95 protein-coding genes, 1 tRNA gene and 2 pseudogenes are annotated in these 102,502 nt (G+C 69.9%); 48 read left to right on the top strand and 50 right to left on the bottom strand.

The genetic code is table 11. The annotated features are described in order from the left end of the window. Positions 1-152 (top strand): annotated as a pseudogene (locus C7444_RS11625) (IS5/IS1182 family transposase); the annotation flags it as partial. Positions 153-170: 18 nt separating this feature from the next. Here the strand turns inward: C7444_RS11625 and C7444_RS20625 are convergent. Further along, a pseudogene (locus C7444_RS20625) lies at positions 171-387 on the bottom strand (IS5/IS1182 family transposase); the annotation flags it as partial. A gap of 710 nt (positions 388-1,097) precedes the next feature. Here C7444_RS20625 and C7444_RS19985 point away from each other — a divergent pair. Both C7444_RS19985 and C7444_RS20250 read left to right on the top strand, forming a co-directional pair. After that, positions 1,098-1,457 carry a hypothetical protein gene (locus C7444_RS19985; RefSeq protein ID WP_146219382.1) on the top strand — a complete coding sequence of 120 codons (360 nt, stop codon included), beginning with the start codon at positions 1,098-1,100 and terminating at the stop codon, positions 1,455-1,457. A gap of 165 nt (positions 1,458-1,622) precedes the next feature. Then, positions 1,623-1,793: a hypothetical protein gene (locus tag C7444_RS20250; protein ID WP_170130720.1), complete on the top strand. Its 171-nt coding sequence runs from the start codon at positions 1,623-1,625 to the stop codon at positions 1,791-1,793. A 34-nt stretch (positions 1,794-1,827) separates the two neighbouring features. Here the strand turns inward: C7444_RS20250 and C7444_RS11615 are convergent, their stop codons facing one another. Next, positions 1,828-2,079, bottom strand: a complete 252-nt coding sequence (locus C7444_RS11615) for a helix-turn-helix domain-containing protein (protein ID WP_211317531.1) — start codon at positions 2,077-2,079, stop codon at positions 1,828-1,830. 50 nt (positions 2,080-2,129) lie between these two features. Further along, positions 2,130-2,792: a trimeric intracellular cation channel family protein gene (locus C7444_RS11610; protein WP_110401015.1), complete on the bottom strand. Its 663-nt coding sequence runs from the start codon at positions 2,790-2,792 to the stop codon at positions 2,130-2,132. Positions 2,793-2,979: 187 nt separating this feature from the next. On the opposite strand from C7444_RS11610, the gene C7444_RS11605 reads away from it, so the two are divergent. Further along, the gene (locus C7444_RS11605) at positions 2,980-4,242 is read left to right on the top strand and encodes a diguanylate cyclase (RefSeq protein WP_170130719.1); all 1,263 of its coding nucleotides are present in this window, start codon (positions 2,980-2,982) and stop codon (positions 4,240-4,242) included. 10 nt (positions 4,243-4,252) lie between these two features. Here C7444_RS11605 and C7444_RS11600 read toward each other — a convergent pair whose 3' ends face one another. From C7444_RS11600 to xoxF, 11 genes are all read right to left on the bottom strand, one after another. Continuing rightward, positions 4,253-4,885, bottom strand: a complete 633-nt coding sequence (locus C7444_RS11600; RefSeq protein WP_245909523.1) for a thioredoxin domain-containing protein — start codon at positions 4,883-4,885, stop codon at positions 4,253-4,255. Next, positions 4,882-5,778, bottom strand: coding sequence for a quinoprotein dehydrogenase-associated SoxYZ-like carrier (locus C7444_RS11595; RefSeq protein ID WP_245909522.1), 897 nt, complete (start codon positions 5,776-5,778; stop codon positions 4,882-4,884). Before C7444_RS11595 ends, C7444_RS11600 begins: the two co-directional genes overlap by 4 nt. A gap of 76 nt (positions 5,779-5,854) precedes the next feature. Continuing rightward, positions 5,855-6,871, bottom strand: a complete 1,017-nt coding sequence (locus C7444_RS11590; protein WP_110401012.1) for an MBL fold metallo-hydrolase — start codon at positions 6,869-6,871, stop codon at positions 5,855-5,857. 18 nt (positions 6,872-6,889) lie between these two features. After that, entirely contained in the window at positions 6,890-7,465 is a 576-nt protein-coding gene (locus C7444_RS11585; RefSeq protein ID WP_110401011.1) for an SRPBCC family protein, read from the bottom strand. A 50-nt stretch (positions 7,466-7,515) separates the two neighbouring features. Further along, a complete protein-coding gene (locus C7444_RS11580) occupies positions 7,516-8,481 on the bottom strand; it encodes a YncE family protein (RefSeq protein ID WP_245909521.1) in 966 nt (321 codons plus the stop codon). Next, complete coding sequence (locus C7444_RS11575) at positions 8,478-9,365, bottom strand: quinoprotein dehydrogenase-associated SoxYZ-like carrier (RefSeq protein WP_110401010.1); 888 nt, start codon at positions 9,363-9,365, stop codon at positions 8,478-8,480. The genes C7444_RS11580 and C7444_RS11575 overlap by 4 nt, the downstream gene beginning before the upstream one ends. Positions 9,366-9,377: 12 nt before the next feature. After that, the gene (locus C7444_RS11570; RefSeq protein ID WP_110401009.1) at positions 9,378-9,767 is read right to left on the bottom strand and encodes a hypothetical protein; all 390 of its coding nucleotides are present in this window, start codon (positions 9,765-9,767) and stop codon (positions 9,378-9,380) included. Then, positions 9,764-10,555, bottom strand: coding sequence for a hypothetical protein (locus C7444_RS11565; protein ID WP_170130718.1), 792 nt, complete (start codon positions 10,553-10,555; stop codon positions 9,764-9,766). The genes C7444_RS11570 and C7444_RS11565 overlap by 4 nt, the downstream gene beginning before the upstream one ends. A gap of 11 nt (positions 10,556-10,566) precedes the next feature. Further along, positions 10,567-11,412 (bottom strand): substrate-binding domain-containing protein, encoded by an 846-nt coding sequence (locus C7444_RS11560; protein WP_375136931.1) that lies wholly within the window; start codon positions 11,410-11,412, stop codon positions 10,567-10,569. A 52-nt stretch (positions 11,413-11,464) separates the two neighbouring features. Beyond that, on the bottom strand, positions 11,465-11,815 hold the full coding sequence (locus tag C7444_RS11555; RefSeq protein WP_245909520.1) for a c-type cytochrome: 351 nt from the start codon (positions 11,813-11,815) through the stop codon (positions 11,465-11,467). A 126-nt stretch (positions 11,816-11,941) separates the two neighbouring features. Continuing rightward, complete coding sequence (xoxF, locus tag C7444_RS11550; RefSeq protein WP_211317534.1) at positions 11,942-13,705, bottom strand: PQQ-dependent ethylene glycol dehydrogenase XoxF; 1,764 nt, start codon at positions 13,703-13,705, stop codon at positions 11,942-11,944. A 551-nt stretch (positions 13,706-14,256) separates the two neighbouring features. On the opposite strand from xoxF, the gene C7444_RS11545 reads away from it, so the two are divergent. Then, entirely contained in the window at positions 14,257-15,831 is a 1,575-nt protein-coding gene (locus C7444_RS11545) for a methyl-accepting chemotaxis protein (protein WP_110401005.1), read from the top strand. Between the two features lie 105 nt (positions 15,832-15,936). Here the strand turns inward: C7444_RS11545 and C7444_RS11540 are convergent, their stop codons facing one another. The 15 genes from C7444_RS11540 to argH form a co-directional block, all read right to left on the bottom strand. Further along, positions 15,937-16,287: a YkgJ family cysteine cluster protein gene (locus tag C7444_RS11540; protein ID WP_110401004.1), complete on the bottom strand. Its 351-nt coding sequence runs from the start codon at positions 16,285-16,287 to the stop codon at positions 15,937-15,939. A 34-nt stretch (positions 16,288-16,321) separates the two neighbouring features. Continuing rightward, complete coding sequence (locus C7444_RS11535; protein ID WP_110401003.1) at positions 16,322-18,253, bottom strand: secretin N-terminal domain-containing protein; 1,932 nt, start codon at positions 18,251-18,253, stop codon at positions 16,322-16,324. Further along, a complete protein-coding gene (locus C7444_RS11530; RefSeq protein WP_110401002.1) occupies positions 18,250-18,783 on the bottom strand; it encodes a hypothetical protein in 534 nt (177 codons plus the stop codon). The genes C7444_RS11535 and C7444_RS11530 overlap by 4 nt, the downstream gene beginning before the upstream one ends. A gap of 11 nt (positions 18,784-18,794) precedes the next feature. Further along, a complete protein-coding gene (locus tag C7444_RS11525; protein ID WP_146219380.1) occupies positions 18,795-19,628 on the bottom strand; it encodes a hypothetical protein in 834 nt (277 codons plus the stop codon). Continuing rightward, positions 19,625-20,278 (bottom strand): PilN domain-containing protein, encoded by a 654-nt coding sequence (locus C7444_RS11520; protein ID WP_110401000.1) that lies wholly within the window; start codon positions 20,276-20,278, stop codon positions 19,625-19,627. Before C7444_RS11520 ends, C7444_RS11525 begins: the two co-directional genes overlap by 4 nt. Positions 20,279-20,290: 12 nt before the next feature. Continuing rightward, positions 20,291-21,313, bottom strand: coding sequence for a type IV pilus biogenesis protein PilM (locus C7444_RS11515; RefSeq protein ID WP_110400999.1), 1,023 nt, complete (start codon positions 21,311-21,313; stop codon positions 20,291-20,293). A 2-nt stretch (positions 21,314-21,315) separates the two neighbouring features. Beyond that, a complete protein-coding gene (locus tag C7444_RS11510; protein ID WP_110400998.1) occupies positions 21,316-24,876 on the bottom strand; it encodes a DUF6701 domain-containing protein in 3,561 nt (1,186 codons plus the stop codon). Beyond that, positions 24,873-25,340 (bottom strand): hypothetical protein, encoded by a 468-nt coding sequence (locus C7444_RS11505; protein ID WP_170130717.1) that lies wholly within the window; start codon positions 25,338-25,340, stop codon positions 24,873-24,875. The genes C7444_RS11510 and C7444_RS11505 overlap by 4 nt, the downstream gene beginning before the upstream one ends. Continuing rightward, entirely contained in the window at positions 25,321-26,205 is an 885-nt protein-coding gene (locus C7444_RS11500) for a PulJ/GspJ family protein (protein WP_110400996.1), read from the bottom strand. The genes C7444_RS11505 and C7444_RS11500 overlap by 20 nt, the downstream gene beginning before the upstream one ends. Then, positions 26,183-26,794, bottom strand: coding sequence for a type IV pilus modification PilV family protein (locus C7444_RS11495; RefSeq protein WP_245909519.1), 612 nt, complete (start codon positions 26,792-26,794; stop codon positions 26,183-26,185). The genes C7444_RS11500 and C7444_RS11495 overlap by 23 nt, the downstream gene beginning before the upstream one ends. Positions 26,795-26,832: 38 nt before the next feature. After that, positions 26,833-27,300 (bottom strand): pilus assembly FimT family protein, encoded by a 468-nt coding sequence (locus tag C7444_RS20910; protein WP_110400995.1) that lies wholly within the window; start codon positions 27,298-27,300, stop codon positions 26,833-26,835. Beyond that, positions 27,300-27,710, bottom strand: a complete 411-nt coding sequence (locus C7444_RS20905; protein ID WP_110400994.1) for a prepilin-type N-terminal cleavage/methylation domain-containing protein — start codon at positions 27,708-27,710, stop codon at positions 27,300-27,302. Before C7444_RS20905 ends, C7444_RS20910 begins: the two co-directional genes overlap by 1 nt. 187 nt (positions 27,711-27,897) lie before the next feature. Beyond that, positions 27,898-29,145, bottom strand: coding sequence for a type II secretion system F family protein (locus C7444_RS11480; RefSeq protein ID WP_110400993.1), 1,248 nt, complete (start codon positions 29,143-29,145; stop codon positions 27,898-27,900). An 11-nt stretch (positions 29,146-29,156) separates the two neighbouring features. Further along, positions 29,157-30,932, bottom strand: coding sequence for a GspE/PulE family protein (locus C7444_RS11475; protein WP_110400992.1), 1,776 nt, complete (start codon positions 30,930-30,932; stop codon positions 29,157-29,159). Between the two features lie 133 nt (positions 30,933-31,065). After that, a complete protein-coding gene (gene argH / locus C7444_RS11470) occupies positions 31,066-32,499 on the bottom strand; it encodes an argininosuccinate lyase (RefSeq protein ID WP_375136930.1) in 1,434 nt (477 codons plus the stop codon). Between the two features lie 178 nt (positions 32,500-32,677). Here argH and C7444_RS11465 point away from each other — a divergent pair, with 178 nt between their 5' ends. Genes C7444_RS11465 through C7444_RS11455 form a run of 3 tightly spaced genes read left to right on the top strand, consistent with a single transcriptional unit; the run spans position 32,678 to position 36,547 of the window. Further along, positions 32,678-33,814, top strand: a complete 1,137-nt coding sequence (locus tag C7444_RS11465; RefSeq protein ID WP_110400991.1) for a glycosyltransferase family 4 protein — start codon at positions 32,678-32,680, stop codon at positions 33,812-33,814. Beyond that, the gene (locus C7444_RS11460; protein WP_110400990.1) at positions 33,811-35,376 is read left to right on the top strand and encodes a lipopolysaccharide biosynthesis protein; all 1,566 of its coding nucleotides are present in this window, start codon (positions 33,811-33,813) and stop codon (positions 35,374-35,376) included. The genes C7444_RS11465 and C7444_RS11460 overlap by 4 nt, the downstream gene beginning before the upstream one ends. Before the next feature lie 46 nt (positions 35,377-35,422). Then, positions 35,423-36,547: a glycosyltransferase gene (locus C7444_RS11455; RefSeq protein WP_110400989.1), complete on the top strand. Its 1,125-nt coding sequence runs from the start codon at positions 35,423-35,425 to the stop codon at positions 36,545-36,547. Here the strand turns inward: C7444_RS11455 and C7444_RS11450 are convergent. From C7444_RS11450 to C7444_RS20245, 6 genes are all read right to left on the bottom strand, one after another. Then, positions 36,528-37,535: an NAD-dependent epimerase/dehydratase family protein gene (locus C7444_RS11450; RefSeq protein ID WP_110400988.1), complete on the bottom strand. Its 1,008-nt coding sequence runs from the start codon at positions 37,533-37,535 to the stop codon at positions 36,528-36,530. The genes C7444_RS11455 and C7444_RS11450 overlap by 20 nt on opposite strands. Beyond that, a complete protein-coding gene (locus C7444_RS11445) occupies positions 37,532-38,659 on the bottom strand; it encodes a Gfo/Idh/MocA family protein (RefSeq protein ID WP_110400987.1) in 1,128 nt (375 codons plus the stop codon). The genes C7444_RS11450 and C7444_RS11445 overlap by 4 nt, the downstream gene beginning before the upstream one ends. Before the next feature lie 55 nt (positions 38,660-38,714). Next, entirely contained in the window at positions 38,715-39,920 is a 1,206-nt protein-coding gene (locus C7444_RS11440) for a glycosyltransferase family 2 protein (protein WP_110400986.1), read from the bottom strand. A 4-nt stretch (positions 39,921-39,924) separates the two neighbouring features. Beyond that, positions 39,925-41,097: a hypothetical protein gene (locus tag C7444_RS11435; protein WP_211317530.1), complete on the bottom strand. Its 1,173-nt coding sequence runs from the start codon at positions 41,095-41,097 to the stop codon at positions 39,925-39,927. A gap of 81 nt (positions 41,098-41,178) precedes the next feature. Further along, the gene (locus C7444_RS11430) at positions 41,179-42,549 is read right to left on the bottom strand and encodes an O-antigen ligase family protein (RefSeq protein ID WP_170130716.1); all 1,371 of its coding nucleotides are present in this window, start codon (positions 42,547-42,549) and stop codon (positions 41,179-41,181) included. Beyond that, positions 42,546-43,742 (bottom strand): hypothetical protein, encoded by a 1,197-nt coding sequence (locus C7444_RS20245; RefSeq protein ID WP_170130715.1) that lies wholly within the window; start codon positions 43,740-43,742, stop codon positions 42,546-42,548. The genes C7444_RS11430 and C7444_RS20245 overlap by 4 nt, the downstream gene beginning before the upstream one ends. Positions 43,743-43,890: 148 nt before the next feature. On the opposite strand from C7444_RS20245, the gene C7444_RS11425 reads away from it, so the two are divergent. The 3 genes from C7444_RS11425 (at position 43,891) to C7444_RS11415 (ending at position 46,081) form a co-directional block, all read left to right on the top strand. After that, positions 43,891-45,093 carry a glycosyltransferase family 4 protein gene (locus C7444_RS11425; protein ID WP_110400984.1) on the top strand — a complete coding sequence of 401 codons (1,203 nt, stop codon included), beginning with the start codon at positions 43,891-43,893 and terminating at the stop codon, positions 45,091-45,093. Between the two features lie 15 nt (positions 45,094-45,108). Next, positions 45,109-45,630 carry a serine acetyltransferase gene (locus C7444_RS20900; RefSeq protein WP_211317533.1) on the top strand — a complete coding sequence of 174 codons (522 nt, stop codon included), beginning with the start codon at positions 45,109-45,111 and terminating at the stop codon, positions 45,628-45,630. Positions 45,631-45,892: 262 nt separating this feature from the next. Continuing rightward, entirely contained in the window at positions 45,893-46,081 is a 189-nt protein-coding gene (locus C7444_RS11415; RefSeq protein ID WP_110400983.1) for a DUF3149 domain-containing protein, read from the top strand. A 22-nt stretch (positions 46,082-46,103) separates the two neighbouring features. On the opposite strand, the gene C7444_RS11410 is transcribed toward C7444_RS11415, so the two are convergent. Beyond that, entirely contained in the window at positions 46,104-46,808 is a 705-nt protein-coding gene (locus C7444_RS11410) for an RluA family pseudouridine synthase (protein ID WP_110400982.1), read from the bottom strand. A 156-nt stretch (positions 46,809-46,964) separates the two neighbouring features. Between C7444_RS11410 and C7444_RS11405 the strand changes: the two genes are divergently transcribed. From C7444_RS11405 to C7444_RS11395, 3 genes are all read left to right on the top strand, one after another. Then, on the top strand, positions 46,965-48,284 hold the full coding sequence (locus tag C7444_RS11405; RefSeq protein WP_110400981.1) for a mechanosensitive ion channel family protein: 1,320 nt from the start codon (positions 46,965-46,967) through the stop codon (positions 48,282-48,284). Positions 48,285-48,369: 85 nt separating this feature from the next. Further along, positions 48,370-48,870, top strand: coding sequence for a type II secretion system protein (locus tag C7444_RS11400; RefSeq protein WP_110400980.1), 501 nt, complete (start codon positions 48,370-48,372; stop codon positions 48,868-48,870). 12 nt (positions 48,871-48,882) lie between these two features. Further along, positions 48,883-51,684 (top strand): putative bifunctional diguanylate cyclase/phosphodiesterase, encoded by a 2,802-nt coding sequence (locus tag C7444_RS11395; protein WP_146219379.1) that lies wholly within the window; start codon positions 48,883-48,885, stop codon positions 51,682-51,684. Here C7444_RS11395 and C7444_RS11390 read toward each other — a convergent pair. Together C7444_RS11390 and C7444_RS11385 are read right to left on the bottom strand one after the other, a co-directional pair. Further along, positions 51,673-51,966: a cysteine-rich CWC family protein gene (locus tag C7444_RS11390; protein WP_110400978.1), complete on the bottom strand. Its 294-nt coding sequence runs from the start codon at positions 51,964-51,966 to the stop codon at positions 51,673-51,675. The genes C7444_RS11395 and C7444_RS11390 overlap by 12 nt on opposite strands. Positions 51,967-51,974: 8 nt before the next feature. Then, complete coding sequence (locus C7444_RS11385; RefSeq protein ID WP_110400977.1) at positions 51,975-53,498, bottom strand: fumarate hydratase; 1,524 nt, start codon at positions 53,496-53,498, stop codon at positions 51,975-51,977. Positions 53,499-54,048: 550 nt separating this feature from the next. On the opposite strand from C7444_RS11385, the gene C7444_RS11380 reads away from it, so the two are divergent. Next, entirely contained in the window at positions 54,049-57,093 is a 3,045-nt protein-coding gene (locus tag C7444_RS11380; protein WP_146219378.1) for a transglycosylase domain-containing protein, read from the top strand. 15 nt (positions 57,094-57,108) lie between these two features. On the opposite strand, the gene C7444_RS11375 is transcribed toward C7444_RS11380, so the two are convergent. Continuing rightward, entirely contained in the window at positions 57,109-57,714 is a 606-nt protein-coding gene (locus C7444_RS11375; protein WP_110400975.1) for a TIGR00645 family protein, read from the bottom strand. A gap of 174 nt (positions 57,715-57,888) precedes the next feature. Between C7444_RS11375 and acs the strand changes: the two genes are divergently transcribed. Next, positions 57,889-59,871, top strand: coding sequence for an acetate--CoA ligase (gene acs / locus C7444_RS11370; RefSeq protein ID WP_110400974.1), 1,983 nt, complete (start codon positions 57,889-57,891; stop codon positions 59,869-59,871). A 97-nt stretch (positions 59,872-59,968) separates the two neighbouring features. On the opposite strand, the gene C7444_RS11365 is transcribed toward acs, so the two are convergent. Next, a complete protein-coding gene (locus C7444_RS11365) occupies positions 59,969-60,277 on the bottom strand; it encodes a c-type cytochrome (protein WP_110400973.1) in 309 nt (102 codons plus the stop codon). A gap of 191 nt (positions 60,278-60,468) precedes the next feature. Between C7444_RS11365 and C7444_RS11360 the strand changes: the two genes are divergently transcribed. From C7444_RS11360 to C7444_RS11225, 28 genes are all read left to right on the top strand, one after another. Continuing rightward, positions 60,469-60,738 carry a TIGR04438 family Trp-rich protein gene (locus C7444_RS11360; protein ID WP_170130714.1) on the top strand — a complete coding sequence of 90 codons (270 nt, stop codon included), beginning with the start codon at positions 60,469-60,471 and terminating at the stop codon, positions 60,736-60,738. A 163-nt stretch (positions 60,739-60,901) separates the two neighbouring features. Beyond that, positions 60,902-61,726, top strand: coding sequence for a prolipoprotein diacylglyceryl transferase (gene lgt, locus C7444_RS11355; protein ID WP_110400971.1), 825 nt, complete (start codon positions 60,902-60,904; stop codon positions 61,724-61,726). Next, entirely contained in the window at positions 61,723-62,802 is a 1,080-nt protein-coding gene (gene tsaD / locus C7444_RS11350) for a tRNA (adenosine(37)-N6)-threonylcarbamoyltransferase complex transferase subunit TsaD (RefSeq protein ID WP_110401025.1), read from the top strand. The genes lgt and tsaD overlap by 4 nt, the downstream gene beginning before the upstream one ends. A 55-nt stretch (positions 62,803-62,857) precedes the next feature. Beyond that, positions 62,858-64,195 (top strand): branched-chain amino acid ABC transporter substrate-binding protein, encoded by a 1,338-nt coding sequence (locus C7444_RS11345; protein ID WP_110400970.1) that lies wholly within the window; start codon positions 62,858-62,860, stop codon positions 64,193-64,195. Positions 64,196-64,237: 42 nt separating this feature from the next. Further along, positions 64,238-65,419 (top strand): pyridoxal phosphate-dependent aminotransferase, encoded by a 1,182-nt coding sequence (locus C7444_RS11340; RefSeq protein ID WP_110400969.1) that lies wholly within the window; start codon positions 64,238-64,240, stop codon positions 65,417-65,419. 154 nt (positions 65,420-65,573) lie between these two features. After that, a complete protein-coding gene (gene rpsO, locus C7444_RS11335; protein WP_110400968.1) occupies positions 65,574-65,843 on the top strand; it encodes a 30S ribosomal protein S15 in 270 nt (89 codons plus the stop codon). Between the two features lie 211 nt (positions 65,844-66,054). Beyond that, positions 66,055-68,334, top strand: a complete 2,280-nt coding sequence (pnp, locus tag C7444_RS11330; RefSeq protein WP_110400967.1) for a polyribonucleotide nucleotidyltransferase — start codon at positions 66,055-66,057, stop codon at positions 68,332-68,334. A 54-nt stretch (positions 68,335-68,388) separates the two neighbouring features. Then, positions 68,389-69,375 carry an NAD(P)H-quinone oxidoreductase gene (locus tag C7444_RS11325; protein WP_110400966.1) on the top strand — a complete coding sequence of 329 codons (987 nt, stop codon included), beginning with the start codon at positions 68,389-68,391 and terminating at the stop codon, positions 69,373-69,375. Positions 69,376-69,416: 41 nt separating this feature from the next. Then, positions 69,417-70,163 carry a triose-phosphate isomerase gene (gene tpiA / locus C7444_RS11320; RefSeq protein ID WP_110400965.1) on the top strand — a complete coding sequence of 249 codons (747 nt, stop codon included), beginning with the start codon at positions 69,417-69,419 and terminating at the stop codon, positions 70,161-70,163. A 32-nt stretch (positions 70,164-70,195) separates the two neighbouring features. After that, positions 70,196-70,573, top strand: coding sequence for a preprotein translocase subunit SecG (gene secG, locus C7444_RS11315; RefSeq protein WP_110400964.1), 378 nt, complete (start codon positions 70,196-70,198; stop codon positions 70,571-70,573). Positions 70,574-70,810: 237 nt separating this feature from the next. Beyond that, positions 70,811-70,895, top strand: a tRNA-Leu gene (locus C7444_RS11310). A gap of 164 nt (positions 70,896-71,059) precedes the next feature. Continuing rightward, positions 71,060-71,419 (top strand): NADH-quinone oxidoreductase subunit A, encoded by a 360-nt coding sequence (locus tag C7444_RS11305; protein ID WP_110400963.1) that lies wholly within the window; start codon positions 71,060-71,062, stop codon positions 71,417-71,419. A 21-nt stretch (positions 71,420-71,440) separates the two neighbouring features. After that, entirely contained in the window at positions 71,441-71,917 is a 477-nt protein-coding gene (locus C7444_RS11300) for a NuoB/complex I 20 kDa subunit family protein (protein WP_012346532.1), read from the top strand. An 18-nt stretch (positions 71,918-71,935) separates the two neighbouring features. Continuing rightward, on the top strand, positions 71,936-72,535 hold the full coding sequence (locus C7444_RS11295; protein ID WP_110400962.1) for an NADH-quinone oxidoreductase subunit C: 600 nt from the start codon (positions 71,936-71,938) through the stop codon (positions 72,533-72,535). A 2-nt stretch (positions 72,536-72,537) separates the two neighbouring features. Further along, the gene (locus C7444_RS11290) at positions 72,538-73,791 is read left to right on the top strand and encodes an NADH-quinone oxidoreductase subunit D (protein ID WP_110400961.1); all 1,254 of its coding nucleotides are present in this window, start codon (positions 72,538-72,540) and stop codon (positions 73,789-73,791) included. Positions 73,792-73,820: 29 nt separating this feature from the next. Then, positions 73,821-74,315 (top strand): NADH-quinone oxidoreductase subunit NuoE, encoded by a 495-nt coding sequence (nuoE, locus tag C7444_RS11285; protein ID WP_110400960.1) that lies wholly within the window; start codon positions 73,821-73,823, stop codon positions 74,313-74,315. A gap of 3 nt (positions 74,316-74,318) precedes the next feature. After that, positions 74,319-75,665: an NADH-quinone oxidoreductase subunit NuoF gene (gene nuoF / locus C7444_RS11280; RefSeq protein ID WP_110400959.1), complete on the top strand. Its 1,347-nt coding sequence runs from the start codon at positions 74,319-74,321 to the stop codon at positions 75,663-75,665. Positions 75,666-75,680: 15 nt separating this feature from the next. Next, positions 75,681-77,990 (top strand): NADH-quinone oxidoreductase subunit NuoG, encoded by a 2,310-nt coding sequence (gene nuoG / locus C7444_RS11275; protein WP_110400958.1) that lies wholly within the window; start codon positions 75,681-75,683, stop codon positions 77,988-77,990. A 20-nt stretch (positions 77,991-78,010) separates the two neighbouring features. After that, the gene (gene nuoH / locus C7444_RS11270) at positions 78,011-79,069 is read left to right on the top strand and encodes an NADH-quinone oxidoreductase subunit NuoH (protein WP_110400957.1); all 1,059 of its coding nucleotides are present in this window, start codon (positions 78,011-78,013) and stop codon (positions 79,067-79,069) included. 28 nt (positions 79,070-79,097) lie between these two features. Continuing rightward, positions 79,098-79,595, top strand: a complete 498-nt coding sequence (gene nuoI / locus C7444_RS11265) for an NADH-quinone oxidoreductase subunit NuoI (RefSeq protein WP_110400956.1) — start codon at positions 79,098-79,100, stop codon at positions 79,593-79,595. Between the two features lie 86 nt (positions 79,596-79,681). Then, the gene (locus C7444_RS11260; RefSeq protein ID WP_110401024.1) at positions 79,682-80,338 is read left to right on the top strand and encodes an NADH-quinone oxidoreductase subunit J; all 657 of its coding nucleotides are present in this window, start codon (positions 79,682-79,684) and stop codon (positions 80,336-80,338) included. Next, positions 80,335-80,643 carry an NADH-quinone oxidoreductase subunit NuoK gene (gene nuoK, locus C7444_RS11255; RefSeq protein ID WP_110400955.1) on the top strand — a complete coding sequence of 103 codons (309 nt, stop codon included), beginning with the start codon at positions 80,335-80,337 and terminating at the stop codon, positions 80,641-80,643. The genes C7444_RS11260 and nuoK overlap by 4 nt, the downstream gene beginning before the upstream one ends. A 21-nt stretch (positions 80,644-80,664) precedes the next feature. Then, entirely contained in the window at positions 80,665-82,686 is a 2,022-nt protein-coding gene (gene nuoL, locus C7444_RS11250; protein ID WP_110400954.1) for an NADH-quinone oxidoreductase subunit L, read from the top strand. Positions 82,687-82,702: 16 nt separating this feature from the next. After that, positions 82,703-84,175, top strand: a complete 1,473-nt coding sequence (locus C7444_RS11245; RefSeq protein ID WP_110400953.1) for an NADH-quinone oxidoreductase subunit M — start codon at positions 82,703-82,705, stop codon at positions 84,173-84,175. Positions 84,176-84,194: 19 nt separating this feature from the next. Next, positions 84,195-85,676, top strand: coding sequence for an NADH-quinone oxidoreductase subunit NuoN (nuoN, locus tag C7444_RS11240; protein ID WP_110400952.1), 1,482 nt, complete (start codon positions 84,195-84,197; stop codon positions 85,674-85,676). A gap of 4 nt (positions 85,677-85,680) precedes the next feature. Beyond that, a complete protein-coding gene (locus C7444_RS11235) occupies positions 85,681-85,995 on the top strand; it encodes a DUF2818 family protein (protein WP_110400951.1) in 315 nt (104 codons plus the stop codon). After that, positions 85,995-86,618 carry an NUDIX domain-containing protein gene (locus C7444_RS11230; RefSeq protein ID WP_110400950.1) on the top strand — a complete coding sequence of 208 codons (624 nt, stop codon included), beginning with the start codon at positions 85,995-85,997 and terminating at the stop codon, positions 86,616-86,618. Before C7444_RS11235 ends, C7444_RS11230 begins: the two co-directional genes overlap by 1 nt. A 10-nt stretch (positions 86,619-86,628) precedes the next feature. Continuing rightward, positions 86,629-87,123, top strand: a complete 495-nt coding sequence (locus C7444_RS11225; protein WP_110400949.1) for a DUF1178 family protein — start codon at positions 86,629-86,631, stop codon at positions 87,121-87,123. A gap of 21 nt (positions 87,124-87,144) precedes the next feature. Here the strand turns inward: C7444_RS11225 and C7444_RS11220 are convergent, their stop codons facing one another. Then, on the bottom strand, positions 87,145-88,554 hold the full coding sequence (locus C7444_RS11220) for an FAD-binding oxidoreductase (RefSeq protein ID WP_110400948.1): 1,410 nt from the start codon (positions 88,552-88,554) through the stop codon (positions 87,145-87,147). A 3-nt stretch (positions 88,555-88,557) separates the two neighbouring features. Continuing rightward, positions 88,558-88,995, bottom strand: coding sequence for a DUF2069 domain-containing protein (locus C7444_RS11215; RefSeq protein WP_245909518.1), 438 nt, complete (start codon positions 88,993-88,995; stop codon positions 88,558-88,560). A gap of 46 nt (positions 88,996-89,041) precedes the next feature. Here C7444_RS11215 and C7444_RS11210 point away from each other — a divergent pair, with 46 nt between their 5' ends. The 3 genes from C7444_RS11210 to C7444_RS11200 all read left to right on the top strand — a co-directional run bounded on the left by C7444_RS11210 (position 89,042) and on the right by C7444_RS11200 (position 92,731). After that, positions 89,042-90,307 carry a YihY family inner membrane protein gene (locus C7444_RS11210; RefSeq protein WP_110400947.1) on the top strand — a complete coding sequence of 422 codons (1,266 nt, stop codon included), beginning with the start codon at positions 89,042-89,044 and terminating at the stop codon, positions 90,305-90,307. Positions 90,308-90,477: 170 nt separating this feature from the next. Further along, positions 90,478-92,133, top strand: a complete 1,656-nt coding sequence (locus C7444_RS11205; protein ID WP_110400946.1) for a methyl-accepting chemotaxis protein — start codon at positions 90,478-90,480, stop codon at positions 92,131-92,133. Between the two features lie 124 nt (positions 92,134-92,257). Next, positions 92,258-92,731: a CBS domain-containing protein gene (locus C7444_RS11200; protein ID WP_110400945.1), complete on the top strand. Its 474-nt coding sequence runs from the start codon at positions 92,258-92,260 to the stop codon at positions 92,729-92,731. 40 nt (positions 92,732-92,771) lie between these two features. On the opposite strand, the gene C7444_RS11195 is transcribed toward C7444_RS11200, so the two are convergent. Then, entirely contained in the window at positions 92,772-93,356 is a 585-nt protein-coding gene (locus C7444_RS11195; RefSeq protein WP_146219376.1) for a hypothetical protein, read from the bottom strand. A gap of 133 nt (positions 93,357-93,489) precedes the next feature. Then, entirely contained in the window at positions 93,490-94,044 is a 555-nt protein-coding gene (locus C7444_RS11190; protein ID WP_170130712.1) for a chemotaxis protein CheW, read from the bottom strand. A 221-nt stretch (positions 94,045-94,265) separates the two neighbouring features. Between C7444_RS11190 and aroC the strand changes: the two genes are divergently transcribed. Further along, positions 94,266-95,372: a chorismate synthase gene (aroC, locus tag C7444_RS11185; protein WP_110400943.1), complete on the top strand. Its 1,107-nt coding sequence runs from the start codon at positions 94,266-94,268 to the stop codon at positions 95,370-95,372. A gap of 59 nt (positions 95,373-95,431) precedes the next feature. Here the strand turns inward: aroC and C7444_RS11180 are convergent, their stop codons facing one another. From C7444_RS11180 to C7444_RS20240, 6 genes are all read right to left on the bottom strand, one after another. Beyond that, a complete protein-coding gene (locus C7444_RS11180; RefSeq protein ID WP_110400942.1) occupies positions 95,432-96,511 on the bottom strand; it encodes a protein-glutamate methylesterase/protein-glutamine glutaminase in 1,080 nt (359 codons plus the stop codon). Positions 96,512-96,540: 29 nt separating this feature from the next. Beyond that, a complete protein-coding gene (locus tag C7444_RS11175; protein WP_245909517.1) occupies positions 96,541-97,044 on the bottom strand; it encodes a chemotaxis protein CheD in 504 nt (167 codons plus the stop codon). Further along, complete coding sequence (locus tag C7444_RS11170) at positions 97,037-97,840, bottom strand: CheR family methyltransferase (protein WP_110400940.1); 804 nt, start codon at positions 97,838-97,840, stop codon at positions 97,037-97,039. The genes C7444_RS11175 and C7444_RS11170 overlap by 8 nt, the downstream gene beginning before the upstream one ends. A 12-nt stretch (positions 97,841-97,852) precedes the next feature. Then, positions 97,853-98,374, bottom strand: coding sequence for a chemotaxis protein CheW (locus C7444_RS11165; protein ID WP_110400939.1), 522 nt, complete (start codon positions 98,372-98,374; stop codon positions 97,853-97,855). A 14-nt stretch (positions 98,375-98,388) separates the two neighbouring features. Continuing rightward, positions 98,389-101,499: a methyl-accepting chemotaxis protein gene (locus C7444_RS11160; protein ID WP_146219375.1), complete on the bottom strand. Its 3,111-nt coding sequence runs from the start codon at positions 101,497-101,499 to the stop codon at positions 98,389-98,391. An 81-nt stretch (positions 101,500-101,580) separates the two neighbouring features. Beyond that, a partial coding sequence (locus C7444_RS20240; protein WP_245909516.1) for a methyl-accepting chemotaxis protein occupies positions 101,581-102,502 on the bottom strand: 922 nt, incomplete at its 5' end.

The following is a 102,502-nucleotide window of genomic DNA, read 5'->3' as shown; positions in this document are numbered from 1 at the left end:
AGCGCAGTTTCGGCTGGCTGTCGCGGTTTCGTCGGCTCAGCCGCGATTTCGAGCGCTTGCCTCAGGTGCTGGCCAGTTTGCATTTCGTGGTCTTCGCCATCCTCATGCTCCCCAAGGCCGCAGCGGTGCTGGCTTCGGGGGGAAGTTCATAACACGCTCTAGACCACTCAGCGCTGGGACAGCAATACAAACCCCTTCTTCGCTTCGGTCAGTTTGGCAATCTGCAGGGTGATACCGCTGTCCTTGGCGTCCTGCTGGGCTTTCTCACCGGTGTAGCACTGGGCGGTCCACGCCAGATGGACCCGTCTCGCCGGTATCCTGCTGCACCGCCTCGGACAGCGCCTTGACCTGGGCGTGCTCCTGCTCGTCGGCCGGTGTGACTGTCATCTATCTTGACAGAGGGGGGGATTCTGATCACGATGGCCGCGCGTGTGATTCGCTGCCATGATGGCTTAATGAGGATTACGGTTTTCCCCTAGTTGTGCTGCCGGGGATGATGCTCAGGTTTAGCGTAGGTAACGCTTATTGCCGCCAGACGTGTGGCAGTAGGTTCCTCCGCGTGGGCCAGTGCATGTTGTGCCGCTTGAGCACGGGCAAGAGCTGGGGTCCGATCCCACGGAATTTGAACTGCCTGCTGGTGCGCGCGAAGATCCTGATGACTTCTTTGTGTGCTTGATGGGGCTGTAATAACTTCGCCCTTTGCTCCTTGCGTCCACATCGGTCGCATGTATTGTTGCGAGTGAGAAAAGAGCTGCTGCCATAAAAGCGGTAAATCGATTATCCATCTTTTGTCCTGTAATTTGAGTGGTGAGTGTGCGTGAGATGCGCGCGACTCAGACTTATTTATATGCAACATTTTTTCATCTATCGATGCGCTGCCTGTGAGGTAAGGTGGCTGCAGATGATTTATGTGAATAATTGCCGGTTTTTCTGAATGGTGCGGCTACCATTTTTGGTTTTATTTTTTTGCTCTGAGTGTAGGATGCATTTGATGGTTAATGCTTGTGTAGTTGAGATGGATTCACGTCTTGTCAATGTAAATTTATATTGTCGTGTTTTGGTATATGGTTGCTAGTGTTTTTTTGAGGGGTGTTGTGATGTCTAAAATATATTCGGCGGTGGCTTCTGTCCTAATGCTTGGGCTCTCTGTTTCTGTTTCTGTTGCTGCTGCCGATTTGAGTCGGGATCAGAGAATTGATTTGACAGTGTTTTCAATTCGCGCAATGGGTATTGATAAAGGTGCTTCTGACATCAAAGAGGTTCCAAGTCAGTCTGAGGTTTTGGAGGTGGTGAAGGCTGGGATTAACGTAAATCAACTGCTGTGTGCTCGCATTACATCTGTCCGGCCTCTAAAGATCCGTGGTGCTTACGAAGTTGCTTGTGTTGCATACCGCAATGGCACAGCCACAAAAACTTATGTTCTCGATTCATCAAAGGGGGCTGCATTCGAGCCGTGAGCGTCTCGGGATTTTTTGTTTTTTGGGAGGAGTTGCTCCAAGGTACTTCTAAAAACCAGCCCGGACCTTCACCTGAGCCGGGCATGGCGCCAAGATGACGCCCCATGCTCACGTCCCGCATCAAGCCATCGAGTTTTTTCCTGAGAGGCCGCGGACGACCTGTTCGTGGTGCAGCAGCGCAAGGCCAAGCTGGAGGGCTGCGTGCAGATGCTGGCGGCGATGGACGAGGGAATCGGCTTCGCAGCGATGGACAAGGCCGGCCCGCGCGCCGACCGCAGCAAGGGCTGGCGCCAGCCGTATGCGATCGAGGCGCTGGTGCGCATGGTGTTTCTGTGAGGCTGTACAACCTGTCGGAGGCGCAGTGCGAACATCAGGTGCTGCATCGGCCGCCGATATGCGCCATGCGGAAGGTGATGGCCTCGATCGGGTCCGGCGCCTCCACCGGATAGTGCCGGCGCTCGTAGGCCTGGATCAGCGTGATCAGCGCGTCGAAGTACGCTCCCAGATCACTGGCCGGGTCAGGCTCCTCGGGCAAGTCGAACAGGGTTTCCACGCGCTGCAGCGCGGCACGGTAATCGGCCTCAGTGCGCAGCGGCCGAAGAACGGGGATGTCGTCGCTCATGGTCTTGGCTCCAATGTGGTGGCGTCGATGGCGATGTGCGCCGCCCCCGGTCACCGGTCCGCCGGCGGTCCGGGATTCCAGGCGGGCAGGCTGTAGCCGGTCCACAGGGCCAGTCCCCGCAGCACGACGGTCGTGCTGGCGGCGGCGGTCAGGCCGATCCAGTCGGGGGCGTTCAGGGTGTCGGCCAGCACCAGCATCCAGGTGCCGATGAACGCGCAGGCGGCGTAGGGGCGGTGGTCCCGGAAGGCGCTGGGGATCTCGTTGCAGACGATGTCGCGCAGCACGCCGCCGAAGACGGCGGTGATCACGCCCATCAGCACGGCGACGATGGCGGGCATCTGCATGTCCAGCGCGATCCGGGTCCCGGCGGCCGAGAAGAGTCCGAGCCCGAGGGCGTCGGGCCAGGACACGGCGCGCTCGGTCAGCTCGAAATGGCGCGCTCGCAAGGTCAGCATCGCCACCGTGCACAAGGCCAGCAGGATCCACAGCCAGGAGGCGTGCTGGACCCAGAAGAACGGTCGGCGGTCGAGCAGGATGTCGCGCAGGGTGCCGCCGCCGAAGGCGGTCAACCCGGCCACCACGCACACGCCCACCAGGTCGAGCCGCTTGCGTGCGGCCTCCAGCAGGCCCGACAGCGCGAAGGCCAGCGTGGCCAGCACTTCCACCAGGGTCTGCAGCAGGGAGAAGTCGAAGAGGGCGTGGTGGTAGGTCATGAAAGTGTTCTCGTCGTCAACCGCTGGTCTGGTGCGCCGGAAGGGGGGAGCTGGCGCGCGGACGGTGTGCACAGGGTAGCGGCCTGGACCGACCTTGGAGCCGGATCTTGCGGGTGGCGGTGGATGGACCTCAAGCGGCCTGCCGGTCGTCCGATATGTGCTGATGACCAGCAAGCCCGATGGATGGATGAAGAGCACGAGGGGGCGCCTGAACATGGTGCTGGCCGGCGTCAGCGCGGTCGCGATGCTGGTGTCGGGCAGCGTGTTCCACGCGGCGCTGAGCCAGGACGCCCATGAGGATGTCCGGCGCGAGGCGGTGCTGCAGATGGCGACCGCGCAGGCGGTGCGTGCCTACACCAGCGAGCATGTCCGGGATGCGCTGCTGCAGCACGACGGGCCGTTCCCGCCGGCGGCGGTGCCCTCGTTCAGCGCGGTGACGACGATGAAGTACCTGCAGCAGGCCTACCCGGACTACCGCTACCAGGAGCTGGCGATCAACCCGACCCAGCCGGACAACCGGGCCCGCGGCTGGGAGCTGCAGGTGATCGAGGCCTTCCGCGCCGGGGGCGCTGAAGAACGTTTCCTGACCACCGGCAGCGGGGCGGCGCAGATGCTGCATTACGCCCGGCCGCTGCGGGTGGTGAACGAGGCGTGCCTGCGCTGCCATGGCTCGCCCGAAGCCGCTCCCGCCGCCCTGGTGGCGAAGTACGGTCGCCAGGGGGGCTTCGGCTGGCGGGTCGGCGAGGTGGTGGGCGCCCAGATCGTGTCGGTGCCGGCCCGCACGGCGTTCGCCAGGGTGGACAGCACCTTCCTGCATTACCTGGGCGCTTCGGCGGCGCTGTTCCTGTCCTTCTTCGCGGTGCTGAACTGGATGCTGTCACGCACGGTGCTGCAGCCCATCGTCAGCTCGAACCAGCGGCTGGCGAAGCTGGCCTCGCGCGACGGGCTGACGGGCGCGGCCAACCGGCGCCGTTTCCTGGCGCAGCTGGACGGGGAGATCCGGCGCTGCGGCACGCAGGGCGCGCCGCTGTCGGTGATCATGATCGACCTGGACCACTTCAAGCGCATCAACGACGAGCATGGCCATGCGGTCGGTGACGAGGTGCTGCGCTCGTGCTGCCGGCGGGTGAAGCGGCGCCTCGGGCCGTCGGATGTGCTGGGCCGGCTGGGCGGCGAGGAGTTCGCCGTGCTGCTGCCGGCCACCGACGAGTCCGGCGCCGGCCAGATGGCCGCGCTGCTGCTACTGGCCATCAGCGGCAAGCCGATGCAGCAGGCCGGCCAGGTGACGGCCAGCCTGGGCGTGGCCCGGCACCGTGCGGGCGAGACCGGCGCGCAGCTGCTGGAGCGCGCGGATGCGGCGCTCTACCGGGCCAAGCGCGAGGGGCGCAACCGGGTGGTGCGCGCCGCGCCGCTGATCCCGGTGGTGCCCGGGGCCTGCGTCGCAGGGTGAGCGGGCGGGCTCACTCCACCAGGTCGAGGATCTCGATCTGTTCGGCCACGGTCTGGAAGGTGCCGGCGCCGGCGGGCATCTGCATCAGCGGCCGGCCGCTGGCGTCGAGCAGCCAGACGCTGGGGTAGACCAGCAGGCGGGCGCGCTGGTCGCCGATGGCCCGCTGGAAGTCGGCGTAGGGCAGGCGCAGCGCCTCGGTGCGCAGCACCAGGTGGCGGCTGGTGACCGACAGCTGGCTGTGCAGGTCGACGACGAGGTAACGCGCGGCAAAACGCGGCGCCAGCACGGGGGCGTGCTCACGCAGGAAAGCCTCGTAGCGGCGGCAGTAGGGGCAGTCGGCGGCGCCGAGGTAGACGTAGAGCGACTTGCCCTCCTGGCGGGCGCGCTGCTGGGCCGGCCGCAGGTCGAACTCGATGCGCCCATCGTCGCCGGGCAGCGGCCGCACGGCCATCGGTGCGTAGGCGGCGGGGATCTCGGCCCGGGCCGGACGGCTGCACAGCAGGGGAGCCACCAGCAGCAGCGCGGCGAGCAGGCGGGTGACGAGCAGGCGGGTGCCGGGCCGCGGAGTGACGGACCGCCGGGCGGCCGGGCCCGCGCGACGCGCGCGCGGTCCGGTTCGGGCGGGCCCGCCGGCCGTGTTCACGAGGCCTGCCCGGTGGCCGGATCGAAGCGGGCGCTGAAGTGCTGCTCGCGGGTGTCGAGCACCTCGGCGCCGAGCCGCTCGCCGGGCCGGTGCAGGAAGTGGAAGCGCCAGGTCGGGTTCTCGCTGATGGAGAAGTCCAGGTCGGCATCGAACAGCAGGGCCTCGCCGCGGCTGACCCGCAGCGAGCGCACGAAGTGCGGCGGGATGAACATGAGGGTCACCTGGTTGAGCTCGAAGCCGGTGTCGTTGGGGTGCAGCACGGTGACCTCGGCGGGTGTGGGGCCGTCGGCATGGAGCCCGGCGGGCAGGCGGAAGCTGGTGCGTCCGATCAGCTGCGGCGCGTCGCGGTTGGGCGGGGCGGAGCAGCCGCCGGAGACCTTCACGTAGCGCGAGTCCAGGTGCAGCGAGCCGTCGGACAGCTCGCTGACCACACGGATGTGGCTGTATTCGTCCACCCGCAGCCGGGTCTCGAAGTCGGCCTGGCCCAGCTCGGGCGTCAGCGTCAGCACGGCGGCCACCGGCGAGGGGTTCTTGTCGACCAGCAGCGTCAGGCGGCGCACGTGGCGCTCGGGGGTCTGCGGCAGGTGCGAGCTGATCTTCACCGGCACGCTGGCGCCGTAGGCGGCCCGCAGCGGCACGCTCAGCTGCACCAGGCCGGGGCTGCCGACGTGCAGCCGCTGGTGGCCGAACAGGCGCTCGCGCAGCTGTTCCCACTGGGGCGAGCTGTCGCCGTGACCGACGTTGCTGGGCAGCCCGCCCGGTGCGGCGCGGGCCGGGTGCAGCGGCCACAGGCCGGTGCCCAGCGTGGCGGCGCTCAGGGCCGACGCGGCCGAGCGCTGCAGCCAGGCGCGGCGCGCGAGGTCGGCATCGGGGCCGACTGCGGGGCTGACCACGGGGCCGGGTGCGTGGGGCGGGATCGTTGGGGGGCGTCTGGGCATGGCAGCTCCGGTCGGCGGGGCGGGGCGGGGGTCAGGGGGCCGGTGCCGGTCGCGGGCTCGGCTGCAGCAGCAGCACCCGCTCCAGCCGCAGGTAGACGATCGCGGCGTTGCGGCGGTGGGTGGTCTCGTACTGGTCCCAGCCGGCGAATTCGGGCAGCTCCACGGCCTGCGCGATGTCGGCCAGCGAGGTGTCGGCGGCCAGCTCGCGGGCGACGGCGGCCTCGAGCTGGTCGAGGTAGCGCCGGGTGGTGTCGATCAGCCGGGGGCCCGGGCCGGCCGGGCCGTGTCCGGGCACGACGAGGCGGGGCGCCAGCTCGTGCAGCCGGTCGAGCGTGGTGCGCCAGCCGGGCAGGTCGCCGTCCTGCACGTCGGGGATGCGCAGGTGGTCGATCCAGCCGCCGGCCAGCAGCGTGCGGCTGTCGGCGTCGAACACGCCGATGTCGCCCGGGCCGCTGCCGTGGCCCAGGTGCAGCAGCTGGATCGGCCGACCGATCAGCGCCTCGTCGAGCGGGGTGCTGCCGTCGATCAGCCGGTCGGGGCGGGGCAGCGCGCTGCCTTGCATCGTGTCGGCGCCGAGCTGCTGCTGCAGCTGGCGCAGGCAGCGATCGCAGCGCGAGCGCATCACCTGCTCGGCGCGCCGGTGCATCAGCAGCGGCACGCCCGCGGCCTGGAAGGCGGTGGCGCCGAACAGGAATTCCTGTCGGGGCTGGGTCAGCACGGCCAGCCGCGGCCGCTGGCCGGTGTGCCGCTCGATGGTGGCCAGCAGCCGCCGGCCCTGCTGCCAGGACACGCCGGTGTCCACCGCCAGCACGCCGTTCGGCCCGACGATGAAAGCGGCGTTGCCGATCTCGCCGCGGTTGTCCGGGCCGATCTCGCCGTGCGCACCCCGCACCAGATAGACCCCCGGCGCGACCTGCTGCGCCACGCCGACGGCCCCCGGGGCCGGCAGCAGCTGGCAGCCCGGCAGCACCGCCGCCTCGGCCAGGCCCAGCAGCGCGCCCGCCAGCCGGATGCAGGCCGAGCGCCTGGAGGGGCCGCGGGGTGACATGGCCGATCGGGGCCGGGGTCAGCGGCCCTCGACCTGTTTCCTGAGCTGGTCGAGCCCGGCGCGGTAGACGCCGGTGACCGCCCGCACCGCGGCTTCGTCGTTCTGGTCCGGCGGCGGGTCGTTGTTCGGGTAGCCGCGGTAGAAGGCGCCGCGCCACTCGACCTGGCAGCGTTCGCCGTCGGCGCTGACGCGCAGCGTGGCGCTGTAGTTGGTCACCGGCAGCGCCGCGCCGCCGGCCTTGAGCCGGTAGCTGTACTTCATCTGCGCGTCGTCCCAGGTCTCGAGCGTCTCCTCGAGCTCACCGCCGCCCTTGAGCCGGACGGTGCGCACCGAACCGGGCTCGTTGCCCTGGGTGGCGCGGCTGGACTCGACGGCGGGGTGCCAGGCCTGCAGCGCGTCGAAGGGTCGCACCAGCGCCCAGACGGTGGCCGCCGGGGCGTTGATCGTGACGCTCTCGACCACCTTCTGGCGGGTCGGACCGTGGGCCCGGGCGCCGGGGGACAGCAGGGCCGCGGCACCGGCCGCGACGAGCAGGGCGAGCGCCGGCCACGGCCGGTGGCGCAGGGAACGGTGAGGCAGTGAAACGGCAGGCATCGGGGCTCTCCAGTGGCTCCTGTGGGTGAGGCGGGCGGATGGTGGCGGCTTCATCGGGCGGTGATGAAGTCGCCGAAGCCGCGGCTGTTGCGTCCGGTGGCGATCTGCTGCAGCAGCCGGCCGTCCTCGGGGTCGACCACGCTGACCTGCTCGTCCATCCAGTTGACGACGTAGAGCAGCTCCCCGTCGGCGGCGAGGCCCTCGGGGTAGCCGAAGCCGGTCAGCGTGCGGCGCGGCTGCAGCGTGCGGGCATCGAAGGTGCTGACGCTGCCGTCGTGCTGGTTGCTCACGCACAGCAGCCGGCCCTGCCGCGCCAGCGTGGCGGCATAAGGCGAGCGGCCGACCTTCAGCGTCTGCACGACGGTGTCGCTGGCCAGGTCGATCACGCTGACGTCGTCGCTCATCACGTTGAGCGCATGCAGCCGCCCGCGGGCGGCATCGAGCAGCAGGCCGAAGGGGTGGCGACCCACGGGGATGCGCTGGCGCACCTGCAGCGTCTCGGCATCGATGCGCGCGACGCGGTCGTCGTCCCGTTCGGCCACCCAGACGGTGCGGCCGTCGGCGCTGCTGGCCACGCCGGCCGGGGCGGCGCCCAGCGGCACGGCGCCCCGCAGGCGGTGCTGTCCGCCGTCGTGGTCGAACACCAGCAGCTGCTGCCCGTACCAGTCGGCCAGGAACCAGCGCCGGCCGTCGGCGCTGGCCGCCAGCCCGACCGCGCCCTGGCCTGCCGCGAGGGTCTGCACCACCTGCTGGCGCTCCACGTCGATGACCGAGACGCTGTGCCCATCGGCATTGGCCACCAGCACCGGCCCGCGTGCACCCAGCACGGCCACGCCGGCCGGCGAGCGTCCGACGGCGATGGTGTGCACCACCGACCGGCTGGCCAGGTCGATCACCGACACGTCGTGGCTGCCCTGGTTGGTGATGTAGGCCCAGGGCGCGGCGAAGGCGGGGGCCGCCGCCAGCAGCGCCGCCGCGGCCAGCCGTCGAGGCCCGCGCCGGGCGGCCACGCTCACGGCTGCACCTGGTAGGGCTGGTCCAGCCGGAAGGCCAGGCCGGCGGAGTCCTCGACCCGGACCTGCAGCAGGCCGCGTTCACGCGGCACGAAGTGCAGGTCCAGGCGCGGGTTCTCGCTGAGCGAGAAGTCCACGTCGGCGCTCAGCAGCGGCCGGTCCGAGTCGCTGAAGAGCACCTGGCGCACCCAGTGGGCGGGCGTGAACTGGCGGCTCAGCGGATCCATCGCCAGGCCGGAGTGGTTGGGGTGACTGATCTGCCAGCGCAGCAGCGCCGGCTGGCCGGCCACCAGCCGCGCCGGCAGCTGCAGCCGCATCTGGCCGAGCGTGCGGCGGGCCTGCTCGGCATCGGCCGCCGCGGCGGCCGAGCAGCCGCCCGAGGCCTTGACGAAACGCTGCACCGCGTGGAGTTCGCTCGCTGCGCCCGGGTCGTCCGGGCCGATCTCGATCACCACCCGCACCCAGCTGTAGGCATCGACCCGCACGCGGGTCTCCAGGTCGGCCCGCCCGCTGGCCAGCGTGGGGGTGACGATGGCCGCGATCGGTGACGGGTTCTCGTCGATCAGCAGCCACAGCCGCCGCACCAGGCGCCCGGCGGCCTGCGCCGGCGGAATGCGGATCACCAGCGGCACGAAGGCCGGGTCGCCGGCACGGCGGGGCAGCTCCAGGCGCAGCAGCTCGTCCCCGGCGGGCTGGATCGGCCGGTCGCCGAACAGCTCGCGCCGCACCTTCAGCCAGATCGGCCGCTGCTGCGCATCGTCGTCGGGGGACGCGGGTGCCCCCCGCGGTTCGGCCGCCCGCGGACCCTGCCAGGCGGGCATCCCCAGGCCGCCGGCCAGGGCGAGTCGGCCGGTGTGGCGCAGCCAGGCGCGGCGATGGATCGGCATGGCGGGGCCGCTTCAGCGGATCACGAAACACGCCCGCTTGGCGCGGGTCTGCACCTCGCGGTAGCGGCGGATCTGCACCTGCAGGCTCTCGTTGTCGCGGATGTAGGCCCCGCGCTCACCCCCGATGGTGTTGGCGTTGAAGAGCGCGTGGATGGCGCTGTAGTCCTCGAAACGCATCTCGCTGGCGATCGCCTCCTGGGCGCAGGCGCATTTGCTGACCATCTCGAAGTTGCTGCCCGGGTGCTCGCGCATGCACTCCTGCACGTAGAGCACCCGCTCGAGCGTCGGGAAGTCGTTGGCCTGCGCCGGGACACCGGCCAGGCCGGCGAGCGGCAGCAGCAGCCGGGCCGCCCAGGCCGGGCAGGTGCGTGGGCCACGGGGGGTGGACAGGTTCGGCGTCATGGCGGGTTCCTGGCGGTCGGGGGGCGGGCGAGGGCGGGCAGCACCCCGCCGTCGATCAGCAGCTCTTCTTCGATCAGCGGCAGGGCCGAGGCCGGGTCGGGGATCAGCGTGTGGATGGCGTAGACCCCGCCCGGCACCGCGTCCGACAGCCAGAAGCGGTACTGCTTGCCGGCGTATTTCTCGAAGCGCGGCCGGTTCGGGTCGTCGAGGTAGGGGCTGATCAGGATCTCCTGACCGGCCACCGGCTGGCCGCGGTAGCTCAGCGTCAGCGGGCGCACCGTGGCGCCGCGGTAGATCGCCATGCGGATCTGCTTGCGGAAGTGCTGGGTCGAGCCCTGGGTCAGGCGTTTCATCTCGCGCAGGTCACGCTCGAGGAAATGCAGCGTGATCGGGTTGCCCTGCGCCCCTTCGATCAGCGGCAGCACCTGCGCGCGCGCGCCGGTCAGGAACTGGCCCCGGGTGTCGCAGCAGCTGCCGTCCGCGCGCCGGCTGAGCTGCAGCTCGACCCGGTCGGCGTAGGCCTCCTCGATCGAGCTGGCGCGGCGGAAGCCGTAGCGCAGCGTCGTCGGCGGCTGCAGCGTCGCCAGCTGGTCGCTCATCAGCAGGCGGCGCTCGGCCTCGGAAAAATCGCGGGCGCCGTCCGACGCTGGCGGGCCGCCGGCCGCGGCGGCCTGGCCCTGCGCCCGGGCGATCGGCAGCAGCGGCCCCGACAGCATGGTCAGCAGGCACAGCAGCGCGGCGACCGACCGGCCGCGTCCGCGGCCTGGAGTCTCGATGGGGGCGGGCATGGCCATCGTGCTCAGCGTTGTGCCGCCACCTGGGCCGTCTCGGCGACCAGCGGCACGCCGAACTCGGTCAGGATGGCGTGGATCTCGGCCTGCCGGCGCTCGATGATGGCCTCGACCTGCTGTTTCCACTCCCGCTCGCCGTAGCGCACGCCCATGGCCATCTGGTAGTCGAAGCGCACGCCCGGCTCGGAGGCCATCGGCAGCACGGTCATCGGCACCGGGCTGCGCCGCGCGTAGAAACCGGCGATCGGGCCCCAGACGATGGCCGCGTCGATGCGCCCGGCCACCAGCTCCTTCTCGATGATCTCGCCCGGATACTGCTGCGGATCGGCATTGAGCATCTGGTAGGGAACGCCCTGGGCCACCAGCTGGTGGCGCACCAGCCAGTCCGAGGCCGGCGAGCGGTCGAACACGCCGATGCGCAGCCGCTCGCGCTGCGCCGGCTCAAGGGCCTGCAGGTCGCTGGCGGCCGTCACGCCATCGAGCCCGCGCCCGCGCGGGAACACCAGCGCGTAGGTGGAGCGGTAGTAGGGCCGCGTCACCGACACCTGGTCGAAGCCCACCGGCACGCCCATGACGATGTCGCAGGGGAAATCGGCTCCGGGCAGCTTGTAGCGCAGCGTGTTGCGGATGAAGGCCATGCGCTGCGGGAAGCTGTAGTAGGTCACCGGCAGGCCGAGCTCGCGGCCGAACAGCTCGGCGATGCGGTTCTCGATGCCCTCGGCGGCGGTGTTCGAGAACGGCAGGTTGTTCGGATCCTGGCAGACCCGCAGCGCCTTGCGCTCAGGCTGGTCCGGCGCGGGCGCCTGGGCCCGCGCCGGACCGCAGGCCATCAGCGCCACGAGCAGTGCGGCCACGGGGACGAGGGCCCGGCGGGCCCGGGAAGCGCGGACCGGTGTCATGCTGGCCTCACTTGATCTCTTCGACCTTGGCACGCGTGATGGCGCCGTCCGAGCGGCCCTTGAGGTAGGCGTAGAGCTGGTCGATGTTCTGCACCACCGTCGGGTTGGTGCCGAAGCTCTGCATGCCCTTGTCCAGGCGCCCGTCCATCACGGTCTTGACGAACTCGTCCTTGCTCAGCGTCTTGAGGCTGTTGACCAGCGATGGCCCGACCATGCCTTCCTGGTTGGCGCCGTGGCAGCGGTCGCAGGCGGCGGCCCGCCAGGTGCGGAAACCCTGCATCGTGTTGGTGTCCACCTTGTAGCCGTCGACCACGGTGTAGAGCGGGGCCGTGCTCTGGGCCTGGGTGGCCTGGGCCATGCCGCACAGGCCGAGGACGAGGGGCAGAAGAGCCCATGCTGCGTGTCTCATGTCTTCCATGTCTCCATCGTTTTCGACATCGGGGGGTGGCGTGCACGCCACCCCCTCGCGTGCGTGGTGTCCCGCTCAGTTGGGCAGGGCGAACACGGTCAGCGATCCGCCCAGTTCGGTGTACTGGCTCAGCTCCTTGTAGCCACCCACCGCACCCAGGCCGTCCTGGTCCTTCTCGAGACCGGCGGCCATGCCGATGCCGGCCCAGCCCCCGATGCCGGAGAACACGCCGATGTGCTGCTTGCCCTTGTGTTCATAGGTGAACACGTTGCCGATGATCCCGGAGGGCGTCTTGAACTTGAACAGCTCCTTGTTGATGTCCTTCGCGTCGACGCACTTCAGGTAACCCTCCAGCGTGCCGTAGCAGCTCAGGCCGCCCGCGGTGTTGAGCGAGCCGCTCCACACCGAGAACTTCTCGGCCTTGCTCTGCACGATCTTGCCGGTGCCCGCATCCCAGGTGATGTAGTTGCCCATGCCGCCGTGGCTGCCCGGGGCCGGGAACATCGACAGCGTCGCGCCCACGTAGGGCTGGCCGGCGGTGTACTCGACCTTGAACGGCTCGTAGTCCATGCAGACGTGGTTGGTCGGCACGTAGAACAGGCCGGTGTTCGGGTCGAACGAGGCCGGCTGCTGGTCCTTGGAGCCCAGCGCTGCCGGGCAGATGCCCTTGGTGTTGACGTCCGGGCCGTTCTGCGCAGTCGAGTACTGCTTGACCACCTGCGGGCGACCGCTCTTCATGTCGACGTGCGTGGCCCAGTTGACCTTCGGGTCGTACTTCTCGGCCACCAGCAGCGCGCCGGTCACGCGGTCGAGCGTGTAGCCGAAGCCGTTGCGGTCGAAGTGCACCAGCGCCTTGGTCTGCTTGCCCTTGACCGGGATGTCGGCCAGGATCATCTCGTTGATGCCGTCGAAGTCCCACTCGTCGAACGGCGTCATCTGGTAGACCCAGTTGACGCGGCCCGTGTCCACGTCACGCGACCAGATCGACATCGACCACTTGTTGTCGCCCGGGCGCTGCGACGGGTTCCAGGTCGACGGGTTGCCGGTGCCGTAGTAGACCGAGTTGGTGGCCTTGTCGTAGCTGTACCAGCCCCAGGTCGTGCCGCCGCCGGTCTTCCACTGGTCGGCCTGCCAGGTCTTCAGCGACGAGTCCGGGCCCACCGGCGTGACCTTGCCGTCGGCCCAGGTGGTGGTCCTGGCCGGGTCGATCAGCATCTCGCTGTCCGGTCCGACCGAATAGCCCTTCCACACCTGCTTGCCGCTGTTGATGTCGTAGGCGGCCAGGAAGCCGCGCACGCCCCACTCGCCGCCGGAGATGCCGGTGATGACCTTGTCCTTGAAGACGTGGGGCGCGTTGGTGTTGACCGCCCCGAGCTTGGGGTCGCCGTTCTTGACCGACCAGACCACCTTGCCCGACTTCGCGTCCAGCGCGACGAGGTTGGAGTCGGCCTGCTGCAGGAAGACCTTGCCCTCGGCATAGGCCAGGCCGCGGTTGACCGTGTCGCAGCACATCTGCGGGATCACCGCCGGGTCCTGCTTGGGCTCGTACTTCCAGAGGATCTTCTGCGTCTCCAGGTCGATCGCGAAGACCTTGTTGGGGAAGGGCGAGTGCAGGAACATCGTGCCGTCGATCACCAGGGGCGAGCCCTCGTGGCCGCGCAGCACGCCGGTCGAGAAGGTCCAGGCGACCTGCATCTTGCCGACGTTGCCCTTGTTGATCTGGTTGAGCTTGCTGTAGCGCTGGTTGAACATGTCGCCGGCCTGCATCGCCCAGTTCTTCGGGTTGGCGACATTCTTCTCGACGTCGGGGTTGGCCAGGACCACGGCCGGACAGGCCATCAGCGCGATGCAGGTGCTGCGCACCAGCCAATGGCTCCGTGTTTCGGATGCTTTCATGGGTGTCTCCTCGCTTTTCAGGTGGTGAACACAAGGCCGCCTGGCACCACCTGTACCCCGGCGACTCTTTCGGTACCCGGGAGGGCTTTTCGCAACTCCCATGCCTGTCGTGCGGGCCCGGCAGCGGTCCGGATCGGCAGGTCGGGGCGCGGACCGGGGGGCGGCGGGCCCATGCCCGGGGCCGACCCGGCCGGGATCCGTGGCAACCCTGGCCTTGCTGATTCCGTGTTCTCAAGAGCCGCGGTTCCCGGGCGTGCCGGCCGCACGGACTACGGGAAAGTCCCCGCCCGGTCCGGCCCCCCGGATCCGGGTCCGAGCCGGTCGCTCATCCGTGAACATGTACCGCTGGCGAGGCGATCCGCCAGATTCGGAGCAAAGTGTGCCGTCGCCGTGAGCCGCAGGTCAGGCGGGGAACGGGGTGGCATTTCCGGTCTTGCACGCTGTCCCGAAACGACACACTGGTGGGCATCTGCCTTCACAAGACTGGACGTTCCATGCCTCTCTGGCGACATCTGCGCATCGGCGCCCGCCTCATGGTCAGCTTCGGGCTGGTGGTCGTGCTGATGCTGGCGGCCCTGATCGTCAGCCTGGCCCGGCTGCACGAGGTGCAGCGCAAGACCGATCAATTCACGGGCGAGCAGGCCGAGCGGGTCGCGCTGGCCACCGAGTGGCGCGAGAACATCAGCGTGAACTCGACCCGGGCGCTGGCCATCGTGCTGACGAGCGATCCGGCGCTGGCGCCGGCCTTCGAGGCCGACATGAAGGCGATCACCGCCCGCACGTCGGCCGTGCAGAAGCGTTTTGCCGAACTGGAGACCACCGAACAGGGCGTGCAGTTGCAGAAGGAGCTGGCGGCCGTGCGCCAGCGCTACCTCGAGGCCCGCGACGGGGTGCTGCAGGCCAAGGAGAAGGGCGGCGGCATCGCGGCGGCGGTCGAGACCGGCCGGGCAGTGGTGCAGTTCAAGGACCTGACGCGTCAGTACATCGACGTGGCCCACCGCATGGGCCTGCATCAGGCGGAGCGGGCCCGCCTGAACGCCCGCGCGATCGCCGACGACCTGGCGTTCACCCGCACGGTCAGCATCGTGGGCATCGCCTTCAGCGCCCTGGTGGCGCTGGGCCTGGGCCTGCTGCTGTCGCGCAGCGTGGTGGGCCCGGTGGTGCAGGCCGGCGAGGCCGCCCGGCGCATCGCCGACGGCGACCTGACCGCCGACATCCGCCCGTCGACCGCCGATGAGACCGGGGACCTGGTGCGGGCGCTGGCGCAGATGCAGCAGTCGCTGGCGCGCATCGTCGGCGAGATCCGGCTGTCGTCCGAATCGATCCAGCTGGCCAGTGCCGAGGTCGCCTCGGGCAACCAGGACCTGAGCCACCGCACCGAACAGACCGCCAGCAACCTGCAGCACGCCGCCAGCTCGCTCGACGAGCTCACCGGCACCGTGCGCCAGAGCGCCGATGCCGCCGCGCAGGCCCACCAGCTGGCGAACTCGGCCTCGCAGACCGCGCAGCGTGGCGGCGACGTGGTGGCCCAGGTCGTCGCGACGATGGAGGACATCCAGACCAGCTCGCGCAAGATCGCCGACATCATCGGCGTGATCGACGGCATCGCCTTCCAGACCAACATCCTGCCGCTGAACGCGGCGGTGGAAGCCGCCCGCGCCGGTGAACAGGGCCGCGGCTTCGCGGTGGTGGCCGGCGAGGTGCGCAACCTGGCGCAGCGCTCGGCCGAGGCCGCCCGCGAGATCAAGTCGCTGATCGGCGCCTCGGTCGACCGGGTCGAGACCGGCACCCGCCTGGTCCAGGACGCCGGCCAGACCATGGGCGACATCGTCGCTTCGGTGCAGCGGGTCACCGACATCATCGGCGAGATCACCGCGGCGGCCTCGGAGCAGTCGACGGGCCTCCAGCAGGTCAACGGCGCGGTCAGCCAGCTCGACCAGATGACGCAGCAGAACGCCGCGCTGGTGGAGCAGAGCGCGGCGGCGGCCGAATCGATGAAGGACCAGGCCCTGCGCCTGACGCAGGTGGTCGGGACCTTCCGCGTCCACGATCCGGCCGCGGTCCGCTGACGGCGGCCTCCGGCCCCGTTGATCGCCTCGGCATCGAACCGCGCCCGGCCCTGTGCCGGGCGCGGTTTTTTTTCGGTGTGCCGTGCGCGGCCCGGAAGACGTCGCTCAGGGCAGCGGTGGCAGGCCGTGGCGGCGCCGGGCCCGTGCGCAGGCCTCGTCGCCGAGGCCCAGCGGGGCGAGCTGGCCGAATTCCCGGCAGGGGCCGGGGCGCCATTCGTAGATGCCGCAGCGGGCGTTCACGCCGACCTGACCGGTCAGCGCGGCGCAGCGGGGCTGCGCATGGTCGGTGCCCCGCAGGCGCACCAGCGTGCCGGTCAGCGGCACGGTCAGGCCGTCGGGCACGCTGCCGCCTTCGCTGGCGAGCTCGTCGCGGCTGAAGTCGACGCGAAAGCTCGCGCAGCAGGCGCCGCAGCGCACGCAGGGGTTGTCGGAGGAGGGGGAAGGGGCCGTGCTCATGCCCGCCACGATAGCGTGTGGCGGGCGCGCGGGCTCAGCGCACCGCGGTGGCGGTGGCCGGCGGCGTGGTGGTGGTGGCGGGGGCCGCAAGCTGGCCGGACGCCGCCCGGGCGGCGGGCGAGGCCGCTCCGGTGCTGCCCAGCTCGATGCGGCGCAGCGGGCCGTCCTGCGGATCCGACAGCTCCTGCAGGATGCCCTGGGTGCTGCGCGCCCAGTCGTCGGCGCTGCGGATGATGGTGGGCTTGATCAGCACCACCAGCTCCTTCTTGCGTGCGGTCTGGCTGCGGTTGCCCAGCAGCGTGGCGGTCAGGCTGTTCTGGCCGCTGCCGGGCAGGCCCGAGGCCGAGCGGCCCGACTCGACCTGCATCAGCCCGCCGATGGCGACGATCTGGCCGTCGAGCACCCGCACCACGGTGTCGGTCTCGTTGACCGAGCTGGAGGCCAGCGGCAGGTTGTAGCTGCCCAGCGTGCCCAGGTTGATCGGCTTGTTGACCTGCGTGACCGAGCTGACCGAGGGGTGGATGTGCAGCGTGATGGTGTTGCCCTCGTCGATCTGCGGGGTCACGTCCAGCGCCACGCCGGAGAAGAAGGGCGTCAGCGTCAGCGAGGGCATGGTCGTGGTGCTGCTGCCGGTCGTGCCGCTGGTGGCCGCGGTCGTGCCGCCGTTGATGTTGGTGACGAAGTAGTCGTCGGTGCCGACCTTGAGCACCGCCTTCTGGTTGTTCAGCGTGGCCAGGCGCGGGCTGGAGAGCACCTGGGTCTCGCCATGCGATTCCAGGAAGCCCATCACGGCCTGGAAGCCGTTGACCGCCAGCGACAGGCCGAACAGGCCACCGGTGGCCGCGGGCAGGGCGATGTTGTCCTTGAGCAGCGCGTTGGCCACGTCGGTGGGCAGCGTGGGCAGGCCGTTGCCGTTGGTGACCAGCGGGTTGCTGGCGTAGCCGCTGGTCTGGCCGATCGAGCCGCGTCCGCGCAGCACCGACCAGTCGATGCCGCTCTGGAAGCCGTCGCGCAGCTCGATCTCGACGATCTTGGCCTCCAGCATCACCTGGCGCTCGATCGCCAGGCGGGCGGTCTGCAGCAGCGCCTCGACCTGACGCAGTTCCTCGGGCATGGCCCGGACCATGATCACGCCGGCCTGCGGGCTGGTGATGACGCTGCGGCCCTGGGCGGTGCCGATCATCTGCCGCAGCGCGTCGACCAGCTCCTTCCACAGGTCGCTGGTCGAGGTGGTCGAGATGTGGCTGCTGTCGGGCTGCTGCTGCTGGCCGGCCCCGGCGCCGCTGGTGCCGCTGCCGCCGCTGCCACCCGAGCCGTTGCCGTTGTTCTGGTTGCCCACGCCGGCGCTGACGCGGATGTCGGTGCGCCCGCTGCGCTGCGAGGGCAGGTAGTTGACGGTGAACACCCGCGTCTGCATGGTCTGCGGGAAGACGGTGATGCGCCGACCGTCGATGCGGTAGTCGTAGCCGTAGACGTCACGCAGCGCGTCGAGCGCCTCGCGCAGCGTCACGCCGCGCAGCGTGACCGAGATCGTGCCGCTGAGCTCGGGGTGGGGCAGCATGTTGTAGCGCGAGTCCGCGCCCAGCGCGAGGAAGACGTCGCGCGCCGGGGCGCCGTTGACCACCAGGTCGATGCGGGGTTCGGCCGCCCGTCGGGCGGGAGCGGCCGCCTCGGCCGGCGTGGCGGGTGCGGTCGCGTCGGCGGCAGGCGGTCGGGCCGTGCCCGCCGGAGATGGCGGTGCGGCTGGACGTGCGGTTGCGTTCGCGGTCGCGAGTGCGGCGCCCGTCGCCGCGGGGGCGCCGGTGCTCGAGGGCGCGGCCGGCTGGGCCGCCCGCGCCAGGCTGGTGGCCAGGTCCTGCTGGCGGAACACGTCCAGCGGGCGCGGCAGCTCGGTCGGGGGCAGGGCACAGCCGCCGAGGCCGAGCAGGGCGCTCATGCAGGCGAGCTTCAGGGCATTGGGGCTCATGGTCGGGCCTCCTGGTTCAGCGGCGGATAGTCGGGGGACACGAGCCGGCCGTGCGAGGCGGCCGGTGCTCGGGTCGAAGGGGTGGGCGCCGGGGTCCGGGCGCGGCGGGTGGCGGGTCGCTCGCCGGGGGTGTCGTCGCGGCTGGGCCGGACCTGGACGCCGGCATACAGCGGCACGCGCCGCAGCACGCCGTCCTCGCGCAGCCAGATCGCGCTCGTGTCGATGCGCTCGATGCGCGCCGTGCCGAGCCGGTCGCCGACCCCGCGCGGCCAGCCCCGCTCGATCACGTGGGGGCGGCCGTTGATCGTCATGATGTGGCGGGGCACGGCGTCGTCGGCCGTGCCGGTGGCCGTCGCCGCGCTGCAGGGCGGCGTGCAGGCCGGGCCGGCGGCGCTGGCCGACTCGGCCGCCCGGATGGCGGCGGGCGCCAGCGTCGGGTCGCGCAGCGGTTCGGCGAATGCATTCGTGCCCGGGTGCAGGCCGAGGCTGGCCAGCAGCAGCGCGGCCAGCGGGTGTCGGGGGGCGGTCAAGATCGGTCTCCTCACAACGCCGACACCAGCGTCAGGCGCAGCGTCAGCACGGGCGCCCGGCCAGGGGCGCTGTCGAGTTCGAGCGCGCCCCAGCGCAGCCCGGGCAGCTGGGTCTCGAGCGTGCGCAGGTAACGCAGCAGCTCCAGGTAGGGCCCGCTCACGCTCAGGTCGACGCTCTGCCAGCGCAGCTCGCCACGACCCGGTGCGGTGGGGGCCGCGGCGGGGGTGGAGGCCGCCGTGGCGGGCATGGGGATGGGCAGGGTGGCGGGGCCCGGGGGCTGCCGGGACTGCACCGCGTCGCGGATGGCCGCGGCGGCCTGCCGTGCCAGCGTGGGCTGCGAGGCGGGCGCCGCACCGCCCGTCAGGCGGCCCGCGTCCGCGGCCGGGGGGCTGGCACCGTCGGCCGGGGCGAGCCGCAGCAGCGTCAGCTGCTCGTGGCGCCGCAGCACCTGGGTGAGCAGCGCGGGCAGGTCGGTGGTCGAGGCCGGCTGGCGCACGCTGGCCGCCCACTGGCGGTCCAGTTCGACCAGGCGCTGGCGTGCGGTGTCCATCTCCTGCCGCAGCGGCGGTGGCGGCGTGGCGGCGGCACCGGCGGCGGGGTCGGCGCTCGGGTCGCTCAGCCGGGCCCGCAGCCGGGTCAGCTCGCCGGCCTCGTGGGCGAGCTGGCCGGCCCGTGCCAGGCGTGGCTGGCGGGCGCCGGTGAGCACGAGGTGGTCACACACCGCCGCGCCGATGAAGGCCAGCGTCAGGAACAGGATGGCGCGCTCGCGCAGGCTGAGGGCGTCGATGCGGCGCTCGAGCCGGGTCAGCGCCATGCGCCAGGCGGTCTGGCGGGGGGGCTTCATCGTGTCGCTCCCGGCTGGCCGAGCTGCGCGGCGGACCGGCTGCTGGCGCTGACGATGCGGAAGTTCCAGGTCGGCGGGGTGCCGGTCGCCGGCTCGGCGCCACCGCCGCTGCGCTCGACCGTCACGCTGGCGAGCTGCAGGCCGCTGAGCACCGGGGTGCGGGCCAGCGCCTCGCTCCATTGCCGCACGGCCAGCGGATCGGTGGTCGAGCCGCTCAGGCTGACCACGTCCGGACCGGCCTGCAGCCGGGTCACCCAGGCCTGGGCCGGCACCGTGCGGGCGAGCAGGTCGAGCAGGTCGGAGTGCTGCTGGCCCGGGGGCAGCCGGCCGGCCTGCAGCGTCTGCCACTGCGCCTCGCGCTGGCCGATCGCCGCCTGCACCTGGCGCAGCTCCTGTTCCAGCGCCGGGCCGCTCAGCGTGCGGGCCTGCTGCTGGGCCAGCGCGATGGTCAGCTGCTGGCGCTCCGAGGCCTGGCTGGCGGCGAGCCGGTCCTGCTCGCGGTCGACCTGGCGCTGCTGCCAGGTGACGGCGGCACTCAGCAGCGCCAGGCCGAGTGCCAGTACGCCGAGTGCTCTGGCCATCGTGCGGGCGGCAAAACGCTGGCGCGGGGCGAGCAGGATCGGGCTGTAGAGGTTGATCTGTTGGGCCATGGCGGTCTCGCGTCAGGGCTGCTGGGGGTCGGTGCGCAGCAGGGTGCCCAGCAGCGGCAGGCAGCGGGCACGTTCCTCGGCGCTGGCACCGGCCAGCACGTCGCCGGTCAGCGCCGCCCGCTCGTCCAGCGGCACGACCCGCAGCCCCAGTTCGCGGGCCAGGTGGAGGCACAGGTCGGTGCGGTGTTCGGGCACCTCGATCATCAGCTGCGCCAGCGGCAGCTCGGGCTGCGAGCGCTCCCAGACGTCGAAGGAGCGCTGCAGGTCGACGATCAGCCGGGGCGTGTCGCCGACCTGGTCGTAGGGGTTGGCGCGCAGGCTGTATTCGTAGTTCAGGTCGAGCGACTCGACGCTGTCGGTCAGCTCGATCGCCTCGGCCTGGGCCTGGGCGTGGATCTGGCCGACCAGCATGGGGTCCCAGTCGAGCCGGCGGGCCAGGTAGAGCTCCTCGCCGGCGCAGATGGTGAGCAGGCACTGCCGGTCGCGCACGACCAGCGCGGCCGTCGCCCGCTCCTCCAGGCCCTGGGCGCGGGCGGCGGCGGTCTGCAGGTGGCGCTGCGCGGTCTCCTGGATGTCGATGACCGCCAGCTTCAGGCCGGCCTCGCTGGCCAGGCGGGTGGCCTCCTCGACCGCGCTCTGGGCGGCGGCGACCACGAACAGGTGGGCGCTGCCGCCGCGTGCCGGGTCGCCCACGCCCATCACGTCGAGCGTGATGTTGTCGATGTGGGTGTCCACCAGGTCCTTGATGCGCCAGCGGGCGGCGGCCTTCAGCTCGTCGGCCGGCACCGCCGGGCGCTCGATCTGCAGCAGCTGGTAGGCCGACAGCGGCAGCTGCATCAGCAGCCCGTCGGCCGGCAGGCGCAGTGCCCGCAGCGCCTCCAGTCGGCCGACGGCATCGGCGCCGCGCACGGAGTCCACGCCCCAGCGCAGCACCTCGCGGGTGCGCGGGTCATATTCCACATGGGCCAGGTGATCGCCGTCGATGGCGATCGATGCCCGGGTGCTGCTCTGGGTCTTGGGCCGGAAATGCCACATGGTCAGAAGTTCTCCCGCAGGTCGAGGCTGCTGTCCGCACCGCGGAAGAGGCCGAAGGTCAGGCGCGCCAGCGGATCGCGGTCGCTGCCGCTGCCACACCAGTCGCCGCGCAGATGGGCCAGGCTGGCGCCCGTCGCCGGGAGGCTCAGCAGCCCGGTGACCCCGCCGATCAGGCAGCTGTTGCTGAGCGCGGTGCTGCCCAGGGCCAGCGTCAGGTCGGCGCTGCCACGGCGCCCGCCGGCGGGCTTGTTCATCCACATCAGCCCGCGGCCGGCGCTCAGCGCCACGCTGGGGCTGCGCGCGGCCAGGTCGGCCAGCGTCAGCGACTTGCGGGGATTGGCGAAGGCCAGCGCCGTGGTCGGCACGCGGGTGCAGCTGTCGAGGGTGTTGGTGGCCCAGGTGCTGCCGCTCCAGTACTGCGTCACCAGCGGCACGGCGAGGTCGCGGTCCTGCGGGCCGATGGCGTTGAGCAGGCGCAGCCGGCCCTGGCGCAGCGCGACCGTGGCGACGGTGCTGCGGTCGTTGCCGCCGACCAGCGGGTCGACGTCCAGGTCGAAGCTGCCCATGGTCGTGCCGTCGAGGTCGACCGGGGCGATGCCCAGCGCCAGGCTGATCGGTGCGCTGACGCCGCTGCCCCGCACCAGCTGCGCCGGCAGCACGATGGTGCTGCTGACGCCACGGTTCCAGCTGCCGCTGGCGCTGCCCACCGACAGGCGGGCGCCGGTGCCCAGCGCGCTGTAGACCGTCGAGCCGTCCTTGCCGGCCAGGTTCCAGGTCAGCGGCGAGCCCAGGTCGAGTCGGGCGTGGCCGCTGAAGTAGTTGGTCGTGGTCGCGCCGACGCCGTTCTGCGCGGTCAGCACGAAGTTCAGCAGGAAGTTCTCGCCCAGGTAGGTGAAGGTCGACGCGGGGCTGCACGAGGCGCCGCTGCGGTGGGTCACGCTGGCGCTGCTGACGACGAACTTCGCGGGCCGGAAGCGGCCGACGGCGGTGTTCGGCAGGCCGGTGCTGCCGAACACCACGGCGTCCAGGCTCTGGCCGCTGCCCAGGAAGTCGCTGACCACGCCGGTGGTGGCCAGCGAGAAGCTGCCGACCTCGCTGTAGCGCAGCGTGGTGGCCGTCGCCAGGCCGGCGGAGAAGCGGCTGCCGGCGATGCCGGCGTTGTCCAGCGTGCCCAGGCTGCCGCCGGCCGGGCGCTGGCTGCCGGCCAGCGGGGCCAGCGTGACCGTGCTGCCGAAGCCGGCGGTGGTGCCGGCGGCCTGCAGGGCCGCCAGCGTCGCGGTGGCGTCGGGCACACCGTCGTTGTCCGCATCGGCGAGCAGCGACCAGCGGTAGGCACCGACCGTGGCGCTGAAGTCCGTGCCGGCGGCGGCGAAGGCCGTCAGGCTGGTGTCGAGCACGCCCGGGTTGAGCGCGCTGCCCTGGCGGATGTCGGAGACCGCCAGCGCGAAGGGGCGCACCGTCAGCGTCGAGCTGCTGCCGCTGGCATTGCCCAGGACCGGGTCGAGCGCGTTCAGGCTGTAGCGGCCGATGTCGGTCGTCGCCAGCTGGAAACTGCCGACGCCGGCGACGAAGGTGAGGTTGAGGTTGCCCGCCGCGGGCGTGGTGGCCGGCACGCTCAGCAACGGCAGCACGACGGACGGTGCGGTCCAGCTGCCGCTGGCGGGCGGCGTGACGTCGGTGCGCCAGAACTTCAGCGTCTTGACGCCGAGGTAGTCGGTGGCCGTGCCGCACTGGCCGGTGCTCGGGTCCTTGCGCACCAGCTTCAGGCTGTAGCCGTGCGGGCGGCCCGCCACCCCGACGCCGCTGCCCAGCGTGGGGCTCGCGCCGGTCTCGGTGAAGACGAAGGCGTTGTCGGCGAAGCCGATGGCGCTCGAGGTGCCGGTGGCGCCCGAGACCAGCGGATCGCGGGCCGTGACCGTCAGGCTGCCGGCCAGCGTGCTGGCCAGCTTCAGGCGCACGACACCCTTGTCCAGCGCGCTGAAGACCTGGGTGGCCGCGCCGTCGTTGGCCACCGCGTCGACCGGGGGCAGCACCGCGGCCGGCGAGCCGGTGCTCCAGGTGCCCAGGCCGCTCGAGGTGCCCAGGCTCACCGTGCCGCTGTAGCCGGTGTAGGTGGCGCCCGCGCTGTCGATGGCGGTGACGGTCACGTCGGCGCTGCCGCAGGTGCTGGCGCTGCTGCTGCCGGGCGTGACGCGAAAGCCCGCCAGCGGCATGTAGCAGCGGTAGAGCTGGGTCGACGGGATCGTCGAGTGGCCGGCGAAGAAGAGGTCGGTGGGCTTCTTCCAGAGCAGCTGGATGCTGGCGCTGCCGGTGTTGTCGTAATACTCCAGCGTGAACGGCAGGTAGGTGCCCGCGCTCAGCGACAGGCTGGCCGTGGTGTTGGTGGTGCTGGTGTGGTCGGTCCAGTTGTCGATCTCGACGTCGCCGTTGAGCGTCAGGCGCACGCCGTCGTCGGAGACGGTCTGGAAGGTGTAGTTGCCGGTGCTCGGGATCAGGATGTAGCCGGTCCAGCGCACCGAGAAACGGTCGGTGCCGGCCGCGCCCACGCCCGGCCCGCCGTTGCCCCAGCTGAAGTTGATGGTGCTGTCCACGCGGGTCGCGCTGCCGCCGCCGAACTGGTTGCCGGCGGTGTTGTTCTGGTCGAAGTAGGTGCCCAGCACCCCGAGCGTCAGCGTGCCGGAGCCGCCGGTGACGCTCAGCGTCGAGCCGGTGGCCACCGCGTTGCCGCCCTGGTCCTTGACCTTCGTGACCGCGACCGCGGGGTTGATCGTGACGGTCTGGCCGGTGCTGACGCCGACGGCCGTGGTCAGCGTCACCTGGGTCTCGTCGTCGCTGAGCTTGACCGCCCGCGGTGCCAGGCCGTTGACGAGGAAACCGGTCACGGTCACCGTGGCGGGGTCCAGCGTCTCGGAGAAGGTCAGCGTCACGCTGGTGCCCCCGCCGCAGCCGATCAGCGCCGACACGCCGGTCGGCGGCGTGGTGTCGGGCTGGAAGTAGCTGCTCGCGCCGATGACGGTCTCGTTCGTGTCCTGGCACATGAAGAGCACCAGGCAGCTGCTCCAGCGGGTCCAGCTCAGCCGGGCGCTGGACTGGGCGCCGCGGTTGTACATGTCGTAGCGGAAGCGGTAGTACTGCCCCTTGGTCAGGTAGCAGTCGCTCGCCGTGCTGCTCCAGGTGACCGGGGTGGTGTCCTGCCACCGGTCGATCATCCAGCTGGTCAGCTGGCCGTCGTTGTTGCAGTCCACCGCCAGGCGCACGCCATCGTCGGTCAGCACGTTGAATTCGTAGTAGCCCGAGACCGGCACGCTGAGGTAGCCGGTGTAGCGCGCCATGTGGTTGGTCGCGGTGATGCCCGGCGCGGGCGCGGTGCTGACGTTGTTGCGGTTGATGGTCGATTCGAGCTGGTCGACGGTGGCGGCCGTGGCCGGGATGGCCGGGGTGCCCGAGCCGCTCCAGTTCCAGTATTCGGCGCGCACGCCCTGGGTCCAGCCGGCCAGGGCGGTGCCGCTGGCCAGGGTCAGCATCAGCAGCACGAGCGTGCGCCAGAGGCGGTGCAGGTTCATCGGCTCAGCGTCCAGCTCAGCTGGCGCTCCACGTAGGTCGGTTGCAGCGTGCCGGTGGCCGGGCAGGCCCCGGCGACCGGGGCGTTGCAGGCGTTGGCCACGAGCTTGAAGAAGGCCAGCGTGGCGTCACCATCGCTGAGCGTGCCGCTGGTGGGCGTGCGGGTGCAGCTGACGCTGACCACGTAGGACGCCAGCGTGCCGTCGAGGCGGATGTGGGTCGGGGCGAAGCAGTCCGGGATGGCCGGGGTCTCGCGCAGCACCTTCCAGGCGCCCCATTCCAGGCCGGCCCGGGCGGCCTGCTGCGCCTGGGCGCTGGCCAGGTCGCTGGCCGCGCCGAGCTGCTGGCGCATCGACACCCGGGCCAGCGCCGCGCCCAGCGCGACCAGCACCACGAGCAGGAAGAGCGCGGAGATCATCGTGAACCCGCGCTGGGCCGCACGGCCCTCAAGGCAGGTTGTCGACATGCACGGCCTCATGGAGGGTCAGGGTCTCGCGGCTGCCGGCGCCACCGGCCGGGTTGCTGGTGTCGCGGTCGCTGGCCAGCGTCAGGCGCAGGCTCAGCAGCGCGGCGCGGGCGGCGATGCCGCTGTGGTCGTAGGCGAACTGGCAGCCGGTGACGCCGGTGGCCACCAGCGCGGCGCTGCCCCCGCTCGGCGGCACGCTCTGGGTGGCCAGGAAGCCGTAGCCGGTGCGGCGCGTCAGCGTGCCCGCGACCAGGTCGCAGTGCCAGGTGACGGGGGCGCTGACGGCGTGGATGCGGAAGGGCGCGGACTCGTCCTGCACCGGCAGCCCGGCCAGCGACGACAGCGTGATCGCCGTGGCACTGCCGGCGGCATTGGTGGCCATGCGCCGGTTGGAGTCGGCCTGCTCGGCGGCCGTGCCGTTGGGCGCATACGCGTCCGAGCCGGTGACCCCCGGGCCCAGGTTGTAGACCACCAGCTGCTGGTTGGCCCCCAGCGTCAGCGGCGGGCCGATCAGGTCGAAGGACGTGTCGTTGACGCCGAAGTCCAGCGTGTCGCCGCTTTCGCTGGCGTAGCGCGCGGTGCCGGTGCTCGGGATGAATTCCAGTGCCGTGCCGGTGGCGTCGACCCGCACGCTGTTGGGCAGCGCACCCCGCAGCTCGCGCCGCAGGCGGCGCATCGTGCTGTCGGCGCGGTAGACCAGGTCGGCGCGGGTGACGGTGTCGAGGTGGGCCTGCACCGGGCGCACGATGAACAGCGAGACGATGCCGCCGAGCACGCCCGTCAGCACGATGACCAGCACCGCCTCGACCAGCGTGAAACCACGCTGAGCCTGGCGGGCGGACTCAGTAGGCGGCTTGCGGCGCATGCCGGCTCCGATGGCCCGCGAGGGTGACCTGGGTGTTGCCCGGCCCGTCGACCGTCACCGTGATGCGCAGCGCGTCGCCGCTGGCCGCGCTCAGGCTGCCCAGGGCGGCGGCCTGCACGCTCACGCTGGCGCGGTAGTTCTCCAGGCCGGTGACGGGGTTGTTGCCGATGTCGCGGATGCCGTTCATCGACCAGCCGTGGTAGTCGTTGACGTTGTCGAACTGGGGCGTGAGGTAGCGGTTCTCGCCGCTCTCCGGGCCGATCGCCTCGGCGCTGGCACACCCGGCGGCGCTGGTCGCGGTCTCGACGGCCTCGTCGTCCGGGTCGCACCAGGTGAAGGGCATCAGCTGCACCTCCTCGAGCAGCGACTCGGCGATCGCCAGCGCCTGGCGCTGCAGGCCGGGGTCGGCACTGGCCAGGCTGGCCTGCACGAAGATGCGGACCACGCCCGCCAGGGCCGCGCCGAGGATGACGATGAACATCATCAGCTCGATCAGCGACAGCCCGCGCACCCGACCCCGGCCCGGCGGCACGCCGGGGGCACAGGGACGGACACCGTTGCGCACGGCTGCACGGGGCTGACAGTTCATGGCTCCGATGCTAGGGGGGCATCGGGGACCACGTTCGGTCAAGGAAGCGTGCGAATCAGGCCTGTTTCCGTCTCGATCTGGTAACGCTGCAGCGTGCTGCCCGCCACCAGCGTCAGCGGCAGCGAGGCGCCGGTCGAGGTGACCGTGCTGCCGCCGTGGCCGCTGTTGAAGCTGACCGTGCGGCTGCCGCTCTCCTGGATGCAGGAGCCCAGGCTCGAGGGGCAGGGCAGGGCCGCGAAGGCCGTGCCGTCGCCGTAGGCGGCGTTCACCCCGGTGGGCGTGATGGTGGCCACGATGACGCGGCGCTGGGCGATCGACAGACGCTGCATCGCCTGCAGCTCGGCCTGCAGCTGGTCGCCATAGGCGCGCAGGCGCCAGGCGTCCAGGTCGAGCAGGCGCGGCAGCGCGACCACCGCCAGCGTGGCGATCAGCACCATCACCACCACCAGCTCGATCAGCGTGAAGCCCCGCGGACACCCCACGGGGGCGGCGGCGGGGCGGCGCATCAGTTGATGCCGATGATCGTGGCCGTGGCGCTCGAGCTGTTCGGGCCGGTGATGGCGCAATCCACGCTCGTGTCGGCGGCGATGGTGACCGTGCCGTCGGTCATCGAGTAGCCCGTCGGCAGGCCGCCAGTTGCACCCTTCTGCAGCAGGGTGGCTGCATCTGCGCAGGTCGCGACCGTCTGGCCCTTGCTCGAGTTGGCCTTGCGGGCGGCGTAGTTGACCGCGGCCGCCGAGCTCAGCGCCGAGGCCACGCCCTGTGCCGCTGCCGTCTGGGCGTCGCTCTTGATGTCGATGAACTTCGGCAGGGCCGTCACGGCCAGCACGGCCAGGATGACCACCACCATCACCAGTTCGATCAGCGTGAAGCCGTGTTGACGAACCGGTCGGGATTGCAGGGACTTGCGCTTCATGGTCTACCTCGATGCAGCTGGAGAAGATGTCGTTCCGGGGGCTCGTGGAGAGCCTGCCCGGTGGCGTCTCGCGGCCCGGGCCCGGCGGGCCTGGAACGTGGCGCCGTGATGGGGATATCGACCGGCGGTCCGCGCGAATTGAGCAAAAAATTCACATCCGGCGCCTGAACCGCTCGATCGCCGCCGATCAATGGCTCATCGCGGCCTGGCCGAGGTTCCACAGCGGCAGGAACACGCCCAGCGCCAGCACCGTCACCAGCGAGCCGATGACCAGCAGCAGCAGCGGCTCGATCGCCGAGGACAGGTTCTTGACCGCGTAGTCGACCTCCCGCTCGTACATGTCGGCGACCTCGACCATCAGCGTGTCCATCTCGCCGGTCTCCTCGCCCACGGCGATCATCTGCAGCACCATCGGCGTGAAGATGCCCGCGGCGCTGGCGCAGCGCGAGATGCTCTCGCCGCGCTCGATGCTGTCGCGCATCTGCTCGACGCGCGCGCCGATGTAGCGGTTGTCCACCGTCTGGGCGATCACGGTCATGGCCTGGGCGATCGGCACGCCGCTGCTGGCGGCCAGCGCGTAGCTGCGGGCGAAGCGCGCCAGCGTGGCCCGCCGCACGATCGGGCCGGCCAGCGGCAGGCGCAGCTGCAGCCGGTCCCAGCGGTAGCGGCCGTCCGGCGTGGCCAGCCAGGCGCGCAGCATCAGCACCGCGGCCACCAGCGCGGCCACCAGCAGCGGCCACCAGCGCACCATGAAGGCCGAGCTGCCCAGCAGCAGCCGCGTCATCAGCGGCAGCTCGGACTTGAAGCCGGCGAACACCTGGGCGAACACCGGCAGCACGAAGAGGTTGATGACCACCATCGCCACGGCGATCGCGCCCAGCACCATCGCCGGGTAACGCAGCGCCTGCCGGATGCGCGCCCGGGTGTCGAGCACGAACTCGGTGTGCTCGGCCAGGCGCCGCAGCACCTCGGGCATGCGCCCGGTCATCTCGCCCACCCGCACCATCGCGACGTAGAAGCCGTCGAAGACGCGGGGGTGGCGGGCGAGCGCCCCCGACAGCTCGCGCCCCTGGTCGAGGCTGGCGCGCACGTCGCCCAGCAGGTCGCACATCGCCGGCTTGTCGTGCGAGGCCTGCAGCCCGGCCAGCGAGCGCAGCAGCGGCACGCCCGACTTCTGCAGCGTGTGGAGCTGGCGGGTCAGGATCAGCACCTCCTCGCCGCTGACCGGGCGGGCCAGCAGCGCGGCCCACGGCGGGCGGGTGGTGGCTTCGCTCCCGGCGGGCACCTGCTCGATCGAGCGCAGCGGGCGGATCTCCACCGGGCTGACACCGCCGGCGATCAGCTGGTCGGCCACCGCATGGTCGGCATCGGCCTCGGTGATGCCGGAGACTTCTTCACCGCGGCCGTTGCGGCCGCGCCAGGCGAAACTGGCCATCGTCGTGCCCCTCAGTCGGTCGCGGCCTGCAGGTCGCCGGCGATGCGCATCGCCTCGGCCAGCGAGGTCCGGTGTTCCCGCACCAGCGCCAGCGCGTGGTGGGCCATGGTGCGCCCGACCATGTGGCGGCGCGCGGCGTGCAGGAAGGCGGTCGGGTCGCCGCGGGTGGCGGTCTGGGCCATCTCGGCGTCCATCTCCAGCATCTCGTAGACCCCGACGCGGCCGCTGTAGCCGGTGCCGTTGCAGGCCGAGCAGCCGGCGCCGCGGTGCGGCCGCAGGCCGGTGGCGTCGGCCTGCAGGCTGGCCAGCCAGGCCAGCTGCTGCGGGGTCGGTTCGTGCGGCTCCAGGCAGTGCGGGCAGTTCACGCGCACCAGGCGCTGCGCGATCACCGCCTGCAGCGAGGTCGCGACCATGAAGGCCGGCACGCCCATGTCGAGCAGGCGGAACGGCGTGCTGACCGCGTCGCGGGTGTGCAGCGTCGACAGCACCAGGTGGCCGGTCATCGCCCCGCGCAGGCCGATCTCGGCGGTCTCGGTGTCGCGCATCTCGCCCACCAGGATCACGTCCGGATCCTGCCGCAGCGTCGCGCGCAGCACCTTGGCGAAGCTCAGCTCGATCCGGTCGTTGACCTGCACCTGGGTCAGCCCCGGCAGGCGGTACTCGACCGGGTCCTCGACGGTGATGATCTTGTGCTGCTCCGCGTCGATCTCCGCCAGCGCGGCATACAGCGTGGTCGTCTTGCCCGAGCCGGTCGGGCCGGTCACCAGCACCATGCCCGAGGTGCGCCCGATGATCTCGCGCAGGCGCCGCAGCATCGCGGCGGGCATGCCGATGTGCTCGAGCCGGCGCACGGTGTCGCCGTGGCCGAGCAGGCGCATCACCACCGATTCGCCGTGCTGGCTGGGCAGCGTGGACAGGCGCACGTCGAGCGTGCGCTCGGCCAGGCGCAGCGAGAAGCGGCCGTCCTGCGGCAGGCGCTTCTCGGAGATGTCCAGGTTGGCCATCAGCTTGAGGCGCTGGGTCAGCGCGGCGGCCACCCGCTTGTCGACGTGGTTCTGCGTCTGCAGCACGCCGTCGACCCGGTGGCGGATCAGCAGCTCGCGCTCCTGCGGCTCCAGGTGCACGTCGGAGGCGCCGACCTGGCTGGCCTCCTCGAAGACGGTCTGCAGCAGGCGCACCACCGGCGCGCCTTCCTGGCCCACGCTGGCCTGCAGCGAGCCGAAGTCCAGCGTGTCGCCGATGTCCTTCTCGAGCGCCTTGGCCAGGCCGGTGATCTCCTCGGTGCGGCGGTAGTGGCGGTCGAGCGTGCCCAGCAGCTGGCTCTCGGCGACCACGGCCAGGCGGGCCGGCCGGCGCAGCTGGCGGCACAGCTCGTCGTAGGCGAACAGGTCGAGCGGATCGGCCATGGCCAGCAGCAGGTGCTCGCCCTTGTCGTCGATCACGATGGCGCGGTGGCGCCGGGCATGCGATTCGCTCAGCAGCCGCACCGCCTCGCCCTTGACCGGGAAGGTCTTCAGGTTGACGAAGGGGATGCGCAGCTGGCGCGCCAGCGCCTGCACCAGGCTGTCCTCGGTGATCAGGCCGTTGTCGATCAGCACCCGGCCCAGGCGCTTGCCGCTGCTGCGCTGCTGCTCGAGCGCCTGGTCGAGCTGCTGCTCGGACACCAGGCGCTGCTGCACCAGCACGTCGCCCAGGCGGATGCGCTGGCGTCGCGGCGACGCCGTGTCGATCTCGCCGGCCGAGGAGCCGGGCGCGGCGGGTGTGCTGATGTGCTGGTCGTGTTCCATGACGCGGGCCCGGCCGGCACGCCCGACATCGGGCAGCGGTGGAGCGGACGGGCCGACCCCGACCCGATGCTAGGGCGGGGGCGCCGGCGTCAATGGCACGAAAAGTCGGGGCCGGACCCCGCAGCTTGGCGCGTCAGGCCTGCAGGCGCTGGTGGTGGCGCGCGATCTGCGCACGCACCTGAACCGGTGCCGTGCCGCCCAGCACGTTGCGCGCGTTCAGCGAGCCCGACAGCGTCAGCGCCTCGTGCACGTCGGCCGTGATGCGGGCGTCGTAGCCCTGCAGCGTCTCCAGCGGCAGCTCCGACAGGTCGCGGCCCAGCGCGATCGCGTCCTTGACGGCGTGGGCCACCACCTCGTGCGCGTCGCGGAAGGGCAGGCCCTTCTTGACCAGGTAGTCGGCCAGGTCGGTGGCGGTGGCGTAGCCGCGCAGCGCGGCACGCTCCATCGCGTCGGCCTTGACGGTCAGGCCGCCCGAGCGCGAACCGTCGGCCGCCACCTCGCCGCCGATCATCTCGGCCATGATGCGCAGCGTGTCCTTGACGGTGTCGACCGTGTCGAACAGCGGCTCCTTGTCTTCCTGGTTGTCCTTGTTGTAGGCCAGCGGCTGGCCCTTCATCAGCGTGATCAGGCCCATCAGGTGGCCCACCACGCGGCCGGACTTGCCGCGCGCCAGTTCGGCCACGTCGGGGTTGCGCTTCTGCGGCATGATCGACGAGCCGGTGCAGTAGCGGTCGCTCAGGTTGATGAAGCCGAAGTTCTGGCTCATCCACACCACGATCTCCTCGGCCAGGCGCGAGACGTGGATCATCACCAGCGTGGCGAAGCTGGTGAACTCGATGGCGAAGTCGCGGTCGCTGACCGCGTCCAGGCTGTTCTGGCAGACGCCGTCGAAGCCCAGCGTGCGGGCCACGCGCTCGCGGTCCAGCGGGTAGCTGGTGCCGGCCAGCGCGGCCGCACCCAGCGGCAGGCGGTTGACGCGGCGGCGCAGGTCGGCCAGGCGCTCGGCGTCGCGCGCGAACATCTCCACGTAGGCGAGCAGGTGGTGGGCGAAGCTCACCGGCTGCGCCACCTGCAGGTGGGTGAAGCCCGGCAGGATGACCTCGACGTTCTTCTCGGCCACCGACACCAGCGCGCGCTGCATGTCTTCGAGCAGCACGGCGGTGGCGTCGATCTCGCCGCGCAGCCACAGGCGCACGTCGGTGGCGACCTGGTCGTTGCGCGAGCGGCCGGTGTGCAGGCGCTTGCCGGCGTCGCCCACCAGCGTGGTCAGGCGGGCCTCGATGTTCAGGTGCACGTCCTCCAGCTCGAGCTTCCACTCGAAGGTGCCCGCCTCGATCTCGCTGCGGATCTGCGCCATGCCGCGCTGGATGTCGGCCAGGTCCTGGGCGCCGATGATGCCCTGGGCGGCCAGCATGTCGGCATGCGCCAGGCTGCCTTCGATGTCGGCGGCCCACATGCGCTGGTCGAAGAAGACGCTGGAGGTGTAGCGCTTGACCAGCTCGCTCATCGGTTCGGAGAACAGGGCGGACCAGGCTTGCGACTTCTTGTCGAGTTGATGGGTGCTCATGGCGGCAGGGGCTGAGGAGATCGGGAGCCCCGGATTGTAGGGAGGCGGGCGCGTGCAGGCCCCGATCTGCACGGTCTTGAGGCCGGAACTCGAAAGATTTGCGTGCCGCGCTCGAGGCGACACTGCAATTGATGTATCTTGCTCGGGTAACGTCTTGATACAAATAGACCGCATCGTCATGCCCCTGATCGGCGTCAGCCTCGAACCTCCCTACGATCCGCGCAGCTGGTCGGGTTCCTCGAAATACCTCTTCGACGTCCTGCGCGAGCAGGGCGTGGTGCCGCACGCCCGTCAGGTGCGCCTGAACGCGCTGGAGACCCGCTGGTGCCAGCTGACCTCGCTGGCCTGGCCACGCGAGCGCTGGCGCGCGCGCTTCAACGCCAGCGGCACCCGCTTCTCGATGCTCAGCCGCCGGGCCCGCTCGATGGTGCGGCGCGAGCGCGACGTCGAGGGCGTGCTGCAGATCGGCGCGCGCCTGAACTGCGCGGCACCGGGCCTGCCGCCGGTGTTCGGCTACCACGACGGCAATGCCGCGCTGCGCTACCGCCATTTCGACCAGAGCCAGGTCGGCCCGGAGCAGCGCGCCCGCCACCTGCGCTGGGAAGGCGAGGTCTACCGCTCGATGCGGGGCATCTTCGTGATGAGCGGCTGGCTGGCGTCGAGCTTCATCAACGACTTCGGCATCCCGTCCTCGCGGGTGCACGTGGTCGGGGCGGGCATCAACTTCCCGCGCCTGCCCGACGTGCCGGTGCGCAGCTTCGAGGCGCCCCATTTCCTGTTCGTCGGCCGCGAGTTCGAGCGCAAGGGCGGGCCCGGCCTGCTGGAGGCGTTCGCGCAGGTGCGCTGGGCGCTGCCCGAGGCGCGCCTGACCATCGTCGGCCCCGATGCCCCGCCCCAGGTGCTGCCCGAGGCGCCCGAGGGCGTGACCTTCGCCGGTTTCCTGTCGAAGTCGGTGCCCGCGCAGGCGCAGCGCCTGGAGGCGCTGTTCGCCGAGGCGACCGCGCTGGTGCTGCCCTCGGTCTACGAGCCCTTCGGCATCTCGCTGCTCGAGGGCATGGCCTGGGGCCTGCCGTGCATCGCGGTGGACCGCTGCGCGATGCCCGAGATCGTGCAGCATGGCCGCACCGGTCTGATCGCGTCGGCGGGGGACGCCTTCGGCCTGGCCCAGGCGATGATCTCGCTGGGGCGTGATCCCGCGATGGCCCGCGAGATGGGCCGCTTCGGCCGCGAGCGGGTCGCCGCCGAATTCACCTGGCAGCGGGTGGGCGAGCGCATGCACGAGGTGCTGCGTGACCAGTACGGGCTGTGCCGATGAGCCAGCGCTTCGGGGGCCGCACGATGGCCCGGGCGGCGGTGCTGGTCACCGGCTCGACCTATGTGGCCTATGCCGCGGGCCTGCTCGCCAGCACGCTGGTGGCCCGGGCGCTCGGCCCGGCCGACTACGGCCGTTATGCCTATGTGCTGTGGCTGTCGGGCCTGCTGGTCATGGTGATGAACAACGGGCTGACCACCACGGTGATCCGCTTCGTCTCCGAGCTGCTCGGCCGGGGCGCGCCGGTGCAGGCGCGTTCGCTCGGCCGGCGCCTGGCGCGCTGGCAGGCGGCCTCGGTGCTGCTGGCCGGGCTGGGCCTGATGGCGGTGCTGCCCTGGCTGCGACCGACCGGCTGGAGCGAGGACCTGGCGCTGTTCGCCGCCATCGTGCTGGCGGCGGCCGTGGGCAAGGCCGCCTACCTGTTCGGCGTGTCGGTGGCCAAGGGCCACGGCCGCTTCGACCTCGAGGCGATGAGCGTGACCCTGCTGGCGCTGGCCAACGTGCTGGGGGTGGTGGGACTGGCGCTGCTGGGCCGCGGCCTGGTCGACATGCTGCTGCTGTTCGTGCTGGTCAGCCTGGCGCATCCGCCGCTGCTGTGGTGGCTGCAGCGGCGCCGCCCGGGCTCGGCCGATGAGGCGGCGGCACCGGACGCCGGCGCCCCGGTCCAAGCCGAGTCCGAGTCCGCGCTGATGGCGCGCGTGCGCCTGCACTTCGGCTGGACCGTGGCGCTGACGCTGGTGGCCGCGCTGAGCAACAAGGCGATCGAGACCTTCCTGCTCAACCGCCACGCCGGGGCCGAGACGGTGGCCTATTTCAGCATCGCCGTGGCGCTGACCCGCGGCGGGGTCGACCTGCTGTCCTCCGGCCTGAACTCGATCCTGATGCCGCTGATGGCCCACGGCTACGGCCAGGGGGGCACGCAGCGGGCCGGCCGCATCACCGCCGATGCGGTGAGGCTGTTCCATTTCCTCGGCCTGCTGCTGGCCGGGGTCGGTGTCCTGTGGGCGCCGCCGATGGTGCTGCTGATGTATGGTCAGAGCTACCAGCCGGCCGTGCTGGCGCTGCAGGTGATGGTGGTGGTGGGCGGCTTCACGCTCAGCACCGGCGCGTTCGGCGCGCTGCTGTCGATCTCCGACCACCAGAAGGCCCGCACCGCGGTGGTGGCGCTGTCGATCGCCGTCTCCGGCGTGGTGGCGCTGCTGCTGGTGCCGCGCTGGGGGCTGGGGGGCGCGCTGGTGTCGCACCTGGTGTCCACGCTGGTGGTGTTCGGGCTGACGGCGGCGGTGGTCGTGCGCACGATGGGCGTGCGGCTGCACCTGCTGCGCCTGGTCCGCCTGACGCTGGCCGCGCTGCTGGCGGGGGCGGCGGCCGCGCTGCTGCTGGCGCTCGACCGCGGCCACGGCATGCACCTGCTCGCCGGGGTGCTGTATGCGGCGCTGATGGTGCTGCTGAGCGTGCGCCTGCGCGCCTGGCACGCCGACGACGCGGCGCTGCTGGAAGGCCTGGCCGCGCGCCTGCCGCCGGTGCGCCACTTCAGCCGTTTCATCGTGCGCTGGTCGGCCTGAAGGCCGGCCCTTCTTCCTCAAGCACAAGAGCACAGGCTCGATCCCGATGCGCATCCTGCATGTACTGGAATCCCTGGACTTCGGCGGCCTCGAGCGGGTGGTGACCGACCTGGCCATCGCCCAGCACCGGCGTGGTCACCAGGTCACCGTCTGCTGCCTGCACCGCACCGACGGCTACAAGGCCGAGCTGCTGGCCGCGGGCATCGAGGTGGTGATCGCCCACAAGACCGGCGGGCTGGACCTGGGCGCGATCCGGGTGCTGCGCCGGGTCGCCCGCGAGCGTCGCATCGAGGTCGTGCACGCCCACAGCTTCATGCCCAACTACTACGCCGCCGCCTCGCTGCTGGCGCTGCGCGGCGGGCCGGTGCTGGTGGGCACCAGCCACGACATGGGCACCCGGCTGGCCAACCGCCAGCTGCGCCTGCTCTACCGCGGCTCGCTGCTGCGCACCGCACGGGTGGCGATGGTCGGCCAGCAGGTGCACGACCGCCATGTGCAGATGGGCCATGTGCCGCGCCACAAGGCCGCCACGGTGCTCAACGGCATCCCCGTCGAGCGCTTCCGCCTGAGTGCCGAGCGGCGGGCGCAGGCCCGGGCCGCGCTGGGCGTGGACGGGGACACGCTGCTGATCGGAGCGGTCGGCCGGCTGGTGGCGCTGAAGAACCACCAGCTGCTCATCGAGGTGCTGCCCGCGCTGCTGGCGCGCTGGCCCGGCCTGCGCCTGGCCATCATCGGCGGCGGGCCGCTGGAGGCCGAGCTGGCCGGTCGCGTCGAGCAGCTCGGCCTGGGCGCGCAGGTGCTGCTGACCGGCCAGCGCAGCGGCGTGGCCGACCTGCTGCCCGCGCTCGACGTCTTCGCCATGCCCTCGCTGACCGAGGGCCTGTCGATCGCGCTGCTCGAGGCCTGCGCGACCGGCCTGCCCATCGTCGCCACCCGGGTCGGCGGCAACCCGGAGATCATCCAGGACGGCACCTCCGGCCTGCTGGTGCCGCCGGCCGACGGCGCGGCGCTGCAGCAGGCGCTGGCCCGGCTGCTGGAGTCGGCCCCGCTGCGGTCGCAGCTGGGCGCCGCGGCCGAGCGCTGGGTGCGCGAGCACGCGTCGATCGACGCCGTGTGCGTGGCCTACGACCGGCTCTACGCCGAGGCCCGCTTCAGCCCAGCCGGGACTTGAGGTCCTGGAAGGCGCGGCCCATGCCTTCGGTGGTGGCCACGCGCGGGGTCCAGCCGATCGCCTTGAGCGCGGCGTTGCTGTAGCGCAGCGGCCGGAACATCGAGCGCACCACATACGGCGTGAACACCGCCGGCAGCTGGCCCCGGGAGCGCCGGTGGTAGGCCTGCAGCCAGCCCGCGCCGCGCAGGAACAGCGCATACGGCAGGCGGATCACCCGCAGCGGCCTGACCTCGGCGCGGTAGCGCCGCAGCCAGGTGCTGCAGGCGGGCAGGTCGTCGTCGACGACGTTGAAGGCGCTGCCCGCCGGCGCGTGCAGCGTGGCCCGGGCGACCGCGTCGGCGCAGTTGTCGACATAGGTCAGCGGCAGCAGCGCCGGCCCGCCCAGGCTGAAGAAGAAGCCCAGCGCGCCGATGCCCACGCGCGGCGACATGGCCCCGCCACCGGGCCCGTAGATCACGCCCGGGCGCAGCACGACGCCCTCGTAGCCGTAGCGGGCGCGGCACTCGTCGAAGAGCTGTTCCTGGCGGGTCTTGGCGTAGCCGTAGGGGCCCTTGTCGACGCCCACCGTCTCCAGCGGCACCTGCTCGTCCATCAGCGCCTGCGCGGCCAGGCCGTCGGTGCGGTAGACCGAGAACGAGCTGATCAGCACCACGCGGCGAACGCCGGCCACGCCGGCGGCCTCGAGCACGTTGCGCGTGCCCACCACGGTGTTGGCGAACATGTCGGCCGCTCCGCCGCGCATGCCCGCGGCCGCGTGCACCAGCAGGTCGACGCCCGACCACATCGTGTCGACCGCCGGGCGCGACAGCAGGTTGGCCGCCACGACGCCGATGCGGGCGGCCGGAAAGTCGCGCTGCAGCGTCTCGACCAGGCCGGCCGGCGCGTGCTGGCGCACGTGCAGCAGCAGGTCGGTGGCGCCTTGCTCGAGCAGGCTGCGCGCGATGCGCCGGCCCAGGAAGCCGGCCGCGCCGGTCAGCAGGATCTTCATGGTGCGACCTCCGGCATCGCGGCTTCGGTGGGGGTGTCCGTGGTGCTGCGGCCGGACGGGGTCGCCATGGCCGTGACGATCAGGTCGATGATGCGGGTCACGCGCAGGATGCGGGCGGGCGGGATCGGATCGGCCGTGCCGTGTTCGACCGCATCGTAGAAGCGCACCAGCAGCTCGCGCATGCACTGGAAATAGTGGTACTGGTGGCGGCGGAACAGGCCGAGGTTGTGCCAGCCGTTGCGCGCGAACTGGCGCGCCTGCACCCAGGCCGGGAACAGCCGGCCCAGCGCGCTGGGCTGGGCCCAGCGGGCGCTGTGCACCAGCGTGCGGGCGGTGTAGTCGAGCTCGACCGAGTCGGTGGTGCCGACCACCTTCAGCGTGTGCGAGACCGGCCGGCCGTGGGCGCTGACGTTGCCGCTGACGGTGACCGGGCCGCTGCGCAGCAGGAAGCGCAGCTCGTCGGGCATCGCGTCGACGATGGCCGAGCCGGTCGGCCCGCGCCGCCGGAAGGCCAGCACCTGGCACTCGATCCGGTCGTCCAGGAAAGGCACGACCTTGGCCAGCACGTGGTCCAGCACGTTGTGGAACAGCTTGCCCGGCAGGCGGTGCACCCAGTGGCCCGGGTCGGCCATCACCGCCAGGCCGTAGTCGCCCGACAGGTTGTAGCCGTAGCTGGTGTCCAGGTGCACGATCTCGCCCAGCGCGTCGCGCTGCACCAGCCCTTCGAGCATCAGGCCCGGCGGCTCGTAGTTGTAGAGGTAGTTCACGCCCACGCGCTTGCCGTGCGAGGCGGCCAGCGCCAGGATCTGCCGCGACTGCGCCTCGGTCAGCGCGAAGGGCTTCTCCATGAACACGTGGCAGCCGGCCTCGAAGCACAGCCGCGCCAGCGCCAGGTGCGAGTCGGGCGGGGTGGCGATGTGCACCACGTCGGGCCGGGTCTCGGCCAGCATGCGCGCCGCGTCGGTGTAGCGCCCGGCGATGCCCATGCGGGTGGCGAGCTGCTCGGCCATCAGCGGCTCGCGGTCGCAGACCGCCACCACCTCGCCCCGGCCGGTGGCGCGGATCTGCTCGACATGGCCGTCGGCAATCTTGCCGCAGCCGATGATGGCCATCCTCAGTGTCATCGCGATCCCTCGTGCTTCGTGTCGTGTGGTGATGAGCGGTCAGGCCGGTGCGGCCTCACCGGCTGGTGCGGCCCCAGGCGCCGCTGTAGCGGCCGCTGGCGTAGCGCCAGGAGGCCACCAGGAAGGCCCAGTTCAGCGCGAACAGGAACGCCGCCAGCATCAGCGGCCTGGGCAGCCGCCGGCCGCGCCGGACCTGCTGCAGCGCCAGTGCCGCCCCGCCGTAGCTCAGGGCCTGAGCCAGCGTGGCCGCCGCCCAGGCGGTGGAGCCGGTGGCCAGCACCGCCGAGGCCGCCAGCGCGACGATCAGCAGGTGCGGCGCGATCCAGCGCAGCACCTTGTGCGAGACGTAGGCGAAGCGGGTGGCCGGCGGGGTGCGCAGCAGGTATTCGGGGTGGCGCAGCAGGGCCTGGAAGTTGCCGATGCCGATGCGCACGCGGCGGTGGAACTCCTCGCCCATGTGCTCGGGCGTGTCCTCCTCGGCCCAGGCGCGGGGCTCGTAGACCAGCCGGGCGCCGGTGGCCGCCACGTTCATCGCCACGCAGAAGTCGTCGCAGATGGTGTCGCGCGCCAGCGGCTTCCACAGCGTGCGGCGGATGGCGTAGATCGCGCCGTTGGCGCCCAGCAGCGCCCCCAGGCGCGACTCGAAGAACTTCAGGAACTGCTCGACGCGCCAGTACAGGCTGTCCTGGTTGTCGCCGTCGTTGCCCATCAGGCGCAGCTCGCCGGTGACGCCGCCCACGGCCGGATCGGCGAAGGCGGCCACCAGGCGCTTGAGCGCGTCGGGGCGGAAGAAGGTGTTGGCGTCGGAGAACACCAGCAGCGGCTCGTCGGTGCGCGAGACCAGGTCGTTGAGCACCTCGGCCTTGCCGCGGTTGAGCTCGAAGGCGAAGCCGCGGATGCGTGGATCGCCGCCGTGCTGCGCCAGGATCTCGGCGGTGCGGTCGCGGCTGCCGTCCGAGCCGATGTAGGCGCGCAGCCGGTCGGCGGGGTAGTCCAGCGCCAGCAGGTTGTCGATGCGCCGGGCGAGGTGGCGTTCCTCGTCGTAGGCCGAGATGACGATGGCCACGGCCGGCCAGTCACCGGCCACGGCCTCGGCGCGGCGGCGGTCGTGCTTGCGCCAGACGAAGGCGGCGTCCCGCGCGGCCTGGCGCAGCGCGGCGACCACGAACAGCACCAGCGGGTAGATCGCGTACGAGTAGACGACCGCCAGCAGGCAGACCACCGCCACCGCGCCCAGCAGCGCCTCGATCCAGCCGGACATGGGCTCAGCTCCGCGGACGGTAGAGCGGGCGGGGCACGACGTGGTCGCGGTAGGCCCCCGGCTCGCCCGGCAGGCCCTGCTCGGCCGCCTTGGCGATGTTGTACATCTCGCGTGCGCTGACGTAGTGCAGCTTCCAGTCGACGCCGTCGTTGTAGCGCTGCTGCAGGTACTCGTAGGCCTGACGCATCGGCGTGCCCAGCAGCGTGTCGGTGTCCCGTTCCTGCGTGCCGTGGGTGTGGATCTTCACGAAGATCCACTCGGGCTTGCCCTCGACGTGGATGCCGGTCTCGATCCACGCGTCGATGCGCTCGGGCGTGGGCGGCGAGCTGGTGCGGATGTCGGCGTTCTCGATGCGCGGGATCAGGCCGAACTTGCGGTTGCGCCACATCAGGCCCAGCGGGCCCTGGATCAGCATCAGGTCGCCGCTGGGCGGACGACCCACCTTGACCCGCACGCCGGTGTCGTGCGACTTCGGTTTTTCCGGGTCGTCGGTGGCGTAGTAGATCTGGTTGATCGTCGAGGTCTGGCAGGGGTCCGGCGCGGCCGGCAGCGTGTAGTCGACGTAGCAGCCTTCCTCGCGCAGCACGATCAGCTCGTTGTCCACGCCGCAGCCCGAGCCGTCCGGGTGGCCGTTGTCGAGCGCCCAGTTGCCATGGATGAAGGCCCAGCGCACCTGGCCGGTGAGCGGGTCGACGGGCAGCGCGTCATGGCGGTCGACCAGCGTGCGCGTGAAGCGGCGCAGCTTCTCGCGCAGGCCGGCTTCGGTGTCGTGGTCGTGGTGCAGGTGGATCTCGATCTCGCCCAGCCCCAGGCGGCACAGCTCGACCAGCGCGTCGAGGTGCTCCGGGCGGTACTCCTCCTCGGGGTAGAAGAAGGAGTGGATCGGGGCCCGGCCGTCGGCGTCGCGCAGGCCGGCGCACAGTTGCGGGTACTCCTGGCGCCAGCGGGCGACCCGGCGGCATTCGGTGGCGTGGTCGGGCTGCTTCCACATCGGCTCGTAGTGGTCGACGAAGCAGAACATGACGTGCCGCGTCACCCCGGCCGGCACTGGCGCCCGCCAGCCCTGGCGCAGGTAGTTCCACAGCCAGATCTGCAGGTTGCGCTGCCGGATGATCAGGGTGAGCGCGCCGGCCAGCAACAGCAGGAAGGTCAGCGCGAAGGCGATCAGGAGTCCCATCGATACCTTGTGATGTTCAGGGGCAGGTGGTCCCGGGATTACCCTCGGAATGTATCAGCTTGTAACCCGTGGCGGCTCGCATCAGCTGGAAAAATGCAGCCGCACGAACATCCAGACCGCGACCAGCGCCAGCACGACAGCGATCGCGCTGGTCCGCGCCCAGGGCAGGTCCCGCATCGCCAGCCAGCCCCGGCTGCCCGGGCGGTTGACGCCGTCGTGCTGGGCGCCGCAGTACCAGGCGGCCGAGCACAGGCCCAGCAGGAAGAACAGCGGCGGCTCGTAGGCGCGCGACAGGAACCAGGCGCAGGTCAGGAAACCCACCAGCGAGGAGCGCAGCAGCTCGGCCACCTTGTGCTCGGGGTGGTCGGGCCCGATGCGCTCGATCACCCGGCTCAGTCCCTTGTAGGACAGCACCAGCATGCCGATCCACAGGAAGAAGCCCACCAGCCCCAGCTCGGAGAAGCACAGCACGAAGGAGTTGTGCGCGGTCAGGTAGTTGTGCTCGACGAAGTTGCCGTAGCCCAGGCCGAAGACGGGCCTGGACCTGAGCATGCCCAGCCCCAGCGACCAGGCCTCGATGCGGTCGGCGGCCGACTGCTCGCCCGACGAGTAGGCCCGTCCGCTGCCGCTGCTGACCGCCACGCCCGCCACCGCCAGGACGGCCATCAGCACGGTCGTGCGCGTGGCGCCCAGGCGCTTGCGCACGCCGAAGAACAGCAGCGAGGCGATGCCCAGGATGGCGCCGCGCGACTGCGTCAGCAGCGTGGTGTAGACCAGCAGCACCGTGGGCAGCGCGACCCAGGCGAGGTTGTAGGCCCAGCGCCGGCGACGCCACAGCGCCCACAGCATCGGCAGCGTCATCACCATGACCTGGGCGAAGTCGTTGGGGTCGTTGAGGAAGCCCATGCCCCGGGCCCGCCACAGGTACCAGCCGGAGTGGTCGTCGGCGGGCACGAGCAGTTCCGACTCGTCCGGCGCGGGCACGTCGCCCGGGTCTTCGGTGTCGTGCTTGCCCGAGGCCTGCATCAGCACCAGCTCCTTGGCGTGGAAGCCGGTGTGGTAGGCCGCGGTCGACAGCAGCGCGGCGACCACCATCGCGGCGACCATCGCGCCGCAGGCGGCCTTGAGCCGGTCGATGGTCGTGACGTTCATCACCACCAGCACGTAGAGCAGGGCCGAGGTGCTGAAGCTCGACAGCGCGCCGATGGCTCCCCCGGCCCAGCCGGCGGCCACCTGCGAGACGGCCACCGTCAGCGTGAAGGCGAGCAGCAGCTTGGCGAAGGTGGGCGGAGCCGCCCATTCACGCCGCTGCAGCGTGCGCACCAGCGCGGTCACGAAGGCGAGCAGCCACAGCACGAGCATCGGCCGCCACTCGCCCAGCTCGGGCGCGAGCAGCTCGATCGGGCGCGAGAAGGTGAGGAAGACGTAGACGAGGAAAAGGCCGAAGCTCATGGCACCGGTCTGATCGGCTGGCCCGGGGCGGGGCTTGAGCCGGCCGGGAACACCGCGCGGTAGGAGTTCTCGGAAAAGCCCGGCGTGTGCGTCAGCCGGTGCAGGTCGACGAAATCGAACTGGTGCAGCCGCAGTCCGCGCAGCTGGGTCATCGTCAGCGGGCTCCAGTGCGCGCTGGGCTCGCCCTGCACGAAGAAGTCCTGGCCAATGTCGGCGACGTAGAGGCCGTGGCGCTGCATCGCGCGCGCCAGCGCCCGGGCCTGCGGGGTCCACCACAGCGGCGGCACGAAGTCGGCCCGCAGCCGCAGCAGCGCGCCGAAGGGGATGCCGTTGCTGCGCGTGCTGCCGGCCGCGTGGGTGGCCGGCCATTCGGCCCGGCGGTCCAGCACCGCGTCGCGGAAGGTCACGCGCAGCGCATGGCCGATCTCGCCCGAGCTGGCCTCGTGCGCGCGGGCCAGCAGCGGCAGGATGGGCAGGCCGGCGGCGTCGCCCGAGGTGAAGCCCTGGGGGCGCATCTCGAGCGAGCGCAGGTCCCAGGCGGCGGTGCTGTAGGCCATCCAGCGGCCGTCGACGCGATAGGCCATGTAGCTCTCCCAGAGCTGGCAGCTGCCGCTCTCGACCACCAGGATGTGGCGGTCACCGCACTGGGTCGGGTCCTGGCAGTCGCCCCCTTCGGCCTGGATCCGGTGCGGCGGCGGGAACGGGAAGCGCCGCTCCAGCAGCGGCACGGCCGAGCAGTCGCGGCGGATGCGCATGCCACCGGCGGCGGACGGCACGGCGCAGTCGCTTTCGCCGGGCACGCCCGGCGTGCGGTCGCGCGCGTCGGTGATCTCGTAGTCGACCACCGGCCAGGGCTGCTCGAGGTCGGAGCGCGAGATCACGTTGTACGGGATGCCGTAATACGCCTGGCGCCGGGCCGGGTCTTCCTCGCGGCCCCAGTCCGGGCGGAAGGCGGTCGCCCCGCCGATGGAGCCGATCCAGCGGGCGCTGTCGGGGTGGACCGGGAAACGCGCCAGGTCGTCGACCGGCTGGTTGAACACCGCTTCGGGGGGGAACAGCGGGCAGCCGCCGGTGTCGTCCAGCGGCGTCCAGCCCTGGGGCGGGCTCTGGCCGTAGAGCAGCGCGCCTGCCGCGGCGGCGGCGGTCAGCAGCAGCAGCGCGGCGGCCGTGAAGAGTGTGCGGGTCGGGCGCATCGGGTCCTCCAGTTCAGTCTCAGTCTGCCGATTCAAGCCACGACCCCGCCGTGGTCTCGGCGAATTTTCCGCAGCCTTCGATCCGGGCGCCTCGAATGGCGAGACAATTGTAAGCAATCGTGACAACAACCCTGTTCATCTTCCGCCCATGAGCTACCCCACTGTCGCCGATCAGCCCGCCCGCGTGCTGTACCACCACCGAACCCAGGGCAAGGCGGTCGAGGGGGTGCACATCCGCGGCATCGCCGACGCGCTGCGGGCCGACGACGTGGCGGTCGACATCATCTCGCTGCCGGGCGCCGACCCTTATGTCAGCCCGAAGAAGATGAGCCCGACCCAGCAGGCCCGGCCCTGGATGAAGTGGGTGGTGAGCCTGCCCGAGCCGCTGTTCGAGCTGGCCGAGCTGGGCTACAACCTGGTGGCCGGCTGGCGCCTGTGGATCTACCTGGCGACCCACCGCGACGTCGGCTTCATCTACGAGCGTTATGCGCTGTTCATGTTCGTCACCGTGCTGATCGGGCGCCTGCGCGGGCTGCCGGTGATCCTGGAGATCAACGACTCGTCCACCGTCGACCGGGTGCGGCCGCTGTGTTTCCAGCGCCTGGCCACCGCCATCGAGCGCTGGGTGCTGAGCCGGGCCTCGGGGCTGGTGTTCGTCTCCGGCGTGTTCCGCCAGCGGGTGATGAAGGCCCACGGCGGCCTGATGACGCCGGCCATCGTCACCCACAACGCGGCCAACATCGACAAGTTCAGCTTCACCGCCGAGCAGCGCCGCCTCACCCGCGAGCAGTGGGGCCTGGCCGACGGCGAGGTGGTCTGCGGCTACCTGGGCGCCTTCGTGCCCTGGCATGCGATCGACCAGTTCGTCTACCGCATCGCCGACGACCTGCCCGAGCATCCTCACCTCAAGCTGCTGCTGGTGGGCGACGGCGCGACCTTCGACACCGTGCAGCGCTTCGTGCGCGAGCGCGGGCTGGAGCGCCAGGTGCTGCTGACCGGGCGGGTGTCCCACGACGAGGTGCCGGGGCTGCTGGCCGCGATGGACATGGCGGTGCTGCCCAGCGCGGGCGACTACACCTCGCCGGTCAAGCTGTTCGAGTTCATGGCCTGCGGCATCCCGCCGATCGCGCCGGACTTCGAGCCGATCCGCGAGGTGGTGCGCGAGCAGCAGACCGGCTGGATGTTCCCGGCCGGTGACCTCAATGCGGCGGTCGACGCGGTGCTGCTGCGCAGCACCGACCTCCAGCGCCTGCAGCAGGTCGGCCAGGCGGCGCGCTCCTACATCGAGTCCGAGCGCCAGTGGCGCCACAACATCCTGCAGCTGCTGGCGTTCTGGCGCCGCGTGCGCTGAGGCGGGGCCGTGGCCATGCTGAGCGTGCTGAGGGCGGACCTGCGGGCCAAGCAGGTGCTGTATGGCGGCGACGGGCCGCCGGTGTCGCTGCCGCGCGCGCTGATGGCCGACGGCACGCTGGCGGTGCTGCTGTTTCGCTGCCAGTCGGCGCTCAGTGGCCTGGGCCTGGCGCCGCTGGCGCTGCTGCCCCACCTGCTGAACAAGTGGTTCAACGGCTGCGTGATCGGGGTGCACGCGCGTTTCGGGCCCGGCTTCGTGCTGATCCACCCGATCGGCGTGGTCATCAACTCCAGCGTGCGGGGCGGGTGCAACGTCTGGCTGGAGAGCAGCGTGGTCATCGGGGACAACCGCGGCCGCTCCCCGGTGCTCGGCGACGACATCTTCATCGGCTCCGGCGCCAAGGTCATCGGTGGCCTGATGGTGGGCGACGGGGCCCGCATCGGTGCCAATGCCGTGGTGCTGAAGGACGTTCCCGCGGGCGCACTGGCGGTGGGCGTGCCCGCCGCGTGCCGCCCGGGCGTGAACGAGGACCGCTGAGCGGCGCCGCTGCGCTTCGTTCCTCAACGCTATCCCTAGTACACCTCGGCGAGCATCGGCGTACGCTGTGTCTGTCGATCAATGGTCAGGTAGCCTTGGTTGGCGCATCAGAGCATTTCCCCCCGGATCCCCGTCCGGGGGGATTTTTTTCGTCCCTTGATCTGGCTCAGTGCCCGGTCGCGGGCCGTCTGACGCGCATCAAGCCCGTCCGGGGGGATCTGGCGTCTCATCAGGGTGTCCTTCATCCACACCGGAGACCCACATGCACGCTCTCACCGACTTCTTCTCGACCGACTACGGCCTGATGAGTGCCCTCGTGATCGCGATCACCCTCGGCATGGGCGTCTTCTACGTGCGCTACTTCATCCAGCACATCCGCATGGACACCGAAGCCGCCGAACGCCGCGAAGCCGCCGAGCGCGCCACGCGCGGTGCCCACGGCGCGGCCTGACCGACGCAGCTCAGGCGCCGCCTCAGAACGGCGCGTCGCTGTGCAGCCTCAGCGTTTGCCCGGGCTGCTGCGGGTGATCGAGCTCGAGCCGCTGCGCATGCAGCAGCAGCCGGGGCGAGGCCTCTGCCAGCTCCGGCGGCGCATAGAGTTCGTCGCCGATGATCGGGTGACCCAGGCTCAGCAGGTGCACACGCAGCTGGTGCGAGCGCCCGGTCACCGGTTCCAGCTCGACCCGGGTCCACGGGCCCCAGCCTTCGCGCTCGCCCCGCTCGAGCACCGTCCAGCGTGTCAGTGCCGCCTTGCCGTCGATCCGGTCGACCTTCTGGCGCGGTCGCCGGGGCCAGTCGCAGATCAGCGGCAGATCGACCTCGCCGGCCCCGTCGGCCAGATGCCCGCCGACCAGCGCCACGTAGCGCTTGTGCACCCGGCGCTCGGCGAAGGCGGCGCTCAGGCGGCGCTGCATCGGCAGGCCGCGTGCCATCACCAGCAGGCCCGAGGTGCCCATGTCCAGCCGGTGCACGATCAGCGCATCGGCGCAGCGCTGCTGCACCCGCGAGGCGACGCAGTCCTGGCGCTGCGGCCCGCGCCCGGGCACCGACAGCAGGCCCGACGGCTTGTCGACCACCAGCAGGGCTTCGTCCTCGTGCAGCCACCGCAGCGGCTGCTCGCGGTCCGAGGGCGGGTGGTAGGCGAGGGTGTGCGCCGGGGCAGGGCAGTCATCGGACATCGGGCGGGCAGGGAGAGCGGCTTCGGACCCGCGATGCTCGCACAGCCTGTTGCCCTTCCGTGCGGGGCGGGTGAGCGGCGCGACACGGCGCTGGCCGAGAATGGCGGCCTGTCCACTTCTCCGGCCCGGTGATCCCGCCGAGGCCTTCGACGCACCATGTTCTTCAATACCCCGGCTGAACTGCAGCAGATCCTGGCGGTCCTGACCCTTCCCGGTGCCGCCGTCGAGCTGGCCATGCTGGCTGCGCTGCTGCTGCTGAGCTGGCTGCTGGTGCGTCTGATGCGCGGCCCGACCCCGACGACCGGCACGTCGATCTGGTTCGGTCGCCACCTGGTCGACGGCGTGCTGTTCCCGACGCTGGCGCTGGCGCTGGCCTTCGCCGCGCGGCGCACGCTGCCCGAGCTGGGCCTGCCGCTGACGCTGTTCCGGCTGGCGGTGCCGGTGCTGACCTCGCTGGTGGTGATCCGCCTGAGCGTGCGCGTGCTGTCGGCCGCCTTCCCGGCCTCGCACCTGATGCGCGTGGTCGAGCGCACGATCTCCTGGCTGGCTTGGGGCGCGATGGTGCTGTGGGTCACCGGCGTGCTGCCCATCGTGCTGCGTGAGCTCGACGACATCAGCTGGAAGATGGGCGGCCACAACATCAGCCTGCGCACCCTCATCGAGGGCAGCCTGTCGGCGGCCTTCGTGCTGGTGCTGGCGCTGTGGGTGTCGGCCGCGCTCGAGTCGCGGCTGCTCGACGGTGTCGCCGGCGCGCAGCTGTCGCTGCGCAAGGCGGCGGCCAATGCGCTGCGGGCGCTGCTGATGTTCGTCGGCCTGCTGCTGGCGCTGTCGGCGGTGGGCATCGACCTGACGGCGCTGTCGGTGCTGGGGGGCGCGCTGGGCGTGGGCATCGGCTTCGGCCTGCAGAAGCTGGCGGCCAACTACGTCAGCGGCTTCGTCATCCTCGCGGAGCGCTCGCTGCGCATCGGCGACATGGTGCGCGTGGCCGATTTCGAGGGCCGCATCAGCGACATCACGACCCGCTACACCGTGATCCGCTCGCTCAGCGGCCGCGAGGCCATCGTGCCCAACGAGACGCTGATCACCACGATGGTCGAGAACCTGTCGCTGGCCGACACCCGGGTGCTGGTCAGCACGACGGTGACGGTCGCCTACGGCACCGACGTGGCCAGCCTGCGCGATCGCATGGCCACGGTCATCGCCACCGTGCCGCGGGTGGCCGACGAGCCCGCGCCCGCGGTGCACCTGACCGCCTTCGGCACCGACGGGCTGGAGCTGACAGCCTCCTTCTGGATCCGCGATCCGGAAAACGGCCAGGGCAATGTCAAGGGCGGTGTCAACCTGGCCATCCTCGAACTGCTCGAACGCGAGGGCGTCTCGATCCCTTATCCCCAACGGGTCGTGCGCGTGCTGGCCGAGAGCAAGCAGGAAGTCACTGCCGAGGCGTCCGTGTTGGCAGGTCCGCCGACGAACTGAGCTCAAGCGCTGGCATTCTTGGCCGAAATGACGGGGAGTTGGTACTGATGCGGTACCACCCGACCCTCACCCCTTCGACCAGGCGATGCGCTCGTTGTCCTTCCGTTCCCGATTCCTGTCCTCATGCACCCGGCGTACGCGGTCCTGCCGTGGCCTGACGCTGATCGAGCTGATGGTGGGCGTGGCCATCGTCGGCCTGCTGATGTCGGTCGCGCTGCCGTCCTACAAGTCGTGGCGCGCCAAGGTCCTGAGCCGCCAGGCGGCCCAGGCGATCGCCGCGCTGTCGATCACGATCGACCAGTACGCCGCCAGCAACGACGGCAGCTACCCGGCCAGCCTGGCCACGGTCGGCCTGGACCGGCAGACCGACCCCTGGGGCCGGGCCTACGTCTACTACAACATCGCCGGCAACAACATCGGTGGTGCACGCAAGGACAAGAACATCAACCCGATCAACACCGACTACGACCTCTACAGCAAGGGGCCGGACGGCGTGACGGCCAAGCAGCTCGACAACGCCAAGAGCGTCGATGATGTCGTGCGGGCCCGCAACGGCCGTTTCCTCGGCGTGTCGGTCGATTTCTGAGGCCGGCGTCGAGTGGCTGCTCCCCGCGAGACCCCGCCCGGGCCGGCCGCCGGCCGCGCCAGCGTGCTGCGCAGCCGGGTCGGACGGCGCATCCTGGTGATGTTCCTGCTGGCCGCCGGCCTGCCGGTGGCGCTGGCCGCCTTCATCGGCTACCAGACGCTGGTGAGCTTCCTGGGTGAGCAGGCCCAGCGCAGCCTGACCCGCACGACCCGGGACGGCGGCATGCAGGTGCTCGGGCGCCTGCTGGAGGCCAAGTCGCTGCTGGAGACCTGGCCCCCGCTGGTGCCGGCCGGGGCGGGCGCCGACCCGGCGCATCCGATGCTGGCGGGCCTGTCGCGGGTCTTCCGCGGGGCCCGCTGGGTCGATGACCAGGGGCAGGTGCGCTGGCAGGTGGGTGAGATCGCGTCGACGGCCGTGCCGCTGTCGCCGCCCCGTCCGGGCGACGCCGCGGCGCGCCTGCTGCTCGTGCCGGTCGCCGGGGCCCCGGCGCCACGGGTGATGCTGCGGCTGGCCCAGCCGCAGGGCTACTGGCTGGCCGATGTCCACCCGGCCCACCTGTGGGGTCCGCTGGCCGAGACGGCCGCCCAGGCCCACTGGGAGGTGCGCGAGCCTGGCGGCCCGGTGCTGGACGGCCTGAGGCGGGTCGCCCAGCCGCATCCGCATGAGGCCGTGGGGCGCTGGACGCTGTTCCTGGGTGGCGAGTTCGGTGCCACCGACTGGGAGTTCGAGCAGCACCTGCCCCCGGTCGAGCTCGAGTTCGCCGGCCTGCCGCTGCTGCGCTGGGCGGTGCAGCTCGGCGCGGTGGTGCTGCTGATCGTGGTGCTGCTGAGCCTGACCCAGATCCGCCGCACCCTGGTGCCGCTGGAGGCGCTGCTCGACGGCACCCGCCGGCTGGCCCGGCGCGAGCGGGCCGAGCCGGTCCAGGTGCGCAGCAGCGACGAGTTCGGCGAGCTGGCCCGTTCGTTCAACGAGATGGCCGGGCGCATCGACGCGCAGTTCCAGTCGCTGGAGGCGCTCGGGCTGATCGACCGGGCCATCGTTTCCGGCCACCCGCTGCCCGAGGTGCTCGACCAGCTGCTGCGCCAGGCGCTGCTGCGCACCGGCGCGGTGGCGGCGGTGGTGGTGCGCCTGACCGGCGCCGGCGGGCCGTCGAGCCGCTCGGCCGGCCGGCCGGTGCTGCTGCAGTGGCGGCTGCGCCAGGCCGTCGACGGTGACGGCGGCCGCGCCGAGTCGGTGCTGGGCGAGACCGAGCGCCCGCGCTTCGAGGCGCTGGAGGCCACGATGGACTGGCCGCCGGCCGGTTCGGTCGCGATGGCCTGGCAGACCCTGCTGCCCGACACCGGCGCGACCCACTGGTGGGCCTGCCCGGCGCGCTGGCAGGCGTCCTGCCAGGCGGTGCTGCTGCTGGGGTTCATGAAGCCCCCGGGCCGCCGGCGCCGCCACGAGGCCTGCGACCTGCGCGACCGGCTCGCCGTGGCGCTGGCCGCGCATGAGCGTGAGCAGGTGCTGCACTGGCGGGCGGTGCACGACGACCTCACCGGCCTGGCCAACCGCCACGGCCTCAACGAGCAGCTCGACCGCTGCCTGGAAGCCTCGACGGCGTCAGCGCTGGCGGTGCTGTTCATCGACCTGGACCATTTCAAGGACGTCAACGACAGCCTCGGCCACGAGATGGGCGACCGCCTGCTGCAGCAGGCGGCCGAGCGGCTGCAGGCCGTCGTGCCGCGCGAGGCGGTGGTCGCCCGGGCGGGGGGCGACGAGTTCGTCATCGTGCTGCCGCAGGTCGACGAGGGCCGGGCGGCGGCGCTGGCGCGCCAGCTCTGCGAGCGGCTGGCCGTGCCCTTCGTGTGCGGCGGCCACGAGCATGTGCTGGGCGCGAGCATCGGCGTGGCGCTGGCGCCGCAGCACGGGGTGGACCGGGCGACGCTGCTGCGCCATGCCGACATGGCGATGTACCAGGCCAAGCAGGGCGGGCGAGGCCGCCACGCGCTGTTCGCCGCGACGATGGACGAGGCGCTGAGCGAGCGCTCGCGCCTGCTGGCCGATCTGCGCCGGGCGGTGGTCAGCGACGAGCTGGTGCTGCACTACCAGCCGCGGGTCGATGCCCGCGACGGGTGCATGCGCTCGGCCGAGGCGCTGGTGCGCTGGCAGCACCCGGAGCTCGGGTTGCTGTCGCCGGCCCGTTTCATCGCGCTGGCCGAGGAGAGCGACCTGATCGAGGCCATCGGCATCTGGGTGATGCGCGAGGCCTGTGCCCAGATGGCCCGCTGGCAGCGCCAGGGGCTGGTGCTCGAGCGGGTGTCGGTCAACGTCTCGCCGCGCCAGCTGGTCTCCGGCCGCCTGGTCGGCGAGGTGGACCGCGCGCTGGCCGACCACGGCGTCGCGCCGGACCGGCTGGAGCTGGAGGTCACCGAAAGCCTGCTGGTGGGCGACGCTAAGCAGGCCTGCGAGCAGCTCGAGGCGGTGCGCCGCCGCGGCGTGCTGATCGCGCTGGACGACTTCGGCACCGGCTATTCGTCGCTGTCGACGCTGCGCCAGCTGCCGGTGGACGTGATGAAGGTCGACCGCGCCTTCGTCAAGGACCTCGGCCAGGACGACAGCGCGCTGGCCGTGACCCGCACGATCCTGACGCTGGCGCGCTCGCTGGGCAAGCACACGGTGGCCGAAGGCATGGAGACGGCCGAGCAGGCCGACCTGCTGCGCGAGCTGGGCTGCGACGAGATGCAGGGCTTCTTCTTCAGCCGCCCGCTGACGCCGGCGCAGTTCGAGGCGCTGCCCCAGTTCGCCGGCGCAGCGCTGGCCTCAATCGGCTGAATCGGCTGAACCGGGCGGCGGCACGGGCGCCGGGGGTGCACCCGCTGGCGCTGCGGTGTCCACCGCTGCTTCCGCCGCCAGCGCGGCGTCCACGCAGGCGTTGCAGATGCAGGCCAAGCCGCGCTGCCCGGCGGGAATGCGCGCCAGCAGCGAGGCGGGAAAACGCGTGCGGGTGCACCAGCACGCGACTTGGAAGTCGCCCGCCTGCGCCGGGGCGCAGGCGTTGGGCTCGCCACACAGCGGACAGCGCTCGGCCGGCAGCGGGGTGGCGGACGGGCTCATGGCCGTGCTCAGGCCTCGACGACCGGGATCTTGCCGATCTTCGCCTGCCAGATCTTCGGGCCGGTGATGTGGGCGCTGGTGCCGCCGGCGTCCACCGCCACCGTCACAGGCATGTCGACCACGTCGAACTCGTAGATCGCCTCCATCCCCAGGTCGGCGAAGCCGACGACCTTGGCCGCCTTGATCGCCTTGGACACCAGGTAGGCCGAGCCGCCGACGGCCATCAGGTAGGCCGACTGGTTGTCCTTGATCGCCTGGATGGCGACCGGGCCGCGCTCGGCCTTGCCGACCATCGAGATCAGGCCGGTCTTCTCCAGCATCATGCGGGTGAAGCCGTCCATGCGGGTGGCCGTCGTCGGGCCGGCCGGGCCGACCACTTCGTCACGCACCGGATCGACCGGGCCGACGTAATAGATGACGCGGTTGGTGAAATCGACCGGCAGCGGCTCGCCCTTGGCCAGCATGTCGGCGATGCGCTTGTGCGCGGCGTCGCGGCCGGTCAGCATCTTGCCGTTGAGCAGCAGCGTGTCGCCCGGCTTCCAGCTGGCGACTTCAGCCTTGGTCAGCGTGTTCAGGTCGACGCGCTTGCTCTTGTTGTAGTCGGGCGCCCAGGCCACGTCGGGCCACAGGTCCAGGCTGGGCGGGGTCATGTAGGCCGGGCCGGAGCCGTCGAGCACGAAGTGGCCGTGGCGGGTGGCCGCGCAGTTCGGGATCATCGCGATCGGCTTGCTGGCCGCGTGGGTCGGGAAGGTCTTGATCTTGACGTCCAGCACCGTGGTCAGGCCGCCCAGGCCCTGGGCGCCGATGCCCAGCGCGTTGACCTTCTCGTAGAGCTCGATGCGCATCGCCTCGAGCTTGTTGCTCGGGCCGCGCTCGAGCAGCTCGTACATGTCGATGTCGTCCATCAGCGATTCCTTGGCCAGCAGCGCCGCCTTCTCGGCCGTGCCGCCCACGCCGATGCCCAGGATGCCCGGCGGGCACCAGCCCGCGCCCATCGTCGGCACGGTCTTGAGCACCCAGTCGACGATGTTGTCGCCCGGGTTGAGCATGTAGACCTTGGACTTGTTCTCCGAGCCGCCGCCCTTGGCCGCGACGATCACGTCGACGGTGTCGCCCGGCACCACTTCCATGAAGATCACCGCCGGCGTGTTGTCCCGGGTGTTCTTGCGCTCGAAGATCGGGTCGGCCAGCACCGAGGCGCGCAGCTTGTTGTCCGGGTTGTTGTAGCCCTGGCGCACGCCTTCGTTGACGGCGTCCTGGATCGAGCCGGTGAAGCCTTCCCACTTCACGTCCATGCCGATCTTCATGAACACGTTGACGATGCCGGTGTCCTGGCAGATCGGGCGCTTGCCTTCGGCGCACATCTTCGAGTTGGTCAGGATCTGCGCGATCGCGTCCTTGGCGGCCGGCGACTCCTCGCGCTCGTAGGCGCGGGCCAGGTGGGCGATGTAGTCGGCCGGGTGGTAGTAGCTGATGTACTGCAGCGCGGCGGCAACGCTTTCAACCAGATCGGCTTGGCGGATGGTGGTCATGTTGGGGTCTTTCGGCGGCACGCCCGGCTCGGGCAGCCACGGGGAGGGGACAGGGCAGCGATGATGGCCCGGCTGACTTGCAGCTGGCTGGCGTGCGGCATCGATGGCGCGACACCAGCCGTCGGGTCTGGGCGTCAGTGTAGCGAGGCAGGTCGGCCCGGTCGGCCGCTCGCCACGCGTCCCTGTGGCGGATCCGCCCTTTGCGGGTCCTGGCGCCCCGGCCCAGCGTTGCTGCCGCGCCACTGTCGACGCGCACGCGGCCGGGCCGGGGCACGGCTCGCTTGCGATCGTGCAACGCGTCGCAAGCGTCGTGCGTCCTTGCAAGGCCGCCCCCTGGATTGCGGGGGGATTGAGATAAGCTGCCGACCGTGCGGCGGGGACCGCCAGGTGTCACCCGGCCGCCGGCGCCGGGAAAATCAAGAAGACCAGGCTGGCTCTGTCTATGGATCACGGTGAACCCGAGGTCAAACCTTCCGCTCCCGACGAGCCATCGCTCGCTCCTTCCGTCTCCGCTGCCCTTGCGCCTGCCGCCGCCGATGCCGCGCCGGCCGTGCGCCCGCCCAGCCGCTGGCCCCGCCGGCTGCTGCTGTGGGGCGGGGCGGCCGTGGTGGTGGCCGGTGCGGTCGAGCTGGCCACCTGGGAGATGCGCACCTCGACGCTGCAGGCGCGTTTTTTCTCCGACTGGGCCCGGGGCCTGACCTGGGAGGTGCGCACGCAGCCCGCCGAGGGCAACCGCTACCCGGTGGCCGGCCCCTTCGACGAGCGGCGGGGACACCACCGCCTGCCCGAATTCACGACCCGCCTGTCCGAGCGGGGCTATGCGGTGCTGTCGCAGGCCCAGCAGTCGCCGGCCCTGCAGCGTTATCTGGAGCGCGGTTTTTTCGCGCCGTATCCGGAGCGTGCCCAGGCTGGCCTGCAGGTGCGCGACTGCCGCGGCGACACGCTGTTCGAGTCGCGCGTGCCGCGGCGGGTCTACCCGTCCCACGAGGACGTGCCGCTGGTCGTGGCCCAGGCGCTCGGCTTCATCGAGAACCGCGAGGTGCTCGACCTGGCCGAGCCCCGCCACAACCCGGCCATCGAGTGGACCCGGTTGGGCAAGGCCGTGCTCGACCAGTTCGTCGAGCTGGTCCACGACGATCACCCGGCCGCCGGGGGCAGCACGCTGGCCACCCAGATCGAGAAGTTCCGCCACTCGCCCGAGGGCCGCACGTCCTCGGCGGGCGACAAGTACCTGCAGATGGTGTCGGCCTCGGTGCGGGCCTACCGCGACGGCGAGGACACGACCCAGGCCCGCCACCGCATCGTGCTCGACTACCTCAACAGCCTGCCGCTCGGGGCGCAGAAGGGCTGGGGCGAGGTGCTGGGCGTCAGCGAAGGCCTGGAAGCCTGGTACGGCGCCGATGTCGATGCCGTCAACCGCCTGCTGCGCGAGCCGGGCGAGCAGCCCGAGGGCCTGCAGGCCCGTGGCGTGGCGCTGCGGCAGGTGCTCAGCCTGATGATCGCGCAGCGCCGGCCGGCCCATTACTTCGGTGGCGGCCGGCCGCAGCTGATGCAGATGACGGCCAGTTACCTGCGCCTGATGGCCGATGAGGGCCTGATCGCGCCGGCCCTGCGGGATGCGGCGCTGCAGGCGCCGCTGGAGGTGCGTGCGGCCTTCCCGGGCCGCATCGACGAGGACGCCAGCGCGCGCAAGGCGGCGACGCTGATGCGCGTGCAGCTGTCCACGCTGCTCGACACGCCGCGGCTCTACGACCTGGACCGCATGGACGTCAGTGCGCTGACCAGCATCGACGGCACGCTGCAGCAGCGCATCACCCGCCTGCTGGGCAGCCTGAGCGATCCCCAGGTCGCCCGCGAGGCCGGCCTGCTGAACCGCCAGCTGCTCGAGCAGGGCGATCCGGCCCGGCTGCTCTACAGCTTCACGCTCTACGAGCGGTCCCAGGGCATGAACCTGGTCCGCGTCCAGACCGACAACCTCGCCCAGCCCTTCGACATCAACGGCGGGGCCAAGCTCGAGCTGGGCTCGACCGCCAAGCTGCGCACGCTGACGACCTACCTGGAGATCATCGCCTCGCTGCATCGCCAGTACGGCGGGCTGGCGCCGGCCGCGCTGGCCGAGGTGGAGGTCGGGCCGAAGGACCGGCTGACGCAGTGGGCGATCGAGCACCTGCGCAGCGCGCCGAACCGATCGCTGCAGGCGATGCTCGATGCGGCCATGGAGCGCAAGTATTCCGCCAGCCCCGGCGAGACCTTCTTCACCGGCGGGGGCGCGCACACCTTCGACAACTTCAACCGCGACGACAACGCGCGCATGCCCACGCTGAGCGTGGCGCTGCGGGACTCGGTGAACCTGGTGTTCATCCGCCTGATGCGCGACATCGTCTACCACCACCTCTACCAGGCGTCGGGGCCGACCGCGCAGATCCTGTCCGACGAGAACCATCCCGAGCGCACGGTGCTGCTGCGGCGTTTCGCCGACAAGGAGGGCAGCCAGTTCATGCGCAACTTCTACCGTCGGCACCACGGCAAGGGCCCCACGGAGATGCTGGCGCAGATGGCCGCGAGCGTGACGCCGACGGCGTCGCGGCTGGCGGTGATCCACCGCTCGGTGCTGCCCGGTGCGTCCTTCGAGGCCTTCTCCGCCTACCTGCGCACCCACCAGCCCCGCCAGTCGCTCGACGAGGAAGAGCTGCTGACGCTCTACCAGCGCCATGCTCCGGGCAAGTACTCGCTGGCCGACCGGGGTTACCTGGCCCGCCTGCATCCGCTGGAGCTGTGGGTGGCCGCCTACCTGGTCGAGCATCCGCAGGCGACGATGGCCGACGTGCTGCGCGACGGTGCGGCCGAGCGCGAGGCCTCCTACAGCTGGCTGTTCCGCAGCCGGGCCCGGGCCGGGCAGAACAGCCGCATCCTGCAGCTGCTGGAGATCGAGGCGTTCGCCAAGATCCACCGGGCCTGGGCCCGCCTGGGTTATCCCTTCGACACGCTGGTGCCGTCGTACGCGACCTCGATCGGCAGCTCCGGCGACCGCCCGGCCGCGCTGGCCGAGCTGATGGGCATCATCGTCAACGGCGGACTGCGGCTGCCGACGGTGCACGTCAACGGCCTGATGTTCGCCGCTGGCAGCCCCTACGAGGTGGTGCTGGGGCGCCGCACGGGCGAGCCCGAGCGGGTGATGGTGCCCGAGGTGGCCGGCACGCTGCGGCGTGCCCTGGGCCTGGTGGTCAACGAGGGCACGGCCCGGCGCCTGAAGGGCAGCTTCGACGAGCCGGGCCTGGAGCCGCTGATGGTCGGCGGCAAGACCGGGACCGGCGACAACCGCCTCAACACCTACACGCGTGGCGGCGGGCTGATCTCGTCGCGCTCCACCAGCCGCACCGCGACCTTCGTCTTCTACATCGGCGAGCGCCATTTCGGCACGCTGACGGCGTTCGTGCTCGGGCCGGAGGCCGACAAGTACAGCTTCACCAGCGCCTTGCCGGTGCAGATCCTGAAGACGATGGCGCCCTTCCTGAAGCCGTCGGTGGCCGCGTCGCCCACCGAAGGCTGCGGGGTCGGCGCGCCGACGGCGGCGCAGGCCGAGGCAGCCCGCTGAGCCGCCGCCCGGACCTCAGTGGTCCGCCGAGCCGCCGACCGGCTGCATCAGCCGGTCGGTGTAGGCGATCGCCAGCGCCGACAGCAGGAAGGCCATGTGGATCACGGTCTGCGAGATCAGCACCTTCTCGCTGTAGTTGTCGGCGTTGATGAAGGTCTTGAGCAGGTGGATCGAGCTGATGCCGATGATGGCGGTGCCGAGTTTGACCTTCAGCACCGAGGCATTGACGTGGTTGAGCCATTCCGGCTGGTCCGGATGGCCCTCGAGCCGCAGCCTCGAGACGAAGGTTTCATACCCCCCGACGATGACCATGATCAGCAGATTGGAGATCATCACCACGTCAATCAGGGCAAGCACCACCAGCATGATGATCGTCTCGTTCAAAGACGTGACAGGGGCCTGGCCGCTGTAACCGATGCTGCTCACCAGCTTGGCGAGGGCGGCCTGATTGCCGAAAGCCGCCTCGATCAGGTGCACGAGCTCGACCCAGAAATGGAAGACGTAGACCGCTTGTGCCAGGATCAGGCCGATATAAAGCGGCAACTGCAGCCAGCGGCTCGCAAAGATCAGGGAAGGCAGCGGCGCCAGCTTGGTGGGTCGAGGAGTTTGGTCAGCTTGCATGTGAGAAGGCATCAGGGAAATTGAGGGAATTCTAGGGGGGTGTTCGTGTCACGATGAAACACGGGCCCGGCAATCGAGGTGCTCGTGGTGCGGGAACGCAATTTGCGGAGTAAGCACTTCGTAAGAGCCCCTCCCTAAGGTGCTCGTATCAGATTTCGACCGATGGAGACAAGCATGAGCCAAGCCAATACCGATACGGCAATCCCGTTCTATTACCCCTCGGACGCCGTCGTGGCCGCGGCCCACGTGTCCGGCATGGCCGCCTACGAGGCCCTGTGCGCACGCGCCGAATCCGACTACGAGGGTTTCTGGGCGGACCAGGCTCGTGAACTGCTGACCTGGAAGACGCCGTTCACCCAGGTGCTCGACGAGTCGAACGCGCCGTTCTTCAAGTGGTTCGCCGACGGCACGCTGAACGCCTCCTACAACTGCCTGGACCGCAACGTCGAGCGCGGCCTGGGCGACAAGACCGCGATCATCTTCGAGGCCGACGGCGGCGAGGTCACCAAGATCAGCTACAGCGAACTGCTGGCCAAGACCTGCCAGATCGCCAACGGCCTGCGCTCGCTGGGTGTGCAGAAGGGCGATCGCGTCGTCATCTACATCTCGATGTCGATCGACGGCGTGGCCGCGATGCAGGCCTGCGCGCGCATCGGCGCGACCCACTCGGTGGTGTTCGGCGGCTTCTCGGCCCAGAGCGTGCGCGACCGCGTCGAGGACACCGGTGCGGTGGCCATCATCACCGCCGACCACCAGGTGCGCGGCGGCAAGAAGCTGCCGCTGAAGTCCATCGTCGACGAGGCGCTGGCGCTGGGTGGCTGCGATGCGGTCAGGAACGTGCTGGTGGTCAAGCGCTCGGGCTCCGAAGTCGCGATGACGGCCGGCCGTGACGTCTGGATGGACGACCTGGTGGCCGGCCAGCCCACGACCTGCGAGCCGGAATGGGTCGGTGCCGAGCACCCGCTGTTCCTGCTCTACACCTCCGGCTCGACCGGCAAGCCCAAGGGCGTGCAGCACTCCACCGGCGGCTACCTGCTGCACGCGGCGCTGACCACCCAGTGGACCTTCGACCTGAAGGCCGACGACGTCTTCTGGTGCACCGCCGACATCGGCTGGGTCACCGGCCACACCTACATCACCTACGGCCCGCTCGCGCTGGGCGGTACCGAGATCGTCTTCGAAGGCGTGCCGACCTACCCGGACGCCGGCCGCTTCTGGAAGATGATCCAGGACCACAAGGTCTCGATCTTCTACACCGCGCCGACCGCCATCCGCTCGCTGATCAAGGCCGCCGAGGCCAACGACGCGGTGCACCCGAAGAGCTACGACCTGTCGAGCCTGCGCCTGCTGGGCTCGGTGGGCGAGCCGATCAACCCGGCCGCCTGGGAGTGGTACTACAGGAACGTCGGTGGCAGCCGCTGCCCGATCGTCGACACCTTCTGGCAGACCGAGACCGGCGGCCACATGATCACGCCGCTGCCGGGCGCCACGCCGATGGTGCCGGGCTCGTGCACGCTGCCCTTCCCGGGCATCCAGGCCGCGATCGTCGACGAGACCGGCAAGGACGTGCCGAACGGGCAGGGCGGCATCCTGGTCGTCAAGCGCCCCTGGCCGTCGATGATCCGCACCATCTGGGGTGATCCGGAGCGCTTCAAGAAGTCCTACTACCCCGAGGACTTCAAGGGCAAGTACTACCTCGCCGGCGACGGGGCGATCCGCGACGAGAAGACCGGCTACTTCACCATCACCGGCCGCATCGACGACGTGCTGAACGTGTCGGGCCACCGCATGGGCACGATGGAGATCGAGTCCGCGCTGGTCAGCTGCACCGAGCTGGTGGCCGAGGCCGCCGTGGTGGGCCGCCCGGACGACACGACCGGCGAGGCCGTCTGTGCCTTCGTCGTGCTCAAGCGTCCGCTGCCCTTCGGCGACGAGGCCAAGGCGATCGCCAAGCAGCTGCGTGACCATGTCGGCAAGGAGATCGGCCCGATCGCCAAGCCCAAGGACATCCGCTTCGGCGAGAACCTGCCCAAGACCCGCTCGGGCAAGATCATGCGCCGCCTGCTGCGCTCGATCGCCAAGGGCGAGGCCATCACGCAGGACACCTCGACGCTGGAGAACCCGGCCATCCTGGACCAGCTGGGTCAGGCCTACTGATCACCTGGCCGGGCCTTCGGGCCTGGCCAGCAAGCGAAAAGCCTCGCGTCGCGAGGCTTTTTTTCGTGTCGTGCGCGCCGGCGCGGCGCGCTCGGGATCACTTCTGGCTCAGCACCCAGGTGACCAGGGTCTTGGCTTCGTCGGGGGTGATCGCGTTGGCGGGCATCGGCACGGGGCCCCACACGCCGGCGCCGCCCTTGATGACCTTCTCGCTCAGCTTGGCCACGGCGTCCTTCTGGCCCTTGTACTTGGCGGCGACTTCCTTGTAGGCCGGGCCGACCAGCTTCTTGTCCACGGCGTGGCAGGCCATGCAGGCCTTCTTCTGCGCCAGTTCGAGGTTGGCGAAGGCCGGGCTGGCACCCAGCAGGGCAGCGGCGGCGGCGGTCAGGGCGATGATCGACTTCATGGTTTCCTTTCGGGGCGGGTGGAGGCCCATGGACATGGACATGGACATGGACATGGGCGTGGACGGTGAGACTTCGAACGAAATTGTAGGGAGCCGGGTTGACCGGTGCCTTGATGGAGACCCGTGCGCCGGTGCACTTGTGCCGTTATGCTGCGGATCGCTGTCTGGATACAACACTACAGGAACGACACATGGCACTGATCGTGATCGGGATGGCTCTGCTGCTGCTGAACCTGCTGGGCATCGAGCCGGTGGCCAGCTGGCCCTGGTGGATGCTGGTGGCCCCGTTCGGCGGGGCGCTGCTGTGGTGGCAGTGGTCCGACATGAGCGGGCGCACCCGCCGCCTGCAGGAGGACCGCTTCGTGCAGCGCCGCAAGGCCCGGCGCCAGCGGGCGATGGACGCGATGGGGCTCGGCCAGCGAGCCACCGACGAGCGGCGCGTGAAGCGGTCGTCGCGCTGATCCCGGCCGCCGCCGCCAGGTGCTGCCCGCCTCCGGCGAGGCGGGCCGTGTGTCCGCGCCTGGGCGCGCAGGCACCCGGGTCGTGCAGGTCCGGGCGCAGCGGCGACAATCGCCCCCGGCCGGACCCCTCCCGGCCGATCCTGACTTCTTGGAGTGTTGGCCGATGCTCGTGCATCCTCAGTTGAACCCGATCGCGCTGGACCTGGGCATCCTCCAGGTCCACTGGTATGGCCTGACCTATCTGGCCGCCTTCGGGCTGTTCCATTTCCTGGCGACCCGGCGCATCCGCCAGGCGCCGTTCGTCGCCGGTGGCTGGCAGCCGCGTGACGTCGAGGACCTGCTGTTCTTCGGCGTGGTCGGGGTGATCCTCGGTGGGCGGCTCGGTTACGTGCTGTTCTACAAGCCGATGCACTACCTGCAGAACCCGCTGGAGGTGCTGGCGGTCTGGAAGGGGGGCATGGCCTTCCACGGCGGCCTGCTGGGCGTGCTGGTGGCGATGGCGCTGTTCGCCCATCTGCGCGGCCGGCGCTTCTTCGAGGTCACCGACCTGATCGCGCCGTGCGTGCCGACCGGCCTGGCGATGGGGCGGGTGGGCAACTTCATCAACGGCGAGCTCTGGGGGCGGGCGGCCGACGCCTCGCTGCCGTGGGCGATGGTGTTCCCGCAGTCCGGCAGCGACCTGCCGCGCCACCCGTCGCAGGTCTACCAGTTCCTGCTCGAGGGCCTGAGCCTGTTCGTCATCCTGTGGTGCTACGGGCGCAGCCGCGGCGCCCACCACCGGGCCGATGGTGCGGTGGTGTGGGGGCGGGTCTCCGGTCTGTTCATGATCGGTTATGGTGCCTTCCGCTTCATCGCCGAGTACTTCCGCGAGCCCGACAGCTTCCTCGGCCTGCTGACCTTCAACCTCAGCATGGGCCAGTGGCTGTGCGTGCCGATGATCGCCGCCGGGGCGCTCATCTGGGCGTCGGCCGGGCGTCGCGCGGCATGAGCGCGCCGCTGCGGGTGCTCGGCATCGAGTCGTCGTGCGACGAGACCGGCATCGCGCTGGTCGAGTGCGCGCCGGCCGGCGAGCCGCAGGGCGTGCCCCGCCTGCTGGCCCACGCGCTGCACAGCCAGATCGAGATGCACCAGGCCTATGGCGGCGTGGTGCCCGAACTGGCCTCGCGTGACCACATCCGCCGGGTCGTGCCGCTGCTGCGCGAGACGCTGGCCGCCAGCGGCCTGGGGCTGGAGGCGATCGACGTGGTGGCCTACACCCGCGGCCCGGGCCTGGCCGGCGCGCTGCTGGTGGGGGCCGGCATGGGTTGTGCGCTCGGGCTGGCGCTGGACCGCCCGGTGCTCGGGGTCCACCACCTCGAGGGCCACCTGCTGTCGCCGTTCCTGTCGGCCGATCCGCCCGAGTTTCCCTTCGTGGCCCTGCTGGTCTCGGGCGGGCACACCCAGCTGATGCGCGTGGATGGCGTGGGCCGCTACGAGCTGCTGGGCGAGACCATCGACGATGCCGCCGGCGAGGCCTTCGACAAGACGGCCAAGATGCTGGGCCTCGGTTATCCCGGCGGCCCGGCGCTGTCTCGGCTGGCCGAGCAGGGGGATCCGGCGGCCCATGCGCTGCCGCGCCCGCTGATGAAGACCGACAACCTCGACTTCTCCTTCGCCGGCCTGAAGACGGCGGTCTGGACCCGCATGCAGCGCCTCGAGGCCGAGCATGGCCAGCCGATCGCCGCCGATGGCATGGCACGGCCGCGCGCCGACCTGGCGGCCTCGACCCAGGCGGCCATCGTCGACGTGCTGCTGAACAAGTCGCTGTCGGCGCTGCGGCGCACCGGCCTGAAGCGCCTGGTGGTGGCCGGCGGGGTCGGCGCGAATCGCCGCCTGCGCGAGCAGCTCGACGAGGCCTGCCGCCGCCGCGGCGTGCGGGTGCATTACCCCGAGCTGCATCTGTGCACCGACAACGGCGCGATGATCGCGCTGGCCGGCGCGATGCGCCTGCAGAGTGGCCAGGCGGTCGCCGAGCGCCACTATGCCTTCGATGTGCGGCCGCGCTGGGACCTGTCGGCGCTCTGAGCGCCTGCGTCCCGGCCTGCCGCCTGCCTTCCGCGTTCCCACGGACCTTTCACGCATGACTTCCCCTTCCGAACTGCTGCCGCTGCGCCCGGCGTCTCCTTCACGCCGCACGGCCCTGGCCTGGGCGAGCGCCGCCTGCCTGGGCGGGCTGGTCGGCCCGCTGTCGGCGGCGCCTGCCGCGGCACCGGCCGGCGAGCCGATCCGGCTGGCGCTGATCGAGGGCCTGTCCGGGCCGTTCGCCAACGCCGGCGAAGCGGTCGCTCGCAACCTGCAGTGGGCCGTCGAGCGCGTCAATGCCCGTGGCGGCGTGAAGCTGCCCGGTGGCGCCCGGCCGCTGGCGCTGGTGAGGATGGACAGCAAGGGCAGCACCGAAGAGGCGCTGGGCCTGCTGCGCAGCGCCGCCGACCAGCGCATCAGCGTCGTGATGCAGGGCAACAGCTCGGCCACCGCCGCCGCGCTGATCGATGCGCTGGGCAAGCACAACCAGCGCGAGCCGGAGCGCCGCATCGTCTTCCTGAACTACTCGGCGGTCGAGCCCTCGCTGACCAACGAGAAGTGCAGCCCCTGGCATTTCCGCTTCGACGCCCATGCCGACATGCGCCTGAACGCGCTGACCGACGTGCTGCAGGGCGATCGGTCGATCCAGCGCGTCTACCTGATCGGGCAGGACTACAGCTTCGGCCAGCAGGTGCTGCGCAGCAGCCGGGAGATGCTGGCGGCCAAGCGCCCGGACCTGAAGATCGTCGGCGAGGAGCTGCACCCGATCGGCCGGGTCAAGGACTTCCTGCCCTATGCCAACAAGATCAAGGCCAGCGGCGCGCAGGCGGTGATCACCGGCAACTGGGGCAACGACCTGACCTTCCTCGTCAAGGCGGCGCGTGACGTCGGCTTCGAGGGCAAGTTCTACACCTTCTACGGCAATGCGCTGGGCGTGCCGGGCGCGCTGGGGGATGCCGGCGTCGGGCGGGTGCTGGCGGTGGCCGAGTGGCACCCGAACGCCGGCAACCGCGCCTCCGAGGCGCTGGTGGCCGCTTTCCACCAGCGCTTCCCGGATCCCCGCGAGGACTACCTGCATGTGCGCATGCAGGTGATGGTCGAGATGGCGGCCCAGGCGATGGAGCGCTCGCGCAGCACCGAGGCGGCGGCGGTCGCGCGTGCGCTGTCGGGGGCCAGCTACGACGGCCGCGGCCTGGGCGGGCTGGGCGCCGGCACGATGCGGGCCGCCGACCACCAGTTCCAGCAGCCGATGTACGTCAGCCTGATGCAGCGCGCCGGCAGCGAAGGCGTGAAATTCGATGTCGAGGGCTCGGGCTACGGTTTCCGCACCGTGCGCTACCTGGAGGCGCAGCAGGCGGCGATGCCGCACCGCTGCAGCATGCCGCCGCTGCCCTGATGGGCGCCCGACCCCTGAACTGACCCCTGACCAGGACCCGTGATGAGACCAGTGATCGAAGACCTGCCGGGCTCGCTGATCCGCGAGGTGGCCAATGCCGGCCTGGGGCGCAGCGACGTGCTGGCGTTCTGGTTCGGCGAGAGCGACGAGATGACCCCGCTGGACGTGCGTGAGGTGGCGGTCGAGTCGCTGCAGGCCGGCGAGACCTTCTACTCGCACAATCTCGGCCTGCCCGAGCTGCGCCAGGCGATCGCCGGCTACGAGAGCGGACTGCACCGGCCCGTCGGGGCCGACCGTGTCGCGGTGACCTCGTCGGGGGTCAGTGCGCTGATGGTGACGCAGCAGGCGCTGCTCGATCCGGGCGACGAGGTGGTCGCCGTGGTGCCGGTGTGGCCCAACCTGACCGCGCAGCCCGCGATCCTGGGTGCGCGGGTGCGGCGCGTGGCCCTGCGCCCGGATGCGGGCGGGGCCTGGCGGCTCGACCTGGACGAGCTGATCGACGCCGTCACGCCGCGCACCCGGGTGCTGCTGGTCAACTCGCCCAACAACCCGACCGGCTGGACGCTGAGCCGGGCCGAGCAGCAGGCGCTGCTGGCGCACTGCCGCCGCACCGGCACCTGGATTCTGTCGGACGAGGTCTACGAGCGCCTGTCCTACGACCTGCCCGAGGCCGGGCGGGCGCTGTGCGCGCCCAGCTTCCTCGACATCGCCGAGCCCGACGATCGCCTGGTCGTGGTGCACAGCTTCTCGAAGAGCTTCCTGATGACCGGCTGGCGGCTGGGCAATCTGGTGGCCCCGCCGGCGCTGATCGAGCACCTGGGCAAGCTGCTCGAGTTCAACACCTCGTGCGCGCCGGTCTTCGTGCAGCGGGCCGGCGTGTATGCGCTGGCGCAGGCGCCCCAGACCGTGCCGCGCCTGCAGCAGCGGCTGCGCGCCTGCCGCGACGTGCTGGTGGCGGCCTTGCAGGCGCTGCCGGGCGTGACGGTGGCGCCGCCCCAGGGGGCCATGTACGCCTTCCTGCGCATCGAGGGGCAGGACGATTCGCTGGCCCTGGCCCGGCACCTCGTCGCCGCGCACGGCCTGGGCCTGGCGCCGGGGGCCGCCTTCGGCCCCGAGGGCGAGGGCTGGCTGCGCTGGTGCCTGGCCTCGCGTGATCCGGCCCGCCTGAGGCTGGGGGTCGATCGCCTGGCGGCGGCCGGACTCGATCATTTCGGGCGAGGCTGATCCGGCAGCTATAATGTCGGGCTTCGCTCCATTTCGGGGCGGAGCTTCATCACGGCTCGGGTCGTTTCACCCGTGTCCGCCAGTGCAACGGCGTCTGCCTGCGCATCTGCCCGACGGGGCGGGTCGCCGGCATCGCCACCCGACAGGAAACAACATGTCCGCTACCGACATCAACAAGTCCGAAATCATTGCCGCCAACGCCCGCGGCGCCGCCGACACCGGTTCGCCGGAAGTCCAGGTTGCCCTGCTGACGGCCCGCATCAACGAACTGACCCCGCACTTCAAGCTGCACAAGAAGGACCACCACGGTCGTCGCGGCCTGCTGCGCATGGTCAGCCGTCGCCGCAAGCTGCTGGACTACCTGAAGTCCCGCGACGCCGATCGCTACACCGCGCTGATCAAGAAGCTCAGCCTGCGCAAGTGATCACAGCATGAATGTGAAGAGCCTGTCTGGTTGCGTCCAGTACAGGCTCTTTGCGTTTTTGGGGACCGGACTGGCGTGAGCGCTGCTGTGTCATTCCATCGATGCTCGCCCGTGGCTTCTGTCACGAGACTCGATGGAATGGCATCCCGCCACGCAAGCCGTCGCCCCGGCCCACGCCCAGCCTGATGGGTGCCTGCAACCGGAGACTCGCATGAGCATGTTCAACAAAGTTACCAAGACCTTCCAGTGGGGTCAGCACACCGTCACCCTCGAGACCGGCGAGATCTCGCGCCAGGCCAGCGGTGCGGTGGTCGTCGACATCGACGGCACCGTCGTGCTGTGCACCGTGGTCGGTGCCAAGAGCGCCAAGCCGGGCCAGGACTTCTTCCCCCTGACCGTCGACTACATCGAGAAGGCCTACGCCGCCGGCAAGATCCCGGGCAGCTTCTTCAAGCGTGAAGCCAAGCCGTCCGAGCTGGAAGTGCTGACCAGCCGCCTGATCGACCGTCCGCTGCGTCCGCTGTTCCCCGAGGGCTTCTACAACGAAGTGCACGTGGTCATCCACACGCTGTCGCTGAACCCCGAAGCCTCGGCCGACATCGCCGCGCTGATCGGCTCGTCGGCCGCGCTGGCGATCTCGGGCATCCCGTTCAACGGCCCGGTGGGTGCGGCCCGCGTCGGCTACGTCGACGGCGAGTACGTGCTGAACCCGGGTCCGACCGCGCTCAAGTCCTCGAAGATGGACCTGGTCGTCGCCGGCACCGAAGCCGCCGTGCTGATGGTCGAGTCCGAAGCCGACCAGCTGTCCGAAGAGGTCATGCTGGGTGGCGTGGTCTACGGCCACGAGCAGGCCCGTGTCGCGATCGCCGCGATCAACGAGCTGGTGCGTGACGCCGGCAAGCCGGCCTGGGACTGGACGGCCCCGGCCCGCAACGAGCCGCTGATCGCCAAGGTCGCCGAGTTCGGTCTGGCCAAGATCGAGGCCGCCTACCAGATCCGCAACAAGCAGGCCCGCACGCAAGCCTGCCGCGCCGCCTACAGCGAAGTCAAGGCCGCGCTGACGGCCGACGGCGTCGCCTTCGACAACGTCGACGTCGACAACCTGCTGTTCGAGCTGGAAGCCAAGACCGTGCGTGGCCAGATCCTGCAGGGCGAGCCCCGCATCGACGGCCGCGACACCCGCACCGTGCGCCCGATCGAGATTCGCACCGGCGTGCTGCCGCGCGCCCACGGCTCGGCGCTGTTCACGCGGGGCGAGACCCAGGCGCTGGTCGTGGCCACGCTGGGCACCGACCAGGACGCCCAGCGCATCGACGCGCTGGCGGGCGACTTCCGCGACACCTTCCTGTTCCACTACAACATGCCTCCCTTCGCCACCGGCGAAGTGGGCCGCATGGGCACGACCAAGCGCCGCGAGACCGGCCACGGCCGTCTGGCCAAGCGTGCCCTGGTGCCGCTGCTGCCGCCCAAGGATGAGTTCGGCTACACCATCCGCGTGGTCTCCGAGATCACCGAATCGAACGGCTCCTCGTCGATGGCTTCGGTCTGCGGCGGCTGCCTGGCCATGATGGACGCCGGCGTGCCGATGAAGGCCCACGTGGCCGGCATCGCCATGGGCCTGATCAAGGAAGGCAACCGCTTCGCGGTGCTGACCGACATCCTGGGTGACGAGGACCACCTCGGCGACATGGACTTCAAGGTGGCCGGCACGACCGCCGGCGTGACCGCCCTGCAGATGGACATCAAGATCCAGGGCATCACCAAGGAGATCATGCAGGTCGCGCTGGCGCAGGCCAAGGAAGCGCGTCTGCACATCCTGGGCAAGATGGTCGAGGCCATGGGCTCGGCCAACACCGAGGTCTCCGACTTCGCGCCGCGCCTCTACACCATGAAGATCAATCCGGAGAAGATCCGTGACGTGATCGGCAAGGGTGGCTCGGTGATCCGCGGCCTGACCGAAGAGACCGGCTGCCAGATCGACATCGGCGAGGACGGCACCATCACCATCGCCTCGACCGACGCCGCCAAGGCCGAGATCGCCAAGCAGCGCATCGCCGACATCACCGCCGAAGCCGAGATCGGCAAGGTCTATGAAGGCCCGGTCGTCAAGATCCTGGACTTCGGCGCGCTGATCAACGTGCTGCCGGGCAAGGATGGCCTGCTGCACATCAGCCAGATCGCCCACCAGCGTGTCGAGAAGGTCACCGACTTTCTGACCGAAGGCCAGATCGTCAAGGTCAAGGTCCTGGAGACTGACGAGAAGGGTCGCATCAAGCTGTCGATGAAGGCCCTGCTGGAGCGCCCCGAGGGCATGGAAGAGGAGCGCTTCGAGCGTGCTCCCCGTGCGGACCGTGGCGAGCGCAGCGACCGTGGCCCGCGCCGCGAACGCAGCGATCGTGGCGAGCGCAGCGACCGTGCCCCGCGCAGCGAGGCTGCGGCCGAGCCGGCGGCTGACGTCGAAGCCAAGCCCGCCGAGCAGCAGCCGGAGTGAAGCCTGCCGCCCGGCCGGCGTGTCCGGTCGGGTGGTGTGCAGCAGGAGATCAGGATGAAAGCCATCGCGATCACGCAGGCCGGCGCACCCGAGGTGCTGCAGGCGATCGAGGCCCCCGAGCCGCTGGCCGGCCCGGGTGAGGTGCTCATCCGTGTCGCGGCCAGTGGTGTCAATCGTCCGGATGTCCTGCAGCGCAAGGGCGTGTATCCGCCCCCCGCGTGGGCCTCGCCCCTGCCGGGCCTGGAGGTCGCCGGGGTCATCGAAGCCGGTGATCCGGTGGCGATGGCCGAGGCCGGGCTGCAGCCGGGGGATGCCGTCTGTGCCCTGGTGGCCGGCGGCGGTTATGCCGAGCGCTGCGTCGCGCCGGTGGCCCAGTGCCTGCCGGTCCCGGCGGGCCTGAGCCTGGTCGAGGCGGCGGCGCTGCCGGAGACCTTCTTCACCGTCTGGTCCAACGTGTTCGATCGTGGCGGCCTGCAGGCCGGCGAGACCCTGCTGGTGCAGGGTGGCGCCAGCGGCATCGGTGTCAGCGCGATCCAGCTGGCCCGGGCCCGGGGTGCGCGGGTGCTGGCCACGGCCGGCAGCGACGAGAAGTGCGCCGCCTGCCTGCAGCTGGGTGCCGAGGCCGCCATCAACTACCGCACCCACGACTTCGCCGCCGAGGCCATGCGCCTGACCGGGGGGCGGGGCGTCGACGTCATCCTCGACATGGTGGCGGGCGACTATGTCGCGCGCGAGGTGTCGTGCCTGGCCGAGGACGGCCGACTGGTCATCATCGCGGTCCAGGGCGGGGTCAAGGCGAGCCTGGATGCCGGCCTGGTGCTGCGGCGCCGGCTGACGATCACCGGCTCGACGCTGCGCCCGCGCCCGGTGGCCTTCAAGGCCGCCATCGCCCGGGCGCTGCGCCGCGAGGTCTGGCCGCTGCTGGCTCGTGGTGCGGTGCGCCCGGTGATCCATGCCGTGCTGCCGGCCTGGCAGGCGGCTGACGCCCATGCGCTGATGGAGTCGAACCGTCACATCGGCAAGATCGTGTTGCAGTGGTGAGCGCGCTGCCGCTCCCGTCTACCCATCATCAAGGAGTTCACATGTCTCAGCGTCACAAGCTCGTCGTCGGCAACTGGAAGATGCATGGCAGCCATGCCGCCAATGCCGAGTTGCTGCAGGGCATCCTGGCGTCGCGTCCGTTCGCGGCCGAGGCGGCCGTCTGCGTGCCTTTCCCCTACCTGTCCGAGGTCGCGGTGACGCTGGCCAACAGCGGGCTGGCCTGGGGCGCGCAGGACTGCTCGGTCCATGAGCAGGGGGCCTACACCGGCGAGGTGTCGTCGGTCATGCTGGCCGAGTTTGGCTGCCGCTACGTCATCGTCGGCCATTCCGAGCGCCGCGCCTACCACGGCGAGTCCGACCAGCTCGTGGCCGACAAGGCCAAGGTCGCGCTGGCCCGCGGCATCACGCCGATCGTCTGCGTCGGCGAGACGCTGGCCCAGCGCGAAGCGGGCGAGACGGCTGCCGTGGTCAAGCGCCAGCTGTCGGCCGTCGTGCATGCGCTGGGCCAGTGCATCGGCGAGGTCGTCGTGGCTTACGAGCCGGTGTGGGCCATCGGCACCGGTCGCACCGCGTCGCCCGAGCAGGCTCAGGAAGTGCACGCGCTGCTGCGTGCCCAGCTCGCCGCGGCCACGCCGCGCGCGAGCGAGATGAAGCTGCTGTACGGTGGCAGCGTCAAGCCGGACAACGCGGTGACGCTGTTCGGTCAGGCCGACATCGACGGTGGCCTGATCGGTGGCGCCGCGTTGAAGGCGTCCGATTTTGTCGCCATCCTGCGCGCCGCCTCCTGAGGCGGTGCCTCTGATCATTGAGTGAGAGATCCATGCAAGTGTTGATGAATGTGGTGCTGCTGGTGCAACTGCTGTCGGCGATGGCCATGATCGGCCTGGTCCTGGTGCAGCATGGCAAGGGCGCCGACATGGGCGCGGCCTTCGGCGGCGGCTCGTCGGGCAGCCTGTTCGGTGCCACCGGCAGTGCCAATTTCCTGTCCCGTTCGACCGCGGTCTGCGCGACGGTGTTCTTCCTGTGCACGCTGGGCTTGGTGTACATGGGTCACCTCGGCGCCGGCGCGGCCTCGTCGGGTGGCAGCGTCCTGGACCGTCCGGTGGCCGTGGGGGCGTCCGCGCCCGCCAGCGCCGTGCTGCCGGCCGCCGCCCAGATCCCGGGTGCGGTGCCGGTGGCGCCCGCGGCGTCGCGCTGATCGAGGCCCCGGGCGTGGTGTCCTTGCCACCTGTGGCGTGACACCGACGCAAATTGCGCCCCGTGTCTTGAGGGCGCACTCGAATGGGGTTAGAATTCGAGGCTGCGCTGATGAGCTTAACCTCTTGCAATTCAGCGCAACTCGACAGGGGTCACTCCCGTGGATCGGGCGAGTTTGCGGGGCAGCAGTTCCGAGGCTCACGAATCCGGTGGTGAGTGATTCCGGGTCGCAAGACATGCCGACGTGGTGAAATTGGTAGACACGCTATCTTGAGGGGGTAGTGGCGAAAGCTGTGCGAGTTCGAGTCTCGCCGTCGGCACCAGAATTTGTGTACACGAGAATCGGGTCATCATTCGGATCCGGTTCGGCGCCCTGGCGATGAGTACAGGGAAACGTGGGCGCGCTGAACATGTGGTGGTTGCGAAAGCGACGGCCGTGGCAGCGCGCTTTTATTTTGTCGAATGAGGACTTGATGAGCCTGTTGCCATGAACCTGGAACAATACCTCCCCGTCATCATGTTCATCCTGGTCGGTGTCGGCGTTGGCATCGCGCCACAGTTGCTGGGTCGCCTGCTGGGGCCGCATCGCCCCGATGCGGCAAAGAACTCCCCCTACGAATGCGGCTTCGAGGCCTTCGAGGACGCCCGCATGAAGTTCGATGTGCGCTACTACCTGGTCGCCATCCTCTTCATCCTGTTCGATCTGGAAATCGCGTTCCTGTTCCCCTGGGCGGTCGCGCTGCGCGACATCGGGGCGGCAGGCTTCTGGGCCATGATGATCTTCCTGGGCATTCTCGTCGTCGGGTTTGTCTACGAATGGAAGAAGGGCGCCCTGGATTGGGAATGACCGAGTCGACGAGGACGCATCATGGGTATTGAAGGTGTACTGAAAGAAGGCTTCGTCACGACCAGCGTCGATACGCTGATCAACTGGTCGAAGACGGGTTCGCTGTGGCCGATGACCTTCGGTCTGGCCTGCTGCGCGGTGGAGATGATGCATGCGGGCGCTTCGCGCTACGACATCGACCGCTTCGGCATGCTGTTCCGGCCGAGTCCGCGCCAGAGCGATCTGATGATCGTGGCGGGCACGCTGTGCAACAAGATGGCGCCGGCACTGCGCAAGGTCTACGACCAGATGGCCGAGCCGCGCTGGGTGCTCAGCATGGGCTCCTGCGCCAACGGCGGTGGTTATTACCACTACAGCTATTCCGTGGTGCGCGGCTGCGACCGCGTGGTGCCGGTGGATGTCTACGTGCCGGGCTGTCCGCCCACGGCCGAGGCGCTGCTCTACGGCATCCTGCAGCTGCAGGCCAAGATCCGCCGCGAAAACACCATTGCCCGCTGAGCGGGGCAGGTCCAATCCATGAGCCTCAAACTCGATACCCTGCAGGCGGCGCTGGAGCGCCTCGTCGGCGACCGCATCACGCAGCTGGTGCGTGCCCGTGGCGAGCTGACGCTGGTCGTCAAGGCAGCCGACTACGCCGGCGTGGCCAAGCTGCTGCGCGAGCATGCCGACCTCTCCTTCGAACAGCTGATCGACCTCTGCGGCATGGACTATTCCGGCTACAAGGACGGTGCGCACGAAGGCCCGCGCTTCGCGGCCGTCTCCCACCTGCTGTCGGTCAAGCACAACTGGCGCCTGCGCCTGCGGGTGTTCGCCGCCAGCGACGACTTCCCGGTGCTGTCCTCGGTCAGCGCGATCTGGGCCGGTGCCAACTGGTTCGAGCGCGAGGCGTTCGACCTCTACGGCATCGTCTTCGACGGCCATGAGGACCTGCGTCGCATCCTGACCGACTACGGTTTCATCGGCCATCCGATGCGCCGCGACTTCCCCGTCAGCGGGCATGTCGAGATGCGTTACGACCCCGAGCAGAAGCGTGTCATCTACCAGCCGGTGTCGATCGAAACGCGTGAGGTCACGCCGCGCATCATCCGTGAAGACAACTACGGCGGGCTGCACTGATCATGGCTGAGATCAAGAACTACACCCTGAACTTCGGGCCTCAGCACCCGGCCGCGCACGGCGTGCTGCGTCTGGTGCTGGAGCTCGACGGCGAAGTCATCCAGCGTGCCGACCCGCACATCGGCCTGCTGCACCGCGGCACCGAGAAGCTGGCCGAGTCCAAGACCTTCATCCAGTCGCTGCCGTACATGGACCGTCTCGACTACGTGTCGATGATGTGCAACGAGCATGCGTACTGCCTGGCGATCGAGAAGCTGCTGGGCATCGAGGTGCCGGAGCGGGCCCAGTACATCCGCGTCATGTTCAGCGAGATCACGCGTCTGCTGAACCACCTGCTCTGGCTGGGATGCCACGGGCTGGACTGCGGCGCGATGAACATCCTGATCTACTGCTTCCGCGAGCGGGAAGACCTGTTCGACCTGTACGAGGCGGTGTCGGGTGCTCGCATGCACGCGGCCTATTTCCGTCCGGGTGGCGTCTATCGCGACCTGCCGGACGTGATGCCCCAGTACAAGGCGAGCAAGATCCGCAACGCCAAGGCGATCGCCAAGCTCAACGAGAACCGCCAGGGCTCGATGCTGGACTTCATCGACGACTTCACGCAGCGCTTCCCCGCGCTGGTGGACGAGTACGAGACGCTGCTGACCGACAACCGCATCTGGAAGCAGCGCACCGTCGGCATCGGCGTGGTCACGCCCGAGCGGGCGCTGAACCTGGGCCTGACGGGCGCGATGCTGCGCGGCTCGGGCATCGCCTGGGACCTGCGCAAGACGCAGCCCTACGACGTCTACGACCGCATGGACTTCGACGTGCCGGTGGGCGTCAACGGCGACACCTACGACCGCTTCCTGGTGCGCGTCGAGGAGATGCGCCAGTCCAACCGCATCATCAAGCAGTGCGTGGACTGGCTGCGCGTGAACCCCGGTCCGGTCATCACCGACAACCACAAGGTCGCCCCGCCGTCGCGCCTCGAGATGAAGACCTCGATGGAAGAGCTGATCCACCACTTCAAGCTCTTCACCGAAGGTTTCCACGTGCCCGAGGGCGAAGCCTACGCGGCCGTCGAGCATCCGAAGGGCGAGTTCGGCATCTACCTGGTGAGCGACGGTGCCAACAAGCCGTACCGCCTGAAGATCCGCGCACCCGGTTTTGCCCATCTGTCCGCACTGGACGAGATGGCACGCGGCCACATGATTGCCGATGCCGTGGCCATCATCGGCACGATGGACATCGTGTTCGGCGAGATCGATCGCTGAGCACCCACGACGAGTACACAGGTCAGCCCATGTTCAGTGAAGCCACCCTGGCGCGGTTTGCGCGCGAAGTTGCCAAGTATCCGCCCGAGCAGAAGCAGTCGGCGGTGATGGCATGTCTGTCGATCGCCCAGCAGGAGCAGGGCTGGGTGTCGCCCGAGGCCGAGGCGGGTATCGCCGAGGTGCTGGGCATGCCCGCCATCGCCGTGCGCGAAGTGACGACCTTCTACAACATGTACAACCAGCGGCAGACGGGCAAGTTCAAGCTCAACGTCTGCACCAACCTGCCGTGCCAGCTGCGCAACGGGCAGGGCGCGCTGGAGCATCTGTGCAGCAAGCTGGGCGTCCAGGACGGTGGCACCACCGCCGACGGCCTGTTCACCGTGCAGCAGTGCGAATGCCTCGGTGCCTGCGCCGACGCGCCGGTGATGCTGGTCAACGACCGCCAGATGCTCAGCTACATGAGCAACGACCGTCTGGACGAGCTGGTGGACACGCTGGCCGCCCACGCGAAGCAGGGGGCCTGAGCGATGACTCTCGATCTCTCCAAGTTCCAGACCACCGGCCAGGAAACCTGTTTCCATGACCGCCACATCAATCCCCAGATCTACGCCGGACTGAACGGCCGCAACTGGGGCATCGCCGACTACGAGGCCCGGGGCGGCTACCAGGCCCTGCGCAAGATCCTGGCTCAGGACGGCGGCGAAGGCATGACGGCCGACCAGGTGATCGCCGAGGTCAAGGCCTCCGGCCTGCGCGGCCGCGGCGGCGCGGGTTTCCCGACCGGCCTGAAGTGGAGCTTCATGCCCCGCGCGCTGCCGGTGCAGAAGTACCTGGTCTGCAACTCCGACGAAGGCGAGCCGGGCACCTGCAAGGACAGGGACATCCTGTTCTACAACCCGCACATCGTCATCGAGGGCATGATCATCGCGGCCTACGCGATGGGCATCTCGGTGGGCTACAACTACATCCACGGCGAGATCTTCGAGGTCTACGAGCGCTTCGAGGCGGCCCTGGAAGAGGCCCGCGCGGCCGGCTACCTGGGGGCGAACATCCTGGGCAGCAAGCACAGCTTCCAGCTGCACGCCCACCACGGTTTCGGCGCCTACATCTGTGGCGAGGAGACCGCGCTGCTCGAGTCGCTCGAGGGCAAGAAGGGCCAGCCGCGCTTCAAGCCGCCGTTCCCGGCCAGCTTCGGCCTGTACGGCCGCCCGACCACGATCAACAACACCGAGACTTTCGGTGCGGTGCCCTGGATCATCCGCAACGGCGGCCAGGCCTACCTCGAGTGCGGCAAGCCCAACAACGGCGGCACCAAGATCTTCTCGATGGTCGGCGACGTCGAGCGCCCCGGCAACTACGAGGTGCCGATGGGCACGCCGTTCTCCGCGCTGCTGGCCCTCGCCGGCGGTGTCAAGGGCGGCAAGAAGCTCAAGGCGGTGATCCCGGGCGGCTCGTCGTCGCCCGTGCTGCCCGCCGAGGTCATCATGGCCTGCACGATGGACTACGACTCGATCGCCAAGGCGGGTTCGATGCTGGGTTCCGGTGCGGTCATCGTGATGGACGAGACCCGCTGCATGGTCAAGAGCCTGCTGCGCCTGTCCTACTTCTACTCGCACGAGTCCTGCGGCCAGTGCACGCCCTGCCGCGAAGGCACGGGCTGGCTGTGGCGCATGGTGCAGCGCATCGAACACGGCGAAGGCCGTGCCGACGACCTGGCGCTGCTCGACAACGTCGCGGAGAACATCATGGGACGCACCATCTGCGCTCTGGGCGATGCGGCAGCGATGCCGGTGCGCGGGATGCTCAAGCATTTCCGTCACGAGTTCGTCCATCACATCGAACACAAGACCTGCACGGTCCCGGCCTACATCTGATCGGGGCGAACAAACATGGTTGAAATCGAACTCGACGGCAAGAAGGTGGAAGTGGCCGAAGGCTGCATGGTCATGCATGCAGCCGAGAAGGCCGGCACCTACATCCCGCACTTCTGCTACCACAAGAAGCTCTCCATCGCGGCCAACTGCCGCATGTGCCTGGTCGACGTGGAGAAGGCGCCCAAGCCGATGCCGGCCTGCGCCACGCCCGTCACCCAGGGCATGATCGTTCGCACCAAGAGCGACAAGGCGATCAAGGCCCAGCAGTCGGTGATGGAGTTCCTGCTCATCAATCACCCGCTGGACTGCCCGATCTGCGACCAGGGCGGCGAATGCCAGCTGCAGGATCTGGCCGTGGGCTACGGCAAGTCGGCCTCGCGCTACGAAGAAGAGAAGCGCGTCGTCTTCCACAAGGAGGTCGGCCCGCTGATCTCCATGGAGGAGATGAGCCGCTGCATCCACTGCACCCGCTGCGTGCGCTTCGGCCAGGAGATCGCCGGCCAGATGGAACTCGGCATGGTCCACCGTGGCGAGCACTCCGAGATCACGACCTTCCTGGGCGAGACGATCGACTCCGAGCTGTCGGGCAACATGATCGACATCTGCCCGGTCGGCGCACTCACCAGCAAGCCCTTCCGCTACAGCGCCCGCACCTGGGAGCTGTCGCGTCGCAAGAGCGTCAGCCCGCACGACTCCAACGGTGCCAACCTGATCGTGCAGGTCAAGAACAACAAGGTCCTGCGTGTCGTGCCGCTCGAGAACGATGCGGCCAACGAGTGCTGGATCGCCGACCGCGACCGCTTCAGCTACGAAGCCTTCAACGGCGAGGCCCGCCTGCAGACCCCGATGCTCAAGCAGGGCGGTCAGTGGAAGGCCGTCGACTGGCAGACCGCGCTCGAGTACGTCGCCAACGGCCTCAAGCAGATCAAGACCGAACACGGTGCCGGCGCCATCGGTGCACTCGCCTCGGCGATGAGCACCAGCGAGGAACTGCACCTGCTGGCCCGACTGGTGCGCGGCCTGGGCAGCGACAACATCGACCACCGCCTGCGCCATGCCGACTTCCGCACCGATGCGGGCGCGGTGCGCTGGCTGGGCACGTCGATCGCCTCGCTGACGACGGCCGATCGTGCGCTGGTCATCGGCTCCTCGCTGCGCAAGGACCATCCGCTGTTCGCCCAGCGCCTGCGCCAGGCGGCTCGTCGCGGTGCGCAGGTCATGCGTGTGCATGCGGCGGCCGAAGACTGGGCGATGAGCCTGGGCAGCGAGCTGATCACCGCGCCGTCGCAATGGGCCGGCGCGCTGGTCGAGATCGCCGCGGCCGTGGCCACGGCCAAGGGCGTGACCGCTCCGATGTCGGTGGTGCCGGGCGAAGCCGCCCAGGCCATCGCGCAGTCGCTGATGAGTGGACAGAACAAGGTCGTGCTACTGGGCAACGCGGCGGCACAGCACCCGCAGGCCGCCGAGCTGCTGGCCCTGGCGCAGTGGATCGCCGAACAGACCGGCGCGACCTGCGGCTACCTGGGCGAGTCCGGCAACAGCGTCGGTGCCCAGCTGGTCGGCGCCCAGCCGCAAGGCGGCCTGGATGCCGGCCAGATGCTGGCCCGTCCGCTGAAGGCCTACGTGCTGTTCAACGCCGAAGCCGAGGACATGGCCCAGCCGGCCCAGGCGCGCCGCGCGCTCGCCGCCGCCGAGATGGTGGTGTCGCTGAGCCCGTTCTCGGCCAACCTGGACCTGGCCGACGTGCTGCTGCCCATCGCCCCGTTCACCGAGACGGCGGGCAGCTTCGTGAACGCCGAAGGGGTGGTGCAGAGCTTCCACGGGGTCGTGCGTCCGCTCGGCGAGACCCGCCCGGGCTGGAAGGTGCTGCGTGTGCTGGGCAACCTGCTGGGCATCGCCGGCTTCGACCAGGAAACGGTCGAAGAGGTGCGGGCCCAGGCCTGTGGTGACCTGGACGCGCTGGCCCATCGCCTGTCGAACGCCACGGCCGTGATGCCGGGCGCGACGGTCGCCGCCGACTCGACGCCGGAGCGTTACGCCCCGGTGCCGATCTACAGCAGCGACCTGGTCGTGCGCCGTGCGCCTGCGCTGCAGGCCACCCGTGACGCGGCCGCTCCGGTGGCCGGTCTGCCGACGGACCTGTGGGCCCGCCTGGGCCTGGTCGACGGGGACAAGGTGCGTGTCAGCCAGGGCAGCGACAGTGTCGTGCTGCCCGCCCTGCTGGACGCCACGCTGGCGGCCGGTGTCGTTCGTGTCCCGCAGGGACATGCCCATACCGCGAGCCTCGGTGCTGCCTTTGGCGCCCTGAGCGTCGAGCGCGCCTGATCGCCGAGAGGAAACTGAGCATGCTGGAAACCGTGCAAAGTGTCGGCACCTCGGCCCTGGGTGGAGCCTGGCCGGTGGTGTGGACGCTGTTGAAGATCGTGGCGGTGCTGCTGCCGCTGCTGGGCTGCGTGGCCTACCTGACCCTGTGGGAGCGCAAGGCCATCGCCTGGTCGCAGATCCGTCCGGGTCCGAACCGGGTGGGCCCCTACGGCCTGCTGACCCCGATCGCCGATGCGGTCAAGCTGATCTTCAAGGAGATCATCGCGCCGACGGCCGCGAGCAAGGGCCTGTTCTTCCTGGGCCCGATCATGACGATCATGCCGGCGCTGGCCGCGTGGGCGGTCGTGCCCTTCGGTCCTGAAGTCGCGCTGTCGAACGTCAACGCGGGCCTGCTGTTCCTGATGGCGATCACCTCGCTCGAGGTCTACGGCGTGATCATCGCCGGCTGGGCCTCGAACTCGAAGTACGCCTTCCTGGGCGCGCTGCGGGCCTCGGCGCAGATGGTCAGCTACGAGATCGCGATGGGCTTCTGCTTTGTCGTCGTGCTGATGACCTGCAACAGCCTGAACATGACCGACATCGTGACCAGCCAGACCCGCGGCACCTTCGCGTCCATGGGCCTGAACTTCCTGTCCTGGAACTGGCTGCCGCTGCTGCCGATCTTCGTCGTGTACTTCATCTCCGGCCTGGCCGAGACCAACCGCCATCCGTTCGACGTCGTCGAAGGCGAGTCGGAAATCGTGGCCGGTCACATGATCGAGTACTCGGGCATGTCGTTCGCCATGTTCTTCCTGGCCGAATACGCCAACATGATCCTGGTGTCGACGCTGTCGGTCATCCTGTTCCTGGGTGGCTGGGATGCGCCGGTCGCGTTCCTGTCCTTCATCCCGGGCTGGATCTGGCTGGCGATCAAGACCTTCTGTGTCGTCACGATGTTCCTGTGGGTGCGTGCCACGTTCCCGCGCTATCGCTACGACCAGATCATGCGTCTGGGCTGGAAGATCTTCATCCCGATCACCCTGGTGTGGCTGGTGGTGGTGGGTCTGTGGATCCAGTCGCCCTGGAACATCTGGAAATAACGCAACCGCACGAGCGAGGAAACACAACATGTCCGCCGTGGCCAGTGTCAAGGATTTTGTCTCCAGCTTCATGCTGCTGGAGATGTTCAAGGGGCTCAAGCTCACCGGTCGTTACTTCCTGCAGCGCACGGTCACCGTGCAGTTTCCGGAAGAACGCACCCCGATGAGCCCGCGTTTCCGGGGTCTGCATGCCCTGCGCCGTTACGAGAACGGTGAAGAGCGCTGCATCGCCTGCAAGCTGTGCGAGGCGGTGTGCCCCGCGATGGCGATCACGATCGAGTCGGACGTGCGCGAGGACGGTTCACGCCGCACCACCCGCTACGACATCGATCTGACCAAGTGCATCTTCTGCGGCTTCTGCGAGGAGAGCTGCCCGGTCGACTCGATCGTCGAGACGCATGTCTTCGAGTACCACGGTGAGAAGCGGGGCGACCTGTACTTCACCAAGGACATGCTGCTGGCGGTCGGTGACCGCTACGAGAAGGACATTGCAGCCAACAAGGAGGCGGACGCCAAGTACCGGTGATCCTTCTCCGCAGGCTGACCGTGCCGCCCCCGACCGGGGCGGCTCCCGTCTGACCAGGAGAGGGGCCACCCGTGCCCGACTACGACATGGATACGACCACCGCGCTCTTTTACGTCTTCTCGGCCGTGCTGCTGTTCGCAGCCTTCCGGGTCATCACGGCACGCAGCCCCGTGCATGCCGCGCTCTATCTGGTGCTGGCCTTCTTCAACGCCTCGTGCGTGTGGATGCTGCTCCAGGCCGAATTCCTCGCCATCGCGCTCGTCCTCGTCTACGTGGGGGCAGTCATGGTGCTGTTCCTCTTCGTCGTCATGATGCTCGACATCAACGTCGACGGCCTGCGTGAGGGTTTCTGGAAGCACTTCCCGCTCGCGGGCACCGTCGGTGCCGTGATCGCGGTGGAGATGGCCCTCGTGCTGCAGCGCGGCTTCAGCACGCCGGTGGCCAAGACCATGGGCGACGCCGCCGTCCAGATGTCCAACACCCGCATGCTGGGCATCCAGATCTACACGGCCTATCTCTACCCGCTGGAGATCGCCGCCGTGCTGCTGCTGGTGGCCATCATCGCCGCCATCGCGCTGACGCTGCGTCGCCGCAAGGACAGCCGCTATCTGAACCCCGCGGAACAGGTCAAGGCCAAGAAGGCGGATCGCCTGCGCATCATCAAGATGGATGCCGTGCGTGAACAGCCTTCCGCTCCTGCCGCTGCCGCCGACACGGCCGGCGCGCCGAAAGGACAAGCATGACGCTCACACTCGGACACTACCTGACGCTGGGCGCGATCCTGTTCGCGCTGTCGGTGATCGGCATCTTCCTCAATCGCAAGAACCTGATCGTGCTGCTGATGGCCATCGAGCTGATGCTGCTGGCGGTCAACCTGAACTTCGTGGCCTTCTCCCACTACCTGGGTGACATGGCCGGACAGGTGTTCGTGTTCTTCATTCTGACGGTGGCAGCTGCCGAGTCCGCGATCGGTCTGGCCATCCTGGTCGTGCTGTTCCGCAATCGTTCGACGATCAACGTCGACGAGCTCGATTCGCTGAAGGGCTGACGCCAAGGGGAATTCCAGAAAATGTCTCAGCTCTCGCAATCGATGCTGCTTGCCGTGCCGCTCGCCCCCCTGGCGGGTGCGGTGATCGCCGGCTTCTTCGGCAAGACGGTGGGCCGGCGCGGCGCCCACGTCGCCACCATCCTCGGTGTCTTCATCGCCCTGGTGCTCTCCATCCTCACGCTCAAGGCGGTGGTGCAGGACGGTGAACGCTACAACCAGACCGTCTACGAGTGGATGGTGCTGGGCGGCCTGAAGATGGAAGTCGGCTTCATGATCGACGGCCTGACCGCGATGATGATGTGCGTGGTCACCTTCGTGTCGCTGATGGTGCACATCTACACCATCGGCTACATGGAAGAGGACGACGGCTACCAGCGCTTCTTCTCCTACATCTCGCTGTTCACCTTCTCGATGCTCATGCTGGTCATGAGCAACAACTTCCTGCAGCTGTTCTTCGGCTGGGAAGCGGTGGGCCTGGTGTCCTACCTGCTGATCGGCTTCTGGTTCAAGAAGCCGACGGCGATCTTCGCCAACATGAAGGCCTTCCTGGTCAACCGGGTCGGTGACTTCGGCTTCATCCTGGGCATCGGCCTGATCGCCGCCTACGCCGGCACGCTGAACTACAGCGAAGCCTTCGCCAAGGCCGGCGAGTACAGCCAGCTCGGCTTCGCCAACCCCTTCGGCGGCGAGCCCTGGATGCTGATCACCGTGACCTGCATCTGCCTGTTCATCGGCGCGATGGGCAAGTCGGCGCAGTTCCCGCTGCACGTCTGGCTGCCCGACTCGATGGAAGGCCCGACCCCGATCTCCGCGCTGATCCACGCCGCCACCATGGTGACGGCCGGCATCTTCATGGTCACGCGCATGTCGCCGCTGTTCGAGCTGTCGGACACCGCGCTGAACTTCATCCTGATCATCGGCTCGATCACGGCGCTGTTCATGGGCTTCCTGGGCATCATCCAGAACGACATCAAGCGGGTGGTGGCCTACTCGACGCTGTCGCAGCTGGGCTACATGACCATCGCGCTGGGCGCGTCCGCCTACTCGGTGGCCGTGTTCCACCTGATGACGCACGCCTTCTTCAAGGCGCTGCTGTTCCTCGGCGCGGGCTCGGTCATCATCGGCATGCACCACGACCAGGACATCCGCAACATGGGCGGCCTGCGCAAGTACATGCCCATCACCTGGATCACCTCGCTGCTGGGTTCGCTCGCGCTGATCGGCACGCCGTTCTTCTCGGGCTTCTACTCGAAGGACTCGATCATCGAGGCGCTGCACGCCAGCCACCTGCCGGCCGCGCACTACGCCTACTGGGCGGCGGTGATCGGCGTGTTCGTGACGGCCTTCTATTCGTTCCGGATGTACTTCCTGGTCTTCCACGGCAAGGAACACTTCCACCACAAGCCCTTCCCGGGCGAGCATGACCACCATGACGACGACCACGGCCACGGGCATGCCCACACGCCGCATGAGTCGCCCTGGGTGGTGACGCTGCCGCTGGTGCTGCTGGCGATCCCGTCGGTCGTGATCGGCTACCTGACGATCGAGCCGCTGCTCTACGGCGACTTCCTGAAGGATGCCGTGTTCGTCGACGCCGCCCGCCACCCCGCGATGACGGTGCTGCGCGAGGAGTTCCACGGCGCGATGGCGATGGCGATGCACGCCGTGCAGACCCTGCCGTTCGCCCTGGCCCTGGCCGGTGTCGTCGTGGCCTACGTGTTCTACATGGTCGTCCCCGCGGTGCCTGCCGCGATCGGCCGCGCGCTGTCGCCGCTGGTGAAGGTGATGGAGAACAAGTACTTCCTGGACTGGATCAACGAGAACATCCTCGCCGCTGGCGCGCGTCTGCTGGGACGCGGCCTGTGGAAGGTGGGCGACGTGGCCCTGATCGACGGACTCATCGTGAACGGCTCGGCTCGCCTGATCGGCAAGCTGGCGGGCGTGATGCGCTTCCTGCAGACGGGTTACATCTATCACTACGCATTGGTCATGCTCCTCGGTGTGTTCGCACTGATGACATGGTTCGTGTGGCCGGCGCGCTGAGCGAGGAACAACCGACATGGCCTACCTTTCGCTCTCCATCTGGCTGCCGATCCTCTTCGGCCTTCTTCTGCTGGTCACCGGTCGTGACGACCGGGCGGGCACTGCCCGCTGGCTGGCGCTCATCGGCGCGATCATCAGCTTCGTGGTGACCATTCCGCTGGTCACCGGCTTCGACGTCACCACGGCGGCGATGCAGTTCCAGGAGAACGTCTCCTGGATCGAACGCTTCAACGTGCGCTACCACCTCGGCGTGGACGGCATCTCGGTGTGGTTCGTGCTGCTGACGGCCTTCATCACGATCATCGTCGTCATCGCCGCCTGGGAAGTGATCACCGAGCGGGTGCACCAGTACATGGGCGCCTTCCTGATCCTGTCGGGACTGATGATCGGCGTGTTCTGCGCCGTCGACGGCCTGCTGTTCTACGTGTTCTTCGAAGCGACGCTGATCCCGATGTACATCATCATCGGGGTCTGGGGCGGTCCGCGCCGGGTCTACGCCGCGTTCAAGTTCTTCCTGTACACGCTGGCCGGCTCGCTGCTGATGCTGATCGCGCTGATCTTCCTGTACTTCAAGTCGGGTGGCAGCTTCGAGATCCTCGACTGGCACCAGCTGCCGCTGGACGGCCCGACGCAGACGCTGCTGTTCTTCGCCTTCTTCGCCGCCTTCGCCGCGAAGGTGCCGATGTGGCCGGTGCACACCTGGCTGCCGGACGCCCACGTCGAGGCGCCCACCGGCGGCTCGGTCGTGCTGGCCGCGATCATGCTGAAGCTGGGCTGCTACGGCTTCCTGCGCTTCTCGCTGCCGATCGTGCCGGACGCCAGCCACGAGTGGAGCGCGCTGGTGATCACGCTGTCCCTGGTGGCGGTGATCTACATCGGCCTGGTCGCGCTGGTGCAGAACGACATGAAGAAGCTGGTCGCCTATTCGTCGATCGCCCACATGGGTTTCGTCACGCTGGGTTTCTTCGTCTTCAGCGAGCTGGGCATCTCCGGCGGTCTGGTGCAGATGATCTCGCACGGCTTCGTGTCGGGCGCGATGTTCCTGTCCATCGGCGTGCTGTACGACCGGGTGCATTCGCGTGAGATCGCGGCCTACGGTGGCGTGGTCAACACGATGCCCAAGTTCGCCGCCTTCGCCGTCTTCTTCGGCATGGCCAACTGCGGCCTGCCGGGCACCGCCGGCTTCATCGGCGAGTGGATGGTCATCCTCGCGGCCGTGAAGTTCAACTTCTGGATCGGCCTGCTGTCGGCCACCGCCCTGATCCTGGGTGCGGCCTACACGCTGTGGATGATCAAGCGCGTGTACTTCGGCGACGTGACCAACGACAACGTGCGCCAGCTGCAGGACATCAATGCCCGCGAGTTCCTGATGATGGCCGTGCTGGCGATCGCCACGCTGGCGATGGGCCTGTATCCGAAGCCGTTCACCGACGTGATGCATGTGTCCGTGACCGAGCTGATCCGCCACGTCGGCGTGTCGAAACTGTGATCCTGGAGCGAGTCACCCCATGACTGCAATGAATTGGCTCGCGGTGTATCCCGAGATCCTGCTGCTCGTGATGGCCTGTCTGGTCGCGCTGACCGACCTGTTCGTCACCGACCCGAAGCGCACACCGACCTACCTGCTGACGCTGCTGACGCTGGTCGGCGTCGGTGGCATCCATCTGGCCGAGTTCGACAACGGTGCCACGCTGTACGCGATGAACCGCATGGTCGTCAGCGACCCGATGGGCCACCTGCTGGCCTTCTTCGCCACGGTCGCGATCTTCGTGACGCTGGTGTATTCGCGTCCCTATGCCGAGTCGCGCGACATGCTCAAGGGTGAGCTCTTCACCCTGAGCCTGCTGTCGCTGCTGGGCATCTCGGTGATGGTGTCGGCACAGAACTTCCTCGTCGTCTACCTCGGCCTGGAACTGATGAGCCTGTCGCTGTATGCGCTGGTGGCGATGCGCCGTGACCATGCCGCGTCCACCGAAGCCGCGATGAAGTACTTCGTGCTGGGCGCGCTGGCCAGCGGCTTCCTGCTCTACGGCATGTCGATGATGTACGGCGCCACCGGCAGCCTCGACCACGCCCGCGTGTTCGAAGCCATCGGCAAGGGCGAGGTCAACCACCAGGTGCTGGTCTTCGGTCTGGTGTTCGTGGTCTCCGGCCTGGCGTTCAAGCTCGGTGCCGTGCCCTTCCACATGTGGGTGCCCGACGTCTACCAGGGCGCGCCGACCGCGGCCACGCTGCTGATCGCCGGTGCGCCCAAGCTGGCCGCCTTCGGCCTGCTGATGCGCGTGCTGGTCGAGGCCATGCTGGGCCTGGCGGTGGACTGGCAGCAGATGCTGATCGTGCTGTCGGTGTGCTCGCTGATCGTCGGCAACATCGTCGCCATCGCGCAGACCAACCTCAAGCGCATGCTGGCCTACTCGACGATCGCGCAGATGGGCTTCCTGCTGCTGGGGGTCGTCTCCGGCGTGGTCAACGGCAACACGCTGTCGGCGGCCAACGCCTACAGCTCGTCGATGTTCTACATCATCACCTACGTGGTGACGACGCTGGGCTCCTTCGGCCTGATCATGCTGCTGGCGCGTGAAGGCTTCGAAGCCGAGGAGATCGCCGACCTGGCCGGTCTGCATCGCCGCAGCCCGCTGCTGGCGGCCGTGATGGCGGTGTTCATGTTCTCGCTGGCCGGCATCCCGCCGACGGTGGGCTTCTACGCCAAGCTGGCCGTGCTGCAGGCGCTGGTCACCACGGGCAGCAGCGCGCTGCTGGGCCTGGCGATCTTCGCGGTGGTCGTGTCGCTGATCGGCGCCTTCTACTACCTGCGCGTGGTCAAGGTCATGTACTTCGATGCTCCCACCGACCACTCGCCGATCACCGGCCCGGCCGATGCGCGCGTGATGCTGTCGATCAACGGCGCCGCGGTGCTGGTGTTCGGTCTGCTGCCCGGTGGCCTGATGGCCATGTGCGCGCAGGCCATCGTCAAGGCCCTCGGGACCTGACACGGTGGCGGCCGCTTCCGGTGCCGCGGTGTGGCTGGTCGTGCTGCTGGCCGTGCTGCTCGCCAACCTGCCGTTCCTGAATGAGCGGCTGTTCGCGGTCGGCCCGCGCCGGTCCGACAAGCCGCTGGCCTGGCGTCTGCTGGAGCTGGTGGTCTATGCCGGGCTGGTCGTGCTGGTCGGCCTGGCCCTCGAGGCTCGGCAGGCCCAGGTGCACGCGCAGGGCTGGCAGTTCTATGCGGTCGTGCTCGCGGTGTTCCTGACCCTGGCCTTCCCGGGGTTCGTCTGGCGCTACCTGCGCCGCGCTTCCCGGACGGTCTGATGTCACTGCCTTCCCACGCCGAACTGCCTGCGGGCGAAGACCACCTGCTCGAGCGTCCCCTCAGCAGCCGGCAGGCCTACCGCGGCAGCTTCCTCGATGTGCGGCGCGACGAGGTCACCATGCCTGACGGTGGCGTGGCCTCGCGCGAATACATCGTGCACCCCGGCGCGGTGATGGTCATCCCGGTGCTCGACGACGGACGCCTCGTGCTCGAGCGCCAGTTCCGCTATCCGCTGCACCGGGCGGTGCTGGAGTTCCCCGCGGGCAAGCTCGATGCCGGCGAGCCCGGCATCGTCTGCGCGGTGCGTGAGCTGCAGGAGGAGACCGGCATCACCGCCCGCGAGTGGGCCTATGCCTGCACGCTGCACAACGCCATCGCCTACTCGACCGAAGGCATCGAGATCTGGCTGGCCCGCGGCCTGACCCTGGGTGCGGCCCGGCTCGACCAGGACGAGTTCCTGGACGTGTTCACCGCCTCGCTGGACGAGGTGGCCGAATGGGTGCGCAGCGGTCGCATCACCGATGCCAAGACGATGATCGGTCTGCTGTGGCTGCAGCAATGGCGTGCGGGCACCTGGGAATTGACCTGGCGTTCCGCCGAGGAATCGCTCGCTGCCCGATGATCGGGGCGCCATGAAAGTCTTCAACCTGCGCTGCGAGCACGGCCACGCCTTCGAGGGCTGGTTCGGCTCCGAGGACGACCTGCTGGGTCAGCAGGCTCGCGGCCTGCTGCACTGCCCGCTGTGCGACACCGCGGCCGTGCAGCGCATGCCGTCGGCGCCGCGCCTGAACCTGAAGGCCGCGCGGGGCGAAGCCGTGCCGGCCGTCGCGCCCGATCCGGCGCCTGCGGTGCCGGCGGCCGTGGTCCCCACGACTTCCGAGCAGGCCGCGGCCCGCGTCGAGGTGCTGCACGCCGCCTACCTGCAGGCGGTGCAGCATGTGCTCGACCACACCGAGGACGTGGGCAGCGGTTTTGCCGAGGAGGCCCGCCGCATCCACTACGGCGAGGCGCAGGAGCGTGGCATCCGCGGCCAGACCACGCCGGATCAGGTGCAGGAACTCAACGACGAGGGCATCAGCGTGGGCGCCTTCGTCCTGCCTGCGGCGCTCACCGGCACCAAGCACTGACCCCTCGGCGGGGCCGCGGCGTCACAGCATCCGGCCCGGGTTCATCCGGTGGTCGGGATCCAGCGCCTGCTTGATCTGGCGCATCAGCGCCAGCGCCACCGGTGACTTGCGCGCGGCCAGTTCCTCGCGCTTGAGCTGGCCGATGCCGTGCTCCGCCGAGATCGATCCGCCGCAGGCCGTGACCTCGTCGTAGACCAGCCGGTTGATGCGGGTCTCCTGGGTACGCAGGAATTCATCGGCCGCCGTGCCGACCGGTGCCTGCACGTTGAAGTGCAGGTTGCCGTCGCCCAGGTGACCGAAATTGACCACCCGCACGCCCGGAACCGCGGCCTCCAGCAGGGCTTGCGTGCGCGCGACGAAACGTGGAATGGCCGACACCGGCACCGCGATGTCGTGCTTGACGTTGAGCCCCTCGCAGGCCTGAGCCGCCGAGATCGACTCGCGCAGATGCCACATGGCCTGCTGCTGCGCGCCCGAGCGCGCCAGCGCGGCGTCGCTGACCAGCCCCTGCTGCGCGGCCTGCAGCAGCAGCGCCTCCAGCCGGGCCTGCACGGCCGCCTCGCCGTCCGGGTCGGCCAGCTCCAGCAGCACGGTCCATGGCGCCGGGGGCAGCGGCATCACCGCCTGCGGCAGGTGCTGGCGCACCAGCTGCAGCGAGCGTTCGTTCATCACCTCGAAGCCGGTCAGCGCCGCATCGGCGCGGCGCTGCGCCAGCTGCAGCAGGGCCAGCGTGCGGTCGAGGTCCGTGGTCGTGGCCAGCGCGGTGGCGCTGGCGGCGGGCAGCGGGTGCAGCTTCAGGACGGCGGCGGTGATCACGCCCAGCGTGCCTTCGCTGCCGATGAACAGGTGGCGCAGGTCGTAGCCGGTGTTGTCCTTGCGCAGGCCGCTCAGGCCGTCCCAGACCTCGCCCTGCGCGGTGACCACCTCCAGCCCCAGGCAGAGTTCGCGGGCGTTGCCGTAGCGCAGCACCTGCGTGCCGCCGGCATTGCTGGCGAGGTTGCCGCCCAGCGTGCAGCTGCCCTCGGAGGCCAGGCTCAGCGGCAGCAGCAGGCCGGCCTGCCGGGCCGCCTGCTGCGCCGTCGCCAGCACGCAGCCGGCCTCGACCGTCATCGTCAGGTTGGCGGCATCGATGGCCCGGACGCGGTTCAGCCGGCCCAGGCTCAGCAGCAGCTGGCGGCCGCTGCCGTCGGGCACGCCACCGCCGACCAGTCCGGTGTTGCCGCCCTGAGGCACGATCGTGATCCCGTGGCGCGCGCACCAGCGCACCACCTCGGCCACCTGTGCCGTGTCGCCCGGCCGGGCCACGGCCAGCGCCCGGCCTCGCCAGCGGCCCCGCCAGTCGCGCTCGTAGGCGCCCAGGTCACCCTCGACCAGCACCTGCGGCGAGCCGATCAGCGCCCTCAGTTCATCCAGCGCGGCCTCGTGTGCCATGGTTCAGGTCGCGGGCGGGGCCGCCAGGCGCCGGCCGGCGGCCAGGCGATGGCGCACATGCAGCGCGCAGGCGGTGAACAGCAGCACCGACAGCAGCATCTCCGCGCCGGCGAGCAGGTTGACCGTGGCGGACTCGATGCCCAGGCGCACCGAAGCCTCGACCACATAGATCCACACCGCCAGGCTCAGCCAGCGGTAGGTGTAGAGCCGCATGCGCCACAGGCCGGGCAGGGCCAGCACCAGGGGCAGCACCTTGATGGCCAGCGTGCCGCGGCCGGTCGGCGCCCACAGCAGCTCCCAGCCCAGGCCGATGGCAATCAGCAGGCCGCAGCACAGCACCGCCGCCCATCGGCTGATCAGCACGCCACGGGTGGGCGGGCGCGGGGCGGCTTCGGGCGCCACGGCATCGGTGGTGCGGGGGGAGGGGGCATCAGTGGACACGGTGGGGGCACGAGGGCGCTGTCTTCGGGCTGGCATCATATCCAGCATGCGTCTCCAATCCCTTGCCCCCGCCGATGAACCGGACGCGGCCTCGTCTTCCCGCCGCCGCGGCCTGCGCTGGCGCGAGTTCTGGTCGTCCCTGCAGACCTGGCCCTGGCGTGACACCCTGCGCACGCTGCACCAGCGTTTCCGCGAGGACCGGCTGGGCATCACCGCCAGCAGCCTGACCTTCACCACCACCATCGCGCTGGTGCCGCTGGTCACGGTCGCGTTCGCGGTCTTCACCGCCTTCCCGATGTTCGGCACCTTCCGCCGCGCGCTCGAGCTCTACCTGATCCAGAACCTGGTGCCCGACGAGATCGCCCGTCCGGTGCTGCAGCAGCTCACGCTGTTCGCCAGCAAGGCCCACCGCGCCGGCGCGCTCGGGCTGGTGGTGCTCGGCCTGACCGCGCTGGCCCTGCTGCTGACGATCGACCGCTCGCTCAACGCGATCTGGCGGGTGCGCCAGCCGCGCAGCATCGCGCAGCGGGTGCTGGTGTACTGGGCGATCGCCACGCTCGGGCCGCTGCTGCTGGGGGCGAGCCTGAGCCTGACCTCCTATGCGGTGTCCGCGTCCCGCGGGTTCGTGAGCGTGCTGCCGGGAGGGGTCACGCTGGTGCTCAACGCCATCGAGCTGGTGCTGATGGCCATCGGCATGGCCGGGCTGTTCCGGTATGTGCCCAACACGCCGGTGCGCTGGTCCCATGCGCTGATGGGCGGCAGCTTCGTGGCCGTCGCCTTCGAGCTGGCCAAGCGCATGCTGGCCTGGTACCTGAGCCTGACGGGCACCTACAGCACCATCTACGGCGCCTTCGCCACCGTGCCCATCCTGCTGACCTGGATCTACCTCGGCTGGGTGATCGTGCTGCTGGGGGCGGTGGTGACGGCCTATGCCCCGAGCCTGCAGATGCGGGTGGTCAGCTTTCCGGCCACGCCCGGCTGGCGCTTCGCGCTGGTGCTGGCCGTGCTGCGCCAGCTCGACCTGGCCCGCAGCGGCCCGCGCAGGGGCTGCTCGGTGCTCGAGCTGTCGAGCCGGCTGAGGATCGATCCGGTCCAGGTCGACCCGGTGCTGGAGCGGCTGATGCAGATGGACTGGGTCGGCCGGCTCGAGGAAGAGGGCGATGCCCGCCACGTGCTGCTGGTCGATCCGGGAGAAACCTCCGCGGCGCCATTGATCGTGCAATGGCTGCTGGCCGAGTCGCCATCGACCCAGACCGTGTGGCGGCGTGCCGGTTTTTCGCATTGGAGCCTGGCCGACATGCTCGAGAGCTGAGGCCGTTCCTGGAATTGATGCAGATCAAGATGTCAGTCGGCGATCAGCAAGGCAGAGATGGTGCGCAATCCACGTGTTTATCCACAAGGTACGCTTTGGTGTCGTGCTTAACCTTCTCTTCTGTCGGCAATCTCCGTCCGGGGGGGGCCTCATCGCAGGGGAAGTCATCAATGCGCACGAATCTGCCGGTCACACAGAAGGAATTTCCATTCCCGCCGGGCGGCACCCTGGTCTCGACGACCGATCTGCAGGGCAGGATCCTGTACTGCAACCCGGCGTTCATCGAGGTCAGCGGTTACGAGCGGGAGGAGCTGCTGGGGCAGCCCCACAACCTGATCCGCCACCCGGACATGCCCGAGGAGGCCTTCCGCGACATGTGGGCCACCATCGCCAGCGGACGACCCTGGTCGGCGCTGGTCAAGAACCGGCGCAAGAACGGTGACCACTACTGGGTGATGGCCAACGTCACCCCGGTGCTCGACGGCGGTCGGCCCGTGGGGTACATGTCGGTGCGCACCGAACCCGACAGCGCCGAGGTCCGCAGCGCCGAGCGCCTGTACGCGACGATGCGCACCGAGAAGGAACAGGGCCAGCGCATCCATGCGCTGCGCCACGGCCGGCTGGAGCGGCGAGACCTGCAGGGGCGCCTGCGCCGGTGGATGCAGCCCGACCTGCGCTGGCAGCTGTGGTGGTGGGCGGCCTGGACCGGCGTGGCGGCCGTGCTGTCGGCCTGGATCGGCGCCCAGCAGGCCGGCTCCGCGGGCGCCCTCGGTGGGGGCCTGCTGGGCGGTGTCCTGATGGCCACCCTGTCGAGCTGGCAGATCCGCCGCCTGACGCTGACCCCGCTGGAGGCGGCTGCCGCGTTCGCCAATCGGCTGGCGGCCGGCGACCTGTCGCAGCGCATCGCGGTGCTCCACCGCGGCGAGATCGGTGCGATCGAACGGGCGCTCAACCAGCTGTCGGTCAACCTGATGGCCATCGTGCGGGACGCCCGCACCGGCGTCGACAGCCTGCGCAGCACGGCCGGCGAACTGGCCCAGGGCAATCAGGACCTGTCCGAGCGCACCGAGTCGCAGTCCTCGAGCCTGGAGCAGACGGCCTCGTCGATGGAGGAGATCACCGGCACCGTGCGCCAGAGCGCCGACAGCGCCAAGGGCGTGGCCACCTTCGCCGAGCAGGCCACCAGCATCACCCAGCGCAGCGCCGAGGCGGTCCACCACGTCTCCGCGACGATGGAGGCGATCAATGCCTCGTCGCACCGCATCCGCGACATCATCCAGGTGATCGACGGCATCGCGTTCCAGACCAACATCCTGGCCCTCAATGCGGCCGTGGAGGCGGCCCGTGCCGGTGAGCAGGGCCGCGGCTTCGCCGTGGTCGCCGCCGAGGTCCGCTCGCTGGCCCAGCGCACCACGTCGGCCGCGCGCGAGGTCAAGCAGTTGATCGAGGACACCGCCGGCAAGGTCGAGGCCGGTGCCCGCCAGACCGACGATGCCCGCTCGACGATGGACGAGGCGCTCAACGCCGTGCGGCGCATGGGCACGCTGGTCGAGGAGATCGATGTCGGGGCGTCCGAGCAGCTCAACGGCATCTCGCAGATCAACGAGGCGGTCTCGCACATGGACACGCTGACCCAGCAGAACGCCGCGCTGGTCGAGGAGCTGGCCGCGGCCGCGACCTCGGTGCGCCTGCAGTCCGAAGTGGTGTCGGATGCGGTGCGCATCTTCCGGCTGCCCGGCCATGCCGCGGCCTCGGTGGGCAGCGGCGATGCCGTCACGCTGAGGCGTCAGGCCAAGGCGCAGCGCCCGGCGGGCATCGTGCGCTGAGCGTCGGGCCGTCGCTCTGACCGGGCCTGACCATCGGGTCGCCCGGGCTGCTTGCCGTGCGGTTTGTCGGCTATATTGATTGCCGGAACGTGCATAGCGTGCAGAACGCGCAGAAGGAGCATTCATGAAAGTCAGCGACATCCTGCGAGTGAAGGGGGGCACCCTGTTCACCATCCAGCCCGACGAACCGCTGGCCCGGGCCATCACCACGATGTCCGAGCACGACATCGGCTCGCTGGTCGTGATGAGCCATGGCGACCTGGTGGGCATGCTCACGTTCCGTGAAGTGATCCAGGCCGTGGTGAAGTCCGCCGGCGTGGTCGGCACCACGCTGGTCCGCTCCGTGATGGACGACCATCCGCTGACCTGCACGCCGCAGACCGAGATCGACGAGGTGCGCCGCATGATGCTCGAGCGCCATGCCCGCTACATGCCCGTGCTCAACCAGCGCACGCTGATGGGCGTGATCTCGTTCTACGACGTGGCCAAGGCCGTCGTCGACAGCCAGGACTTCGAGAACCGCATGCTCAAGGCCTACATCCGCGACTGGCCGGTCGAGGAACAGGCGGCGGAAGAGGCTGTCCGGCCCCAGAACTGAGTCGTCAGCGGCTTCGCCCGGCCCACTGCAGCCGGGCGATTCAGGCGGTGTGCGTGCGCGCCGGGGCCGAGCCCAGTGCCGTGGCCTTGCCGATGAGCCGGGCCACCTGCAGGCGCAGGGCTTCCAGCGTGTCGTCGTCGGTGCTGGCCGCCCCTGTGGCGGCCGCGGGAATGCGGTTCAGCTGATCGATCTGGTCGCAGGCCTGGCGCAGCCGGGCCACGACCTCGTCGAGCGAGGCGCCCAGCTCCTGCCGGGAGGCGCTGCCGTCGCCCGGCCGCATCACCGCCAGGTAGTCGCCCAGCTCGTGGGTGGCCACCAGCAGCTCGGCCGTCTCGTTCAGGTAAGGCAGCCGCAAGGGGGGCGGGGGACTGCCCCAGGCCAGCGACTGCACCGAGCGGGTGGCCCGCTCCAGGGGTTCGCAGATCGCCCTCAGGTTGATCAGGTGCAGGCGCAGCGCTGTCAGCAGAGCCAGCGACACCAGCAGCATCACCAGGCCGTTCTGCAGGGCACTGTGGCGGGTCGGGAACGACGCGGTCGCCAGGGCGGCACCCATCAGCAGGACCGGCGTGATCACGGCCCAGGCCATCAGGGATCGGATGGAGCGGAAGTGTCGGTGGCTCTTCAAGGTGTCCTCGCTGAGTGTCAATCCCTTACCACCCGAGTAAGGGATTGCCCGAGGATACTGCAACAAATGTAAAAATCGTGATGATTTTCACGAAAGTCGACGGTCCTGCGCGGTCATCCGCGCGGGGGGCCGTTCAACCGATCGCCGAGTCCATCAGGCCCATGTCCGCGCTGCTCATCAGCGCCTCGATGTCCATCAGGATCAGCATGCGCTCGGCGACGTTGGCGATGCCGGTGATGTAGCTGGTGTCCACCGAGGCGTCGATGTCCGGCGCCGGCCGCACCGCATCCCCCGGCAGCTCGAGCACGTCGGAGACCGAGTCCACCACCGCGCCGACGACCCGGCCGCGGATGTTGAGCACGATGACGACGGTGAAGTCGTTGTAGTCGGCGCTGTCGCAGCCGAACTTCAGGCGCAGGTCGACGATCGGCACGATCACGCCCCGCAGGTTGACCACGCCCTTGAAGAAGGGCGCGGAGTTCGCGATCCGGGTCGGGTGCTCGTAGGAGCGGATCTCCTGCACCTTCAGGATCTCGATGCCGTATTCCTCGGCGCCGAGGCGGAAGGTCAGGAACTCGCCGCCGAGGTGGTTCGATGCGCCCGGGCCTTGGCCCTTGCCCATCAGGTTCTGGCGCTGGCCGGCGTGGCTGGCCATGGCGGAGTGGGGAGTGTCTAGAACCATGCTCATCATCTTCCTCGCATAGACGTTCGTTCGTACGGGCTGTGTCGGTCCGCGGCATCCCGGAGAACGTTCCGGCGGCGGTCGACAGATTGTTGGCCGCCGGGGCGAGGGCACAAGCGTCGAGCAGCGAGCCTTTCCGGGGCCATCTCCGGGCCCAGCCGCCAAGGCCTACAATTTCGCTCCTTCGCGTGTGGCCTGTCGCTGCGCGCCGCACCCAGCACACCACGATGTCCGGCAGCACCTTCGGTTCCCTTTTCCGTGTCACCAACTTCGGCGAGAGTCACGGCCCGGCCATCGGCTGCGTGATCGACGGATGCCCGCCCGGACTGGAGCTGTCGCAGGCCGACATCCAGACCGACCTGGATCGCCGCCGTCCCGGCACCAGCCGCCACGTCACGCAGCGCAACGAGCCCGACGCGGTCGAGATCCTGTCGGGCGTGTACGAGGGCCGGACCACCGGCACCCCGATCGCGCTGCTGATCCGCAACACCGACCAGCGCAGCAAGGACTACGGCAACATCCTCGACACCTTCCGCCCGGGTCATGCCGACTACACCTACTGGCGCAAGTACGGTCTGCGTGATCCGCGCGGCGGGGGCCGTTCGTCGGCGCGTCTGACGGCGCCGATGGTGGCGGCCGGGGCCGTGGCCAGGAAGTGGCTCAAGGCCATGCACGGCACCACCTTCGTCGGCTGGATGAGCCAGCTCGGTGACGTGGAGATCCCGTTCGAGGACGAGGCCCAGATTCCGCTGAACCCGTTCTTCGCGCCCTCGGCGGGTGTGGTCGAGCGCCTGGAGTCCTACATGGACGATCTGCGCCGGGCCGGTGACTCGGTGGGCGCGAAGCTGCAGGTGGAGGCCCGCGGCATGCCGGTCGGCCTGGGCGCGCCGCTGTTCGACAAGCTCGATGCCGACATCGCCTACGCGATGATGGGCATCAACGCGGTCAAGGGCGTGGAGATCGGTGACGGGTTCGGGGTGGTGGCGCAGCGTGGCAGCGAGCACGGCGACGCGCTCACGCCCGAGGGCTTCGACTCCAACCATGCGGGCGGCGTGCTGGGCGGGCTGTCGACCGGCCAGGACCTGCGGGTGTCGATCGCGATCAAGCCGACCAGCTCGATCCGGGTGCCCAAGCCGTCGATCAACCGGGCCGGCGAGCCGACCTCGGTCGAGACCTTCGGTCGCCACGACCCCTGCGTGGGCATCCGCGCCACGCCGATCGCCGAGGCGATGCTGGCGCTGGTGGTCATCGACCATGTGCTGATGCACCGGGCGCAGTGCATGGATGTCGAGCTGCCGGTGGCGCCGATCGCCGGCCTGCGCCCCGGCGCCTGAGCCGGCCGCGGGCGGCCTGAGCGCCATCGTCGCGCCGCCCGGGGCGCGAGGGTCAGGGCTCAGGCGGTTGCGGTGCGCAACGGCAGGCCGTTGGCGTAGAGCATCCAGGCAGCGATGTCCTGCAGGCCGACGACGTGGTCGGCCGCCCCCAGCCGGATGGCTTCGGCGGGCATGCCGAAGACCACGCTGCTGGCCTCGTCCTGGGCCGCGGTGTGGGCGCCGGCCTCGCGCATCAGGCGCAGGCCGTGGGCGCCGTCGTCGCCCATGCCGGTCATGATCAGCCCGATCGCGTTGCGCCCGGCGCACTGGGCGACCGAGCGGAACAGCACGTCGACCGAGGGCCGGTGGTGATTGATCAGCGGGCCGTCCCGCACCTGGACCACGTACTGGGCGCCGCTGCGCTTGAGCTGCATGTGCCGCCCGCCCGGGGCGATCAGCACCCGGCCGTTGATGACCCGGTCGCCGTCGCGGGCCTCCAGCACCTCGAGGTCGCAGATGCCGTTCAGGCGGGCCGCGAACGAGGCGGTGAACTTCTCGGGCATGTGCTGGACCATCACGATGCCCGGCGCGGTGCGGTCGAGCTGGCGCAGCACCAGCTCGATGGACTGCACCCCGCCGGTGGAGATGCCGATGGCCACGACCCGGTCGGTGGTCTCGGCCATCGCGGCGCCCGAGGCGGTCGGGCGGCGTGCCGGGCCGATCGTGCCGGCCGCCGCGCAGCGATGGGCCCGCATCACGCCCATGTTGGCCCGGGCGGCGGCACGCACCGCCTCGACCAGGCCGTTGCTGCGGTCCTCGAGGAAGTCCTTCAGGCCGATGCGGGGCTTGGTGACGAAGCCCACCGCGCCGGCCGCCATCGCCTGCATCGTGGTCTCGCAGCCGCGCTCGGTCAGCGTCGAGCACATCACGACCGGCGTCGGGCGCTCGCTCATGACCTTGCGCAGGAAGGTGATGCCGTCCATGCGGGGCATCTCCACGTCCAGCACGATCACGTCGGGCCAGTTCGATTCCATCTTCGGCCAGGCGAACAGCGGGTCGCCGGCGCTGCCGATGACCTCGATGCCGCCGGCGCTGAGGGTGTCGCCCAGGTGCTTGCGCACCACGGCGGAGTCGTCGATCAGGAAGGCGCTGATGGCCATGGGTGTGTCTCCGGTGCCGTGGATGGCGCTCAGACCGTGCTGCCCTGGCAGCGTCGCATCTCGACCTCGCCCGTGCCGAGGTCCAGCCGCACCTGGCGAGGCACGCGGTCGCCCACGTCGATCGCCTGCAGCGTGAAGCCGTAGTGGTCGATCAGGCTCCAGCCCCGCTCGATGTTGCGCTCGCCGATGTTGAGCCGCAGGTCGGTCTGGTCGGGCATGGTGTCGGCCCCGCCGTACAGGTGGGCCTCGTAGTCGCGCGGGTCGGTGCCGCTCTGCCGCAGCGCCTCGACCATCATCGCCAGCGCCTCGTCGCCATAACGGGCGTCGCGTGCCTGGCCGGCCGGGCGCTGTCGCTGCGGCAGCAGGAAGTGGCACATGCCGCCCAGGCGGCGCTGCGGGTGCCACAGCACCACCGCCACGCACGAGCCCAGCAGCGTGCGCACGGTCGACGGCTCCCGGCCGAAGAAGAACTGGCCGGCGAACAGGTTCAGATGTTCGCCCGGCCGCCCGCGCATCCGACCGAGGTCATCCATGAGCGGACGCGACATAGACGGCGGAGGCGACCGACTGGATGGGCAGTCCGATGTGCGCGATCGATTCAGCATGGCCGGAATAGAGGAAGCCGCCGGGTTTCAGTCGTGTCAGCACCCGCCGGACGATGTCGACCTTGCCGGCGGGGTCGAAGTAGATCAGCACGTTGCGCAGGAAGATGACGTCGAACTGGCCGATGTCGGGCAGATCCCGGGTGAGGTTGGCGTTGCCGAACCGGACCCGCTCGCGCAGCTCCTTGCACACCAGCAGCTGGCCGTCGTAGCGGCCCTGGCCCTTCAGGCACCAGCGCTTGAGCAGCGCCGGGGCCGTGTCGCGGGCCCGCTCCAGCGGGTAGAGCCCTTGCCGGGCGCGCGCCACCATCGCGGTCGACAGGTCGGTGCCGATGACCTCCCAGCCCTGCAGGCCGCGGTGCTCGGCCAGCACCATCGCGATGCTGTAGGCCTCCTCGCCGGACGAGCTCGCGGCACTCCAGACCCTGAAGGGCTCGCTGGAGACCGATGTCGAGCGCAGCACCCCGGCCAGGTGCGTGAAGTGCTGCGGCTCCCGGAAGAAATAGGTCTCGTTGGTGGTCAGGCTGTCCACCACGTGCACCAGCTCGTCCGGGAACTCGCCCGCCAGCAGGCGGGTGATGTAGTCGTCCAGCGAGGCCAGGCCCCGTGCCGAGGCCAGCTTCTGCAGCCGCCCGGCGACCAGCGGTCGCTTGGCAGGCGTCAGGCGGATGCCCGAGACGTCATGGAACAGGTCCGTGACCGCGTCGAAGGAGGAAGCGCTGATCATGCCGGGGACCGGTCAGTGCATCGCCGCCAGGCTGTGGGCACCGATCAGCTCGGCCAGCGCGTTGTGGTCGAGGATGGCGCGCAGGTCCAGGTCGGGCGTGGCCTGGCCACGCACCCGGACCATGTGGCGGATGAATTCGGGCCGGATGCGGGTGCCCAGCCGCGGCACGGCCTCCAGGTCGACCGACCGGGTGTCGAAGACCTCGTGCACCGCGTCGACCAGCACCCCGAGGGTGTGGTGGCCCTGCTGCTCCTGATCGGGAACGTCGACGATGACCACGCAGGTGCGCCGCCCGACCGTGGTCGGCGGCAGACCCAGGCGTGCGCCCAGGTCGATCACCGGCACCACCGCGCCGCGCAGGTTCATCACCCCGCGCACGAAGCTGGGCATCAGCGGCAGCGGGGTCATCTGGCCCACTTCCAGGATCTCGCGCACCGCGTCGATGCGCACGGCGCAGAGTTCCTGCTCCAGCGCGAAACGCAGGAACTGCAGGGTGGGAGCGCTGTGCTCCCCGTCGGGTGTCTGGGCGTGCATCGCGTCGTTCCCGTTCAGAAGTGGGCGAAGCTGGATTCGTCGATCCCGCTGGACTGGCCGCTGCCCCGGGTCCACGAGACCGCGGAGCCGAGCCGCGGCATCGCCGGCTTGCCTGCGGCGCTGGCCGGGCGGCGCATCGCGGCATGCTCGTCCGGCGAGACATGGCCATGGCCGGCCGGCATGCCGGCCACCGGCGCGCGGCCGAAGCCGGCGTGCGCCTGAGGGCTGCCACGATGGGGCGCCATGTCACCGGCGGGGCGCTGGCGGCCCTCGCCGAGCTGGAAGAAGGCCATCATCTCCTGGAGCTGGCCGGCCTGGCCGGAGAGTTCCTCGGCGGTGGCCGAGAGCTCCTCGGAGGCGGAGGCGTTCTGCTGGGTGGCGGTGTTGAGGTGACCCATGGCGGTGGTGATCTGGCTCACCCCCTGAGCCTGCTCGCCCGAGGCGGCGGAGATCTCCTGGACCAGGGCGCTGGTCTTGTTGATGGTGGGCACCATCTGCATCAGGACCGAGCCGGCCTGCTCGGCCATCTTGACGCTGGAGCCGGCGAGCTGGCCGATCTCCTGGGCGGCGATCTGGCTGCGCTCGGCGAGCTTGCGGACCTCGGCGGCGACGACGGCGAAGCCCTTGCCGTGCTCGCCGGCGCGGGCGGCCTCGATGGCCGCGTTGAGGGCCAGCAGATTGGTCTGGTAGGCGATGTCGTCGATGATGGAGATCTTCGAGGCGATGGACTTCATGGCCTCGACGGTCTTGGTGACGGCTTCACCGCCCTCGAGGGCCTCGCGCGAGGCCTTGGTGGCCATGCCGTCGGTGATGTTGGCGTTCTCGGAGTTCTGCTTGACCGAGGAGGCCATCTCCTGCAGCGAGGCGGTGGTCTCCTCGACGCTGGCGGCCTGCTCGGAGGCGGACTGCGACAGCGACTGCGAGGTCGACGAGACCTGGTTGGCGGCTGCGGTCAGGGCCTGCGCCGCACCGTTGACGTCGGAGATGGTGCTCACCAGCTGGCGCGTCATCGTGTTCACGTCACCCTGCAGCTGGGCGAAGATGCCCTCGTAATCGCCCTGCAGCTCCTGCGACAGGTCACCGCGGGAGACCCGGTTGAGCGCCGTGCTGACCTGGTCCAGGTTCTGCTGGATGTTGCCCAGCAGGCTGTTCATGTGCTCGCCCAGGACGCGGAAGAAACCTTCGCCGTGCTCGGTGTGGATGCGGCCACCGAAGTCGCCGCGGCCGGCCGCCTGCACGAGGGCGGTGATCTCTTCCTCGGCACGGACCTCGACGCTGCGGTCGACCCATTCCAGCACTGCACCGGCCCGCTGGCCCTGGGCGTCGACGATCGGCGAGGCCACCAGCCGGATGCTGTGCGGCCCGAACTTCACGTTGGCGCGGTGCGGCTGCTTGAGCGCCTCGACGATGCTGCGCTGGTGGTGCGGATTGCGGTGGAAGATGTCGAAGTTCGAGCCGATGATGCGGTTGACGTCCAGGTTCGGCACCACGCTGCGCATGTCGCCCTCGATGCGGCGCAGCAGCGCCAGCACCGACTTGTTGGTGTAGCGGATGATGCCGTCGCGGTCGGCGATCATGACCGCGCTGGGCACGTCGTCCAGCGCCAGGCGGATGCGCAGGTTCTCGGCCGCACCGTCGGCGGCGGCCCGCAGCTCGTTGCGCACCGACTCGACGATCTCGTTGAGGAAGGCCTTCTTGCCCGGCAGCTGCGCGAAGGGCGCATCGAGGTGGCCGGCGGCGAACTCGCGCATCACCCCGGCGACGGTCCGCTTGGCGTTGATGTGGGCGAAGACGTTGTCGTTGACACCTTGGGCCATGGAGCGGAAGCCGCCCTGGAAGCGTGAGGTGTCGATCGCCACGTCGATGTCCCCGCGCTCGTGCTCGGCCGACATGTGGTTCATCTGCTCGAGCAGGCTGCCCAGCGTCTGCCGTGCGGTCTCGAAGGAGCGTGCGATGTCGGCAATCTCGTCGCGACCGCTGATGCGCGTGGTCTGGTCCAGCTCGCCGCGGGCGATCGCGGCAGCCTGCTGGCTCAGCGCCTCGGAGGCGCGCCGGATCGAGCGTGCCGTGCCCACCGACAGGTAAAGGCACAGCATGATGCCGGCGATCGCGGTCATCGTCATCAGGGCACGATCGTGCTCGATGCGCTGCTGGCGCAGCTTCAGCAGCTCGTCGAGCCGCTTGATGGTGCTGTTGTGGAAGGCATCGATCTTGTCGAGCACGTCGCTGCCGGCCTTGAAGCGGGCAAGCGGGTCGCCCGCGAGCTTGACGTCGGACTCGAGCGCCTGGGCCTGCTGCGCGAAGGCGCTGGCCGCGGCGGTGGCTTCTTTCCAGCCTGCCGGCGCCTTCTCTCCGGTGCGCTCCAGTGCGTCCAGTCGCATCTGCACGCTGGTCAGGCCGTTGTCGAGCGCCCGGCGGGCGATGGCCAGGCGCACGGCGTCATCGGGGGTCCACTGTCCGCGCCCGAGGGCGCCAGCGGCGATGCCGCGGACCTGGGCGAGCGACTCGCCGTACTGGCCCAGCCGGTCGAAGGCGATGTCCATCAGCATGAAGGTCGCGCCCTCCGGATCGAGCAGCAGGCCGCTCTTCTCGGCGATCAGCACGGTGAACTCCTGGATGCGGCGCACCAGGGCCGTGTGCGCGCCGAAGGCATCGCTGCCCTTGGCTGTGCTGCGGCCGTTCTCCAGGCGCGCGATGTCCTCGCGCAGCGGACCCCAGACCGCACCCACGTCCAGCCCGGAGCGCACGATCGCCGCATCGGCGGTGGCCAGCGCCTTGCCGAGTTCGCTGTGTGACTCACGCAGCAGGCCCTCGGCGTTGGCGTTGCCGCCGTCGACCATGGCCTGCAGCCCCCGGTGGTTCTGCAGCACGCCCACCAGATCGAGCACCTCGTGGGCCACCGGGGTCGCCTGCAGCTCGCCGACGGTGTAGTCCCGGTCCGTGTTGTGGCGCATCACCAGATTGACCAGCAGCGCGATCAGCGGCACCAGCAGCACGACGGAGATCAAGGCGATCTTGTTGCCCAGTCGCAGCCGCTCCATCAACCAGTTGACGGGACTGAACAGTCCGTCCATCAGGGTGCGTCGTGGTGGTGTGGGAGCGGATTGGCCGATCGTGGTGTTCATGGCAGTCTCATCAGGAGGTCATGTCGAGGGCGGCAGGCAGCGGCCGGATCGGTCCGGTCCGTGGCGCGTGCAGTTCAGGTGTCAGAACCGAGCGAAGCTGGATTCATCCGGTCCGCTGGTGTGCGACGCGCTGCTGCGGGTCCATGACACCGCGGCACCCATGGCCGGCGGGTGGCTCGAGCTGAGGGATCGGGCGGCCGTGCGCCGGGCCGCCTTCTCCTCTTCGTGCAGAGCGGCCAGCCCCGCCGGCAGTGCCGGTGTGCGAGCCGATCCACTGGCGTGGCGTGTCGCTGCGCGACCGGGCTGAGGCAGATGCACCGGTCGGGCATCGACCTGATGCAGCCGGAAGAAGGCCATCATCTCCTGGAGCTGGCCGGCCTGGCCGGAGAGTTCCTCGGCGGTGGCCGAGAGCTCCTCGGAGGCGGAGGCGTTCTGCTGGGTGGCGGTGTTGAGGTGACCCATGGCGGTGGTGATCTGGCTCACCCCCTGAGCCTGCTCGCCCGAGGCGGCGGAGATCTCCTGGACCAGGGCGCTGGTCTTGTTGATGGTGGGCACCATCTGCATCAGGACCGAGCCGGCCTGCTCGGCCATCTTGACGCTGGAGCCGGCGAGCTGGCCGATCTCCTGGGCGGCGATCTGGCTGCGCTCGGCGAGCTTGCGGACCTCGGCGGCGACGACGGCGAAGCCCTTGCCGTGCTCGCCGGCGCGGGCGGCCTCGATGGCCGCGTTGAGGGCCAGCAGATTGGTCTGGTAGGCGATGTCGTCGATGATGGAGATCTTCGAGGCGATGGACTTCATGGCCTCGACGGTCTTGGTGACGGCTTCACCGCCCTCGAGGGCCTCGCGCGAGGCCTTGGTGGCCATGCCGTCGGTGATGTTGGCGTTCTCGGAGTTCTGCTTGACCGAGGAGGCCATCTCCTGCAGCGAGGCGGTGGTCTCCTCGACGCTGGCGGCCTGCTCGGAGGCGGACTGCGACAGCGACTGCGAGGTCGACGAGACCTGG

Source organism: Sphaerotilus hippei, assembly GCF_003201595.1.
Classification (GTDB): Bacteria; Pseudomonadota; Gammaproteobacteria; order Burkholderiales; family Burkholderiaceae_C; genus Sphaerotilus; species Sphaerotilus hippei.
The sequence above is the reverse complement of the archived record's forward strand: the minus strand, read 5'-3'. Positions and strand labels throughout refer to the sequence as shown.

Coding starts and splice junctions, on each gene's coding strand:
- nuoE (WP_110400960.1), top strand. CDS start 73,821: ATGTTCAGTGAAGCCACCCTGGCGCGGTTTGCGCGCGAAGTTGCCAAG.
- C7444_RS11450 (WP_110400988.1), bottom strand. CDS start 37,535: ATGAAGATCCTGCTGACCGGCGCGGCCGGCTTCCTGGGCCGGCGCATC.
- C7444_RS11455 (WP_110400989.1), top strand. CDS start 35,423: ATGCGCATCCTGCATGTACTGGAATCCCTGGACTTCGGCGGCCTCGAG.
- C7444_RS11585 (WP_110401011.1), bottom strand. CDS start 7,465: ATGCCTGCCGTTTCACTGCCTCACCGTTCCCTGCGCCACCGGCCGTGG.
- C7444_RS11430 (WP_170130716.1), bottom strand. CDS start 42,549: ATGAGCTTCGGCCTTTTCCTCGTCTACGTCTTCCTCACCTTCTCGCGC.
- nuoN (WP_110400952.1), top strand. CDS start 84,195: ATGACTGCAATGAATTGGCTCGCGGTGTATCCCGAGATCCTGCTGCTC.
- C7444_RS11300 (WP_012346532.1), top strand. CDS start 71,441: ATGGGTATTGAAGGTGTACTGAAAGAAGGCTTCGTCACGACCAGCGTC.
- C7444_RS11610 (WP_110401015.1), bottom strand. CDS start 2,792: ATGACCTACCACCACGCCCTCTTCGACTTCTCCCTGCTGCAGACCCTG.
- C7444_RS20900 (WP_211317533.1), top strand. CDS start 45,109: ATGCTGAGCGTGCTGAGGGCGGACCTGCGGGCCAAGCAGGTGCTGTAT.
- C7444_RS11410 (WP_110400982.1), bottom strand. CDS start 46,808: ATGTCCGATGACTGCCCTGCCCCGGCGCACACCCTCGCCTACCACCCG.
- nuoL (WP_110400954.1), top strand. CDS start 80,665: ATGTCTCAGCTCTCGCAATCGATGCTGCTTGCCGTGCCGCTCGCCCCC.
- C7444_RS11460 (WP_110400990.1), top strand. CDS start 33,811: ATGAGCCAGCGCTTCGGGGGCCGCACGATGGCCCGGGCGGCGGTGCTG.
- acs (WP_110400974.1), top strand. CDS start 57,889: ATGAGCCAAGCCAATACCGATACGGCAATCCCGTTCTATTACCCCTCG.
- C7444_RS11210 (WP_110400947.1), top strand. CDS start 89,042: ATGCGTCTCCAATCCCTTGCCCCCGCCGATGAACCGGACGCGGCCTCG.
- C7444_RS11220 (WP_110400948.1), bottom strand. CDS start 88,554: ATGGCACACGAGGCCGCGCTGGATGAACTGAGGGCGCTGATCGGCTCG.
- C7444_RS11175 (WP_245909517.1), bottom strand. CDS start 97,044: ATGGATGACCTCGGTCGGATGCGCGGGCGGCCGGGCGAACATCTGAAC.
- C7444_RS11465 (WP_110400991.1), top strand. CDS start 32,678: ATGCCCCTGATCGGCGTCAGCCTCGAACCTCCCTACGATCCGCGCAGC.
- C7444_RS20245 (WP_170130715.1), bottom strand. CDS start 43,742: ATGCGCCCGACCCGCACACTCTTCACGGCCGCCGCGCTGCTGCTGCTG.
- nuoF (WP_110400959.1), top strand. CDS start 74,319: ATGACTCTCGATCTCTCCAAGTTCCAGACCACCGGCCAGGAAACCTGT.
- C7444_RS11520 (WP_110401000.1), bottom strand. CDS start 20,278: ATGGCCCAACAGATCAACCTCTACAGCCCGATCCTGCTCGCCCCGCGC.
- C7444_RS11415 (WP_110400983.1), top strand. CDS start 45,893: ATGCACGCTCTCACCGACTTCTTCTCGACCGACTACGGCCTGATGAGT.
- C7444_RS11305 (WP_110400963.1), top strand. CDS start 71,060: ATGAACCTGGAACAATACCTCCCCGTCATCATGTTCATCCTGGTCGGT.
- lgt (WP_110400971.1), top strand. CDS start 60,902: ATGCTCGTGCATCCTCAGTTGAACCCGATCGCGCTGGACCTGGGCATC.
- C7444_RS11505 (WP_170130717.1), bottom strand. CDS start 25,340: ATGTCGACAACCTGCCTTGAGGGCCGTGCGGCCCAGCGCGGGTTCACG.
- tsaD (WP_110401025.1), top strand. CDS start 61,723: ATGAGCGCGCCGCTGCGGGTGCTCGGCATCGAGTCGTCGTGCGACGAG.
- C7444_RS11200 (WP_110400945.1), top strand. CDS start 92,258: ATGAAAGTCAGCGACATCCTGCGAGTGAAGGGGGGCACCCTGTTCACC.
- C7444_RS11325 (WP_110400966.1), top strand. CDS start 68,389: ATGAAAGCCATCGCGATCACGCAGGCCGGCGCACCCGAGGTGCTGCAG.
- C7444_RS11480 (WP_110400993.1), bottom strand. CDS start 29,145: ATGGCCAGTTTCGCCTGGCGCGGCCGCAACGGCCGCGGTGAAGAAGTC.
- C7444_RS11590 (WP_110401012.1), bottom strand. CDS start 6,871: ATGTCACCCCGCGGCCCCTCCAGGCGCTCGGCCTGCATCCGGCTGGCG.
- C7444_RS20910 (WP_110400995.1), bottom strand. CDS start 27,300: ATGCGCCGCCCCGCCGCCGCCCCCGTGGGGTGTCCGCGGGGCTTCACG.
- C7444_RS11495 (WP_245909519.1), bottom strand. CDS start 26,794: ATGAACTGTCAGCCCCGTGCAGCCGTGCGCAACGGTGTCCGTCCCTGT.
- xoxF (WP_211317534.1), bottom strand. CDS start 13,705: ATGGCCTGTCCGGCCGTGGTCCTGGCCAACCCCGACGTCGAGAAGAAT.
- C7444_RS11565 (WP_170130718.1), bottom strand. CDS start 10,555: ATGCCCGCCCCCATCGAGACTCCAGGCCGCGGACGCGGCCGGTCGGTC.
- C7444_RS11570 (WP_110401009.1), bottom strand. CDS start 9,767: ATGACGCCGAACCTGTCCACCCCCCGTGGCCCACGCACCTGCCCGGCC.
- C7444_RS11500 (WP_110400996.1), bottom strand. CDS start 26,205: ATGCGCCGCAAGCCGCCTACTGAGTCCGCCCGCCAGGCTCAGCGTGGT.
- C7444_RS11615 (WP_211317531.1), bottom strand. CDS start 2,079: ATGAGCGACGACATCCCCGTTCTTCGGCCGCTGCGCACTGAGGCCGAT.
- C7444_RS11160 (WP_146219375.1), bottom strand. CDS start 101,499: ATGAACACCACGATCGGCCAATCCGCTCCCACACCACCACGACGCACC.
- C7444_RS11190 (WP_170130712.1), bottom strand. CDS start 94,044: ATGAGCATGGTTCTAGACACTCCCCACTCCGCCATGGCCAGCCACGCC.
- C7444_RS20905 (WP_110400994.1), bottom strand. CDS start 27,710: ATGAAGCGCAAGTCCCTGCAATCCCGACCGGTTCGTCAACACGGCTTC.
- C7444_RS11360 (WP_170130714.1), top strand. CDS start 60,469: ATGGCACTGATCGTGATCGGGATGGCTCTGCTGCTGCTGAACCTGCTG.
- C7444_RS11545 (WP_110401005.1), top strand. CDS start 14,257: ATGCCTCTCTGGCGACATCTGCGCATCGGCGCCCGCCTCATGGTCAGC.
- C7444_RS11515 (WP_110400999.1), bottom strand. CDS start 21,313: ATGTGGCATTTCCGGCCCAAGACCCAGAGCAGCACCCGGGCATCGATC.
- C7444_RS11445 (WP_110400987.1), bottom strand. CDS start 38,659: ATGACACTGAGGATGGCCATCATCGGCTGCGGCAAGATTGCCGACGGC.
- C7444_RS11435 (WP_211317530.1), bottom strand. CDS start 41,097: ATGGGACTCCTGATCGCCTTCGCGCTGACCTTCCTGCTGTTGCTGGCC.
- aroC (WP_110400943.1), top strand. CDS start 94,266: ATGTCCGGCAGCACCTTCGGTTCCCTTTTCCGTGTCACCAACTTCGGC.
- argH (WP_375136930.1), bottom strand. CDS start 32,499: ATGAGCACCCATCAACTCGACAAGAAGTCGCAAGCCTGGTCCGCCCTG.
- C7444_RS11525 (WP_146219380.1), bottom strand. CDS start 19,628: ATGAAGCCCCCCCGCCAGACCGCCTGGCGCATGGCGCTGACCCGGCTC.
- C7444_RS11475 (WP_110400992.1), bottom strand. CDS start 30,932: ATGGAACACGACCAGCACATCAGCACACCCGCCGCGCCCGGCTCCTCG.
- nuoH (WP_110400957.1), top strand. CDS start 78,011: ATGCTGGAAACCGTGCAAAGTGTCGGCACCTCGGCCCTGGGTGGAGCC.
- C7444_RS11390 (WP_110400978.1), bottom strand. CDS start 51,966: ATGAGCCCGTCCGCCACCCCGCTGCCGGCCGAGCGCTGTCCGCTGTGT.
- pnp (WP_110400967.1), top strand. CDS start 66,055: ATGAGCATGTTCAACAAAGTTACCAAGACCTTCCAGTGGGGTCAGCAC.
- C7444_RS11365 (WP_110400973.1), bottom strand. CDS start 60,277: ATGAAGTCGATCATCGCCCTGACCGCCGCCGCCGCTGCCCTGCTGGGT.
- C7444_RS11575 (WP_110401010.1), bottom strand. CDS start 9,365: ATGCCGATCCATCGCCGCGCCTGGCTGCGCCACACCGGCCGACTCGCC.
- C7444_RS11440 (WP_110400986.1), bottom strand. CDS start 39,920: ATGTCCGGCTGGATCGAGGCGCTGCTGGGCGCGGTGGCGGTGGTCTGC.
- C7444_RS11510 (WP_110400998.1), bottom strand. CDS start 24,876: ATGAACCTGCACCGCCTCTGGCGCACGCTCGTGCTGCTGATGCTGACC.
- C7444_RS11290 (WP_110400961.1), top strand. CDS start 72,538: ATGGCTGAGATCAAGAACTACACCCTGAACTTCGGGCCTCAGCACCCG.
- nuoK (WP_110400955.1), top strand. CDS start 80,335: ATGACGCTCACACTCGGACACTACCTGACGCTGGGCGCGATCCTGTTC.
- C7444_RS11225 (WP_110400949.1), top strand. CDS start 86,629: ATGAAAGTCTTCAACCTGCGCTGCGAGCACGGCCACGCCTTCGAGGGC.
- C7444_RS11540 (WP_110401004.1), bottom strand. CDS start 16,287: ATGAGCACGGCCCCTTCCCCCTCCTCCGACAACCCCTGCGTGCGCTGC.
- secG (WP_110400964.1), top strand. CDS start 70,196: ATGCAAGTGTTGATGAATGTGGTGCTGCTGGTGCAACTGCTGTCGGCG.
- C7444_RS11535 (WP_110401003.1), bottom strand. CDS start 18,253: ATGAGCCCCAATGCCCTGAAGCTCGCCTGCATGAGCGCCCTGCTCGGC.
- C7444_RS11605 (WP_170130719.1), top strand. CDS start 2,980: ATGAAGAGCACGAGGGGGCGCCTGAACATGGTGCTGGCCGGCGTCAGC.
- C7444_RS11170 (WP_110400940.1), bottom strand. CDS start 97,840: ATGATCAGCGCTTCCTCCTTCGACGCGGTCACGGACCTGTTCCATGAC.
- C7444_RS11260 (WP_110401024.1), top strand. CDS start 79,682: ATGGATACGACCACCGCGCTCTTTTACGTCTTCTCGGCCGTGCTGCTG.
- C7444_RS11405 (WP_110400981.1), top strand. CDS start 46,965: ATGTTCTTCAATACCCCGGCTGAACTGCAGCAGATCCTGGCGGTCCTG.
- C7444_RS11400 (WP_110400980.1), top strand. CDS start 48,370: ATGCGCTCGTTGTCCTTCCGTTCCCGATTCCTGTCCTCATGCACCCGG.
- C7444_RS11425 (WP_110400984.1), top strand. CDS start 43,891: ATGAGCTACCCCACTGTCGCCGATCAGCCCGCCCGCGTGCTGTACCAC.
- C7444_RS11180 (WP_110400942.1), bottom strand. CDS start 96,511: ATGGCCATCAGCGCCTTCCTGATCGACGACTCCGCCGTGGTGCGCAAG.
- nuoG (WP_110400958.1), top strand. CDS start 75,681: ATGGTTGAAATCGAACTCGACGGCAAGAAGGTGGAAGTGGCCGAAGGC.
- tpiA (WP_110400965.1), top strand. CDS start 69,417: ATGTCTCAGCGTCACAAGCTCGTCGTCGGCAACTGGAAGATGCATGGC.
- rpsO (WP_110400968.1), top strand. CDS start 65,574: ATGTCCGCTACCGACATCAACAAGTCCGAAATCATTGCCGCCAACGCC.
- C7444_RS11555 (WP_245909520.1), bottom strand. CDS start 11,815: ATGGCCCAGGCCACCCAGGCCCAGAGCACGGCCCCGCTCTACACCGTG.
- nuoI (WP_110400956.1), top strand. CDS start 79,098: ATGTCCGCCGTGGCCAGTGTCAAGGATTTTGTCTCCAGCTTCATGCTG.
- C7444_RS11385 (WP_110400977.1), bottom strand. CDS start 53,498: ATGACCACCATCCGCCAAGCCGATCTGGTTGAAAGCGTTGCCGCCGCG.
- C7444_RS11165 (WP_110400939.1), bottom strand. CDS start 98,374: ATGCACGCCCAGACACCCGACGGGGAGCACAGCGCTCCCACCCTGCAG.
- C7444_RS11245 (WP_110400953.1), top strand. CDS start 82,703: ATGGCCTACCTTTCGCTCTCCATCTGGCTGCCGATCCTCTTCGGCCTT.
- C7444_RS11295 (WP_110400962.1), top strand. CDS start 71,936: ATGAGCCTCAAACTCGATACCCTGCAGGCGGCGCTGGAGCGCCTCGTC.
- C7444_RS11340 (WP_110400969.1), top strand. CDS start 64,238: ATGAGACCAGTGATCGAAGACCTGCCGGGCTCGCTGATCCGCGAGGTG.
- C7444_RS11205 (WP_110400946.1), top strand. CDS start 90,478: ATGCGCACGAATCTGCCGGTCACACAGAAGGAATTTCCATTCCCGCCG.
- C7444_RS11375 (WP_110400975.1), bottom strand. CDS start 57,714: ATGCAAGCTGACCAAACTCCTCGACCCACCAAGCTGGCGCCGCTGCCT.
- C7444_RS11345 (WP_110400970.1), top strand. CDS start 62,858: ATGACTTCCCCTTCCGAACTGCTGCCGCTGCGCCCGGCGTCTCCTTCA.
- C7444_RS11230 (WP_110400950.1), top strand. CDS start 85,995: ATGTCACTGCCTTCCCACGCCGAACTGCCTGCGGGCGAAGACCACCTG.
- C7444_RS19985 (WP_146219382.1), top strand. CDS start 1,098: ATGTCTAAAATATATTCGGCGGTGGCTTCTGTCCTAATGCTTGGGCTC.